Origin of the sequence: Parafrankia discariae (assembly GCF_000373365.1) — a bacterium.
GTDB lineage: Bacteria > Actinomycetota > Actinomycetes > Frankiales > Frankiaceae > Parafrankia > Parafrankia discariae.
The window spans coordinates 287,585-402,927 of sequence record NZ_KB891208.1 but is presented as its reverse complement, the minus strand read 5'-3'; the positions used below and the strand labels follow the sequence as shown (position 1 = coordinate 402,927).

The 115,343-nt window shown below is 73.2% G+C and carries 91 protein-coding genes and 2 tRNA genes (2 of these 93 running past the window's edge); 40 read left to right on the top strand and 53 right to left on the bottom strand.

Annotated features, from left to right (window positions below; genetic code table 11):
• The 17 genes from B056_RS0113140 to B056_RS0113055 form a co-directional block, all read right to left on the bottom strand.
• Positions 1-426: the 5' portion of a F0F1 ATP synthase subunit B gene (locus tag B056_RS0113140; RefSeq protein ID WP_026239658.1), read on the bottom strand. 156 nt of this gene lie to the left of the window's left edge; the window shows 426 of its 582 coding nt (coding positions 1-426); the start codon lies at positions 424-426; its stop codon lies off the left edge, out of view.
• Between the two features lie 13 nt (positions 427-439).
• Complete coding sequence (locus B056_RS0113135; RefSeq protein ID WP_026239657.1) at positions 440-688, bottom strand: ATP synthase subunit c family protein; 249 nt, start codon at positions 686-688, stop codon at positions 440-442.
• Between the two features lie 69 nt (positions 689-757).
• Positions 758-1,648: a F0F1 ATP synthase subunit A gene (gene atpB, locus B056_RS0113130; RefSeq protein WP_018502327.1), complete on the bottom strand. Its 891-nt coding sequence runs from the start codon at positions 1,646-1,648 to the stop codon at positions 758-760.
• A 371-nt stretch (positions 1,649-2,019) separates the two neighbouring features.
• Positions 2,020-2,307 (bottom strand): hypothetical protein, encoded by a 288-nt coding sequence (locus tag B056_RS42695; protein WP_076784688.1) that lies wholly within the window; start codon positions 2,305-2,307, stop codon positions 2,020-2,022.
• A 178-nt stretch (positions 2,308-2,485) separates the two neighbouring features.
• Positions 2,486-2,935, bottom strand: a complete 450-nt coding sequence (locus B056_RS0113115; protein WP_230202976.1) for a hypothetical protein — start codon at positions 2,933-2,935, stop codon at positions 2,486-2,488.
• A 68-nt stretch (positions 2,936-3,003) separates the two neighbouring features.
• Positions 3,004-4,113 carry an MraY family glycosyltransferase gene (locus B056_RS0113110; protein ID WP_018502323.1) on the bottom strand — a complete coding sequence of 370 codons (1,110 nt, stop codon included), beginning with the start codon at positions 4,111-4,113 and terminating at the stop codon, positions 3,004-3,006.
• Between the two features lie 2 nt (positions 4,114-4,115).
• Entirely contained in the window at positions 4,116-5,372 is a 1,257-nt protein-coding gene (locus B056_RS0113105; RefSeq protein ID WP_018502322.1) for a serine hydroxymethyltransferase, read from the bottom strand.
• An 83-nt stretch (positions 5,373-5,455) separates the two neighbouring features.
• Entirely contained in the window at positions 5,456-6,106 is a 651-nt protein-coding gene (locus B056_RS0113100) for an L-threonylcarbamoyladenylate synthase (RefSeq protein WP_018502321.1), read from the bottom strand.
• Positions 6,106-7,197: a peptide chain release factor N(5)-glutamine methyltransferase gene (prmC, locus tag B056_RS0113095; protein ID WP_018502320.1), complete on the bottom strand. Its 1,092-nt coding sequence runs from the start codon at positions 7,195-7,197 to the stop codon at positions 6,106-6,108. The genes B056_RS0113100 and prmC overlap by 1 nt, the downstream gene beginning before the upstream one ends.
• Entirely contained in the window at positions 7,194-8,264 is a 1,071-nt protein-coding gene (prfA, locus tag B056_RS0113090) for a peptide chain release factor 1 (RefSeq protein ID WP_018502319.1), read from the bottom strand. Before prfA ends, prmC begins: the two co-directional genes overlap by 4 nt.
• A gap of 72 nt (positions 8,265-8,336) precedes the next feature.
• Positions 8,337-8,573, bottom strand: coding sequence for a 50S ribosomal protein L31 (gene rpmE, locus B056_RS0113085; RefSeq protein WP_018502318.1), 237 nt, complete (start codon positions 8,571-8,573; stop codon positions 8,337-8,339).
• A 181-nt stretch (positions 8,574-8,754) separates the two neighbouring features.
• On the bottom strand, positions 8,755-11,088 hold the full coding sequence (gene rho / locus B056_RS0113080; protein WP_018502317.1) for a transcription termination factor Rho: 2,334 nt from the start codon (positions 11,086-11,088) through the stop codon (positions 8,755-8,757).
• A gap of 510 nt (positions 11,089-11,598) precedes the next feature.
• Positions 11,599-12,552, bottom strand: coding sequence for a homoserine kinase (gene thrB / locus B056_RS0113075; protein ID WP_051105610.1), 954 nt, complete (start codon positions 12,550-12,552; stop codon positions 11,599-11,601).
• Between the two features lie 170 nt (positions 12,553-12,722).
• On the bottom strand, positions 12,723-13,841 hold the full coding sequence (thrC, locus tag B056_RS0113070) for a threonine synthase (RefSeq protein ID WP_018502315.1): 1,119 nt from the start codon (positions 13,839-13,841) through the stop codon (positions 12,723-12,725).
• Positions 13,838-15,157 (bottom strand): homoserine dehydrogenase, encoded by a 1,320-nt coding sequence (locus tag B056_RS0113065; RefSeq protein WP_018502314.1) that lies wholly within the window; start codon positions 15,155-15,157, stop codon positions 13,838-13,840. The genes thrC and B056_RS0113065 overlap by 4 nt, the downstream gene beginning before the upstream one ends.
• A 7-nt stretch (positions 15,158-15,164) precedes the next feature.
• Positions 15,165-16,892, bottom strand: a complete 1,728-nt coding sequence (argS, locus tag B056_RS0113060; RefSeq protein ID WP_018502313.1) for an arginine--tRNA ligase — start codon at positions 16,890-16,892, stop codon at positions 15,165-15,167.
• Positions 16,893-17,136: 244 nt separating this feature from the next.
• Positions 17,137-17,523 carry a response regulator transcription factor gene (locus B056_RS0113055; RefSeq protein WP_018502312.1) on the bottom strand — a complete coding sequence of 129 codons (387 nt, stop codon included), beginning with the start codon at positions 17,521-17,523 and terminating at the stop codon, positions 17,137-17,139.
• 73 nt (positions 17,524-17,596) lie between these two features.
• Here B056_RS0113055 and B056_RS0113050 point away from each other — a divergent pair.
• Positions 17,597-17,668, top strand: a tRNA-Arg gene (locus tag B056_RS0113050).
• A gap of 394 nt (positions 17,669-18,062) precedes the next feature.
• Here the strand turns inward: B056_RS0113050 and B056_RS0113045 are convergent.
• Both B056_RS0113045 and B056_RS0113040 read right to left on the bottom strand, forming a co-directional pair.
• Positions 18,063-18,866: a hypothetical protein gene (locus B056_RS0113045; RefSeq protein WP_026239655.1), complete on the bottom strand. Its 804-nt coding sequence runs from the start codon at positions 18,864-18,866 to the stop codon at positions 18,063-18,065.
• A 255-nt stretch (positions 18,867-19,121) separates the two neighbouring features.
• On the bottom strand, positions 19,122-20,321 hold the full coding sequence (locus tag B056_RS0113040; RefSeq protein ID WP_018502310.1) for a DNA methyltransferase: 1,200 nt from the start codon (positions 20,319-20,321) through the stop codon (positions 19,122-19,124).
• 329 nt (positions 20,322-20,650) lie between these two features.
• On the opposite strand from B056_RS0113040, the gene B056_RS0113035 reads away from it, so the two are divergent.
• Positions 20,651-21,481 (top strand): patatin-like phospholipase family protein, encoded by an 831-nt coding sequence (locus B056_RS0113035; protein ID WP_018502309.1) that lies wholly within the window; start codon positions 20,651-20,653, stop codon positions 21,479-21,481.
• Between the two features lie 166 nt (positions 21,482-21,647).
• On the opposite strand, the gene B056_RS0113030 is transcribed toward B056_RS0113035, so the two are convergent.
• Positions 21,648-22,520 carry an LLM class F420-dependent oxidoreductase gene (locus B056_RS0113030; protein WP_018502308.1) on the bottom strand — a complete coding sequence of 291 codons (873 nt, stop codon included), beginning with the start codon at positions 22,518-22,520 and terminating at the stop codon, positions 21,648-21,650.
• 897 nt (positions 22,521-23,417) lie between these two features.
• Here B056_RS0113030 and B056_RS0113025 point away from each other — a divergent pair.
• Both B056_RS0113025 and aat read left to right on the top strand, forming a co-directional pair.
• Entirely contained in the window at positions 23,418-25,970 is a 2,553-nt protein-coding gene (locus tag B056_RS0113025) for a putative bifunctional diguanylate cyclase/phosphodiesterase (protein ID WP_018502307.1), read from the top strand.
• Positions 25,961-26,893: a leucyl/phenylalanyl-tRNA--protein transferase gene (gene aat, locus B056_RS0113020; protein WP_018502306.1), complete on the top strand. Its 933-nt coding sequence runs from the start codon at positions 25,961-25,963 to the stop codon at positions 26,891-26,893. Before B056_RS0113025 ends, aat begins: the two co-directional genes overlap by 10 nt.
• Here aat and B056_RS0113015 read toward each other — a convergent pair.
• A complete protein-coding gene (locus B056_RS0113015) occupies positions 26,890-27,627 on the bottom strand; it encodes a class I SAM-dependent methyltransferase (protein ID WP_018502305.1) in 738 nt (245 codons plus the stop codon). The two genes, aat and B056_RS0113015, sit on opposite strands and share 4 nt — an antisense overlap.
• A gap of 761 nt (positions 27,628-28,388) precedes the next feature.
• On the opposite strand from B056_RS0113015, the gene B056_RS36325 reads away from it, so the two are divergent.
• A complete protein-coding gene (locus B056_RS36325; protein WP_018502304.1) occupies positions 28,389-29,588 on the top strand; it encodes an aminotransferase class I/II-fold pyridoxal phosphate-dependent enzyme in 1,200 nt (399 codons plus the stop codon).
• A 21-nt stretch (positions 29,589-29,609) separates the two neighbouring features.
• Here the strand turns inward: B056_RS36325 and B056_RS0113005 are convergent, their stop codons facing one another.
• Positions 29,610-33,116 (bottom strand): UvrD-helicase domain-containing protein, encoded by a 3,507-nt coding sequence (locus B056_RS0113005; RefSeq protein WP_026239653.1) that lies wholly within the window; start codon positions 33,114-33,116, stop codon positions 29,610-29,612.
• Between the two features lie 345 nt (positions 33,117-33,461).
• On the opposite strand from B056_RS0113005, the gene B056_RS0113000 reads away from it, so the two are divergent.
• The gene (locus B056_RS0113000) at positions 33,462-41,186 is read left to right on the top strand and encodes an AAA domain-containing protein (protein ID WP_026239652.1); all 7,725 of its coding nucleotides are present in this window, start codon (positions 33,462-33,464) and stop codon (positions 41,184-41,186) included.
• A gap of 28 nt (positions 41,187-41,214) precedes the next feature.
• On the opposite strand, the gene B056_RS36320 is transcribed toward B056_RS0113000, so the two are convergent.
• Positions 41,215-42,714, bottom strand: a complete 1,500-nt coding sequence (locus B056_RS36320) for an acetamidase/formamidase family protein (RefSeq protein WP_018502302.1) — start codon at positions 42,712-42,714, stop codon at positions 41,215-41,217.
• Positions 42,715-43,169: 455 nt separating this feature from the next.
• Here B056_RS36320 and B056_RS0112990 point away from each other — a divergent pair, with 455 nt between their 5' ends.
• Positions 43,170-44,327, top strand: coding sequence for a thiamine-phosphate kinase (locus B056_RS0112990; RefSeq protein WP_018502301.1), 1,158 nt, complete (start codon positions 43,170-43,172; stop codon positions 44,325-44,327).
• Positions 44,328-44,621: 294 nt separating this feature from the next.
• Here B056_RS0112990 and B056_RS36315 read toward each other — a convergent pair whose 3' ends face one another.
• A complete protein-coding gene (locus B056_RS36315) occupies positions 44,622-46,769 on the bottom strand; it encodes a hydantoinase/oxoprolinase family protein (RefSeq protein WP_020572476.1) in 2,148 nt (715 codons plus the stop codon).
• 430 nt (positions 46,770-47,199) lie between these two features.
• Between B056_RS36315 and B056_RS0112980 the strand changes: the two genes are divergently transcribed.
• Positions 47,200-50,910: a multifunctional oxoglutarate decarboxylase/oxoglutarate dehydrogenase thiamine pyrophosphate-binding subunit/dihydrolipoyllysine-residue succinyltransferase subunit gene (locus B056_RS0112980; RefSeq protein WP_026239651.1), complete on the top strand. Its 3,711-nt coding sequence runs from the start codon at positions 47,200-47,202 to the stop codon at positions 50,908-50,910.
• A gap of 143 nt (positions 50,911-51,053) precedes the next feature.
• A complete protein-coding gene (locus B056_RS0112975; RefSeq protein WP_018502297.1) occupies positions 51,054-51,233 on the top strand; it encodes a DUF6104 family protein in 180 nt (59 codons plus the stop codon).
• 64 nt (positions 51,234-51,297) lie between these two features.
• Here B056_RS0112975 and B056_RS0112970 read toward each other — a convergent pair whose 3' ends face one another.
• Complete coding sequence (locus B056_RS0112970; protein WP_018502296.1) at positions 51,298-52,272, bottom strand: zinc-binding dehydrogenase; 975 nt, start codon at positions 52,270-52,272, stop codon at positions 51,298-51,300.
• A 418-nt stretch (positions 52,273-52,690) separates the two neighbouring features.
• Here B056_RS0112970 and B056_RS43585 point away from each other — a divergent pair, with 418 nt between their 5' ends.
• Positions 52,691-52,834 (top strand): hypothetical protein, encoded by a 144-nt coding sequence (locus B056_RS43585; RefSeq protein WP_195905899.1) that lies wholly within the window; start codon positions 52,691-52,693, stop codon positions 52,832-52,834.
• A 101-nt stretch (positions 52,835-52,935) separates the two neighbouring features.
• Here the strand turns inward: B056_RS43585 and B056_RS0112960 are convergent, their stop codons facing one another.
• Positions 52,936-54,210: an NAD(P)-dependent malic enzyme gene (locus B056_RS0112960; protein ID WP_018502294.1), complete on the bottom strand. Its 1,275-nt coding sequence runs from the start codon at positions 54,208-54,210 to the stop codon at positions 52,936-52,938.
• A 962-nt stretch (positions 54,211-55,172) separates the two neighbouring features.
• Here B056_RS0112960 and B056_RS0112955 point away from each other — a divergent pair.
• Entirely contained in the window at positions 55,173-55,796 is a 624-nt protein-coding gene (locus B056_RS0112955) for a dTDP-4-dehydrorhamnose 3,5-epimerase family protein (RefSeq protein WP_018502293.1), read from the top strand.
• Between the two features lie 22 nt (positions 55,797-55,818).
• On the opposite strand, the gene B056_RS0112950 is transcribed toward B056_RS0112955, so the two are convergent.
• Positions 55,819-56,154: a S24/S26 family peptidase gene (locus B056_RS0112950; protein ID WP_018502292.1), complete on the bottom strand. Its 336-nt coding sequence runs from the start codon at positions 56,152-56,154 to the stop codon at positions 55,819-55,821.
• A 152-nt stretch (positions 56,155-56,306) separates the two neighbouring features.
• On the opposite strand from B056_RS0112950, the gene sodN reads away from it, so the two are divergent.
• The 4 genes from sodN to B056_RS0112930 all read left to right on the top strand — a co-directional run bounded on the left by sodN (position 56,307) and on the right by B056_RS0112930 (position 59,556).
• Positions 56,307-56,705 carry a superoxide dismutase, Ni gene (gene sodN, locus B056_RS0112945; protein WP_018502291.1) on the top strand — a complete coding sequence of 133 codons (399 nt, stop codon included), beginning with the start codon at positions 56,307-56,309 and terminating at the stop codon, positions 56,703-56,705.
• A gap of 159 nt (positions 56,706-56,864) precedes the next feature.
• Positions 56,865-57,416 carry a GNAT family N-acetyltransferase gene (locus B056_RS0112940; protein ID WP_018502290.1) on the top strand — a complete coding sequence of 184 codons (552 nt, stop codon included), beginning with the start codon at positions 56,865-56,867 and terminating at the stop codon, positions 57,414-57,416.
• Between the two features lie 503 nt (positions 57,417-57,919).
• Positions 57,920-58,456 (top strand): ATP-binding protein, encoded by a 537-nt coding sequence (locus tag B056_RS0112935; RefSeq protein WP_018502289.1) that lies wholly within the window; start codon positions 57,920-57,922, stop codon positions 58,454-58,456.
• Complete coding sequence (locus tag B056_RS0112930; protein WP_018502288.1) at positions 58,453-59,556, top strand: RNA polymerase sigma factor SigF; 1,104 nt, start codon at positions 58,453-58,455, stop codon at positions 59,554-59,556. The genes B056_RS0112935 and B056_RS0112930 overlap by 4 nt, the downstream gene beginning before the upstream one ends.
• A 188-nt stretch (positions 59,557-59,744) precedes the next feature.
• Here the strand turns inward: B056_RS0112930 and B056_RS0112925 are convergent, their stop codons facing one another.
• Positions 59,745-60,185, bottom strand: a complete 441-nt coding sequence (locus tag B056_RS0112925) for a hypothetical protein (RefSeq protein WP_018502287.1) — start codon at positions 60,183-60,185, stop codon at positions 59,745-59,747.
• A 143-nt stretch (positions 60,186-60,328) separates the two neighbouring features.
• Here B056_RS0112925 and B056_RS0112920 point away from each other — a divergent pair, with 143 nt between their 5' ends.
• Positions 60,329-61,408, top strand: a complete 1,080-nt coding sequence (locus B056_RS0112920; RefSeq protein ID WP_018502286.1) for a diacylglycerol/lipid kinase family protein — start codon at positions 60,329-60,331, stop codon at positions 61,406-61,408.
• A gap of 53 nt (positions 61,409-61,461) precedes the next feature.
• Here the strand turns inward: B056_RS0112920 and B056_RS0112915 are convergent, their stop codons facing one another.
• On the bottom strand, positions 61,462-62,265 hold the full coding sequence (locus tag B056_RS0112915; RefSeq protein ID WP_018502285.1) for a glycerophosphodiester phosphodiesterase: 804 nt from the start codon (positions 62,263-62,265) through the stop codon (positions 61,462-61,464).
• Positions 62,266-63,038: 773 nt separating this feature from the next.
• Between B056_RS0112915 and B056_RS0112910 the strand changes: the two genes are divergently transcribed.
• Positions 63,039-63,287, top strand: a complete 249-nt coding sequence (locus B056_RS0112910; protein ID WP_018502284.1) for a WhiB family transcriptional regulator — start codon at positions 63,039-63,041, stop codon at positions 63,285-63,287.
• A 456-nt stretch (positions 63,288-63,743) separates the two neighbouring features.
• On the opposite strand, the gene B056_RS0112905 is transcribed toward B056_RS0112910, so the two are convergent.
• Positions 63,744-65,213 (bottom strand): sensor histidine kinase, encoded by a 1,470-nt coding sequence (locus B056_RS0112905; protein ID WP_018502283.1) that lies wholly within the window; start codon positions 65,211-65,213, stop codon positions 63,744-63,746.
• Between the two features lie 52 nt (positions 65,214-65,265).
• Between B056_RS0112905 and B056_RS0112900 the strand changes: the two genes are divergently transcribed.
• The 3 genes from B056_RS0112900 to bioB all read left to right on the top strand — a co-directional run bounded on the left by B056_RS0112900 (position 65,266) and on the right by bioB (position 68,597).
• On the top strand, positions 65,266-66,600 hold the full coding sequence (locus tag B056_RS0112900) for an 8-amino-7-oxononanoate synthase (RefSeq protein WP_020572474.1): 1,335 nt from the start codon (positions 65,266-65,268) through the stop codon (positions 66,598-66,600).
• Entirely contained in the window at positions 66,597-67,313 is a 717-nt protein-coding gene (gene bioD, locus B056_RS0112895) for a dethiobiotin synthase (protein ID WP_018502281.1), read from the top strand. The genes B056_RS0112900 and bioD overlap by 4 nt, the downstream gene beginning before the upstream one ends.
• A 195-nt stretch (positions 67,314-67,508) precedes the next feature.
• Positions 67,509-68,597, top strand: a complete 1,089-nt coding sequence (bioB, locus tag B056_RS0112890) for a biotin synthase BioB (protein ID WP_026239648.1) — start codon at positions 67,509-67,511, stop codon at positions 68,595-68,597.
• 100 nt (positions 68,598-68,697) lie between these two features.
• Here bioB and bsaP read toward each other — a convergent pair whose 3' ends face one another.
• Together bsaP and B056_RS0112880 are read right to left on the bottom strand one after the other, a co-directional pair.
• On the bottom strand, positions 68,698-68,886 hold the full coding sequence (bsaP, locus tag B056_RS40605; RefSeq protein WP_026239647.1) for a biotin synthase auxiliary protein BsaP: 189 nt from the start codon (positions 68,884-68,886) through the stop codon (positions 68,698-68,700).
• A 154-nt stretch (positions 68,887-69,040) separates the two neighbouring features.
• On the bottom strand, positions 69,041-69,259 hold the full coding sequence (locus B056_RS0112880; protein ID WP_020458608.1) for a biotin/lipoyl-binding carrier protein: 219 nt from the start codon (positions 69,257-69,259) through the stop codon (positions 69,041-69,043).
• Positions 69,260-69,596: 337 nt separating this feature from the next.
• Between B056_RS0112880 and B056_RS40600 the strand changes: the two genes are divergently transcribed.
• Both B056_RS40600 and B056_RS46020 read left to right on the top strand, forming a co-directional pair.
• Positions 69,597-70,616 (top strand): DUF5317 family protein, encoded by a 1,020-nt coding sequence (locus tag B056_RS40600; RefSeq protein WP_018502278.1) that lies wholly within the window; start codon positions 69,597-69,599, stop codon positions 70,614-70,616.
• Between the two features lie 133 nt (positions 70,617-70,749).
• Positions 70,750-70,824, top strand: coding sequence for a 50S ribosomal protein bL37 (locus B056_RS46020; protein WP_369299096.1), 75 nt, complete (start codon positions 70,750-70,752; stop codon positions 70,822-70,824).
• A gap of 102 nt (positions 70,825-70,926) precedes the next feature.
• Here B056_RS46020 and B056_RS0112870 read toward each other — a convergent pair whose 3' ends face one another.
• From B056_RS0112870 to B056_RS36305, 4 genes are all read right to left on the bottom strand, one after another.
• Positions 70,927-71,907 (bottom strand): NAD-dependent epimerase/dehydratase family protein, encoded by a 981-nt coding sequence (locus B056_RS0112870; RefSeq protein ID WP_018502277.1) that lies wholly within the window; start codon positions 71,905-71,907, stop codon positions 70,927-70,929.
• Between the two features lie 103 nt (positions 71,908-72,010).
• A complete protein-coding gene (gene rsrA, locus B056_RS0112865) occupies positions 72,011-72,295 on the bottom strand; it encodes a mycothiol system anti-sigma-R factor (RefSeq protein ID WP_026239646.1) in 285 nt (94 codons plus the stop codon).
• The gene (locus B056_RS0112860) at positions 72,292-73,104 is read right to left on the bottom strand and encodes a sigma-70 family RNA polymerase sigma factor (protein ID WP_230202969.1); all 813 of its coding nucleotides are present in this window, start codon (positions 73,102-73,104) and stop codon (positions 72,292-72,294) included. Before B056_RS0112860 ends, rsrA begins: the two co-directional genes overlap by 4 nt.
• Positions 73,105-73,336: 232 nt before the next feature.
• On the bottom strand, positions 73,337-74,203 hold the full coding sequence (locus tag B056_RS36305) for an alpha/beta hydrolase family protein (protein WP_051105608.1): 867 nt from the start codon (positions 74,201-74,203) through the stop codon (positions 73,337-73,339).
• Positions 74,204-74,232: 29 nt separating this feature from the next.
• Between B056_RS36305 and B056_RS0112850 the strand changes: the two genes are divergently transcribed.
• The 6 genes from B056_RS0112850 to B056_RS0112825 all read left to right on the top strand — a co-directional run bounded on the left by B056_RS0112850 (position 74,233) and on the right by B056_RS0112825 (position 79,984).
• Entirely contained in the window at positions 74,233-75,039 is an 807-nt protein-coding gene (locus tag B056_RS0112850) for a methyltransferase domain-containing protein (RefSeq protein ID WP_020572473.1), read from the top strand.
• Positions 75,040-75,083: 44 nt separating this feature from the next.
• Positions 75,084-76,430: a 3-phosphoshikimate 1-carboxyvinyltransferase gene (gene aroA / locus B056_RS0112845; RefSeq protein ID WP_018502272.1), complete on the top strand. Its 1,347-nt coding sequence runs from the start codon at positions 75,084-75,086 to the stop codon at positions 76,428-76,430.
• 16 nt (positions 76,431-76,446) lie between these two features.
• Entirely contained in the window at positions 76,447-77,454 is a 1,008-nt protein-coding gene (gene rsgA / locus B056_RS0112840) for a ribosome small subunit-dependent GTPase A (protein ID WP_018502271.1), read from the top strand.
• Between the two features lie 160 nt (positions 77,455-77,614).
• Entirely contained in the window at positions 77,615-78,316 is a 702-nt protein-coding gene (locus B056_RS0112835) for a TetR/AcrR family transcriptional regulator (RefSeq protein WP_018502270.1), read from the top strand.
• Positions 78,317-78,361: 45 nt separating this feature from the next.
• Positions 78,362-79,204 carry a histidinol-phosphatase gene (gene hisN, locus B056_RS0112830; RefSeq protein ID WP_018502269.1) on the top strand — a complete coding sequence of 281 codons (843 nt, stop codon included), beginning with the start codon at positions 78,362-78,364 and terminating at the stop codon, positions 79,202-79,204.
• Between the two features lie 36 nt (positions 79,205-79,240).
• Complete coding sequence (locus B056_RS0112825; RefSeq protein WP_018502268.1) at positions 79,241-79,984, top strand: glycerophosphodiester phosphodiesterase; 744 nt, start codon at positions 79,241-79,243, stop codon at positions 79,982-79,984.
• A 414-nt stretch (positions 79,985-80,398) separates the two neighbouring features.
• Here the strand turns inward: B056_RS0112825 and B056_RS0112820 are convergent, their stop codons facing one another.
• The 3 genes from B056_RS0112820 to B056_RS0112810 form a co-directional block, all read right to left on the bottom strand.
• Positions 80,399-80,542 (bottom strand): hypothetical protein, encoded by a 144-nt coding sequence (locus B056_RS0112820; protein WP_018502267.1) that lies wholly within the window; start codon positions 80,540-80,542, stop codon positions 80,399-80,401.
• Between the two features lie 605 nt (positions 80,543-81,147).
• Positions 81,148-82,254: an alpha/beta fold hydrolase gene (locus B056_RS36300; protein ID WP_407672355.1), complete on the bottom strand. Its 1,107-nt coding sequence runs from the start codon at positions 82,252-82,254 to the stop codon at positions 81,148-81,150.
• 5 nt (positions 82,255-82,259) lie between these two features.
• Complete coding sequence (locus tag B056_RS0112810) at positions 82,260-83,789, bottom strand: gamma-aminobutyraldehyde dehydrogenase (RefSeq protein ID WP_018502264.1); 1,530 nt, start codon at positions 83,787-83,789, stop codon at positions 82,260-82,262.
• Between the two features lie 463 nt (positions 83,790-84,252).
• Here B056_RS0112810 and B056_RS0112805 point away from each other — a divergent pair, with 463 nt between their 5' ends.
• Positions 84,253-85,572, top strand: a complete 1,320-nt coding sequence (locus tag B056_RS0112805; RefSeq protein ID WP_154677000.1) for an NAD(P)/FAD-dependent oxidoreductase — start codon at positions 84,253-84,255, stop codon at positions 85,570-85,572.
• Positions 85,573-85,675: 103 nt separating this feature from the next.
• On the opposite strand, the gene B056_RS0112800 is transcribed toward B056_RS0112805, so the two are convergent.
• Positions 85,676-87,052 (bottom strand): aspartate aminotransferase family protein, encoded by a 1,377-nt coding sequence (locus B056_RS0112800; RefSeq protein ID WP_026239642.1) that lies wholly within the window; start codon positions 87,050-87,052, stop codon positions 85,676-85,678.
• Positions 87,053-87,320: 268 nt separating this feature from the next.
• On the opposite strand from B056_RS0112800, the gene B056_RS0112795 reads away from it, so the two are divergent.
• From B056_RS0112795 to B056_RS0112785, 3 genes are all read left to right on the top strand, one after another.
• Positions 87,321-87,809, top strand: coding sequence for an Lrp/AsnC family transcriptional regulator (locus B056_RS0112795; RefSeq protein ID WP_018502261.1), 489 nt, complete (start codon positions 87,321-87,323; stop codon positions 87,807-87,809).
• A 112-nt stretch (positions 87,810-87,921) separates the two neighbouring features.
• Positions 87,922-88,188, top strand: a complete 267-nt coding sequence (locus tag B056_RS0112790; protein WP_018502260.1) for a DUF6907 domain-containing protein — start codon at positions 87,922-87,924, stop codon at positions 88,186-88,188.
• Positions 88,189-88,287: 99 nt separating this feature from the next.
• Positions 88,288-90,195 (top strand): ABC transporter ATP-binding protein, encoded by a 1,908-nt coding sequence (locus B056_RS0112785; protein ID WP_018502259.1) that lies wholly within the window; start codon positions 88,288-88,290, stop codon positions 90,193-90,195.
• Between the two features lie 228 nt (positions 90,196-90,423).
• On the opposite strand, the gene B056_RS0112780 is transcribed toward B056_RS0112785, so the two are convergent.
• Together B056_RS0112780 and B056_RS0112775 are read right to left on the bottom strand one after the other, a co-directional pair.
• Positions 90,424-90,497, bottom strand: a tRNA-Met gene (locus B056_RS0112780).
• A gap of 112 nt (positions 90,498-90,609) precedes the next feature.
• Entirely contained in the window at positions 90,610-93,720 is a 3,111-nt protein-coding gene (locus B056_RS0112775; RefSeq protein WP_026239641.1) for a UPF0182 family membrane protein, read from the bottom strand.
• Positions 93,721-93,813: 93 nt separating this feature from the next.
• Between B056_RS0112775 and B056_RS0112770 the strand changes: the two genes are divergently transcribed.
• Positions 93,814-94,320: a PPA1309 family protein gene (locus B056_RS0112770; RefSeq protein WP_018502257.1), complete on the top strand. Its 507-nt coding sequence runs from the start codon at positions 93,814-93,816 to the stop codon at positions 94,318-94,320.
• A gap of 115 nt (positions 94,321-94,435) precedes the next feature.
• Here the strand turns inward: B056_RS0112770 and B056_RS0112765 are convergent, their stop codons facing one another.
• The 3 genes from B056_RS0112765 to B056_RS0112755 form a co-directional block, all read right to left on the bottom strand.
• A complete protein-coding gene (locus B056_RS0112765; protein ID WP_018502256.1) occupies positions 94,436-95,482 on the bottom strand; it encodes a YlbL family protein in 1,047 nt (348 codons plus the stop codon).
• 119 nt (positions 95,483-95,601) lie between these two features.
• Positions 95,602-95,940 carry a hypothetical protein gene (locus tag B056_RS0112760; protein ID WP_018502255.1) on the bottom strand — a complete coding sequence of 113 codons (339 nt, stop codon included), beginning with the start codon at positions 95,938-95,940 and terminating at the stop codon, positions 95,602-95,604.
• A 61-nt stretch (positions 95,941-96,001) separates the two neighbouring features.
• Positions 96,002-96,472 (bottom strand): molybdenum cofactor biosynthesis protein MoaE, encoded by a 471-nt coding sequence (locus tag B056_RS0112755; protein WP_026239640.1) that lies wholly within the window; start codon positions 96,470-96,472, stop codon positions 96,002-96,004.
• Positions 96,473-96,571: 99 nt separating this feature from the next.
• On the opposite strand from B056_RS0112755, the gene B056_RS0112750 reads away from it, so the two are divergent.
• The 3 genes from B056_RS0112750 to B056_RS0112740 all read left to right on the top strand — a co-directional run bounded on the left by B056_RS0112750 (position 96,572) and on the right by B056_RS0112740 (position 101,333).
• Positions 96,572-97,930 carry a zinc-dependent metalloprotease gene (locus B056_RS0112750; protein ID WP_018502253.1) on the top strand — a complete coding sequence of 453 codons (1,359 nt, stop codon included), beginning with the start codon at positions 96,572-96,574 and terminating at the stop codon, positions 97,928-97,930.
• A 459-nt stretch (positions 97,931-98,389) separates the two neighbouring features.
• A complete protein-coding gene (locus B056_RS0112745) occupies positions 98,390-99,580 on the top strand; it encodes a ThiF family adenylyltransferase (protein WP_018502252.1) in 1,191 nt (396 codons plus the stop codon).
• A 55-nt stretch (positions 99,581-99,635) separates the two neighbouring features.
• On the top strand, positions 99,636-101,333 hold the full coding sequence (locus B056_RS0112740; protein WP_018502251.1) for an ABC1 kinase family protein: 1,698 nt from the start codon (positions 99,636-99,638) through the stop codon (positions 101,331-101,333).
• Between the two features lie 947 nt (positions 101,334-102,280).
• On the opposite strand, the gene B056_RS0112735 is transcribed toward B056_RS0112740, so the two are convergent.
• The 4 genes from B056_RS0112735 to B056_RS0112720 all read right to left on the bottom strand — a co-directional run bounded on the left by B056_RS0112735 (position 102,281) and on the right by B056_RS0112720 (position 107,785).
• The gene (locus B056_RS0112735; RefSeq protein ID WP_018502250.1) at positions 102,281-104,389 is read right to left on the bottom strand and encodes an alkaline phosphatase family protein; all 2,109 of its coding nucleotides are present in this window, start codon (positions 104,387-104,389) and stop codon (positions 102,281-102,283) included.
• Between the two features lie 109 nt (positions 104,390-104,498).
• Positions 104,499-104,828 (bottom strand): WhiB family transcriptional regulator, encoded by a 330-nt coding sequence (locus B056_RS0112730; protein ID WP_230202968.1) that lies wholly within the window; start codon positions 104,826-104,828, stop codon positions 104,499-104,501.
• Positions 104,829-104,999: 171 nt separating this feature from the next.
• A complete protein-coding gene (locus B056_RS0112725; protein WP_018502248.1) occupies positions 105,000-105,188 on the bottom strand; it encodes a hypothetical protein in 189 nt (62 codons plus the stop codon).
• A 344-nt stretch (positions 105,189-105,532) separates the two neighbouring features.
• Complete coding sequence (locus B056_RS0112720; RefSeq protein WP_018502247.1) at positions 105,533-107,785, bottom strand: ATP-dependent DNA helicase UvrD2; 2,253 nt, start codon at positions 107,783-107,785, stop codon at positions 105,533-105,535.
• Positions 107,786-107,932: 147 nt separating this feature from the next.
• On the opposite strand from B056_RS0112720, the gene B056_RS0112715 reads away from it, so the two are divergent.
• A complete protein-coding gene (locus B056_RS0112715; RefSeq protein ID WP_018502246.1) occupies positions 107,933-108,172 on the top strand; it encodes a mycoredoxin in 240 nt (79 codons plus the stop codon).
• 188 nt (positions 108,173-108,360) lie between these two features.
• On the top strand, positions 108,361-109,788 hold the full coding sequence (locus tag B056_RS44345; RefSeq protein ID WP_018502245.1) for an ANTAR domain-containing protein: 1,428 nt from the start codon (positions 108,361-108,363) through the stop codon (positions 109,786-109,788).
• Between the two features lie 51 nt (positions 109,789-109,839).
• Here B056_RS44345 and B056_RS0112705 read toward each other — a convergent pair whose 3' ends face one another.
• The 3 genes from B056_RS0112705 to B056_RS0112695 form a co-directional block, all read right to left on the bottom strand.
• The gene (locus B056_RS0112705) at positions 109,840-111,207 is read right to left on the bottom strand and encodes a M16 family metallopeptidase (RefSeq protein ID WP_018502244.1); all 1,368 of its coding nucleotides are present in this window, start codon (positions 111,205-111,207) and stop codon (positions 109,840-109,842) included.
• 82 nt (positions 111,208-111,289) lie between these two features.
• Positions 111,290-112,546: a M16 family metallopeptidase gene (locus B056_RS0112700; RefSeq protein WP_018502243.1), complete on the bottom strand. Its 1,257-nt coding sequence runs from the start codon at positions 112,544-112,546 to the stop codon at positions 111,290-111,292.
• 196 nt (positions 112,547-112,742) lie between these two features.
• Entirely contained in the window at positions 112,743-113,012 is a 270-nt protein-coding gene (locus B056_RS0112695) for a hypothetical protein (protein WP_020572472.1), read from the bottom strand.
• Positions 113,013-113,079: 67 nt separating this feature from the next.
• On the opposite strand from B056_RS0112695, the gene B056_RS0112690 reads away from it, so the two are divergent.
• Positions 113,080-114,378, top strand: a complete 1,299-nt coding sequence (locus tag B056_RS0112690; RefSeq protein WP_020572471.1) for a helix-turn-helix domain-containing protein — start codon at positions 113,080-113,082, stop codon at positions 114,376-114,378.
• Positions 114,379-114,407: 29 nt separating this feature from the next.
• Positions 114,408-115,187 (top strand): endonuclease/exonuclease/phosphatase family protein, encoded by a 780-nt coding sequence (locus B056_RS0112685; RefSeq protein WP_026239635.1) that lies wholly within the window; start codon positions 114,408-114,410, stop codon positions 115,185-115,187.
• A gap of 82 nt (positions 115,188-115,269) precedes the next feature.
• Here B056_RS0112685 and B056_RS0112680 read toward each other — a convergent pair whose 3' ends face one another.
• On the bottom strand, positions 115,270-115,343 hold the 3' portion of the coding sequence (locus tag B056_RS0112680; RefSeq protein ID WP_018502239.1) for an ATP-dependent DNA helicase. Its footprint extends 3,247 nt past the window's final position; only the last 74 of its 3,321 coding nucleotides appear in the window; its start codon lies off the right edge, out of view; the stop codon is at positions 115,270-115,272.

Below are 115,343 nucleotides of genomic sequence, written 5' to 3'. Positions count from 1 at the left end.
ACGCACGGAGGCCACAACCTGGGCACGTTCCGCCACCAGTGCCGCGTCCGCCCGCTCGCGGATCTCGGCGACCTCCTGCTGCGCCTGCGTGCGCAGTTCCTCGACGATCTGCCGACCCTGCGCCTGGGCGTCCTCGCGGATGCGAGCCGCCTCGGAGCGGGCTTCGGCGAGCTGGGAACGGTACTGCTCGAGCAGGGCCTTCGCCTCGCGCTGCGCCTGTTCGGCGCGGTTGAGACCACCTTCGATACGTTCGGCCCGCTCGGCGTAGGTCTTACGAATCTGCGGGTAGATCTTCCAGAAGAAGAATCCGACGAGAAGACCGAAGGCCAACAGGCCGACGATCAGCTCGGCGAGCGGCGGCACAAGGACGCTGTCCTCGTGTGCCGCACCTTCTTCGGCGGCGGCTAGAACTAGATTCTGCAGCACAAGGCGCCCCGGATCAGGTGAAGACGAACGGCACGACGAAGCCGATGAGGGCGAGCGCCTCGACGACGGCGAAGCCGATCAGCATGTAACGGAAGGCCACCTGCTCGGCCTCGGGCTGGCGGGCGATGGCCTGGATACCCAGACCGAAGATGATGCCGACGCCGATGCCGGGGCCGAGGGTGGCGATGCCGTAGGCCACCGTCCCGATGTTGCCGCTGATCGCGTCATCAGCGGCGAGCAACGTGGACGCGGTAAGAGACATCGTAGGGATCCGTCCTTCTGTGGTCGGTGCACCGGGGATCTCCCACGGTGCGCGTGGGTCGATTCAGGTTCAGGCCCGCGCCACCGCGCCAGCGGCGGAGGTGACCGGCGCACTCGTTTCGTGGCCGTGGATCGGGGAGTGGTCCGCCGCGTGGTCTCCGCCGCCGTGCGAGGAGATCGCTCCGCCGATGTAGGCGGCTGTGAGGACCGTGAAGATGTAGGCCTGCAGCACGTCGATCATCAGCTCGAACAGCGTGAGAGCGATCGCCATCAGGCCGGAGACCAGCCCGAACACGAACTGGGGCTTCGGCAGCAGATAGTCGGCGCCCAGCGCGAACACCAGCAGCAGCATGTGGCCGGCGAACATGTTGGCGAACAGCCGGATGGCGAGGGTGGCGGGGCGGGCGATCATCGTCGAGACGAACTCGATCGGGGCCAGGATGACCTTCACGAACAGCGGTGCGGTCGGCGCCGGCACCAGCATGTCCTTGAAGTAGGTACCGGCCCCGTGCTCGCGGATACCGACGATGTTGAAGATGAACCAGCTCACCGCGGCCAGGATCATCGGCAGCGCGATCCGCGACGTCGTCGGGAACTGCGCGACCGGAATGACCGCCATGACGTTGGAGAGCAGGATGAAGCAGAAGAGAATTGTCAGGTACGGGGAGAACGTCCTGCCTCGCTCGCCGATGACGTTCTGAGCGATCTGGAGATCGACGAAGTCGTAGATCGACTCGCAGAAGTTCTGGAGCCCGCGTGGCACCAGCGTCGCCTTGCGGAACCCCAGCCAGAGGAAGCCGCCGACGAACAGCGCGACGAACAGAGTCAGCGCGGACCACTTGTTGAAGTAGAAGTCGATCGGGCCCAGGTCGAACTCGAACCAGCTCTTCGGCTTGAAGACATCGGGAGTCGGCCCGTGGAAGCCCTCATCGGCCGCCAAGAGCACCGATCCGCTCGGCACTTCCGATACCTCCAAGATCATTCATGCTGACAAAGTTCGCGATCCCCCCGGGGTCGGATCGACCTCACCCTATACGGGATGGGCCGCCGCTCCGGGCAATCGAAGACGCGCGGATGACCGTCGGACGCAACCCGCTCACAGCCCCGGCGGCAAGGGACACACTGTCCCGGACCCGGCGCGTCGACGCGGAGACGTCCTGTGCCGACAGCATCTTCACGACGCTCTTCGACAGGGCAGATGCTATCTGCCTGGGCGCCGGAGAGCACTGGTTGCAGGACTAAGATCTCCGACAGACAGTCGAACGTTCATCTTCCGTTGGGTTTTTGGACATGTTGTCACACTACGTCATCGACACACTGCCCTGAGCGTCGTCAGCGGCGGGCTCCGAACCGGTAGATGACCAGATAGAGCGACGCGATGATGCCGACGATGAGCCCGATCGGGAAGAACAGGGCGTCGAAGCCGGCGAGCCGGTCGATCCCCAGGCCGACCAACCCCCAGAAGCCGCCGCCGGCGACGAGCGTGCCGATGACGCCCCAGGCTTCGCCCGGCGGTGGATTCGGCGACGCGGCCGAGCCCGAGCTTAGTCTTTCCTCCCTTTCACTATTATCCTTTTTGCCCGAATCTCCACGATCGGGCCCGTTGGTGCCGTTCACCATCACGTTGTTCCTAATCCTGGCTCGCCACTGATCCGCTGATCCGCCGCCCCGCTGACCTGCTGATCCACTGGCCCGGCCGCCCCGCGACTCGTCCTCTCCGGTCCCGCGACGCCGGTCCCGCGGCCGGGCCGCCGGGTCCGGTCCCGCCGCCGATCATCGCGGTGGCGGCCGCCACCGGCTAGAGCTGCTCGCCGGGCTTACGCGGCGGGCGCGCGACCGCGGACGACGGATTCCCCCGGACGGGGCCGCCGGGGCGAGCCGCCCGCGACGGATCGAGCGGAGCGACGCGGGACGGATCGAAGGTCGCCGGATCATAGAACGGCACCCGCAGTCTCGTGGCGGCCCAGACCTCGGCGCCCACCCAGCACAGGGTCGCGGCCATGATCGACCAGGCGAAGCTGGGCAGGTCGATCGCCGTCGCGTCGCGCAACGCGACCAGAACGACTCCCAGGGTCGCGACCTTCGCCGCGTAGATCCCGAGCGCGGCCGGCAGCAGCATCGTGGTGGCGCCACGCCGGGCGACCGCGACCAGGGCGAGCTTGCCGAGCGCGAAGAACGCCGCCACCAGGCCGACCGCGAGGGCTCCACCGGCGATTCCGGCCGCGCCCCGAATGGCACCGGTCAACACAAGGACCACAACCAGCAGCCCCGCCATCGTGCACAAACCGGCGCGCAGCGCCGGGCGGGCCGCGGCGATCACGCGCGCCGGGCCGCGCGCTGGCCCGTCAGAAGAAGGGCGAGCAGCGCGAGCAGCCCCACGCCGACCGTGGCGGCGAGGATCGGCAACGGCGAGTCGGAGAAGGAGGCCGCCACTCCCCCGAAGCCAACGAGCGCGGCCCAGAAGTACATCAGCAGAACCGCCCTGACGTGGGAGTTGCCAATGGAAAGAATTCGATGATGCAGGTGCATCTTGTCCGCCGCGAACGGCGAGCGCCCCGCCTTCGTCCGCCGGACGACCGCGAGCCCGAGGTCGAGCACCGGGACGGCCAGCACCGCCAGCGGTATGGCCACCGGAATCAGCGACGGAAGCTGTTGGGAGGGTCCAGCGTAACCCCCGTACGCGACCTGGCCGGTCACCGAGATCATCGAGGCGGCCGACAGCAGCCCGATGAGCATCGAGCCGGAATCCCCCATGAACAGTCGGGCCGGGTTGAAGTTGTGCGGCAGGAAACCGACGCACACCCCGGCGGTGACCGCGGCGAGCAGCGCGGCCGGTGAGGCCCGGTAGAAGCCGTTGGTCACCGCGATCTGGTACGCGAAATAGAAGGTGGCGCTGGCCGCGATCGCGGCGACCCCGGCGGCCAGCCCGTCCAGGCCGTCGATGAAGTTCATCGCGTTGACCAGGATGAGCGTGGCGAAGATGGACAGCGGGACGGCCGTCTCCGGCCCGAAGCTGAGCGTGGTCTCGCTGTTCCGGTCGATCGCGAAGGACCACTGCACGCCGAGCAGGACCATCACGCCGGCGGCCGCCACCTGACCGGCGAGCTTGGTCAGCGAGTCCAGCTCCCAGCGGTCGTCGGCCGCTCCCAGCAGGCAGATCAGGGTGCCGGCGACCAGAACCGCCCGGGGCTCCGACCAGTCCTGGGAGACCACGGAGAGGAACGGCAGCCGGTCGGCCACCTCAAGGCCGGCGTAGAGCCCGGCCAGCATCGCCAGACCGCCGAGCCGCGGGGTCGGCGTCGCGTGCACGTCCCGGGCCCGGGGCCGGGCGACCGCCCCGACCCGGAAGGCGATCCAGCGGGCGATCGGCGTCGTGAGGAAGGTGACCGCCGCCGCCACCGCGAAGACGAGCAGATACTCGCGCATCCCTATCTCGGATAGGCCGGGTGGCGGTTGACCAGCACGGACACCGCGGCGGAGACGTCCGCCGCCGCGGCCGGGTCACGCACGGCCCGGGCGATCAGACCGGCGATCTCCTTCATGTCGCCCTCCCGCATGCCCTGCGTCGTCACCGCGGGAGTGCCCACCCGGATGCCGGAGGAGATCGCGGGCGGCTGCGGGTCGTACGGGATGGCGTTCTTGTTGAGCGTGATGCCCGCCGCGTCGCAGCGTGCCTCGGCGTCGCGGCCGGTCACGCCGAGCTCCCGCAGGTCGAGCAGAGTCAGGTGGGTGTCGGTGCCGCCGGCCACCGGGCGGATCCCCTCGGCCGCCAGCCCCTCGGCGAGGGCCTGCGCGTTCGCGATCACCTGGTGGGCGTAGGTGGCGTACTCGGGGGTCGCGGCCTCCCGGAGCGCCACCGCCTTCGCCGCGACGGCGTGCATCAGCGGACCGCCCTGGCTGAACGGGAACACCGCCCGGTCGATGCGGGCGGCCAGCTCCTCCCGGCAGAGGATCATGCCGCCGCGCGGGCCGCGCAGCACCTTGTGCGTGGTGAAACTGACGACGTCGGCGTGCGGCACCGGGCTCGGCAGCGCGCCGCCGGCGACCAGCCCGATGAAGTGCGCCGCGTCCACCATCAGCCAGGCGCCGACCTCGTCGGCGATCGAGCGGAACGCGGCGAAGTCGATGCGGCGGGGGTAGGCGGTCGCTCCACAGATGATCATCTTGGGTCGGTGCTGCAGTGCCAGCTCGCGGACCTGGTCGTAGTCGATCAGCTCGGTGTCCTCCCGGACCCCGTAGGCCACGACGTCGAACCAGCGCCCGGAGAAGTTCACCCGGCTGCCGTGCGTCAGGTGCCCGCCGTGCGGCAGCGACATCGCCAGCACGGTGTCCCCCGGCGTGAGCAGGGCGGCGTAGACGGCGAAGTTCGCCTGCGCGCCCGAGTGCGGCTGCAGGTTCGCGTGCTCGGCACCGAACAGCTCCCGGGCCCGCGCGATGCCGATCTCCTCGGCGCGGTCGACCACCTGGCACCCGCCGTAGTAGCGGTGCCCCGGGTAGCCCTCGGCGTACTTGTTCGACAGCGTCGAACCGAGCGCCGCGAGCACCGCCGGCGAGGTGAAGTTCTCGCTCGCGATGAGCTGGAGCCCGCCGCGCAGCCGCTCCAGCTCATCGACCACGACCGCGGCGATGTCCGGATCGGTGGCCTGAAGCTGGTCGAAGTCCGGGCCCCAGAACGGGGTACTCACGATGGCCCACCTCCCGCCGGCTCGCTGCCCAGGATATGACCGGCCGCCCCGGGCCCGCCCGTTGCCCACCGGCCCGCGCGGGGTCAGCGGGCGGCCGGTTCCCGCACGAGGGGCAGCACCGAACGCAGTGCCGCGAGATCGACCGCCCCCTCGCGGATCACCGTGGGCACCGGCCCCGTGCAGTCCACGATGGTCGACGCGGTGCCCACCGGCGTGGTCCCGCCGTCCAGGTAGACCGCGGCGGCACCACCGAGCTGCGCCACCGCGTCGACGGCACTCGTCGCCGGCGGACGTCCACTGATGTTGGCGCTGGAGACGGCCATCGGCCCCGTCCGGCCGAGCAGTTCGAGGGCCACCGGGTGCAGCGGCATGCGGACGGCGACCGTGCCCCGGGCGTCACCGAGATCCCAGCGCAGGGACGGCGCGTGGTTGACGACCAGGGTCAGCCCGCCGGGCCAGAACGCCCGGACGAGCTCCCGGACGTGCTCCGTGACCTGCTCGGCCAGGCCGTCGAGGGTGCGCCACGAGCCGACCAGCACCGGCACCGGCATGTCGCGCCCGCGGCCCTTCGCCGCGAGCAGCGCGGTGACGGCGTCCCGGTCGAAGGCGTCGGCGCCGATCCCGTAAAGGGTGTCGGTCGGCAGCACGACGAGCCGGCCCCGGCCGACCGCCGCGGTGGCGGCGTCCAGCCCGGCCTTGCGCTGCCCCTCGTCGGAGCAGTCGAAAACCTGCATCACACGTCCTCTCCGGCGCGGCGCTCTCCGGTGCCGAGCGACGGGCGCGGCGGGTTCCAGCGGGCGGTGACGAACCGGTCCCGCCCGGCGAGATCGGGATGATCCACGATTTCGGACCACGAACCAGCCCACCAGCCCTCGCTGGTAAGCAGCGCGGGCACCGCCTGGCCGTGCCCGTCCGCGTGTTCCATGACCAGTAAACCGCCCGGGCGCAGCAGGCCGGCGGCGGCGGCCACGACCGCGCGTGGCCCGTCCAGGCCGTCCGGCCCGCCCCACAGGGCCACCGGCGGGTCGTGCCGGCCGACCTCGGGCTCGACCCGCGCCCGCTCATGATCGGGAAGGTACGGCGGGTTGCTGATGACGACGTCGACCCGCCCCACGAGGTCGGCCAGGACCGTGCCGACCGGCTCCACCGGCTCCACCGGCTCGGCCGACGTGGCCGGCTCGGTGGCTGTCCGCGGGATGCCGACGTCGGCCCGGTGCACCCGCACCGGCAGGCCGGTGCGCTCGACGTTGCGGCGCAGCCAGGCCAGCGCCGACGGCTCCAGCTCCACCGCGTGCACCTCGGCGTTCGGCACCTCGTCGGCCACCGACAGGGCGATCGCCCCCGAACCCGCACAAAGATCAACACAAATTGGACGTCCAGACACCAGCGGCAGGCCCGCCCCGGGCGAGCGCAGGGCCGCGATCGCCCAGTCCGCCACCCACTCGGTCTCCGGGCGGGGGATGAACACCCCGGGGCCCACGGCGACGTCCAGCCGGCGGAAACCGGCGAGGCCGGTCAGGTGCTGCAGCGGGATCCGGGCCGCCCGCCGCTCGACCAGCGCGCGCAGCTCGCCGGCCGCGGCCGGTTCGACCCGGGTGACCAGCGCGAGCCGACCGCGGGGCACTCCGAGCACGTGCGCCGCCAGCTGCTCGGCGTCGCCGCGGGGACTGGCGACGCCGGCCGTGCCCAGCCGGGCCGTCGCGGCGGCCAGCTCGGCGGCCAGCGTGCCATCGGTGGCAGTGGTGCCATCGGTGGCAGTGGTGGCGCCGGCGGCAGTCGTGACGCCGGCGGCGGCCCGCGTCGGGGACGCGGCCGGGCTGGTCACGGTGTGGCCGCCATCCGGGATTCCAGGTCCGCCTCGGTCAGGGCCTCGATCACCGCGTCGAGGTCACCGTCCAGCACGGCCTCCAGGTTGTGCGCCTTGTAGCCGATGCGGTGGTCGCTGATCCGGTTCTCGGGGAAGTTGTAGGTTCGGACCTTCTCCGAGCGGTCGACCGTGCGCACCTGGCTCGCCCGCACCGCCGCCGCCGCCGACTCCGCCTTCTCCCGCGCCGCGGCGAGCAGCCGGGCCCGCAGGATGCGCATCGCCGACTCCTTGTTCTGGAGCTGGCTCTTCTCGTTCTGGCAGGAGACGACCACCCCGGTGGGCAGGTGCGTGATGCGCACCGCCGAGTCGGTGGTGTTGACGCTCTGGCCGCCCGGCCCGGACGAGCGGAACACGTCGATCCGCAGGTCGTTCGGGTCGACCTCGACGTCGACGTCGGCCGCCTCGGGCAGCACCAGCACGCCGGCCGCGGAGGTGTGGATGCGCCCCGCCGACTCGGTCACCGGCACCCGCTGCACCCGGTGCACGCCGCCCTCGAACCGCAGTCGACCGAAGACCCCCTGGCCGGGGGCCGCCGTCCCGCGGGACTTGACGGCCACGCTGACATCCCGGTAACCGCCGAGGTCGCTGGGGTTCGCGTCCAGGATCTGGGTGCGCCAGCCGCGCCGCTCGGCGTAGCGCAGGTACATCCGCAGCAGGTCGCCCGCGAACAGCGCGGACTCCTCACCGCCCGCGCCGGCCTTGACCTCGAGGATGGCGTCCCGGCTGTCGTCGGGGTCGACGGGCACCAGGTAGGCCCGCAGGCGGGCGGCGAGATCGGCCTGGCTCGCCTCGAGGGCCACGACCTCGTCACGGAACGACGGGTCCTGCTCGGCGAACTCGCGGGCGGTCTCCAGGTCACCCTCGACGCGCTCCAGCCGCTGCGCGAGGTCGACGGGGGTGGCGAGCTCGGCGTACCGACGCGTCAGCTCCCGGGCCCGCGCCGGATCGTTGTGGATGTCCGGATCCGCGAGCCGCTTCTCGATGTCGGCGTGCTCGGCGATCATGCCCGCGAGCGGGGAGGTCATCAGAGGTTCCTTCAGGTCGTCGGGACGCGAACGGCGCCCGCCCGGGGATCCGGGACGGGCGCCGAGGACGACCTACTTCGCGCCGCCGACCTTCTGGCCCGGCTGCCGGCGACCGAAGCGCCGCTCGAACTTCTCGACCCGACCACCGACGTCGAGGATCTTCTGCTTGCCGGTGTAGAACGGGTGGCACTGCGAGCAGACCTCGGCGCTGATGGCGCCGTTCTCCTTGGTCGACCGCGTGGTGAACGTGCTGCCGCACGTACAGGTCACCGTGGTCTCGTGGTACTGCGGGTGGATATCAGCCTTCATGATCCCTCTTTCGATGTGGCCGCCGGGTCGCCACCGCGGGAGCGGACGGCGTGAACCGGAGCCGGTTGTCGCCAGTGTGCCAGACCCGGTGACCCGGGCCGGACCAGCCAGCCGCCGACGACAACGCCGCCGCCGGGCCCTGGTGTTCCCGGGCCCGGCCGGGGCTGCCGCCGGACGGCGGTCAGTCCTGGGGCGGTGCCGTCTTCGCGATCTGCATCAGGAACTCGTAGTTCGTCCTGGTCTGCTTCAGCCGGTCGAGCAGGAGGTCGAGCGCCTGCTGCGGCTCCCGCGTGTGCAGCACCCGGCGGAGCTTGTGCATGATCGCAAGCTCGTCGGGGGCCAGCAGGATGTCCTCCTTGCGGGTACCGGAGGCGTCGACGTCCACCGCCGGGAAGACCCGCTTGTCGGCGATCTTCCGGTCCAGCTTGAGCTCGGCGTTGCCGGTGCCCTTGAACTCCTCGAAGATCACCGTGTCCATCGTCGAACCGGTCTCGACCAGCGCGGTCGCGATGATCGTCAGGGAGCCGCCGTTCTCGATGTTGCGCGCCGCGCCGAGGAACCGCTTCGGCGGGTAGAGCGCCGTCGAGTCGACACCACCGGACAGGATGCGCCCCGACGCCGGCGCCGCGAGGTTGTACGCGCGACCCAGCCGGGTGATCGAGTCCAGCAGGACGACCACGTCGTGGCCGAGCTCGACGAGCCGCTTGGCCCGCTCGATGGACAGCTCGGCGACGTTGGTGTGGTCGGCCGGCGGGCGGTCGAAGGTCGAGGCGACGACCTCGCCCTTCACCGACCGCTGCATGTCGGTGACCTCCTCGGGCCGCTCGTCGACGAGGACGACCATGAGGTGGCATTCCGGGTTGTTCGTGGTGATCGCGTTCGCGATGGACTGGAGCACCATCGTCTTGCCGGCCTTCGGCGGGCTCACGATGAGCGCGCGCTGGCCCTTGCCGATCGGCATCACCAGGTCGATGACCCGCGTGGTCATCATGTGCGGCTCGGTCTCCAGCCGCAGGCGGTCCTGCGGGTAGAGCGGGGTGAGCTTGTGGAACTCCGGCCGGCCGCGGGCCTCCTCCGGCTCCATCCCGTTGATCGTGTCCAGCCGCACCAGCGCGTTGTACTTGTCGCGGCGCTGCTCGCCCTCCTGGGGCGCGCGCACCACGCCGGTGATCGCGTCGCCGCGGCGCAGGCCGTTGCGACGGACCTGGGCGAGGCTCACGTACACGTCGGTCGGGCCGGTCAGGTAGCCGCTCGTGCGGACGAAGGCGTAGTTGTCCAGCACGTCGAGGATGCCGGCCACCGGCACGAGAACGTCGTCCTCGCGCACCGTCGGCTCGGGCTCGGTCGTGCCGCCCTGCCCGCCACGGCCACGGTTGCGACCACGCTCCCGGAACCGGCCACGGCGCCGGTTGCCGAACTCGTCCTCGTCCTGGGCGCTGCCACCCTGGGGTGACCGGTCGGCCGGCTGGGTGCGCTCGCCCGTCCTGGAACGGTCGGACCCGGTGCGGTCGGTGCGGTCGGTGCGGTCGCTTCGATCGCCCCGGTCGCGGTCGCCGGCCGGCTGCGAGCGGCCCTGGCGGTCACCGGAACGGTCCCGGTCACCACCGCTGCGGTCCCGGTCGCCACCGGAACGGTCCCGGTCACCGGCGCGGTCCCGGTCACCCGAGCGCTCGCGGCGGTCGTCACGACCCCGCGGGGCGGTCTCGGATCCGCTCGTCCCGGCGCGGCCGGAGACGGGCGCCGCGGCGGGCGCGGTCACCGTCGAGCCGTCCGCGGCAGCCGCGGCAGCCGCGGCGGCCGGCGGGCGAGCGGTGTCGTCGGACGACTCCGCACTCCCCGGACCGGTCGGCAGCGTCTGCTGCTCGCCCGCCGGGCTCGTGACGCCACGAGAGGCACCCCGCCGCCCGCGCACACGGGTCGGAGCCGACGCCGTCTCGGTGGCGGAACCGGAAGCCGAGCCGGAACCGGCCGGGACCGTCGCCTCGACGCCGGTGGAACCGTTCGTCTCCTGGACGGGAGCGGCCGAGCCGACCGCCGCCCGGGGAGCGGAGCTCACCGTGTCAGCGGCGGGAGCCGCCGCGGGCGGAGTGCCCTGCACGGCCGGGGCCGCGGAGGCCGGCCCGGAAGCCGGGCTGGAGGTCGGCGTCGACGCCGACGGCACCGATCTGGAGGCCACCTCACCGTTCTGGACGTTCTGGATCGCCGCGATCAGTTGGCCCTTGCGGAGCCTGCCGACCCCGGGAATACCCATCTGGGAAGCCATGGCCTGCAGCTCAGGCAGGAGCATCGCGGACAGACCGGTACCGGAACGCCGGCGCCGGGGGGCGGAGGACCCGTCAGGCCCGTCCGCGGGGACGTCGACCGACGCGGACCGGACGGCGTGGTTGCCGTTCGACCGGGTCGTGACGACGGTGTCTACGGACGTCGCGCCGGCCACGGCGGAACTGTCGACCGGCGAGGCAGGCGCCGCAGACTCACGTGCGCTGTCGGGCAGCACGTCGGTGGTGTCGCTCAAGGTTTTCCTTCCTGGAAGGAACCGGCTTCTCGGGCCGGGCGTAGCGTGTGAACTTTCTTCGCCTGCGCACATGCCGGATGAAGGAGATGTAGCGCCATTCGGACGGCGAGCAACGCGCCCATGAAAGGCGCTGACGGCCGACAGCCGCGAGCGAACCCGATTTCCCGCCGACGGGTGCCGGTACGCCAGCCGAGGCAACGGCGACGAGGTCTGAAGCACCGGGATCCCTGACCAGGACCGGCCACCGTGCGAGGCCAACCGCTGCGGTGAGACTCCACTACAGCTAGGCCACCACCGCGTACCAGATCAGGCTGGCGGGGCGAGCACGCGCCGCGGCGGCAGCGGGTGCAGTCATCAGACTATCCAGACGGAGACACCTCGGCAACAACCTAGGGGCCTCCGGACTTCCCGATGACACCACGAGGGACTCCCTGATGACAGCTTGGAGCCCTCCGCGGGGGTCCGCGCGACCCCTGGACCAGCATTCAGGCACGCAGCGGAGTATCCTCGTCACTCCGAGGATTCGACCGCCTCGACCCGGACACCCTCGGTGTCCACAGCCAGCGGCACCACCGAGAAACCCGGGGCGGCCACGCCGATCGCCGCCGCGGCCTGTCCTCCGCCGACCCCGAGCGCCACCACGGACGGCCCGGAACCCGACAGCGCCGCCGGGATTCCGGCCGCACGCAGCCGCCCGACCAGATCCGCGGAGGCGGGCAGGGCGGGAAGCCGGTACGGCTGGTGCATCCGGTCCTCGGTCGCGGCCAGCAGTAGCCGGGAACGCTCCGCACCGGTGCCGGCCGCCGGTTCCGCGCCGGACAGCGCGAGCGCGAGCAGCGCGGCGCGGCCGATGTTCACCGCGGCGTCGGCGTGCGGGACCCGCTCCGGGAGCGCCCCCCGGGCCTGCTGGGTCGACTGACGCCGCGACGGGACGAACACCACGGGCCGCAGCTCACCGAGCGGTGCCACCCGGAGGGACCGCGGCACATCGCCCTCGTACCAGGCGATGGTGAGGCCACCGAGCAGGGCCGCCGCGACGTTGTCCGGATGCCCCTCGACCGCGCTGGCTACCCGCAGCCGCCCGGCCGGCCCGAGTGGACCGCCGGCAAGAGCGTCGGCGGCTGTGACACCGGCCACAATCGCCGCGGCGGACGAGCCGAGGCCCCGCCCGTGCGGGATCCGGTTCACGCACCGCAGCGCGAGCCCGGGCTGCGCCCAGCCCAGCTCGTCGAAGGTGGCGCGGATCGCACGGACCACCAGATGCGCCTCGTCCGCGGGGACCGCGTCCGGGCCAACCACGTCGATGGCGAGCCCGGACGGCGTCAACCGCACGGACACCTCGTCGTACAGCGCGAGAGCCAGGCCCAGTGCGTCGAAACCCGGCCCCAGGTTGGCGCTGGTGGCCGGGACCCGCAGCCGGACCGCGCCCGGCGGCCGGCCCCCACCGGACCCCGCGGTGCTCACCGTCACGCTCGCCGACGCGCGGACGGTCGTGCTCGCCCGTGTGCTGACGGAGACGCTCGCCGACACGCCGGCCGCACCGCCGCCCGAGGCGCCGCCGGTACTGCCGGTACCGGCGGCGGCACTGGCCGCGCCGCCGGGGCCGGCACCGGCGGCGCGGCCGTCGGCGGTCGTCACAACCGCTGCAGGCCGAGAGCCTCGGCGGCGCCGGCCACGGTCGGCGGGATGGTCTCGGGCTTCGCCGCACCACTGATGGCCCAGTCCGGATCCTTCAGCCCGTTGCCGGTGACGGTGCAGACGACCCGCTGGCCCGGGCTCAGTCGGCCGTCGGCGTGCGTGGCGAGCAGCCCGGCGACGCTGGCGGCGCTGGACGGCTCGACGAACACGCCCTCGCGGTGCGCCAGCAGCCGGTAGGCGGCCAGGATCTGCCGGTCGTTGACCGCGTCGATCAGACCGCCGGAGGCGTCCCGCGCGTCGGTCGCGAACTCCCAGGAGGCCGGGTTACCGATGCGGATGGCCGTGGCGATGGTCTGCGGCGAGGTCACCACCTCGCCGCGCACGATCGGCGCCGCGCCGGCCGCCTGGAACCCGAACATGCGCGGCCGGCCGGACCGGATCCGGGTGTCCTCCTCGCCGTAGCCGCGCCAGTAGGCGGTGATGTTCCCCGCGTTCCCGACCGGCAGGCAGTGCACGTCGGGCGCGTGGCCGAGCGCCTCGACGATCTCGAAGGCGGCGGTCTTCTGCCCCTCCAGGCGGTGCGGATTGACCGAGTTCACCAGGGTGACCGGGAACTTGTCGGCCAGCTCGCGGGCGACCCGGAGGCAGTCGTCGAACGACCCCTCGACCTGGAGCAGGCGCGCGCCGTGCACCAGCGCCTGCGCGAGCTTGCCGAGAGCGATCTTGCCACTGGGAACCAGCACGGCACAGGTCAGCCCGGCCCGGGCGGCGTACGCCGCGGCCGAGGCCGAGGTGTTGCCGGTGGACGCGCAGATGACGGCCTGCGAGCCCTCCCCGACCGCCCGGCTGATCGCGACCGTCATCCCGCGGTCCTTGAACGAACCGGTGGGATTGGCGCCCTCCACCTTGAGATGAACATCACATCCGGTCAGTTCGGACAGATGGTCCGCGTGCAGCAGCGGGGTGCCGCCCTCCCGCAGAGTGATCACCGGCGTGTCGGCGGTGACGGGCAGCCGGTCCCGGTACTCCTCGATGATCCCCCGCCAGGCACGTGATCCGCGCTCCGGAGCACCGGTCGGGTCGCTCGAAACCGGCATCGACGACATCGTGGTCATGACTCAACTCCCTCGACCCGTACCACGCCCGACACCGCACGCACCCCGTCGAGGACCCGCAGATCCTCGACGGTCGTGGACAGCGCCGCATCCGCGGCCGGATGGGTGACCAGGACGAGGCTGGCGTCGTCGCCGCGGCCGTCCTGACGGACGCTTCTGATGGACACATCGTGCCGGGCGAACGCGCCGGCCACCGCGGCGAGTACCCCGGCCTTGTCCGTGACGTCCAGCTGCACGTGGTAGCTCGTGATCGTCGGGCCCATCGGCAGGATCGGCAGGGCCGCGTAGGCGGACTCACCCGGCCCCTGCCGACCCGCGACCCGGTTGCGGGCCACCGCGACCACATCACCGAGAACAGCCGAAGCGGTAGGCGCCCCGCCGGCGCCCCGGCCGTAGAACATGAGCTGCCCGGCGGCCTCGGCCTCGACGAAGACGGCGTTGAACGCCTCGCGCACCCCGGCCAGCGGATGCGAGCGCGGGATCATCGCCGGGTGGACCCGCACGCTCACCCCGGGCCGGTCACCGGCACGCTCGGCGATGGCCAGCGCCTTGATCGTGCACCCGAGCTCGCGGGCGCTGGCGATGTCGGCGGCGGTGACCGAGCCGATGCCCTCCCGGTGGACGTCGTCGATCGTCACCCGCGTGTGGAAGGCGAGCTGCGCGATGATCGCCGCCTTGGCCGCCGCGTCGAACCCGTCGATGTCGGCGGAGGGGTCGGCCTCGGCGTACCCGAGCTCGCCGGCCTCGGCCAGCGCCTCGGCGAACGAGGCCCCGGTCTCGTCCATCCGGGTCAGGATGTAGTTCGTCGTCCCGTTCACGATGCCCAGGACGCGGCGGATCCGGTCCCCGGCGAGGCTCTCGCGCAGCGGGCGCAGCAACGGGATCGCGCCCGCCACCGCCGCCTCGTAGTACAGGTCGACACCGGCGGCCGCCGCGGCGTCGTGCAGCGTGGAGCCGTGGCTGGCCAGCAGGGCCTTGTTCGCGCTGACCACCGACTTTCCCGACCGCAGCGCCGAGAGTAGCCAGCTCCGCACCGGCTCGATCCCACCGACGACCTCGATCACGATGTCAACGTCGTCGCGGGCGACCAGCGCGCCCGCGTCGGTGGTGAGCAGCCTCCGGTCCACGGCCGTGGACCGGATCCGGTCGGGATCGCGGACCGCGATCCCGACGATCTCCAGCGGCGCTCCCACCCGAGCGCCCAGATCCTCGGTGTGCGCCCCCAGCAGCCGCACCACCTCGGTTCCGACGACCCCGCAGCCGAGCATCGCGATCCTCATCGGGCGCTCGAAACCGCGCCCGCCGTCGATCGTCATTCGCCTCTCACATCCGTTCCGGCGCGCTGACACCCAGCAGCCGAAGGCCGTTGGCCAGGACGGTCCGGGTCGCCTCGGCCAGCAGCAGTCGAGCCGCGGTGATCGCCGTGGGCTCCTCGTCGCCCTGCGGGAGCACGCGACAGGAGTCGTAGAAGCGGTGGTACGTGCCGGCCAGCTCCTCCAGGTATCTCGCGACGCGGTGCGGCGCGCGCAGCTCCGCCGCCGACTCGACCACTCGGGGCAGCTCGCCGAGCACGCCCAGCAGGTCGACCTCCCGCGGATGGGTCAGCAGCGACACGTCGACCCCGTCGACGTCGAACGCCGGATCCGCGGAGGTCGCCAGGCCCAGGGCGGCCGCGTTCCGGATGAGCGAGCTGATCCGGGCGTGCGCGTACTGGACGTAGAACACCGGGTTGTCACTCGTCTGCCGCGCGATCGCGTCCAGGTCGAGGTCCAGGGCGGAGTCCATCGACGCGCGCACCAGCGAGTAGCGGGCCGCGTCGACCCCCACCGCGTCGACCAGGTCGTGCAGGGTCAAAAAGTTGCCGGCCCGCTTGGACATCTTCACCGCCACGCCGCCCCGCGACAGCGTCACCATCTGGCCGATGAGCACGTCGAGATTGTGGTCGGGGTCGTCGCCGAAACAGGCCGAGATCGCCTTCAGCCGGCCGACGTAGCCGTGGTGGTCGGCGCCGAGCAGGTAGCAGAGCCGGTCGAAGCCGCGGCGCCGCTTGTCCCGGTAGTAGGCCGCGTCGGCGCAGAAGTAGGTGGGCTGACCGTCGCTCTTGATCAACGCGCGGTCCTTGTCGTCACCGAAGTCGGTGGTGCGCAGCCAGACCGCGCCGTCCGCCTCGTAGACGTGGCCCTGGGCGCGCAGCTCGTCGATCGCGGCGGTGAGCTCGCCCGCCTCGTGCAGGCTGCGCTCGGACTTCCACAGGTCGTACTCGACTCCGAAGCCCGAGAGCGTCGCGCGGATCTCGGCAAGCATCAGCTCCACGCCGTCACGGGCACAGACCGCGAGCGCCTTGTCCTGCTCGGCTCCGCTGGCCTGCTCGGTGCCGCTGGCCTGGTCGGCTCCGGCGGCGAGAAGCTGCTCCAGGGCCGGGTTCGCCGCCAGGACCTTCGCGGCGATCTCGGCGATGTAGGCGCCCTGGTAGCCCTCGGCGGGGGCCGGCTGGCCGCGCAGCGCGGCCAGCACCGACGCGCCGAACCGCTCCACCTGCACCCCGGCGTCGTTCACGTAGTACTCGGTGCCCACCCCGAAGCCGGCCGCGGCGAACACCCGGGCGAGCGCGTCACCCACCGCCGCCCAGCGCGCGGACGCCAGAGTCACCGGGCCGGTCGGGTTCGCGCTGACGAACTCGAGGTTCACCCGCACGCCCCGGGACGCCGCGGCATGGCCGTAGGACGCGCCGTCCCGGACGATCCGGCGGGCGATGCCGCCCAGGGCCGCGCCGGCCAGCCGGATGTTCAGGAAGCCCGGACCGGCCACCTCCACCTCCGCCACACCCGCGTCGGCCCGCAGCCGGGTGGCGAGCAGCTCGGCCACCTCACGGGGCCGGCGGCGCGCCGCCTTCGCGAGCTGCAGGGCGACCGGGGACGCGTAGTCACCGTGCTCGGGCTGCCTCGGTCGCTCGACGGTGACCGAGTCGGGCACGGACACTTCCAGGTCGCCGTTCGCGACGGCAGCCCGAACGGCCGCGACGATGGTGTCGGCGAGCTCGGCGGGGGTCATGTCGCGATGCTATCGGCGCGCGGCGTCCGACCGGTTCCCCCGCGTACCAACCACCCGGCGGTCATCGGCCCGACCATCGACGGGACAGCCCTGGTCGCACGGCCCGAACGGCCCGAAAACCCCGGTCGCCGACGTTCCCGGGAGGCTACGCGGGGACACCTGGCGGGCGCACCGGCGCCGCGAACGCCCCCGGCCCGTCGCACCGGAAGCGGACCAGCCCCCAGGCCCCGAACCCGGACCGGGCTCAGACCGGCTGACCCGCCGCGAGCCTGCTGACCACCCCGATCAGCATGTCGGGGTCGAACGGCTTGGTCAGGTAGTAGTCGACGCCCAGCCGGGCACCACGCTTGATGTCCGCCTCCTGGGCGCGCGCGGTCAACATGATCACCTTGATGTCGGCGGTGACCGGATCGTCGCGCAGCCGCGCCGCGACATCCCAACCGTTCACCCTCGGCATCATGATGTCGAGGGTGATCACATGCGGCGCGATCTCATGGACGCGCTCGAGGCAGTCGGCTCCGTCGACAGCGGTGTGCACCTCGAAGCCTTCCAGTTCGAGGTTGACGACCACGAGCTGACGGATCACGGCGTCGTCGTCGACGACGAGCACCCGGGGGGCGGTGAAGTACACGGCCGAAGCTTACGGGCACCGTGTTGCACAGTCTGCCGTTCCCACCTGGTACGGTATGCCTGCTTGCCCTGGAGCCCCCGTAGCTCAGGGGATAGAGCACCGCCCTCCGGAGGCGGGTGCGCAGGTTCGAATCCTGCCGGGGGCACACGACTTGGGGTGTGGTGTGCCCAGACTTTTGGTCTGGGCTTTTGCGTCGTGTCATGTTGGTCGGGGGGCGGTGCCCCCCGGGACCCCCCTTCGGCCGGCGGCCTTCTGGGGTTGGGGTGGCCCTGGGGTGGGTTGGCTTGCTTTGGTTGGTGGGTTGGCTTCGGGTTCGGTGGGTTGGCTTGCTTTGGGTTGTTGTGCTTGACGGTTGTGTGTGTGGGGTGCCTCACTAATCCTCATGGGATTTTTTGGGTGAGGTGTCCGCTCTTTTCGGCTTGTGGTGTGTGGTGGGTCGTCGATGCGAGTTGTCACAGGTGCTCTCCACGCCGGGCGCATAACTCACTTCCAAGCTGGGCGAACGGGGCGGAACCAGGTCGGCCGCGAACCGGGTCAAATCAGAGGCCTCCGATCGTCGTGTAGGCGATGGTGACAATCGCCGCCGCCACGAGTGCGGCGGCCACGGTCTGCGCGGGGGTGTGGCCGTCCAGCTCGTCGTGGTCGTTCGTGGTGCCCGCCGCACGGGCCTCCGCGAGCCGCGCCCTGCGTATCTGGATGCGCGCCCAGGCGATGACGGGCACCGCCACCCAGGTGACGGCCAGCACCGGTCCGTACACGAACGTGACGACGGTGGCACAGCTCGCCGCGGCCGCGACATGACCACTGATCTTCCAGAACCGCGTGATGGCGGTGAGGATGAGCGCCTCGGTGATCATCGCGGCGTAGACGGTGACGATGTCCTTCGGAGCGTCCGTCACGCGGAGCAGGACATAGCCGACGGCGACCGACGCGCAGCCGAACAGCATCGGCTGCATCCGCTTGCTGCGCTCCGGCACATGGTGGTCGGACCAGCGGCGGCGGCGGACGCCGTAGAAGACGAAGCTCATCGGGACGACCGTCCCGAACAGGACGGCGACGGCTCCCGCTAGAACGCCGTGGCCGAGATCCGTCGCGTTGTGCTGGGCTACCACCGCCAGCAGCGCGGTGACGAGCACGGTGGGCGCGGCGACCTCGGTGATGCCGAAAGCGAGCCGCGTCGCGGGCGTGCGTCGCTCCGGGTTCACCCGCCGGCCCCGGCCGGCGTCCACCGCCGGGCTCGCGGTCGTGTCGACGGTCGCGACCGGTCTCGGTTCTCCGGTCTTCTTCCGGCCGTTCTTCCGGTCACCTGTGCTGGTCGAGCCGGTTTTCATTGTCGTCGTCACGAGATACCTGTCTGAATCGGTGCTTTTCGACGTGGGACGGATTGTGGCGAAGTTGCCGACGGTCGGATAACCGGCTGATCAGAAGCGGCCGGGCAACCAGGCAGGCGACCGGAAAGGAGCTGATGGGCGCCCGAACCGCCGAGACCGCCCTCCGAACCGGCCGCGCCGACCGGATTCGATGCTAGACGAGTGGTGACGCGGCACGGAGCAGCCGGCGAGCGCGGGGTGAAGCCCACCCGGGGCCGGGGTCGCCGATCACGGCCGGCGGGCCCGGACATCGAACTCGAACAGGGCCTTGTTCGAGTTCCGCTTGCGAATAACCTCCACCTCGACGTCCGCGTACCCGAGCTCGCGCAGCATCAACGCATACCAGTCCTGAGCCGGGACACCGTGACCATAGAACGTCGAGTTCCCGACGATGTAGGAAACCTGGCCGCCGGGTTTCACCAGTGGCGTGACGGCCTGGAAGTGCAGCCACATGTCATGGTGGTATTTCCGCACATAGGTCGCCAACAGCGGACCGTTCCGGTCGCCGTCGGCCGCGATCCGCGCGCAGACGGCCTCCAGCGCGTCGTCGACCGGGGTCGGCGTGGCCGCCGTCCACGAGCGCAGGTTCGACGTGGCGCTCCCCCAGGTGCCGCCGATCGCGCGCCAGTCCAGCGCGCCGGCGTCGCCGGCGCGGTCGAGGTAGCGCAGCCAGTACATGTACGGCCGGAGTTCACGGATGTAGGACATGCGGTTCACGTAGGGCGGGCTGGTCAGCACGAGATCGGTTTCCCGCAGATCCGGCACGACGGAGCGCGAATCGCCCTCGTGGACGGTGGCGGAGCCCGGCAGGTCGACCCGGGCGGATTCGATCAGTGCTGCCGCCTCGGTGCCGAACAGCGCGATAGCGGCCGCGGCCGCGGCCGGGTCGAAGGGGCCGGGCCCGCTCCCGGCAGCGGCCTTGAACGACATGGACTGATGATTGAAGGCCGCGTTGCTGACGGCGATCAGTACCCGGCACAGTGCGATCTGCAGGAGATCACCCACCGGCCCGGAATATGCGTCGATCGCCGCCCGGAGTGCGCTGAGCGCGTGCAGCGCCCCGGGGCTCCACCATTTTTCTATCCGGAAGAGGTTCGGCCGCCACAACTCGGTGTCACGGCCCGTGTGGGCGGCCACCCGCCCGGCGTCGGCGGCCGCGGTGGCCGCCTCCGCCAGGGTCTGCCGCGGGTATCTGCGGACCTTGGCCCGCCCGAGCCAGACGAGGAAGGGATTGAGGTCGGCGCTCTGGCCGTGATGACCGAGCTCGGCCGCGGCGAGCGGGGTCGTTCCCGTTCCGGAGAACGGGTCGGTGATGACCGAGCCGGTGGGCAGGTGGGAGATACGCCCCCGCACGAGCCGGACGCCATAGGCGGGCGTGAGCCGAAGCCAGCCGTGCCGCCCCACACCCCGGTTGGCCCGGAATGTCATGTGCTCGTTGCGCGCGTGGGACGTCCGGTCAGCAGTCGTGCTCACAGGGCCTCCAGGAGAGGGCCGGCGGCGTGGGGAGAGCCCCCGGCTCGGGGCTCCGCAGTATGCGCGCGGTGGCCCGGGACGCTTGCGCGGGGGCACGAACGGTCTGGTGCCGATCTGGCCTGGTCACTGTCCCGCGCGTGACACCCGAATGATCTCCATGCCGCAATGGCCTGGCCCGATCGGGTGATTTCGGTGGTGCCTTGCCACCTCCGGTGCGTACTTCCCAAAAGCCCTTCAGAAAGCGACGGACCCTGACGAGGGCCGTCGCGGAGAGGTGTGTCTGGATGCGGCACGCGCTGGTCCTCGGCGGCGGAGGCGTGGCCGGCATCGCCTGGGAGATCGGCCTGCTGGTCGGTCTCGCTGAGGCGGGCGTCGACGTCACCGACGCCGATCTCGTCGTCGGCACCTCGGCGGGCTCCGCCGTGGGAACGATGATCAGCAGTGGCGCGGACCTCGACCTGCTTTACTCCCGGCAGATCGCTCCCGCCGACCCGACCGCCGAACCGACGGTGAATTTCGACTACAGCGAGCTCATGTCAACCCTGGCCCAGGTCACCGCGGGCTCGCGTGGCGCACGCGACGCCCGGGCCCGGATCGGCGCCTACGCGCTCGCGGCCGAGGTCCCCTCGGAGGAGGACCGCTGGCAGATCATCGCCGGGCGGCTGCCCGTCCGCGAATGGCCGCGGCAGCGCCTGGTGGTGACGGCGGTGGACGCCGAGACGGGTGACTGGGTGGCCTTCGACCGCGACTCGGGCGTCCATCTGGTCGACGCGGTCGCGGCCAGTTCCGCGCTGCCCGGGGTGTTTCCACCGGTGACCGTGGATCACCGCCGGTACGTGGACGGCGGTATGCGCTCCGTGATCAACGCCGATCTCGCGGAGGGCCACGAACGGGTACTGATCATCGCACCCATTCTGGGCATGGGCATACCGACCGAGGTACGGCGACTCGAACGCGCGGGCAGCCGGGTCCTTGTCGTGGCCGCGGACGAGGCGTCGCGGGCCGCCTTCGGCCCGAACATCCTCGATCCCGCGATCCGCGCCGCGTCCGCGCGGGCGGGGCGGAACCAGGCCGCCGCGGTCACGGACAGCGTCCGCGACCTGTGGAAGGACTGATCCGGCCGGACCCGCGGGTCTGACCGGGCCGACCTGACCGACCGAACCGCTCACCACAGATCCGGCAGGACCACGTACGACAGGTCCGCGCACCGGCGCCGGCGGGCCGCCGAGCCCGCCGGCGCCGGCCTGGGTGGGAACCCGCCGGCGCCGGCCGCCGCCGGCCTCAGATGTCCGCGGCGGCGGGGACGACCCGCTCGCCCAGCACCCGCACCGGCTCGACGTCCCAGATGTCGGCCACGCCGCCGATGGCCACCGAGATGCCGAGCTCGGCCAGCTCCCCGAGCTCGTCGAGGATGCGCCCGACGTTCTCACCCGACTTGCCCGGGTCGAAGCGGTAGTAACAGGTCTTGATGATCTCGTCGTAGTCGCGGCCCTCGGCGTCGCAGTGCCGGCGCAGGACGTCGAGCTTGTGCGGCAGCTCGGGGCCGGAGAAGAGGTTGCAGGCCTGCCCGTACTTCGCGACCAGGCGCAGCGTCTTCTTCTCCCCACCCCCGCCGATCATGATCGGCGGGTGCGGCCGGGTGAGCGTGGCCGGCGAGTTGAGCGGCCGGGCGAGCTGGTAGTGCTTGCCCGTCCAGGGGCTCTCGTCGTCCGACCACATCCGCAGACAGATCTGCAGGGCCTCCTCGAGGCGCTCGAAACGCTCGGCGACCGGGGGGAACGGGATGCCGAGCCCGACGGACTCCTGCTCGTTCCACGCAGCGCCGATGCCGAGCATCGCCCGGCCGCCGGAGAGCACGTCGAGGGTACTGATGATCTTCGCGAGGATTCCGGGCTCCCGGTAGACGGTTCCGGTCACCAGGGTCAGCAGGGTCGCCCGGCGGGTGTGCGCCGCCAGGAAGCCCAGGGTGGTGTACGCCTCGAGCATGTCGTTCTCGGGCGGGCCCACCATCTCGATCTGGAAGAAGTGGTCCATCACCGCCAGGTAGTCGAAGCCGGCCTCGTCGACCTCACGGGCTACCTCGGCGAGCGCGCGGCCCAGGTCGGCAGGCCCCTCGGGCCTGGTGAAGTCGGGAATCTGTACACCGAGTCGCACGTCTTTTTCCCCTCCGGGAGCTCACCGCGGGCCGCGTCGCCCGCGACCATGTCCAGTGGACGTCCGCCCCGACGGGCGACGTCCCGCATCGGCGGGACGGCCCGGGCCGGCGGGCATGACACATTCGCGTCGCCACCGTCCCCGGCATCAAACCCCACCCGCCCGCACAGGCATTCCCCACCGGGCCTGCCACGCGGCGACGCGGCGTGCCACGGTCACGGGCGGGTGGCGCCGCGGCCGCCATCGGGCCATCCACGGCCTATGGCCCACAGCGACAGGAACGGTGGCGCACACAACACCTACCCAGGCACCCGGCCACGGACCACCACCCGTCGCCACCTGCCAAAGCCCATGTATGAGAATTCCTCTCATGTCCGGGCTTGTCAGTCGTCGCGCCGGTCACGGCCAGTTCCGGCGACGCGGCCCCGTCCGGTCCCGGTGGCGGGGTGCCCGGAACCGCCGTAGCCTTTTCTTTCGGGCGGATCGTTCCTACGGCGCGCCCGGGGGTGCCACGGCCCGTGCCCCGGCGCCCCGTGGTGCCAGCGGCTCACCCGCCGCGGGCGCGGTCCCGCCACCACCGGGCCGGGCCCGGCCCGGGTGTGTCGTGCACGCCCGCGCGCCGACCGCGTCCCTCGACAGCGGCCGGGCCATCTCGGTCCCACCGCTGCTACCGCGATGCCCGCCCGGGCATGGGCGCGCCCGTGCGCGCGCCGTCAGCCGGGCCAGGGCGCCAAGGTGGGGAGGAGACCTCTCCTGTACTCGACGCCACCTGGTCCAGTCCCACATTCGACACCAGCTGGTCCAGCCGCCCGTCACCACCGGGCACGGCGCTCCGGTCACCGCCGTGCGCGGCGGGTCGGTTCCCGGCCGGCCGGCCCGGTATCGACGAGGTGACGCTTGACGATCTCGCCGCCGGCGCCACGCAGGTTCCGCCTGATCCGCCTGGCGCAGATGCTGCTGCTGCTCGCGGCCGTGCTCTTCGTCGCGGTCACGATCACCGGGACGCGGGGAAGCGAACCGGCCGTCGTCATGCTGCGGTCCTTCGTCACGCTCGTGTCGGGGCTGCTGTGCATCCTGCGCGCCGTCCTGCTGCGTGGGGAGCGGCTGCCCTGGGCGTTGTTCGGCGCGGGCATCATCAGCTACGGCACGGCCAGCGTCTACTTCAGCCTCGCGGTCGGCGGCCCGTCCGACGGGACGACGGTCGGGGTGTCGGCGGCGGACGTCGGCTGGCTTCTCTTCTATCCGGCCTGCTACGTCGCGGTCATCCTGCTGCTGCGCCAGCGGGTGCTGCGGTTCCACGCCAGCGTGTGGCTCGACGCGCTGGTCGGCGTGCTCGGGGTGGCCGCGCTCAGCAGCGGCATCGGCGCCCGCCTGACCACCCACGGCCCCGGGGACGTCTCCTCCCTCGTGGTGGGCCTGGTGTACCCGCTCGCCGACCTGCTCCTCGTCCTGCTGGTGGTCACCGTCTTCGGGCTGCTGCGCTGGCATCCCGGCCGGGTGTGGTGGCTGCTCGGCGGCGGTCTCGTCGGCTTCGCCCTCGCCGACTCGTGCGTGTTCGTGCTCATCGCGGACGGCGACTACGCGCCGGGCGGCCTGCTCGACATCGTCTGGGTGCTCTCCCTGCTGGCCCCGGCGTTCGCCGCCTGGCAGCGCCAGCCCTGGCGCAGGCCCGCGCGGATGTCCGGCTGGAGTGTGATCGCGGTCCCGCTGGTGCTGACGGTCGTCGCCCTGGCCCTGCTGGTCATCGGGTCCATGATGGATCTTCCGCCGCTCACCGTGGCGCTGGCGGCGGTGACGGTCCTCACCGCGCTGGCCCGGGCGGCGATGACCTTCGTCGAGGTCCAGCAGCTCGCCGAGAGCAAGGTGCTGGCCCGCACCGACGACCTCACCGGCCTGACGAACCGGCGCGGGTTCATCGAGCGCCTGTCCACCCTTGAGGGGAACATCGCCGACGGGGACTCGTTCGCGCTGCTCCTGCTCGACCTCGACCGGTTCAAGGAGATCAACGACTCGCTCGGCCACCATGTGGGCGACGCGCTGCTCGTCGAGGTCGGGTCCCGCATCGCGGGGGCGCTGCGGCCCGGCGACCTGCACGCCCGGCTCGGCGGGGACGAGTTCGCCGTCCTGTTGGAGCATGCCGACGCCGACACCGCCCGGCGGGTGGCCGACCGCGTCCTGGTGGCGCTGTCCGGCGCCTTCGAGGTCGGCGGGATGACCCTGCACGTCGGCGCGAGCATCGGCGCGGCGCTCTACCCGGACCACGCCGCCGACGCGCAGACCCTGTTGCAGCGGGCCGACGTCGCCATGTACGGCGCGAAGTCCGGCCGGACCGGGGTGGAGTACTACCGCCCCGGCGCCGAGGTGAACACGCTGCTGCGACTGGACATGATCGAGTCGCTGCGCGCCGCGCTCGGCACCGGTCAGCTCGAGGTCCACTACCAGATCAAGGTCGAGCTCGACTCGGGCCGGTCGCACGGCGTCGAGGCCCTCGTGCGCTGGCGCCATCCCACCCGGGGCCTGCTGACACCCGAGTCGTTCGTACCGCTGGCCGAGCAGGCGGGCCTGATGCGGATGCTCACGATCGAGGTGCTCGAGACCTCGCTCGCCCAGTGCCGGCGGTGGCGCGACGCCGGCCTGGAGGTCGCCGTGGCGGTGAACCTCTCCGCCTCCGACCTGCTCGACCGCGCGTTCCCCGACCAGGTGCGCGGGCTGCTCGCCCAGTACGGGCTGCTGCCGTCCGCGCTCGAGCTGGAGATCACCGAGACGACGCTGATGCTGGACCGGGTGCGCACCGCGGCGGTGCTCGGTGAGCTGCGCGAGCTCGGCGTGCAGATCGCGGTCGACGACTACGGCACGGGCTACTCCTCACTGGCGTACCTCCAGGAGCTTCCGGTCGACATGCTGAAAATGGACAAGTCATTCGTGACGAGGCTCGAGGACGGATCCGGGCTGCGCCGCGCGAAGGCGGAGGCGATCGTCCGGTCGACGGTCGGGCTCGCGCACGCCCTCGGCCTGCGGATCGTGGTCGAAGGTGTGGAGAGCGCGAACGCGTTAGGGAAGCTGCGGAACTACGGCTGCGACGTCGCCCAGGGCTACTTCCTCGGGCGCCCCCAGCCCGCGGACGAGGTCACGGCGATGCTGTCGTCCCCCGTGGTCCGGGCGGCGGTCGACGCGGCCGCCACCGAGACGACGACGCGGACCACGGCGGCAGCGGCGGGAGTGGCGGAAGCGCTGACAGCGGCGGAACTGACAGCGGCGGAGGCGGCGGCGGTGGCCCACGGGGAGGGTGAGGCGGTCGCGCAGGCGGAGGCGGTCGCGCAGGCGGAGGCGGTCGCGCAGGCGGAGGCGGCGGCCGCGGCTGAGGTCGCGGCCAGGATCGCGGCCGAGATCGACGGTCACGATGACGGCGGCACCGACGCACGAACCCCCGCGGGCCAGCTGTGGGGCTGACCCCGCCGCTACCCGAACCGCCGCGGTCGGGCTGGGATCATCCCCTGCTCGAGCCCTATCTGGAGCGGGCGGCCGGCTACGGACCGGTGGCGGCCGGCGGCGGGCTCACGCCCCCGGCACTGATCGGTGCCTACCGCCGCGGGGCCTTCCCCTGGCCGGCGGACGATCCCGCCGAGGCGGCCGAGCTGCGCGGAGCGCTGCGCGCCGCCGCGACGCGCGGCGTCATCCCGCTCATCGCCCAGATACCCGAACTCGCGGCCGCCGGTGGCGGGTCCGGGGGGTCCGTCGCCGGCGGCGACGGACCGGGTGACGACGTGGACCCGCCCTGGTGGTGCCCGGACCCGCGGACCGTCCTCGCCCCGGGCGAGATGCGAATCCGCCGCTCCCTCGTCATCCGGATGCGCAACAGCACCTGGACCAGCACCCTCAACGAGTGCTTCGTGGACGTCGTCCGGGCCTGCCGCCGCGACGGGCCGCACCAGTGGATCACCGAGGAGCTGATCGAGGGCTACGCCCGGCTCCACGCCCTCGGCTGGGCGCACAGCATCGAGATCTGGGACGGCGACGCGCTCGTCGGCGGGATGTACGGCGTCCAGGTCGGGCGGGTCTTCATGGGCGAGTCCATGTTCCACCGGGCCTCGGACGCCTCGAAGGTCGCGCTGGTCGACTTCCTCGACCGTTTCGGCCGGGCCGGCGGCACGCTGCTGGACGTCCAGCTGACGACGACGCACCTGACGACGCTCGGCGCCCGCGAGCTGCCCCGCGCGGAGTTCCTCGCGACGCTGCGGGCCGTCCGGGACGACGAGGCCCGGATGGAGCGCGACCGGCTGCCCGTCTCCCGCCTGGCACCGGCGCGCAAGCCCGGGCCTGCCGAGACCCGCCCGCCGAGACCGAGACGCCCACCGGCGCCGCGGGACTCCTAGACCTTGCGCAGGAGCATGGCGAGGTTCCAGGTGACGACCTCGCGAGCGCCGGGGACGCGCAGGACGACCTTCGCCCAGTCCGGCAGGTAGCGCGGCATCGCGTCGACGACGACCACGTCGGAACGCTGGCGGGCCCAGGCGAGGGTGCCGGCGACGGAGACCGGGAACAGCGTCTGGCCGAAGCGGTTCTTCGGCGGGCGGCCCTGCCGCTTCTCGAACCGGTCGGCGGCGCGGTCACCACCGAGGTAGTGCCACGGCGCCGTCTCGTGCCCGCCCCACGGCGAGAGCCAGTTGGTGTAGCTGAGGAAGATCAGCCCACCGGGGCGGGTGACCCGCACCAGCTCCGAGCACATCCGCCACGGGTCGGGGACGTGCTCGAGCACGTTCGAGCTGTAGCAGAGGTCGATCGAGTCGCTCCGGAACGGCAGCTCGAGCGCGCTCCCGCGGATCCGGCCGGGCACATCGAGACCACCGGCCTCCATCTCGGAGACGTCGGGCTCGACCCAGTAGTACCTGGCGCCCGCGTCGAGGAACGCGGACCGGAAGTAACCGGGGCCACCGCCGACGTCCAGCACCAGCTGACCGGACAGCGTCGTGTACCGGCGGAGCTGGCGGACGGAGTCGGCCGCGATGAGCGAGTAGAAGCCGGCCGGGTCGACCGGTTCCTTGCGGTGCGCGCGGAACAGCGTGACCGACCGGGAGAGGCCGAAGCCGGAGTACGGCAGGTCGCGCACGACGGGCCGGTCTGACGACGCCGGAGTGCTCGGCTTCGACGTGTTCGGAGCTGGCGTGCTCGAAGCCGGCGCACTCGACGTCGGGGGGCTCGAGGCGGACGCGGTCTCGGACATGCCGGGGACGATAACACTGTGCCCGCACCGGGTTGTCCGCCCGTGGCGGCACCGGGTGGACAACCCGGTGCCGCCGGCCCCGGCCGGCCCGGCCGGCGGCCTTCCACCGCCACCGGGCCCCGGCCGGTCCGCGCCCGGCCGGCCCGCGGCGGCCGGGGAAATCTCCGCCATCGGTGGAAAAAGCCCCTTCCGCGAGCTAATGTGCAGACACAGATCTTCGCCGTGCGTCACGATCTTCGCAATACGATTTACGGCGTACCGGGCGGCACTCCGTCGTTTCTTTCGTTTTCCGTGACCCGGAGAGAACGTTTCCGGAGATCCTGAAAGGCCGGTGACGGCGATGGCGCCGATGCCCGCATTCTCGACCTGCGACCGGAAGTAGAAGGCCGGTGTCGCAGACCTCGGAATCCCTGCCCCCGCCCGCCGAACCGGTCCGCCGGCCAATGACCGATGTCCCGGCACCACCGACCACAGTCCGGACGACATCGATCACGACACCGCTCCCACCGCAACCGCTCCCACCGCGGCCGGCCTCCCCGCAGCCGCTCCCCGCGCAGCCGAACCCCACGCAGCCAAGCTCTCCGCACCTGCCCAGGCCCGTACCCGGCGCCGGCATCCGCCACGTCCTGGCCCGGCCCTACGGCGTCATGGCGGAGATGGACCACATGCGCCGCCAGTCTCCGTTCTACGACTCGCGGGTGGACGAGATCGACGGCCGGCGCATTCGCATCGGCGACCGCTGGCTGATCGATTTCGCGTCGTGCAACTATCTGGGATTCGATCTCGACCGCGAGATCATCGAATCCGTTCCGGAGTATCTGGATCTCTGGGGAACCCACCCGAGCTGGTCACGCATCATCGCTAATCCACGACTGTTCGTGGAGATCGAGGAGACCCTGGCGGATCTCCTCGGCGCGCCGGACACCCTGCTACTCCCGACTATCAGCCATATCCACCTGTCGGTACTGCCCGCACTTGTCGGCCAGGGCACCCTGTTCGTCGAGCTGCATGCGCACAGCTCGGTACACGACGGCGCCACGATGGCATTGGGTCGCGGCGCCACCGTCCGGCGTTTCCGGGAGGACCGGCTCGACCGGCTGGAGCGCCGGCTGCGGGCCTGCACCGCCTATCCCCGGGTCGTGGCGATCGACGGGGTGAACAGCATGACGGGCAACGGCCCCCCGCTGGCCGAGCTGCTCGAGCTGGTCCGAAAGTACGAGGCCGTCCTGTACGTCGACGACGCCCACGGCTTCGGGGTGATCGGCGAACGCGCGCCCGACGAGCCCACGCCGTACGGCCTGCGCGGCAACGGGATCGTGCGGCACCTGGGGCAGAGCTACGACGACCTGATCCTGGTCGGCGGGTTCTCGAAGTCCTACTCCTCGCTGCTCGCGTTCGCGACGTGCCCGACCGAGCTCAAGGACTTCCTGAAGACGATGGCCAACCCGTACATCTTCTCCGGCCCACCCCCGGTCGCCTCGCTGGCGACCGCGCAGGTCGGACTGCGGGTGAACGCCGAGCGGGGCGAGCGGGCGCGGGTGGCCCTGTACGGCCTCACCGCCCGCCTGCTGACGGGGATCCGCGCGCTCGGGCTGACCACGCTGAACACCTCCGGCTACCCGATCATCGAGATCCCGCTGACCGACCCGGCGCGGGCCGACGCGCTCGGCGCGTTCCTCTACGAGCGCGGGATCTACGTGACCGTGGCGCCGTTCCCGCTGGTGCCCCGGGAGCAGGTCGGGGTGCGCATCCAGGTGACCGCGGCCAACACCGAGGCCGAGATCGACACCCTCCTGGACGTCCTCGGCGCGGCGGCGCGGCGTTTCCCCCTCGCCCGGATCGACTAGCCACCTCGCATCAGGCCACCGTCACATCAGGCGGAGCTGCCGCCCGGTCGCCCGGCGGCGCGCGGCGGCGGGCGTGGCGCGCGTGCGCTTGTCGAGATGACGCCCGTCGATGGCGGCGAGGAACGCCGACGGGCCGGTGTCGGCCAGGTCGCCGCCGCGCCGGCGCCGGGCGGCATGGGTGAGGACGAGTTGGCGGCGGGCCCGGGTCATGCCGACGAAGAACAGCCGCCGTTCCTCCGCCTCGGCGTCGGCCGACGGGCTCGACCCACCCCAGCGCAGCGGCAGCAGGCCGTCCTCGCAGCCGACGATGATGACGAGGTCGAACTCCAGGCCCTTGGACGCGTGCAGCGTGAGCAGGGAGATCCGGTCCGCCCGCGGGTCGAGCCCGTCGACCTCCGTCGCCAGGGTCACCGCGGTGAGGAACGCGTCGAGATCATCCCCGGCCACGGCGGCCGCGGGGGCGAGCAGCTCCGCGGCGCGCCGGATCTCCGCCTCGCTCGGCGGCCGTCCCGCGGGGGCCGCGCCGGGCTGGGTGGCGACACCGGACCCGGCGGCGGCCTCGGGCTGGTCCCCGAGACCGGCGAGCTCGGTGCCGGCGGTCGCCGCCAGGTCGGCGAGCCGCGCGGCCGCGTCCCGCAGCAGCGCGGTGACCGTGCGGGGCACGGTGTCCCGGCGCTCGCGCAGCTGGGCGAGCACCGCGGCGACGGCCGGGACGTCCGCGAGCGGCGTGTGGGCGTGCTGACGGAACGGGAACCCCCGGCGCACCAGCGCGTCCATCACCGGCTCGGCCTGGCGCGCCGTCCGGTAGAGCACCGCGATGTCGGCGAACGACAGCCGGCCCCGCTCCGAGCCGTCCACGCCCGAGTCGAGCGAGTGGAACGAGGTTCCGCCGAGGGCCTGTTCGATCAGGTCGGCCACGGCGATGGCCTCCTCCGCCTCGCTCGCGCACTGGCGGACGACGACCGGTCCGTCCTCGTCCAGGCCGGTCACCGCGCGCAGCTCGCGGTCGGGCACGAAGGTGGTGGGGGCGATGGCGTCCAGCGCGGCGCCGACGATGGTCGGCGTCGAGCGGTAGTTACGGGTGAGCGAGACCTCCCGGGCGCCCGGACGGTCCTGCCCGAAGCGCAGGAAGAAGCCGACCTCGGCGCCCCGGAAGCTGTAGATCGCCTGGTCGGGGTCGCCGATCGCGCACAGGTCGGCCGCGGGCGGGCAGAGCTCGCGCAGCAGGCCGTACTGCACCTCGTCGATGTCCTGGAACTCGTCGACCCAGACGTGCCGCCAGCGCCGCTGGTACTCGGCCGCCAGGTCCGGGTTCGACCGCAGCAGCCCCAGCGGCAGCGTGAGCAGGTCGTCGAGGTCGACCATGTTCCGATCCCGTAGCGCGGCGTCGTAGCGGGCGAGCACCCCGGCGAGCGGGTGCTCCCGGTGGGGACGCCCCAGCGCGCGCTGCCGTTTGAGCTCGGCCAGCTCGACCGCGGCCCGGCGCCGCGCCTGCGGGCTGTCGGCGCCGTGCATCGCCTCGTCGATCAGCTCCGCACGGACGGCGTCGTCGGCCACCCGCACCCGCGGCGCACGCGCGAGCGCCACGTGCCGTTCCCGGATGATCAGCAGGCCGAGGCCGTGGAACGTCGTCGCCAGCACGCCGGCACCGGGCCGCCCCGTGTCCTCCGGTGCCTCGGCGGCGGCCCCACCGCTCGTGGACGCCGCCTCCGTCGCCGTGCCGTCCGTGGGCATGCGCTCAGCGCGCGTCCCGGCCGGGCCCGGCGCGAGCAGGACGTCGAGCCGTTCGCGCAGCTCGCCGGCAGCGCGGCGGGTGAACGTCACCGCCAGGCACTGCTCCGCGGGCACAGCGAGCTCACGCACCCGGTGCGCGATGGCGTGCACGAGCGTGCGGGTCTTCCCGGTGCCGGGGCCGGCGAGGACCAGCATCGGCCCGCCGACGTGCTCGGCCGCGCGCCGCTGGTCGGGATCAAGCCCGTCGAGCACCGATGGTGGGCCGCCACTCTCCACCGCGGCATCGCCCGGGAACAGTTCGCCGGCTTCGGTGACTCGGGCGGCTTCGGCAATCCTGGTGGCTTCAGTGGCTTCAGCTGCCTTGCCGGCCTCGGTTGCTCCAGTGGCCTTGCCGGCTTCGGGGACCTCGGTGACCTCGGTGGCGCCGGGGGCGAGCGCGGTACCGCTCCGGCCGGGACCGCGTCCCCGGCGGGTGCCGGCCGGCGGCGTCGGCACGGGGCCGGGAGTGTCGAGGTCGAACAGCGTGCCGGCGTCGGCGGTGAGCTCGCCGGGCTGGAAGAGCCGGATCACGCCGTACTCGCCGTCGAAACCGGCCTGGCGGATCACCTCGCCCCGGCGCAGGCGTCCGATGCCCTCGACCAGCGTCGACGAGCCCACCTCGGCGATCGCGTCCAGCGGGACGTCCGAGAGGATGCCGAGCTCGGGTCCGAGCCGGGAGACGAGCGTGCTGACCTGCGTCGCCACCGACTTGCTCTTCGGCCCCACCCCGAGGATCTCGCCGACGATCTCGGGCAGCGCCACCAGCGAGGTGACGTCACCTGCCGTGTTTGGACGGTGCACCTCCGTGCGGTCGGCGAGCGTGTCCACCCGATTGAGAACACCCACCGTGAGCGAACGATGACACTCGGGGCAGATGCCGTTGACCGCGCGGGTCTGCTCGGGCGTCAGCGCCACCCCGCACTTGCGGTGGCCGTCGTGGTGGTACTTCCCCTCCTCGGGAAAGAACTCGACGGTGCCGTCGAACCCGTCACCGGTGCGCAGCGCACTGAGGATCGAGAAGTAGTCGGGCTCGCAGGTGAACGCGGTAGCCTCCCGACCGAGCATCGGCGGGGAGTGCGCGTCGGAGTTGCTGACCAGCCGGTAGCGGTCCAGCCCGGAGATCCGCCAGAACATCTCCGGGTCCGCCGAGAGACCCGTCTCCAGGGCGAAGACGTGCTCGGCGAGGTCGACGTAGCAGTCCTCGACGGCGTCGAACCCCGATTTCGAGCCCAGCACGGCGAACCACGGCGTCCACACGTGCGCGGGGATCAGGTAACAGCCCTCGCCTGCGCCGAGCGTGATCTCGAGCAGATCGCGGGAGTCCAGGCCGAGGATCGGCCGTCCGTCTGCGGAGAGATTGCCGATTCGGGCCAGTGCGGACGTGATCCGACCGGCCGATTCGCGATCGGGCGCGTAGAGGAGGTGATGAACCTTCCTTGTACGGTCGCCTCGCTTGTAGATGGTGGAGATCTCCGTGGAGATCATGAATCGGGTCGCGGTGCGGCACGACGCGGGCAGCGTCGCGAGCACGTCGCGCTCCAGGTCGGGACGCAGCCGGAACAGTCCCGGCTCCGCCGGCACCAGCTTGGTCGCGAGCTCCTGCGACCAGGCCGGATGGGTGAAGTCGCCGGTCCCGACGACGCGGATGCCTTTTCGGGCCGCCCACCACGCCAGATGCTCCAGGTCGCAGTCGCGGCTACAGGCCCGCGAGTACCTGGAGTGCACGTGGGTGTCGGCAAAGAACCGTGACCTCACGGATGCGTATGTTGTCGCATCCGGGCCCCGGGGCCGGCACGGCGCGCCGGTGAGCACGCCGGATCCCGCGAACGGCGCGAACGGGCGGCCCGGGCGGGGCATGTCGATCCGGGTTGCCGCGGTTACGGGGCCATCGCCCCGGGTCGCCGCACCCCCTGAGCCAACTGTGCATGCGGATGAGCATCGATATCCGCGGGTCGCGACCGCGTCGTCCGCATTCGTCCGGGAGGCTGGCAAGAGTCCGGTACCGGGCGTGCCGGTCCTGGAACGCACAAGACGGGACATCCGCGATGTCCTGTCGCGAGTTCCGACGCCGGCACTCGCCGGCCGGAATCGGGGAGAGCTATGACGACGGACTCGGGAACGGCGGATTCGGGAGTGGCGGACGCGAGGCAGGCGGACGCGGGGCAGGCGGCCAACCGGCACTCGGACGCCCGGCACGTGGACCCGCGGCAGTCGGAGACCCGAGCCGTGGACACCCGGACCATGACCACGGACGGCGGTACGAGTCGCGCGGCCCGGGCGGCCGCCCGGAGCACCGCCCGGGCCGCCGCCGCCATCGCGGACGCGGCCGCGACCGCGGGCACCCGCGGCACTGCGGCCGGCGGCGCCGGCGGCGCCGCCGGCGAGGCGGAGGCGGCAGTGGAAGTGGAAGCCGCGGCGGAGGCGGAGGCCAGCGCGGCCGCCGCCGCGGACGCCGAGCAGCAGGCCATCGCCCTACGCGAACGAAACGCCACTTTGAGCGACCGTTGCCACCGGCTCGTCCGCTTCCTGCACGAGGTGGCCGTCTCCCAGTCCGAACAGGTCGTCGACGTCGACGACAACCCGCTCGTGATCTGGCTGGACGACCTCCCCGCCGGCCTGTCGCTGTTCGAGCACGCGGGTGCCGGTGAGGTGCTCCTCGAGGCTCCCGCCGCGGCCCTGCTGCCGCCGGCCCCGCCGCTGCCGGAGATCCTGCGCGGCCGGGTGCGGCTGCCGGTCCGCGGCGCCGACCTCGCCGCGGGGCTGCCCAGCCCGGGAATCCTGCTGCACGGCCCGGTGCCACCCGCCGACATCGACCTGACCGCCACGCCGGTCCTCGTCTACGACGCCCCACCCCGCCCGGCCCCCGCGCCGACCGCCCCCGGGCCGGTCGCCGGCGGCGCGGGTGACCGCGGGCCGCACGTCGCCGCCGACACGAGCGGCGCCGGCGAGGCGGGTGGCGCCACCGACACGAGCGGCGCCACCGGGGTGGGCGAGGCGAGTGGGAACGCCCCTGTCGACGGGCCGCCCGCGGACAGCCCGGCCCGCGACGGGGCCGACACCGACGTCGTCCTGCCGGGCACGACCGGCACCGACACTACGGGAACCGACAGCGACACCGGCACGACCGACCACGACGGAACCGGCCAGAACACCACCAGCTCGAACGGCACCAGCTCGAACGGCACCAGTCCCAACGGCACCGGCCCCGGCGGGGTCGACTCCGGCGGCGCCGGTCCCGCCGGGCCGGGGTTCAGGACCACCAGGTTCACCGGCATCAGCCCGAACGGCGTCGGCTCCAACGGGTCAGGACGCAACGGCTCTGGGCCCGGTGGCCCTGGGCGCAACGGGTCCAGCCCCAACGGGTCCAGCCCCAACGGGTCCAGCCCCAACGGGATCAGCCCCAACGGGTCCAGCCCCAACGGGATCAGCCCCAACGGGTCCAGCCCCAACGGGTCCAGCCCGAACGGGATCAGCCCCAACGGCGCCGGCCCCGCCCTGACCGGGCGCCCCGCCGCCGGCAAGCCCGGTCAGGGCGAGCCGCGGACCGGGACGGGCCCCGACGAGGCAGCCGATGACAGGGTCGACGGCGGTGCGGTCGACAACAAGGCGGTCGACGGCCGCGGCGCGGCCGACCGGGGAACGGACGACAACGAGACCCGCGAGCAGGAAGCCGGCGGCCAGCCGGCCGCCGGCCCGCTGGCCGGCGGCGAGGCGGGCGGCGCCGAGGCCGACAGCGGTGCGGCGGAGAGCGAGGACGAGGCCGGGCAGGTGCCCTCCGACGTCCAGGCCGCCTTCACCGAGTGGGCGCGGGCCTGGCACGTGTGGAGTGCCCGGGCCCGGGCCGACGCCGACCGGCGCCACCTGCACACCACGCTGTACGGGGTGGCGCAGCGGCTGGCCCAGGAGGGCGACACCCTGGAACTGGTACTCGCCACCGGTCTGCTCACCTGGTGGCTGCCGCGCCCCGTCCGCCGGCACCTGCTGGTCACCCGGCTGGTGGTCGAGGTCGATCCGATGACGTCCGCCGTCCGGCTGCGGGTGCCGGGGGGCACGTCCACCCGGCTGGAGGACAGCGCGTTCCTCGACGGCGTCCCCGCGTTCCGGCCCGAACGGACCAACTCGCTGCACGAGCGCCTGCGCTCCCGGGACGCCGCCCCGCTGGGCGCCGACGACGAGCGCCTGCTGCGGGACTGGCTCACCCTCGCCGTCGACGGGACGACCGCCGGCTACCGTCCGGGCTGGCCACCGCCTGGCCCGGCCGGGCCGAGCGCCGCCGTCACGCTCGCGCCGGCACTCGTCCTGCGCTCGCGTGGGCACGCCGCGCTCCTCAACTACTACGAGCAGATGCTGGACGCGCTGCGCGGCGACGGCCGTCCGCCGCTGGGTCTGGCCCAGCTCGTCGAGACCCTGGACACCCCCGAACGGCTGGCGTGGCTCGCCGCCCGCGACGTCCCCGATCCGGGCGCCGGACCAGGCCCGCGCGCGATCACCGCGGCCCCGGGTGAGCGTGGCGCCGGGCGGCACCGTGAACCGGCGCGGTCCGGACGTCCCGCGGAGGCCGAGGAGTGGCTCTCGCCGCTGCCGATCAGCCCGGAGCAGGCGCGGGTCATGCGGCGGCTACGCCTGGACAACGGCGTCGTCGTGGAGGGCCCGCCGGGCACCGGCAAGACGCACACCATCGCGAACCTGATCAGCGCGCTGCTGGCCGAGGGACGCCGGGTCCTGGTGACCAGTCAGAAGGGCCAGGCCCTGCGGGTGCTGCAGGAGAAGCTCCCGCCCGAGCTGCGCCGGCTGTGCGTCTCGCTCACCGACAGCGCGGAGAGCGGCGCGGGCGAGCTCGCCACCAGCGTGAGCGCGCTGGCCGCGCAGAAGGCCGTCTACGACGCCGGATCGCAGGACGAGCGGATCCGGACGGCGCGCTCACGCCGGGACTCCGCCGTCGCCGAACGCGACCGGATCTCGACCGCGGTCGCGGCCCGGCGGGCGGCGGAGTGGCGCCGCCACGGCACCTACGAGGTCGGGCCCGGTTGGTCGGGCACCCGGGCGGAGATCGCCGCCCGGCTGCGGGACGAGGCCACCGAGCACGGCTGGATCCCGATTCCCGTGCCGGGGCCGGAGGGCGGCGGCTGGCCGCGACCGCCGCTCACCGACGACGAGGCCGCCGAGCTCTGGCAGCTGCTGACCACGCCGGACGCCACCCCGCCGAGCCATGCCGCCGCCGACGCGGCGTCCGCCCGGCAGGGGGGTTTCCCCGGGTTCGGCGACACGTTCGCCGCACCGCCCACCTCGCCGCTCGTCCTGGGCCCGGCGGCTCGCCTGGCCCCACCGGGCCAGCGCACCCCACGCGGCGGGACCGCCCGACCGGGCGAGGGGGCCGGCGCGCCGCGGACCGCGGGCACCGAGTCCACGGCGGCCGACGGCCCGGCGACGACGAACAGCCCGGCGCCCGCGGACGGCTCCGCACCAGCGGACGGCTCGGCACCAGCGAACAGCTCGGCACCAGCGGACGGCTCGGCTACCGCGGGCGACTCGGGACCGGCCGGCGGAGCGGGCGGAGCGGGCGGGCCGCTCGGAGCCGGCGGCGGGCCCTCCGACCCGCCCACCGTGCCCTCCCCGATCACCTCCGCGCTGGCGCTGTCCGCCCTGCGCGAGCAGCGGGCGTTCGGCCTCCCGCCGGAGCTCGGCGAGCTGCCCACCCGCTCCGAGCTGTCCGTCCTCGCGCACATCGAGCGGGTCGCGCTGACAGCCGCGAAGTCCGCCGAGGACGCCCTGAGCCGGCAGGCCACGCTCATGGCGCCCGTGATCGCGGACGCGCTCGCCCGGACCGGCGACGAGGCGGCGGAACGGATGGCGGCCGGCGTCGACGACGTGCTGCGCGCCCTCGAGGCCGTCGGCCGCCGGGCCGTCCGCCAGCGGTGGGTCGAGGACGCCCTCGCCGACGCCTTCGCCGGACGGGCCGCGGTCCTGTGGACGAAGGTCGCGGCCGCGGCACCGGCGATCGCGGAGGCCACCCAGGCAGTGGTCGAACTCGGCCTGCACCGGGTCGAGCTCCCCACCGGCGGCGGGCCCGGCGGCGACCTGACCGGGCTGCTGTCGTCCGCGCTGGCGCTGCGCGAGCACATGGAGGCCGGCGGCTCGCTGCGCCGGCTGTTCCGGTCGAAGGCGCAGAAGGACGCCGGCCTGCTCCTCGACGGCACCACCGTCGACGGCGTCACGCCCCGCTCCCCCGAGCTGCTCGACCTGGCCCTGTGCCGGCTGCGGGCCGAGGTGGCGCTGGAGGCCGCCACCCGGGCCTGGTCGCTGCTGGGCGTCGCCCCCGATTCCACGATCGAGCTGGAGGTTCGCCTGGCCCGGCTCACCGAGGCCCAGGACGCCGCGCGGGCCATCGACGTCGCCGTCGCCGCGCGCGACCGGCTCGCCGCGCTGCTCGACACGATCGGCGTGGAGAGGATCACTCTCGACTCGCCGGCGTCCTGCGCGGACGTCGGTGCCACGGTGAACGCCCACCGGCTGCGCCAGTCCGCCACGATCGCCGGCACCCAGCTCCGGGAGCTCGCCGCCGACCTCGTCGCGGCGGCCAGCCAGCCGGACGCCGTACCGGAGCTGGCGCTGCTCGCGATCGCCGTCGAGGCACGCGACCCCGCCGAGTACGTGGCGGCCCTGGAGGCGACCGCGGGAGCCCTCAACGGCCGCGCGCGAGCCCGCCGGCGCGCCGAGCTGCTCGGACGGGTCCGGGCGGCGCACCCGCTGCTCGCCGACCTGCTCGCGCTGGGCAACCCCGCCACCGGCGGCTTCGGCACGGGCGGCTTCAACGCCGCCGGGTTCGGTACGGGCGGGTTCGGTACGGGCGGGTTCGGTACGGGCGGGTTCAGCGCCGGTGGCTTCGGCGTGACCGGGGTGGGCCTCAACGGCGTCGGGCCGGAGCGGATGGAGTCCTTCGGCCGGGCCTGGTCACATGCCGTCGCCGCGACCTGGCTCGCCCGCGTCCGCGCCGTCGACCAGACCGACCTCGACGCGGACCTGGACGCCGCCGACGAGCTGGTCGCCTCCGCCACCGCCGAGCTGGCCGGCGCCCTGGCCTGGAAGCACTGCCTGGAGCGGATGGGCACCGAGCAGTCCGCCGCCCTGCGCTCCTACGCCGACGCGATGGCCGCCGGCGGCCGGTTCACCGGCCGCCACGCCGAGCGCTACCGGCAGGCGGCCCGGGAGGCCATGCGCATCGCGCAGACCGCCGTCCCGGCCTGGGTGATGCCGATCAGCGAGGTCCTGTCGACCATCCCCGCGGTGCGGGACAGCTTCGACGTCGTCATCGTGGACGAAGGCAGTCAGGCCGGCCTGGACAGCCTCTTCCTGCTGTGGCTGGCCCCCCGGGTGATCGTCGTCGGGGATGACCGGCAGTGCACCCCGCCGGACGCCTCCGTCGAGGAGCTCGAACCCGTCTTCACCAGGCTCGACACCCTCCTGCCGGACATCCCGAGCTGGCTTCGGGTGGGCTTCACCCCGCGGTCCAGCCTGTTCTCGCTGCTGCGGACCCGGTTCGGGGACGTCGTCCGGCTGCGCGAGCACTTCCGGTGCATGCCGGAGATCATCGAGTGGTCGTCGGCGATGTTCTACCGGGACGCCCCGCTCGTCCCGTTGCGACAGTTCGGCGCGGACCGCCTCGCCCCGCTGCGTGCCCAGTTCGTGCCGCACGCCTACACCACGTCGACGCCCACCGGCCCGCGCAACCCGATCGAGGCCGAGGCGCTGGTCACCCAGGTGCTCAACTGCGCCGAGGACCCGCGCTACCGGGGGCTGAGCTTCGGCATCGTCGTGCTGCAGGGCACCGCGCAGGCGGAGCTGATCCGCTCCGAGCTGTCCGCCCGGATGTCCGCCGCCGAGCAGCTGCGTCGCCACCTGCGGGTGGGCTCGCCCCCGGACTTCCAGGGCGACGAGCGGGACGTGGTCTTCCTGTCCCTGGTGATCGCGCCGGGGACGTCCACCACCTCGCTGACCCGGCTGGAGTACCAGCGCAGGTTCAACGTCGCCGCGTCCCGGGCCCGGGACCAGGTCTGGCTGTTCCACTCGGTCTCCACCGCCGACCTGGACCCGGGCGACCTGCGGCACAGCTACCTCAGCTACGTCCTCGCGCACTCGGCGTCGGCGCCGATGGCGATCACGGCGGCGCCGCTCACGCCGTCCGAGGTGAGCCCGGTGCTGCCGCACCCCAGGTTCGACTCGCTGTTCGAGCAGCGGGTGTTCCTGGCACTGAGCTCACGCGGATACCACGTCACCCCGCAGGTCGAGATCAACGGCCGGCGGTTCGACCTCGTGATCTCCGGCGGCCGCGCCCGGCTCGCCGTCGAATGCGACGGGGACGCGACCCGGACCACCGAGGATGTCGAGCGGGACCTGACCCGCGAGCGGGAGCTGCGCCGGGTCGGCTGGCGGATCTGGCGGGTCCGCCGCTCGGAGTTCGAGATCGACGCCGAGGCGGCACTCGCCCCGCTCTGGCCCCGGCTCGCCGCGGCCGGCATCGCCCCCACCATCCCGGTGGCCCTCCCGCCGGCGGCCTCCGATCAGTCGGACCCGGCGATGCTGGTCACCCAGCTCCTCCCGGCCCCCGCCTACGCGAGCCCCGTACCGCCGCCGGCACCCACGGCCGCACCGGCTCCGGTATCGCCTCCGGCACCGGCACCCACGACACCGGCATCGCCTTCCGCGCGGCCGGCGGCGTCCTCGTACCAGTACCCGCCCATGTCCCCGTCCCCGTCCGCGTACCCGGAGCCGTCGAACCCGGGCGCGGGCGGTGCGGGCACCGCCCGGACGGGTGAGGTCCCAGCCGGTGGGGGGAGTCGCACCACCGGCGGCGGATCAGGGGTCACCGGCGACACGGGCCTCGGCGACGCCGAACTCGGCACCGCGGGCTCCGGTGACGCGGGCTCCGGTGACGCGGGCCTGAGCGTCATCGGGCTGGGTGTCGTGGGCCGGGGAGCCGCCGGCTCCGGCTCCGGCCTCACCGGCCCGGGCACAACGGCCGACGGGGCCACCGACCCGGACCGCGCTCCCCGGGGCACCGGAAACTCCCCTGCCACCGGGGACTCCCGGGACGCCCGAACCACCTCGGCCCTGCCCGGCACCGCGAACCCCCCCGACCCGACCAGCCCCTCAGGCTCGGGCCACGCCTCCGACACGGCGGCTTCAAAACCACCGGCTCCCGGTTCGCGGTCGCCTGACGGCCCGCCCACCAGCGGCCAGGCCCCGGACACCCCGCCGACGAACACAGCCACGACGGGCCCGGCGACCGCGGGATGGCCCACCTCCGGCGGGTCACCGACCGGCTGGGCCTCCGTCGGGACCGCCCCGAACGGATTCCCGGGCGTCCCGCACATCTATCCGGGGCCGGACTCCTGGCCGGGCGTCTCGCTCTCGCCCAACGCGCCGTCACTGCCTGGCGGCGCGTCCTCCCCCGACGGGAGGACGCCGGCGAATTCCCCCCAGGTCGGCGGATCGTCGCCTTCCAGCGCACCGGCCGCCTTCGACGATCTGACACGCATCGACTGGACGGCGACTCCTGGCGGATCGGCCCCGCCCGGCGGGGCCACGCCGCCCGGCGGGATCACCCCGCCCGGGGAACCGCCGGCCTCCGGCCCCACGGCCGGGACCTTCGGGCCAGCCACCCCGGGCGGGCCGATCCCCCTCCCGGACGTCTCCCCCTACGGAACCGTGGCAGGCCCGTTCCCCCCGGTCGGCGGCGTGCCCTCCGTCCACTCCGACCCCGACGAACGCCGCCAACGCTGGCGCCCCATCCCCCTCTCCGGACAAGAAGGCCTGGACGACGCCTGACCCCCACCCCCAAAACCCCTGCCTCTGGTCAGGCGGCCGGGCCTCGGGTGGCGGGGGTGGCCCCGTCATCGGTGGTGGGCTCCAGAGCGGGGGGTGGCGGGGTGTTCTCGGTGCGGTCCTGGTCGGGGGAACGGTGCTGGTCGGGGACGCGGGCCTCGTCCCGAGCGCCAGCCTGGTCGTCCCCGTGGCTGTGGTCGGGGCCGTGGTCGGGGCCGTGGTCGCCGGCGCCGCCATGACCACCATCGGCGCCGCTGTGGTCGTCGCCGACGCCGAGATCACCGGCACCGCCGCCAGCGGCAGCGGCATGGTCACGGCCGGAGTCCTGGCTGTGGTCATGGTCGCGGTCGAGGTCGCCGTCCGCGGTGCCGACGATGCGGGCGAAACCGGCTCGGGGCAGCCGGGCCTTCACCGGTGTGGGCTCGCTGAAGTCCGCGCGCCGGATGCGGCAGTAGCCGGATTCGGAGCCGCCCACCAGCCGACCGACCCCGAAGTCCGCCGCCGAGGAGAGGTAGGCGAGCGCGGCCGCCCGGTCCAGCCCGACCTTCGTCTGAAGGAACGTCACCGCCGCGCGCGCCGCCCGGCGCAGGGCCTCCCGTGGATCAGGGTCGAATCCCGACGTTATCCACAGCTCGTCGGTCTCGATGAACGGGTCCCGCAGCGCGCCGAGAGTGGCCCGGGCCGCCGCGTCCCGCAGGGTCACCAGGCGGAGGGTGGCTCGCAGCGGACCTTCCAGCGCGGTCGCGCCGATCATGCCGTCGCCGACGGCGTAGTGGGGGTCGCCGACGGCGAAGAGCGCGCCGGGCACCTGGATCGGCAGATAGAGATGTGCGCCCGGGCCGAGGTCGCGGCAGTCCAGCGCGCCGCCGTGCCGGCCGGCCGAATCGGAGGCGACCGGGCCGTCGGCGACGTCCGCGGCGACGGCCATGATCCCCAGTGTCGGGTTGAGCGGAAAGCGGATCCGGGTGTCGCGGCCGCTCGGCATGGATCCGAAGAGCCGGCCGCGCCGGCGTTCGACCGCGAAGAAGGACGTGGTCGTCCGATACGCCTGCCAGCGCCGGGCGTCGGCGTCGAGGTCGGGCGCCGGGGTCTCCGGAAACTCGCCGGCGAGCAGGCCGGAGCCGTGCCGGGTGGAGATCACGCCGTAGCGGGCGCGGGGGTGCAGTGAGATGACGTCGATCCGCAGCACGTCGCCGGGTTCGGCGCCCCGGACGTACACCGGGCCCGTCACGATGTGCGCGCCGTCGCGGCCGAAGCGGTGCGGTATCCCGGACGCGGCGATCGCCCGCGCGTCCTCGAGCACCTCGGACGGCGCGACGCCGAAACCGCGGAAGAACGTGTCCGGGTCCCGTCCCTGATCCTCGAGGATCCCTTCCTGACTGACCGTGTCGATGGTGACGGTCGTGCCGGGGTCGATGCTCAGTACCGGCCGCGTCCGCGCGGTCGGCAGGGCACCCCAACTGATCGTCTCGGGGGTGGAGGGCAGATAGTGCCGGCCCTCGATCTTTCCTCGTCCGGGTTGCAGGGCCACTCGCGTGCTACCCGTGCCGACGCCGGGCCGTGCCGGACCGGCGACCGGCGTAGGCCACGATCACCCTGGTCGTCGTTCGACGTTCCGGGTCGGAGGGCACGCCTGCGGATGGGACAGCGGACGACCGGACGGCGACGGCGGGCTCGGTAGGAGCCGGTCGCAGACAGTAGCGGTGAGGGCGCTGCACGCGCGTCAGAGTCGCAGTGCGACATGACGCCGAGATGTCGTGGATGTTGCAGTCACGGTCCAGCCCTTGCTCAGCTCCAGCTCAGCGCCACGCGTGGCCCGCCGCGGGCCCACGGAAGGGGTAGCGGACGGGTACGCCACGGCATCCGACGGCCGCCTTCGGTCACCAGCGCGAGGCCGGCGGGCCTGATCCGGGGCCGCCGGAACGGGACCGCCAACACCCGAACACGCGCCGGAGACGAAAACCGACCGACTACCGTGGGCCGACGATGAGCACACGCGGTAAGCCGGACACTGAAGGCACCATCGACCCCGGAAACACCGGCGGAACCGAACGCACCGGCAGAGCCGACGGCGCCGGCAGCACCGGCGGCGCCCACGCCGTCGGCGGCGGGCCGACTGTGGCGGCGACCGGTGAGTTCGGCCTGATCCGGGCGATCACCCGACGCCTCCCCGTCGGGGCGGACGTCCTGCTCGGACCCGGTGACGACGCGGCGGTGGTGGCCGCCCCCGACGGCCGAGTGGTCGTCACGACCGACCTGCTCGTCGAGGGCCGGCATTTTCGGCGCGACTGGTCCTCGGCGTACGACATAGGGCGTAAGGCGGCGGCGCAGAACCTCGCCGACGTCGCCGCCATGGGGGCCCGCCCGACCGCCCTGGTGGTGGGCTTCGCCGCGCCCGGCACGCTGCCCGTCGCCTGGGCCGAACAGCTCGCCGACGGCCTGCGTGACGAGTGTGCCCTGGTCGGCGCGTCGGTGGCCGGCGGCGACGTCAGCTCGGCCGACGGCGTCGTGCTGGGGATCACCGCGCTCGGCGACCTCGCCGGGCGAGCCCCGGTCCGCCGGGACGGCGCCCGCCCCGGAGATCTGGTGGTGCTGGCGGGACGGATCGGGTGGGCCGAGGCCGGCCTGGCCCTCCTGCGCGCCACCACCGAACGACCCGTGGGGCGGCCGGACCCGACCGGCGGCGCCGCGGCGCAGGAGCTCCACCCGGAGATCCTGCTGGCGCACGCCGGGGTCGTGGACGCGCACCGGCGACCCAGCCCGCCCTACGCGCTCGGCCCGCTGCTCGCGGCGGCGGGAGCGCGCGCGATGTGCGACGTGTCGGACGGTCTCCTCGCCGATCTCGGCCACATCGCGGCGGCCTCCGCGGTGTGGATCGACATCGACCGGGCGGCGCTGCCGGTACCGGAACCGATCCGGGACGCCGCCGCGGTGCTGGGGGCAGATCCGCTGACCTGGGTTCTCACCGGAGGTGACGACCACGCGCTGGTCGCCTGCCTCGCTCCCGGAGACCCGCCCCCGGCCGGCTGTGTGGTCATCGGACGGGTGCTGCCCACCTCCGCCGGCGCAGGTCACGGGGTGCTCGTCGACGGGCTCGACCACCGCCGGCGCACCGGATGGGACCACTTCCGCCAGCCCACCTGAGCCGCGTGGGCCACCGACAGCCGGTAGCCCACAGGCACCCCAGGCCCCGGGGACACCCAGGCTCCAGGCCCTGGACACAGGTACGCCCCGCCCTCTCGGAGAGGGCGGGGCGTGACGTGTAGGGCGCCGGCCCGCCAGGTCGCCTCGCGGCGCGATGTCGCACGTAGCGACTCAATTTGGGTCCGGGGGCCATGATACGGACCGGCGCTGTCCATCCTAACGACCCGCGTCACGGTCCTGTTCCCGCTCGCCGGGTACCCGTCGAACAATGCCGCCCCGGCCCGCCGGCTCCCGTCAGACGGCGGACGGCGCCGTCCCCGACGGTGTTGGACCGCCCGGCGCCGGGCGCGTGAGGACGAGCGTCCCGATGTCGTCCACGACGCCGGTCCAGTCGCGGCGGAGCAGGCAGGTCGCCTCGGCGAACTCCACCACGGCCGGGCCGCGCACCATATCTCCCGGCCCGAGGGCCGCTCGGGGAATCACGTCGATCTCGTGCCAGGCACCGTCCGTCCAGGCGCGTCGCCGGCCGCGGCGCGCCGTGGGGTCGGGGCTCGGCGCGACGGGTCTCGGCCTGGGCCCCGGCACGGTCACCACCAGGCGGGCGGCCACCGTCTCGATCTCCCGGCCCGCGGCGACGTGCCCGTACCGGCGCAGGTGCTCGGCTTCGAAGGCGGCCCGGACCGCGTCGACGAGACCGCCGTCCGCGCTCGCGCCGCCGGCCACCGCGCCGCTGCCGCCCGCGGGCTCCGCCACGTCGATGGTCAGCTCGTGGGACTGCCCCGCGTAGCGGCAGTCCAGCCGGCGCTGGAGCACCACCGCGCCGGCGCCCGCCGGGTCGTGGCCGTCCACCGGGCCGTGGCCGCCGGCCAGGTCGGCGCTCGCGACCAGGTCGGTGAACGCGGCCGCCAGGTCGACCTCGCCGAGACGGCCGATGAGCGGGCGGGCGTGGTCGCGCCGGACGTCGCCGATCGCCAGGCCCAGTGCGGAGAGGACACCGGCCGCGAGCGGGACCAGGACCCGGGTCATCCCCAGCTCCTCGGCGAGCGCGCAGGCGTGTGTCCCACCGGCTCCACCGAAGGCGACCAGCACGAGTTCGCGCGGGTCGAGGCCGCGTTCGACGGAGACGACGCGCAGGGCACGGGTCATCTCCGCGTCCGCGACCGCCACCACCCCGGCGGCGGTCTCGACCGCCGAGAGCCCGAGGGGGGCGCCGAGCTCGCGCAGCGCCGCCTCGGCCGCCGTCCGGGAGAGCGTCACCTCGCCGCCGAGACCGGCACCGTCGGCGAGATAGCCGAGGCAGAGGTCGGCGTCGGTGACCGTGGGCCGGGTGCCGCCGCGGCCGTAGCAGGCCGGTCCCGGGTCCGCGCCGGCGGAACGCGGGCCGACGCGCAGCGCCCCGCCGGCGTCGACCCAGGCGATCGACCCGCCGCCGGCGCTGACCGAGTGGACGTCCACCGTGGGCAGCATGATCGGCACCCCGGCGAGCACCGACTCGGCGGTGGTCAGCGCCTGCCCGTCGAGGACCGGGGCGACGTCGGTGGAGGTGCCGCCCATGTCGAAGGTCAACAGGTCGCGCACGCCGGACAGACCGGCCACGTACGCGGCGCCGACCACTCCCCCGGCCGGCCCGGAGAGCACGCAGCGGGCGGCGTGGCCGGCCGCCTCGGCCAGCTCGGTGACCCCGCCCGAGGACTGCATGATCATCGGTACGGTGAGGCCCCGGTCGGCGCAGCGCCGCTCGAGCGCCCGCAGATAGGACGACAGCCGCGGGGTCAGGTAGGCGTCGGCGACGGCGGTGGTGAACCGCTCGTACTCGCGGAAGACCGGCAGGACCTCGCTGGAGGCCACCACCGTGACCCCGGGCAGCCGGGCGCGCAGCGCGGTCGCGACGGTGCGCTCGTGGTCGGGGTGGGCGAAGGAGAACAGCAGGCACACGGCGACCGCGTCGAGGCCGGGGACGGCCGCGACCTCCTCGACGACCCGGTCCACCTCGGCGGCCCGCAGCGGCTCGAGCACCCCGTGCGGGCCGCACCGTTCCGCCACGGTGAAGCGCAGCTCGCGCGGGACGAGGGCCGGCGGCCGGTCCAGGGTCAGGTCGTAGAGCGACGGTCGGTTCTGCCGGCCGATCTCGATCACGTCGCGGAACCCGCGGGTGGTCACCAGGGCCGTGCGGGCCCCGGCCCGCTCCAGCAGCGCGTTCGTCGCGACGGTGGTGCCGTGGGCGAACGTGCCCACGAGCGGTCCGTCCAGCTCCGCGACGGCGAGGGCGGCGAGCACCCCGTCGGACGGGTCGGCGGGCACCGAGGGGACCTTGGCGAACCGCACCGCGCCGTCCGGGTCGACGGCGACCAGGTCGGTGAAGGTGCCGCCGACGTCCACTCCGAGGCGGACCCTGCCGGCGGGACGGCCCCGACCGGCGGCTGACTCCTCGTGATCGACCACGCGGCTTTCCACCCCTCTGCCGGCTCCCCTGACGTGCTGGTTCCGCGCCGACCGATCCCCGGCCGGCAGTCACCCAGAGCGACGCGACCGGGCCGCGTGATCACCCGGCGAGCGACGGGGGCGAGGACGCCACCGGGAGCCTCGGACGGGCGTCAAGAACCCCCCGCGGACCACGCCCGCCGGTCGGTCCGGACCGCGTCCGTCGCCTGACCATTGCTTCTGGTGTCAGGGAAAGCCACCCACGGCCGACGGACGGCCCGGCGGGAACACCGGCCAACCGATCGACCCGGCCAAATGGTGTCAATTGTGATGTGACGTCTGGCAGGGCACCTCAAGCGGGTCCCTCCACGGCGGGTAACCTGAGCAGACGGTAGCGAAGGGCCTGTGAACAGGCGAGAGATGTACACCGTGGATAGAGGCGATTGGCCCCGTGACAGCACCGACGGTACCCGCGTCAGAACCTGACTTCGGCCCCAACGAGTGGTTGGTCTTCGAGATCTACCAGCAGTATCTCGAAGATCCGGAGAGCGTCTCCGCCGAATGGCGTGAGTTCCTCTCCGACTACCGTCCCGCGAACCCGTCCGCCCCGGCTGTGGCGGGCGCACCGGTCGCCGGCGACGGACAGGCGGCCGCCGCCACCGCCTCCGGTTCACCGCGCCCGCCGGTGCCCTCCGCACCCTCTCCGGCACCCGCCGCGAGCGCACCGGCTCCCGCCGCGGCGGCTCCGGCCCAGGCCGCGGCGCCCGTGGCGAAGCCGGCGGCGAAGCCCGCCGCGGCCGGGGCCCAGACCCCGCTGCGCGGCGCGTCGGCCCGGGTGGTCTCGAACATGGAGACCTCGCTGCACATCCCGACGGCGACCTCCGTGCGCGCCGTGCCGGCGAAGCTGCTGGCCGACAACCGGATCGTCATCAACCGGCATCTGGCCCGGTCGAGCGGCGGCAAGATCTCCTTCACCCATGTCATCGGCTACGCCATGGTCAAGGCGCTGGTCGACCACCCGGCGATGAACGCGTCGTACGCCGAGGTCGGCGGCAAGCCCACCCTGGTGCAGCCCGAGCACGTCAACCTCGGTCTGGCCATCGACCTGGTGACGCCCAAGGGGCGCCAGCTCGTCGTCGCCGCCGTGAAGAAGGCCGAGACCCTCGACTTCAGCCAGTTCTGGCTGGCGTACGAGGATCTCGTCCGCCGTGCACGGACGAACAAGCTGACGATGGACGACTTCGCCGGCGTCACGATCAGCCTGACCAACCCCGGCGGCATCGGGACGGTGCACTCCGTCCCGCGGCTCATGGAGGGCCAGGGCACGATCATCGGTGTCGGGGCCATGGAGTATCCGGCCGAGTTCCAGGGCGCGTCGCAGCAGACCCTGTCGAAGCTCGCCATCTCCAAGATCATGACTCTGACCAGCACGTACGACCACCGGATCATCCAGGGCGCGCAGTCCGGAGAGTACCTGCGGCGCATTCACGAGCTGCTGCTCGGCGCCGACGGGTTCTACGACGAGATCTTCCACTCGCTGCGCGTGCCCTACGTCCCGGTGCGCTGGCTGCCCGACATCTCCGCGCACCACGAGGGCGACCTCGACCACGGCGCGCGGGTGCTCGAGCTCATCCACGCCTACCGGGTGCGCGGGCACCTGATGGCCGACACCAACCCGCTCGAGTTCGCCATCCGCAGCCACCCGGACCTCGACATCATCGGGCACGGGCTGACCCTGTGGGACCTCGACCGGGAGTTCCCCGTCGGGGGGTTCGCCGGCCAGCGCACGATGTCGCTGCGTGACGTGCTCGGTGTGCTGCGCGACTCGTACTGCCGCCGCGTCGGCATCGAGTACATGCACATCCAGGAGCCCGCGGAGCGCACCTGGATCCAGGCCCGGGTCGAGCGCTCGGCCGAGCGGCCCGACCCGGCCGAGCAGCTCTACGTGCTGGAGCGCCTCGGCGCCGCCGAGGCGTTCGAGTCCTTCCTGCAGACCAAGTACGTCGGCCAGCGCCGGTTCTCCCTGGAGGGCGCCGAGTCGACGATCCCGCTGCTCGACGAGATCCTCGGCCGGGCGGCGGAGGCCGCCATGGACGAGGTCGTCATCGGCATGGCCCACCGCGGCCGGCTCAACGTGCTGGCGAACATCGTCGGCAAGTCGTACCGGCAGATCTTCGACGAGTTCGAGGGCTACGTCGACCCGCAGACCGCGCACGGCTCGGGAGACGTCAAGTACCACCTGGGCGCCGACGGTGTCTACACCGACCAGGACGGCCGCACCGTCCCCGTGTCGGTGGTGGCGAACCCGTCCCACCTCGAAGCCGTCGACGCGGTGCTCGAGGGCGTGGCCCGCGCCAAGCAGGACGTGCTGGACAAGGGCTTCAGCGGCTACACCGTCCTGCCGGTGCTGATCCACGGTGACGCGGCGTTCGCCGGTCAGGGCGTGGTCGCCGAGACGCTGAACCTCTCCCAGCTGCGCGGCTACCGCACCGGCGGCACCGTGCACGTGGTCATCAACAACCAGGTCGGCTTCACCACGTCGCCGACGTCCAGCCGCTCCTCGGTCTACGCCACCGACGTGGCGCGGATGGTGCAGGCGCCGATCTTCCACGTCAACGGGGACGACCCCGAGGCGTGCGTCCGGGTCGCGACGCTGGCCTTCGCGTACCGGCAGGAGTTCAACAAGGACGTCGTCATCGACCTCGTCTGCTACCGGCGCCGCGGCCACAACGAGATGGACGAGCCGTCCTTCACCCAGCCGCTGATGTACGACACCATCGCCTCCAAGCGCTCGGTGCGCAAGGTCTACACCGAGGCGCTGATCGGCCGTGGGGACATCACCCGCGACGAGGCCGAGCAGGCGATGAAGAGCTACCGCGCCGAGCTGGAGAAGGCGTTCGCCGAGACCCGGGAGACCACGACCCGGCCCACGCCGCAGCCGCGCATCGTGACCACGCCGGCGGAGGCCGCCGCGGCCGCCGCGGTCACCACCGCGGTGTCGCCCGAGGTGGTCAAGAAGGTCGTCGACACCCAGGTCAACATTCCGGACGGGTTCGTCATGCACCCGCGCCTGCGCCCGCAGATCGAGCGCCGGGCGCAGATGGTCGAGACCGCCGCCATCGACTGGGCGCTGGCCGAGACCATCGCCTTCGGGACCCTGCTGCTCAACGGCGTCTCGGTGCGACTCACCGGCCAGGACAGCCGGCGTGGCACGTTCGGCCAGCGGCACTCCGTGCTGGTCGACCGCTACACCGCCGAGGAGCACACGCCGCTGCGCACCCTGCGCGAGGACGGCGACTCGCAGGTCGGCACCTTCTACACCTACGACTCGCTGCTCTCCGAGTTCGCGGCGATGGGCTTCGAGTACGGCTACTCGGTGGCCCGCTCCGACACCCTGGTGCTGTGGGAGGCGCAGTTCGGCGACTTCGCCAACGGCGCGCAGTCGATCATCGACGAGTTCATCTCGGCCGGTGAGGCCAAGTGGGGCCAGCGCTCGTCGCTGACGCTGCTGCTCCCGCACGGCTACGAGGGCCAGGGCCCCGACCACTCCTCGGCCCGCATCGAGCGCTTCCTCTCGCTGTGCGCGGACGGCAACATGACCGTCTCGGCGCCGTCCAGCCCGGCCAGCTACTTCCACCTGCTGCGCCGGCAGGCGTTGTCGCCGGTGCGCCGGCCGCTGATCGTCTTCACGCCGAAGTCGATGCTGCGGCTCAAGGCGGCGGCGTCCTCCGTCGAGGAGCTCACCGGAGGATCCTGGCAGCCGATCATCGACGACGCGGCGGTCAGCGACCCGGCCAGCGTGAAGCGCGTGCTCCTGTCGGCCGGCAAGGTCTACTACGACCTGGCCGCCGCGCGGGTGAAGCGCAACGACGCGCAGCGGTTCGCGCTGCTCCGCGTCGAGCAGCTCTACCCGACCCCCGGGCCGGAGCTCGCCGCGCTGCTGCGCCGCTACCCGAACGTCACCGACCTGGTCTGGGTCCAGGAGGAGCCGGCGAACCAGGGCGCCTACCCGCACATGGCGCTGAACCTGCCCGAGTCGCTGCCGGACGGCCTGCGGCTGCGTCGGGTCTCGCGCCGCGCCGCGGCCGCCCCCGCGGGCGGCTCGTCCTCGGTGCACGAGCGCGAGCAGGCCGCGCTGGTCGAGGCGGCCTTCGGGGACTGACCCCAGCGGCACACCCGTGCCAGCCGGCCGCGTGCCGGTCAGGAGACACCTCCGGCGGTGCGCCGGGCCCGTTTACTTCGGGCCCGGCGCACCGCCGGACCTCGTTGGCGCCGCCGCCCGGTCGGGGCGGATACCTTTCCACCATGTACTTCACCGACCGGGGCATCGAGGAGCTGGCCGCCCGCCGCGGCGAGGAATCGGTGTCGTTCGACTCGCTCGCCGACGCCCTGCGCACCTTCGTCGACCTGCACCCGCAGTTCGAGGACGCCGTCGAGCAGCTCGCGACCTGGCTGGCCCGCCCCGACGACGACCCGGACCTCTGACCCACCGCCGGGCACCGGGCCGGTGTGCCCGGGGCCGGTCGGCCGCGCGCGGCCAGACGGTCGGCTAGACGGTCAGGACGAGCTTGCCGAAGACCTCGCCGGCCGCGAGACGCCCGAAGGAGACCCGGGCGTCGGCGAGCGGGCGGACGTCGTCTACGAGCGGGCGGGTGCCGGTGCGTTCCAGGAGGTCGACCAGCTCGGCGAGCTCGCCGCGCGTGCCCATCGTCGAACCGATCACCGAGAGCTGCAGGAAGAAGATGCGGTTGAGCTCGGCCGGCGGGTTCGGGCCGCTGGTGGCCCCGGAGCAGACGATCCGGCCACCCGGGCGCAGTGAACGCACCGAGTGCGACCAGGTGGCGGCCCCGACCGTCTCGATGACGGCGTCGACCCGCTTCGGCAGGCGCGCCCCCGACTCGACGGCCAGATCGGCCCCGAGCTCGAGCGCCCGCCTGCGCTTGGACTCGTCCCGGGAGGTGACGAACACGGTGTGACCCGCCGCCTTGCCGATCATCAGGGCCGCGGTGGACACTCCGCCGCCGGCACCCTGGACGAGCAGCGTCCCGCCGCCGTCCGCCGGCAGGCCCGCCCGGCTGACCACCATGCGGTACGCGGTGAGCCAGGCCGTGGGCAGGCAGGCCGCCTCCTCCCACGACAGGGCCGCCGGCTTGGGCACGAGGTTGCCCCGTGGGACGGCGATCCGCTCCGCGAGCGTGCCGGGATGCAGCTCGGAGAGCAGGGTCCGCTTCGGGTCCAGGGTCTCGTCACCGTCGCCGCGAGCCGGGTCACCGATGACCGCGTGGATGATCACCTCGTCGCCGTCCGCGCTGACCCCGGCCGCGTCGCAGCCCAGGATCATGGGCAGACGCTCGGGTGGCAGCCCGACGCCGCGCAGGCTGAACAGATCGTGGTGGTTCAGCGCGGCGGCCCGCACGGTGACCGTGGTCCAGCCTTCGGGCACGACCGGTTCCGGCTGGTCGCCGACCGCGAGGCCGGCCAGCGGATCGTCCGGGTCGATGGCGACGGCGGCGGCGGCGAGCACGAGCGCAACCCTAGGACGACGCCGCCCGGCGACGCCACCGAACCGCCCGTCCCCGTCGCCCGCTCCGGGCTTCCGGTCCGTGTCCGATCCGTGTCCGGTTCCGGGGAACGCGGCATACGACACGGCCCGACGCCACCGTCGTTCTTCGTCATGGTTCGCCCGGATCCCTCCCGCACGCCGGGGCGACCGGGGAGATCGACCACCGGCCGACCGGCGGGCTTCGGTAGCCCGGCCGTCGCGCGGTCGGACCGGATGTGTTGAACTCAATCCCGTGGTTACCCAGGGGAGTACGCCGGCCTCGGCCAGCCGGGACGGGGGCGGCCGGAACGGGGTCGCCCGAGATGGGCTCGTCCGGGACGGCGACCGCCGCCGGTTCGGCTGGCGACGACGCCGGCCGGTCCCCGTACCGGAACCGCCGGTGGTGCTCGTGACGGAGGGCGACCCGGTGATCATCGTCCCGTCGGCGGACTTCGTCTGCTGCTCCTACAAGGGCTGTGGCGCGCTGCGCCCGCTGACCGAGGCCAGCGAGAACCGCCCCTGCCCCGGCTGCGGCCGGGTCTGAGCCCCCCGTCCAGACAAGCGTGGCGGGTGAGCGAGTCCGGGGACTCGCTCACCCGCCACGGTTTCGCCACAGGGCCCGCGGGGGCCCGCGGAGGTGTGCTGCTAGCGGCGGGCGACTCCGTCGGCGCGGGCTGCCGCGGCGACGGCGGTCGAGACCGCGGGCGCGACACGCTTGTCGAAGACGCTCGGGATGATGTTGTCATCGGCCAGCTCGTCGGCGATCACGTCGGCGAGCGCCCGGGCGGCCGCGAGCTTCATGCCCTCGGTGACCCGGCTGGCACGCACGTCCAGCGCGCCCCGGAAGACACCCGGGAAGGCCAGCACGTTGTTGATCTGGTTCGGGTAGTCGCTGCGGCCGGTGGCCACGATCCGGGCGTACTTGTGGGCGATCTCGGGGTCGATCTCCGGATCCGGGTTCGCCATCGCGAAGACGATCGCCTCCGGAGCCATCGTGGCGACGGATTCCTCGGGCACCTTGCCCGCGGAGAGGCCGAGGTAGACGTCCGCCCCGGCCAGCGCCTCGTTGATCGAACCGCGCAGGCCCGCCTTGTTCGTCTCGGCGGCGAGGGCGGCCTTGACCGTCGTCAGGCCGTCCCGACCGGGGTAGATCATGCCGCGGCTGTCGCCGACGGCGATGTCACCGATGCCGGCGGCGAGCAGGATGCGGGTCACGGCCACGCCGGCGGCACCGGCGCCCGACACGACGGCCCGCAGGTCGCCGAGGGTGCGCCCGGTCAGCCGCGCGGCGTTCTCCAGCGCGGCGAGCGCGACGATCGCGGTGCCGTGCTGGTCGTCGTGGAAGACGGGGATGTCGACGCGGTCCTGCAGCATCGACTCGATCGCGAAGCAGCGCGGGGCTGAGATGTCCTCGAGGTTCACTCCACCGAAGCCCGGGGCGAGGCGGGCGACCGTGTCGACGATCTCCTCGACGTCGGTGCAGTCGAGGCAGATCGGCACCGCGTCGACCCCACCGAAGTGCTTGAAGAGGGCCGCCTTGCCCTCCATCACCGGCAGGGCGGCCGCGGGGCCGATGTCACCCAGGCCCAGGACGGCCGTTCCGTCGGTCACGACGATCACAGTGTTGGCACGCCAGGTGTACTCGTCGGCCAGGGCCGGCGTCTCGGCGATCGCCGTGCACACCCGGGCCACGCCGGGGGTGTAGGCGAGCGAGAGGTCCTCGCGGTTGTTCAGGGGTGCGGTCAGCCCGATTCCGATCTTCCCGCCGCGGTGCAGCGCGAAGGCGGGGTCGTCGTCGGACGGGCGCGGGCTCGGCCCGTCGAACCCCGGCGACGTCACCGGTGCCGCGGGCGAGACGGGCCCATCGGTCGGGGCCGCGAGGGACGAGTCGAGGGTCGTGTGGTCTGTGGTTGCGGTCACGAAAGGGGCTCCTCGGACAAGCCACGGCGGTTCCGTCCGGCGAACGGTGTCACTGACCGGACGTGGCTGGACGTTCCCGGGGCCCCGGCGAAGATCGGGCGTTCGCGGGGCTGCGGGCACTGCTGCGCCGCCTCGACGTGTGAGGCGGCTGGACTGCCACATGCCTGCGACGGGGGTGGCCCGACGCTGCTTCCAATATGACACGCGCGAGGCTCCGGGCCTCCTGGTCCGGTTCACCTGCGGCCAACCCCGGATGACATCCGCGTGAAACATGCGTGCGCCGCCCGGACGCCGCGAAGTAGCTGAACTGTGACGTAATGGCACTTGTCGGGCTCCCCGCGATGAGTCCGGCCCAGGCCGTTCACAGCCGTCCGTCGTCCCGCGTTTCCGCACCTGTCGCCCATCCGACTCCGGGGGGCGGCGTCGCGCGGAGTCCGTGCCGCCAGGTCCGGCACACCCGGCGGCACGCTACGGCGCCCGGCCCGACCCGACGGCGGGCGGTGGCTCGGGGCGGGGCGCCGGTCCGCTCCCGGCGACGCGCCGGAAGGCCGCCGCCGGAGCTCCCGTTGCGTTTTCGGAAACGAGCCGAAACCGGCCCGCAGCGTCGGCCCGGGCGCGGAATCCGCCGCGTTTCGGACTGGTTTCCGCACAGCCGCGGCGGCAATGATCGCGTGCCTCGCGACACATCCACCACCGATAAAGCGTGAGACGATTCACTCGAAACGCGAGCGTTGTTCGTCCGTGGACCCGCGGAGTGCGACAGGCGACGCACGGGGGTTTCGAACGCGGCTCGGGTCGACCCGCGATCACCATCCGCCGACCGTCATCTCACGGAGTGGAAGCCGCACGTGTCGGGCCGATCCCGATGTCAACCAGCCGAAGCGGCACGTCCACCGACGGCACACGGCAGGCGACGAGGCTGGCCGGGAATCGCCGCGCCCAACCTAGTAGCGTGCGTTGTCGTGGAGGTAACCGAGCTGCCGATCGCCGATGCCTGGTTGTTCACCCCTCGCCAGCACTCCGACCCGCGCGGAACATTCCTAGAATGGTTCCGTGTGGACGCGCTGGAATCGGTGACCGGGCACCGGCTTGAACTCGCCCAGGCGAACGCCAGTGTCAGCCGGGCGGGAACGCTGCGCGGCGTGCACTACGCCCAGGTGCCGCCCAGCCAGGCAAAGTACGTGACCTGTGTCAGCGGCCGGGTACTGGACTGCGTCGTCGACATCCGGGTCGGTTCGCCGACCTTCGGGTCGCACGCGGCCGTCCTGCTCGACGACGTCGACCGGCGGGGCCTGTACGTGTCCGAGGGGCTCGGGCACGCCTTCATGGCGTTGACGGACGGCGCCGCGATCACCTACCTGTGCTCCACGCCGTACACGCCGGAGCGCGAGTTCGGGATCAACCCGCTCGATCCCGACCTGGCCCTGCCGTGGCCGGCCGAGCTGACCCCGCTGCTGTCGGAGAAGGACACCGCGGCGCCCACGCTGAGCCAGGCCGCGGCGGCGGGCCTGCTCCCCACCTACGCAGACTGCCGAGCCTTCTACGACTCGCTGCGGCCGCTGAGCACCGGCGCGAGCCGCGGCTGACCGCACCGCTCCCGCGGGCGGTTCAGGCCCGGGGCGGCCGGCCGCGGCGCAGTGGGCGCGGGCGTGGCCAGTACCGGGCCACGACCCGGCCGAGGACGTCGCCGGCCGGGATCATCCCGAACGTCGCGCTGTCGGTGCCGGCGCGCACGTTGTCCGAGCGCAGCCACCAGGATCCGTCCGGGTCGGTGAACTCGGCCCGTTTGACCCCCAGCCCCCGTTCGGGCAGCCGCGCCACCACCACGTCACCCGGTCGGGGTGGCACGCCCCACAGCACGAGGCAGGCGTCGCCGTCATTCAGGGTCGGTCGCATCGACTCGCCGCGGACAGCGACCGCCCGCACGGAAACACGTGGGCTCACAGGGGTAGGTTGCCAGAAGGCGGGAAACCGGTCCGCGGACTTCCACTCGCGAGCCACGTCCCGCGATCGCAACCACCCAGGGCCGACCCGCCCGGCGCGGACGCGGCCGCCCCTGGGCGACAGACCCGAGGCGATACAGAGAGGACGGCGGCATGAGCCTGCTGCATCCCGCGATCAGCGTCAGTGCCCACTGTGACCTGCCCTGCGGCGTCTACGACCCGGCCCAGGCGAAGGTCGAGGCCCAGTCGGTCAAGGCCATCCAGGAGAAGTACCAGGCCAACACGGACCCGGAGTTCCGGGCCCGCGCGCTCGTCATCAAGGAGGAGCGCGCCGAGCTGGTCAAGCACCACCTCTGGGTGCTCTGGACCGACTACTTCAAGCCGAACCACCTGGAGAAGTACCCCCAGCTGCACGACCTGTTCTGGCAGGCCACCAAGGCGGCCGGCGCGGCCGGCGCCAAGGGCTCGGTCGACCCGACGCAGGGCCAGAAGCTGCTGGACCTGATCGACGAGATCTCCACGATCTTCTGGGAGACGAAGGCCGCCGCCTGAGTCCCGGGCGACAGCCAGGGCCGGGCGTTCCCGCCGGGTGGCCGAGTGCCAGCCGGCGGGGGCGTCCGGTTTTGCGTGTGGCTCGGGCGTCCCGCCGGCTGGTGGGGCGGGTGCCCGTCCACCGGGGATCTCAGTGATCGCATCCCGCCAGGAGCGGACATGATCAGACCTGCCCGGCGCGGGGACGTCGCAGCCGTCCTCACCCTGGTCCGCGGCCTCGCGGCCTACGAGCGCGAGCCGGACGCGGTCGCGATGACCGCCGACGACCTCACCGCGGCCCTGTTCGGCGAACCACCCGCGGCGTACTGCCTGGTGGCGCGGCCGCCGGGCGATACGGCCGCCACCACCGCCGACGACGCCGCCACCGCCACCGGTGCCGACGCCACCGACGTGGTGGGCTTCGCGATGTGGCATCCGACCTTCTCCACCTGGACGGGGAAGACTGGGATGTACCTGATCGACCTGTTCGTCCGGCCCGAGCACCGCCGCGCCGGGCACGGCCGGGAGCTGCTGACCGAGCTCGCCCGGATCTGCGGGCGGCGCGGCTACCAACGGCTGGAATGGGCCGTCCTGGACTGGAACACCCCCGCGCACGACTTCTACCGGTCGGTGGGGGCGGCACCCACCTCGGAGTGGACCACCTGGCGGCTGGACGCCCGCGCGATCGACGCGCTGGCCGACCCGCGCCCGCATCACGGCGGTGTTACCTGACGTGCACCTTCCCGGCTCAAACCGTGCCCTGAAGGTCACTGTCATCTAACCCCCGGCCCGGCTCCCCGACCGCCGGCGGACGCCGCCCCGGCCCCGCCCGGCACCGAGAACACCCAGGTGGCCGGGCAGAAATCGGCCATCCGTGACCAGTCGGGCCCGTGGCGCCCTGTTCTGATCACCCGACCTGCGATACCCCAGGCGGGCTGGGTACGGTGGTGAACGACGGGGCCCCACGCGAGTCGGACCTCCTCGGCAGGGCCATCATCGGAGTAACACCCCGCTGGTTCGGGTAGGCGCCGGCACCGGAGTGTCGTCCGGAAACGGACACAACACCACGGGCCGCAGGAAACCCCACCTCGCGACGCAGGCAACCGCGACCCAGTCAGATCGAGACCAACGAACGAGCAACACCCGGTGACGGAAACACCCGACACAAACGCACGAAGACCGACATCATCGACGAGGACCTTCCTCGCACGACCCGGGCTCTTGGGGGTAGGAACGTGAATCCGACGCCTTCGACCGGCGGCGCGGAGAACTCCGGCGGCACCTCGGGCGAGGCCACCCACGGCGGCGGCCCGCACGATGTCGTCCAGCTCACCCTGCCCGCCGCGAGCGCCTATCTGACCGTCCTGCGGACGGCCACCGCGTCGCTCGCGGCCCGGCTGGACTTCACCCTCGACGACATCGAGGACCTCCGGATCGCGGTGGACGAGGCGTGCGCGCTGCTGCTCGTCTCCGCCGTTCCCGGCTCGTCGCTGGAATGCAGGTTCGCCCTCGAGCCCGGCGTCATGAAGGTCCTGGTCACCGTCGAGAGCCTCGACGGTGAGCCGCCCTCCACCGAGACGTTCGCCTGGACGGTGCTGACCGCGCTGGCGGGCGACGTCTCCAGCTCGACCGGTCCGGGTTCCCGGGTCAGCATCGCCCTCCAGAAGCGCCGTGGTGTCCGGGCCGACCTGGGCGAGCCCCCGGCCGGGCACGTTCGCGGCTCCGGCGCGGCCTCCACAGCGGCCCTCGGCGACACGGTAGGCACGTCGTGACTTCAGCCGGCAGAACACCAACCACCCCACGTACGGTCCCCGCGAACCGCGCGGGCGGCCTCGGCCCCGCGGACGCGGGTGACCCGGTCGCGGCGCTCAGCCAGCGCGGAGCCGGCGACCTCACGGGAACAGATCTGGCCAGCACCGAGATCGCCGGAACGGACGTCGCCGGCGTCACCGGAGCGGCGCGGGCGGCCGACGGGCTGGCCGAGCACGCGTCCGACGCCGAGTACGGCGGCCCGGCGCCTGCCTCGACCGTGGGCGAGCAGGCCCAGCCGGACGAGACCGTCGACGCGGCGGGCCCGGGCTCCCGGTCCGGCTCGTCCGGGCATGGCGCCGGCTCGCCGGATCGGATCCGGGCCCGGGCGCTGTTCGTCCGCCTGGTGTCGCTGCCCGAGGGTGACCCGGAGCGGGCCGCCCTGCGCGACCAGCTGGTCCGCATGCACCTTCCGCTCGTCGAGTACCTCGCCCGGCGGTTCCGCAACCGCGGCGAGCCGCTCGACGATCTGGTGCAGGTCGCGACCATCGGGCTGATCAAGTCCGTCGACCGGTTCGACCCGGAGCGCGGGGTCGAGTTCTCGACCTATGCGACCCCGACGATCGTCGGGGAGATCAAGCGGCACTTCCGCGACAAGGGCTGGGCGATCCGGGTGCCCCGCCGGCTCCAGGAGCTCAAGCTCTCGCTGACGAAGGCCACCTCCGAGCTGTCCCAGTCGCTGGGCCGCTCGCCGACGGTCAGCGAGATCGCCCGACACCTGGAGATGACCGAGGAAGAGGTCCTGGAGGGCCTCGAGTCGGCGAACGCCTACTCGGCCGTCTCGCTGGACGCGCCCGACTCCGGGGACGACGAGGCTCCGGCCGTCGCCGACACCCTCGGAGTGCAGGACGAGTCGCTGGAGGGCGTGGAGTACCGCGAGTCCCTCAAGCCGCTGCTGGAGAAGCTTCCCCCGCGGGAGAAGCGCATCCTGCTGCTCCGCTTCTTCGGCAACATGACCCAGTCGCAGATCGCGAACGAGCTCGGCATCTCACAGATGCACGTGTCCCGGCTGCTGGCCCGCACGCTGGCCCAGCTCCGCCGCGGGCTACTGGAAGACGGCTGAGCTCGTAAGACGGCTGAACCGGGCCGGCACCCGCCGTCCGAACCGCCCGTCCTGTTCGCCGCCTGCTCTGTTCGGCTGCCTGTCCGGCCCGCGCTCGGCGCGGATACGCACGGCACCGCCCGCCGGCGAACCGACCCCTGGGCCCGGGTCGGTTCAGACCCCCACCCGGCCGACCCCGCGCACCGCCGTCACGCGTCGCCCTCCCGGGCCGGCCCGGCGTACCCGCCGCCGAAGCCCAGGGCCACGATGATCGCCAGCGGAACCACCACCAGCGGCACGCCGTAGCCGTACAGACCACCCTGCAACAGGCCCCAGGCGACGGGGAGACACAGCACCTGGGTCACCAGCGCCGGCGACCGGAAACCGGACCGGCCGCGCAGAACCCCCCAGGTCACCAGGCCCAGGCAGGCCGCACCCACCAGCGCGAGCAGACCGCCGGTCTCCGCCCGGCCGACGTCCTCGATGTCGGCGCCGAAGCCCCGGACCATCAGCAGCGCGCCCAGGCCGGTGAGCACCGCCGTCTCCACACCGAGCAGCACGCCCGCGGTCAGCAGCGGACGCGGCAGAACCCGGCCGCCCGGAGCCGGAGCAGGGCCGGAGGCCCCCGCGGGGCCGCGGTTGGTACCCATCCGCCGAGATTACGTCCCGTTCGCCATGGCGGCACTGCGCGGACCACGCCGGAACGCCTGCGGCGCGGCGCGGGATCCGCACGGACGGTGTGAGAGTTTTCCCAGCCGACGCCCGGAATGGTTGCGCAGGCTACCGTATTGGCATGCGCGGGCTGCTGGTCGTCAATCCGGTCGCGACCACTACTACCGAGCGGGTCCGCGACGTGCTCGCCACCGCTCTCGCCGCGGACGTGGCCCTGGAGACGGTGGTCACCAAGGGGCGCGGCCACGGGGTGGAGCTCGGTGCCCGGGCCCGCGAACTCGGCGTCGACGTGGTGATCGTCCTCGGTGGCGACGGCACCGTGAACGAGATCGTCAACGGCCTGGTCGGGAGCGGCCCCGCGGGCGAGGGCCCGGCGCTGGCCGTCGTCCCGGGCGGGAGCACCAACGTCTTCGCCCGGGCGCTCGGGTATTCGGCGTCCCCGGTGGAGGCCACCGGGGAGCTGCTCGCCGCGCTGCGCGAGGGCCGCTCCCGTCAGGTGAGCGTGGGCCGGGCCCGGTACGGCGACCAGACCCGCTACTTCACGTTCTGCCTCGGCATGGGTCTCGACGCCGACGTGGTCGCCGCGGTCGAGCGCCGCCGTGAGAAGGGCCGCCGCAGCACCGCCGGGCTGTTCCTGCGCTGCGCGACCACCGAACTCGTCCGCCGGGTCGGCCGCTCCGGCCCGGCGATCAGCATCACCGCGGCAGGCGGCGTCCTGGACGGGGGCGCCGCCGGGCGCTCGGCGGCCGACGGCGACCCGGCCGCTGCCGACGGCGCCGAGGCCGACAGCCCCGTGACCGATGGTGCCGCTGCCGACGCCTCGGCGCCCGACGGCGCCGAGGCCGCGCGGCGGGGCCGGGAGCCCGTCGAGGTGTCACTCGCCATCGTCTGCAACACGCGGCCCTGGACCTACCTCAACAACCGGCCGGTCGCCGCCTGCCCGGAGGCCTCCTTCGACATCGGCCTGGACCTGGTGGGGCTGCGCCACACCCGGCTGTCGAGCGTGTTGCGGACGGGACTCCAGATGCTGGGCGACGACTCGGCCCCCCGGGGCCGCAACGTCGTCACGTTGCATGACGCGGCGGCGGTGACCCTGCGGGCCGATCGGCCGGTCGCGGTGCAGATGGACGGCGAGGTCCTGGGAAGCTTCGAACTGGTGGAGCTCACCGACCACCCGCGGGCCCTGCGCGTCATCGCCTAGCACCCGGCACGTCGAGCACCGCCGGGAGCCCGGCGCGGTCGCCCCGGGGCCACTCAGGGGCGCCGCAGCGCCTGACCGACGCCCACGGGGTCGTCACAGATCACGCCGTCGACACCCGCGTCGCGAAGCTCGATCGCCGTCGCCGGGTCAGTGACCGTCCAGGTGACGAGGCGGACCCCGGCCCGCCGCGCGCGCGGCACCGCGTCGGCCACGCCCAGCACGGCCGACACGTGCGCGTGTAGCTCCGTGTGGCCCGCCGAGCGGGCGTAGGCGACCCCGCCGCTCACCGACATCCGCGGCATCGTGAGGAACGCGGTCGCGACGCCGAGCCCGGCGTCGCGGATCGCCTCGATCGCGAACCAGTCGAACGACGAGACCGTGATTCCCGGCACGGACCGGTTCGCCGGCGCCGGGCTCCCCGCGGAGCTTGACGTGCCCGGCGCACCGTCAGGTCCGGCCGGCCGGCCGGACCCGGCGAGCCCGCCAGGCCCGTCAAGCCGAGCCCGCAGCAGCTCGATGAGCGCGTGGGCCGTGCGCTCGCGTGGAGCGTCGAAATCCGGCTGGCCCGGCTGGTTCTTGATCTCCAGGATGAGGCGGCCACGGCCGTCCCAGACGTCGAGCATCTCGGTCAGCAGCGGGATGCCACGGCTGGCGAGCTCACTGGTCGAGCGGCGGATGACAGCCCGACCGCCCAGCCGGGGCAGCCGCGCGTCATGCACGCACACCAGGTCGCCGTCGGCGCTGCGGCGCACGTCGAGTTCAACCCCGTCCGCGCCCGCCCGTAGCGCGGCGTCCACGGCCTCGAGTGTGTTCTCCGGACCGGGTGTCCGGCTTCCACGATGGCCCAGAACCTCCATCGCCCCATCCTGCGCGGTCCGTTCCAGGCGGTCACGCCGCGTGGAGAGTGGATCGGTCGGGTGTTCCGCGACTCAACCTGCCGTCGGTTACCTGCGGTCAGTTACGTGCCGGTCGTATGCCAGGCAGTCCGGATGGCTGCCTGAGCGGTCCTCGGCCTACGCGGCCATCTGATTCGGGTGATCTTCAGTCTGGATGGTCATCAGTGCTGTGTCGGCATCGGTGCCTGTCGTGCTGGCACCAGTGTCGTGCTGGCATTGGTGCTACGCCGACCGGCCGCGCCACTCCACACGGCGACGGCCGAATCGACACCAAGAGGGCAGCCTAGCACGAGATGACTAGCCGGCATCACCCGACAGGCCAACATCGTTTGACCCTGCGGGGTGAGCCGACCCTTCGTTACGCCACAACGATTCGACATGATCCGAAGGGCCTCGAAGTACTACAAGCCACGGGATCCACTCGTGATGACCACTGGTCAACGTGGGGCAGGGTGATCCGTGGTCTGCTTGTGTCCCCGTCGGACAGGTAGCGGCCAGACCGGGCGTGATGGACCAAGCAGGTTCTTGCGCCCCTGCCCGTTCCGGTGGGAGGGTGGCGAATGTCCGAGGTGGATGCACGTGCAGCTGGGTCCGCACACATGCACTCGCACAAGCCCCGGTCGCCGCGGCCCGATCAGACTCTGGAATTTTCTTCTGGGACGCGGCGCAACCATGGCGGCTCACCGAGCGTCTGATGTGCAGTGTGACCCGAGACGAGAGAGGGAGTAGTACGCATGGACTGGCGCCACAGAGCGCTCTGCCGTGAAGAGGACCCCGAGCTCTTCTTCCCGATCGGTACGACCGGTCCGGCAGAACGCCAGGTCGAAGAGGCGAAGGCCGTCTGCAGGCGGTGCGCAGTCACCAGTGACTGCCTCAACTGGGCGCTGGACACCGGGCAGGACTCCGGGGTCTGGGGCGGGTTGAGTGAGGATGAACGTCGGACGCTCAAGCGCCAGGTGCGACTGAGAGTCCGGACCGCCTGAGCCCGGGGCGCCCCGTACTGGGCGCGATCGTGCCGGTCGACATCAGGACCGATCAGGCCTACCTCAGGTAGGCCGCACACAACCGAACAATGATCGTGAACCGCCTGTCCGCGCACGGACGGACCGGACCTCCATTGCGGAGCCACGCAGTGGTCCGTTCTCATCCGCTCGCGGGTTGATCGACCCTTGCCCGAGGCGGCTTTCACGATACGCATCACCATCGGCCGCTCTGTCCGCTGGTTCGGCGCACACCCCTGCGCGGACCCGGACGGAGCGGCCGAAAAATCTTTTGGGACGCCATCCCCTTCGGGGTACTCAGCCTCCTCGCCGGTACCACCGGCGGCGCCCGACGGGCCACGACCGCCCGGCGGCGACGACACGACCGCCCTGCGCGGGTCGTGGACGGAGGACACATAGGCCTGCATACCCGCGCCGGCGAGGCCCAAACACCCAACTTCAGGAAAGTGGGATCGACAGGAGCGCCTCGGTCCCTCGTGCCGGACCGGCCTGCAACCGGATGGTCCCCCGCATCTCGCCGAGCACCAGCTGGCGGACGATCTGCAGCCCGAGCCGGGGTGAGTGCTCGAGCTGGAAGTCGTCCGGCAGGCCGGCACCGTCGTCGGCGACCACCACGTCGAGGCGGTCCTCGGCGCGCTGCACGCGGAGCTCGATCGCTCCCGACGATCCGTCGAACGCATGTTCGACAGCATTCTGCAGAAGCTCTGAGATGACAAGGGCCAGCGGCGTGGCGAGTTCCCCCGAAAGCTGGCCGAACGACCCGACCCGCCTGGTCGTCGCGCGCGTCCCGGTGGACGCCAGGTCGACGGTCACCGAGGTGATCTGGTCGGCGATCTCGTCGAACGGGACGGACTCCCCCAGGGTCTGGGAGAGCGTCTCGTGCACGACGGCGATCGAGGTGACCCGACGCACCGACTCACGCAGCGCGTCCCGGGCCTCGTCCGCCTTGGTCCGGCGCATCTGCAGCCGCAGCAGCGCCGCCACGGTCTGCAGGTTGTTCTTGACCCGGTGGTGGATCTCCCGGATCGTCGCGTCCTTGCTCAGCAGCTGGGCCTCCCGGCGCCGCAGCTCCGAGACGTCCCGGACGAGGACCAGCACCTCACGGATCGCTCCGGGGTACAGCGGGATGGCCCGCAGCAGCACGACCGTGCTGCCCACCTCGATCTCGACCTCGACCGGCCGACGCCGGCTGATCGCGTGCCAGACCGCCGGGGTCGTGGCCGGCAGGTTGAGCGCGCGGTGCACGGTACGCAGATCCTCACCGGTGACGTTGCCGGTGTGGCCGAGCCGGCGGTACGCCGACAGCGCGTTCGGGCTGGCGAAGATCACCTTGCCGGCGCCGTCGAGGCGCATCATGCCGTCACCGACCCGCGGCGCCTCGGGCAGCTCGGCGGAGCTGCCCCGGAACGGGAACGCGCCCTCGGCGATCATCAGCGCCAGGTTGTTCGCGCCCTGCAGGTAGGCGGATTCCAGCGCGCTCGGCGTCCGGGTCGTCGCGAGGTTGGTGTCCCGGGCCAGGACGGCGATCACCCGGTCACCGTGGCGCACCGGGATCGCCTCCGTGCGCACCGGGACCCCGCCGTCCCACTCGGGCTCGCCCTCCCGCGCGATCCGGTGCTCGCGCCAGGCGTTCTGCACGACCCACCGGTTGATCACGACGCTGCCGACCTCGTCGTTGTGGTACGCGGTGGGTCCGGTCGTCGGACGCACCTGCGCGACGACCTGGAACTCCATCCCACCGGCGTGCCCCGCCCGCACCGAGCCGGACCGCACCGGAACAAGCAGCAGCAGGTCCGCGAAGGACAGATCCGCGAGCAGGGCCCAGTCCGCGACGAGCGCATGGAGATGATCGATGTCGTCGCCGCTGAGATCCGTGCTCGCTCGCAGGGCGTCGGCGAGGGTTCCCACGGGACGCAGACTGCCAGACGCCCTGCCGGGCGTGCCGGGCGGCCGGGCCGGAATGCGCCGTACGCTCGCCGACGTGACGCCCGACAGCACCATCACCACCCCATCCCCGACCTCGGCCGACGCGACGGACGGCGTCCCGGCCAGCCCCGCCGGTACCCTGCCCGGCCCCGCGGACAGCCCCGCGGACCCGCTCGGCTGGCTGGGCGAGGCGGCCCGGCTGCGGGCCGAGGCCGGGCTGCACCGCGTGCTGCGCCCCCGGGCGCCCCGCGCCGAGCGCGGGCCCGCGGGCGCGCCGGCGCTGCCCGCGGCACACGGCTCGCTACAGCCGTGGACTGACGGTGACCTCCTGCTCGACCTCGCCGGTAACGACTACCTCGGGCTGGCCCGTCATCCGGAGGTGGTCGAGGGCGGCGTCGCCGCGCTGCGCGCGTTCGGCGCCGGGTCCACCGGCAGCCGGCTGGTCAGCGGCACCACCACGCTGCACGGGGAGCTCGAGACCGTGCTCGCCGAGCACCTCGGTTTCGGCTGCGCGCTCGTCTTCTCCTCGGGCTACGCCGCCAACCTCGCCATGCTGACCGTCCTCACCGGGCCGGGTGACCTGATCCTCTCCGACGAGCGCAACCACGCCTCGCTGGTCGACGCCTGCCGGCTGTCCCGCGCGGACGTCCTGGTCACCCCGCATGCGGACGTCGACGCGGTCGACGAGGCGCTGGCCACCCGCACCTGGCGGCGCGCGTTCGTCCTCACCGACTCGATCTTCTCCGCGGACGGCGACCTGGCCCCGCTGGCCGCCCTGCACGCGGTGGCCCGGCGGCACGGCGCCGTCCTGCTAGTCGACGAGGCGCACGGGCTCGGCGTCGTGGGGCCGGGCGGGCGCGGAGCGCTCGCCGCCGCCGGGCTGGCCGGCGAGCCGGACGTGATCGCCACCGTGACCCTCTCCAAGTCGCTGGGCAGCCAGGGCGGCGCCGTCCTCGGGCCGGCCGCGTTGCGCGACCATCTGATCGACACCGCCCGGACGTTCATCTTCGACACCGGGCTGGCCCCGGCGTGCGCGGGCTCCGCGCTGGCGGCGCTGCGGCTGCTCACCCGCCACCCGGACCTCCCGGAGCGGGTCCAGCGGCGCGCGCGGGAGATCGCCACCGCGACCGGGGCCCCCGAGCCGGCCGGCGCGGTGGTGTCGGTGGTGCTCGGCGATCCCGAGCGGGCCGTCGCGGTCGCCGCGGCCTGCCGCGACGCCGGGGTCGCCGTCGGCTGCTTCCGGCCCCCGACGGTCCCCGCCGGGACGAGCCGGCTGCGGGTCGCGGCCCGCGCCGACCTGACCGAGGCCGACGTGAGCCGCGCGGTCGGCGTGATCACCGGTGCCATCGACCGGTTCCCCGCCCCGTGAGCGTGCTCGTCGTCACCGGCACCGGGACAGAGGTCGGCAAGACCGTGGTGACCGCCGCCCTCGCCGCCCTCGCCGCGGACCGGGGGACGGCGGTCGCCGTGGTCAAGCCGGCGCAGACCGGCGTCCGGGCCGGTGAGCTGGGCGACGTCGACCTCGTCCGCGACCTCTCCGGAGTCGACGACGTGCACGAGCTCAGCCGGTACGCCGACCCGCTGGCGCCGGTGAGCGCCGCCCGGCGGGCCGGCCTGCCCACGCCCGACCTCGGGACGGTCGCGGCGGCGGTGCGGCGGTTGCAGGCCGACCGCGGGCTGGTCCTCGTCGAGGGTGCCGGTGGCCTGCTCGTCCGGTACGACCATGACGGCTCGACCCTCGCCGACCTGGCCCGGACGCTGGCCGCGCCGGTCCTGGTGGTCACGACCGCCGGGCTCGGCACGCTGAACGCCACCGCGCTCACCCTGGAGGTCATGGCCAACCGCGGGCTCGACCTGGCGGGCATCGTCGTCGGCTCCTGGCCGGCCGAGCCCGACCTGGCCGCGCGCAGCAACATCGTCGACCTGGAGCTGCTCGCCGCGCGGCCGCTGGCCGGCGCGGTGCCGGCCGGCGCCGGGCTGCTCGGCACCGGGCAGTTCCTGCGGATCGCGCGATCCTCGCTCGAACCGGCCCTCGGCGGCGCATTCAACGCCGCACAGTTCCGGCGCCAGCACGCCCTGTGACGACCTCGGCCGGACTCACGTCACAACACGGGCACGAGTCACGGGGATGACTGAACAATGGTCTCGGCGCGGATCGACCGGCCCCGGCCGGCCACAGCCCCCGCCACCCGACCGCTGATACGAGAAGACGGACGTCCAGCCCGACCGGTGGCCGCGAGCCACGCCGCCGGCACGACCTCCTGATGGAGATCACCTGTGACCGCACCTGTGACCACGCCCGCGACCGCGGAAGCGTCTCCGGCCGCCGAGGCCACCGACGTCGCCGAGGCGCCCCGACCCGTCGTCGTCGACGGCGACGACATTCTCGCCCGTGCCCGCCGGCAGGTGCTCGACGAGGGGCGCGGGCTCGACGAACAGGACGTGCTCGCGATCCTCCAGCTGCCGGACGAGGCGCTGGGCGACCTGCTCGCCCTCGCTCACGAGGTACGGCTGCGCTGGTGCGGGCCGGAGGTCGAGGTCGAGGGCATCATCAGCCTCAAGACCGGCGGCTGCCCCGAGGACTGCCACTTCTGCTCCCAGTCCGGGCGCTTCGACTCACCCGTGCGCTCCGCCTGGCTGGACGTCCCGTCCCTGGTCGAGGCCGCGAAGGCGACGGCGGCGACCGGCGCCACCGAGTTCTGCATCGTCGCCGCGGTCCGCGGCCCCGACCAGCGGCTGATGGAACAGATCCGCGAGGGTGTGGCGGCGATCCGGGCGGCCGTCGACATCAACGTCGCCTGCTCGCTCGGCATGCTCACCCAGGAGCAGGTGGACGAGCTCGCCGGCCTGGGCGTACACCGTTACAACCACAACCTGGAGACGGCGCGTTCGCACTTCCCGAAGGTGGTCACCACCCACAGCTGGGAGGAGCGCTGGGAGACCTGCGAGCTCGTCCGCGCCGCCGGGATGGAGCTGTGCTGCGGCGCGATCATCGGGGTGGGTGAATCCCTCGAGCAGCGCGCCGAGCTGGCCGCCCAGCTCGCCGCCCTGGAGCCGGACGAGGTGCCGCTGAACTTCCTCAACCCGCGGCCCGGCACCCCCTTCGGCGACCTGCCCGCGGTGGACTCACGCGAGGCCCTGCGCACCATCGCCGCGTTCCGGCTGGCGCTGCCCCGCACGATCCTGCGCTACGCCGGCGGACGCGAGATCACGCTGGGCGACCTGGACGTCCAGGGAATGCTCGGCGGCATCAACGCGGTGATCGTCGGGAACTACCTGACCACGCTCGGCAAGAACCCGCAGAGCGACCTGGCCATGCTCACCGAGCTGCGGATGCCGATCAAATCCCTGCAGGCCACGCTCTAAGCCACAGATCCCGCTACCCGCGCCGAGATTCCAGGCCGGGTAGCGGGCCCGGCCGGGCCGGAACCCGGGCCGGCCGGTATGAGGGGCCGGCGACCGCGGGTCAGGCCGACACCGACGTCCCGTGCTCGGCGCAGCGCGCGCTCCAGCCCAGCGGGGTCACCTGGACGACGAGGCGACGCCGGCACGACGAGCAGTAGCGCGGCGGTTCCAGCGCGCGCGCCTGAGCGCAGGCCTCATGACTGCCGATGCTCGCGAGCTGACCACACCGGTCGCAGAACGAGGCGTCCATGACGGATCAGCCTAGGGCAAGCGGCCGGCGGCCGGCGGCGTGAAGTCCGCGCCGTCACGTCACCCGTGCCGGCCGGCCCGCTCTCGCCGGCGTCGGCGTCACCGCTCCCGCCGGCCGCACCAGCCGGGCGGACCAGCCGGGCGGACCGGTCCCGTCAGGAGTCGACGACGGCGATCAGGTCCCCGTCCTGCACGACGTCGCCCTCGTTGACGGCGATGCTGGCGACGGTGCCGCCCTCCTCGCTGATCACCGGGATCTCCATCTTCATGGAGTCGAGGATGACCAGGGCGTCACCCGCCGCGACCGAGTCGCCGACACCCACGACGACCTTCCAGACGTTGGCGACCATCTCGGCACGGACTTCCTCGGACATCGGAATCCCCTTCTCCACGTCGACCGCTGCACCCGGTCGACCGCGCTGCGGCGCCGGCTGATGTGAGCGTAGTAGCCGCCGGGTCGGCGCAGGATCGCAATCGACCCGACGCGCCATCCCGGACGGCCCGCGGCGGGGCCGGGCCCGGCCGGGCGGGCGACCCACACTCCCGGGCCACACCGGTGCGCGGCGCCGGATCGGGCGCCCAGCCGGGCCCGGGCCACGACCTCGTCGTCGGGGCCGTCGGCGGCGCCGCTGCGTCCCGAGCCCGTCGCGGACGGGTCACACCGGCGGGCGGTGCTGCGCGATCGAGTGGCGACCCTCCACACTTACGGATGTGCTCGTACTCCTCCTCCTGACCCTGTTGTGCGGGTTGGCCGTGGGACTCGCGAGGGGCGGGACCCTCGACGCCCTCAGTCGCGTCCACGTCGCCAGGCCCTGGCTGTTCGTCGGCGTGGTGGTCGTGCTGGCCGTCGGCAGGCTCGTCGGAGCACTGCACAGCCCGGCCTGGATCCTCGCGACGGCCGGCCTGGTGGTCTTCGCCGTGGCCAACCGGCGGCTCCCCGGCCTTCCGCTGCTGTGCGCGGGTGTGCTGCTCAACGCGCTCGTGATCAGTGCCAACGGCGGGGACATGCCGGTCTCGGCGTGGGCCGCCGACCGGGCCGGCGTATCGGTCCAGAGCATCCGCGACTCGCACTTCCACACGGTGGCGGGTGAGGGCACGTCACTGCGGCTGATCAGTGACATCCTGCCGCTGCCGACGCCGGGCGCACCGGCCGCGGTGAGCCTCGGGGACGTCCTCATGGCCGCCGGCCTGGGCATGTTCGGCGCGGTGGCGCCGGTGCGGGCCCGGCGGACGTTGCAGGCCCGGCTCGCCGCCGGCCTCGCCCGGCCCCGGCGGCCCGGCGGCGATCCGGGCGCCGACGGACCCGGCGTGGACGACGGCGACAGCGACGACCACGACGACGACGGGCACCGCGACGTCGACGGCGAGCCCGGCGACGACACCGGGCACCTCGAGGACGCGAGACGCCTCGAGGACGCGGAACCCGGCGACGGCGAGCCCGGCCCGCGGGAGCAGGACCCATCCGCCGCGGCCCCGCACGCGGACGAGCGCACCGCGCGGGACGGCGCCCCCCGGCTCGTCCCGGCCATGACCGGCCCGGCGGACGACACCGACGACGTGCCCGACCCCGCGGCCACCGCGGCCGCGACGACCACCGTGTTCCCGGCGGAGCGCCCCGGCGCGGGGGACGTCCCGGCGGGCCGCGACCCCACCGATCATCGCCCGGGCGGTGCCGGCGCCCCACTGCGTGACGGGCCGCGCCCCGTCGACAGCGGCCACACCGCCGAGTAGGCCCACCGGCCGGCGCGGGCCGGGCGCCAGAAGCCGGGCGTCAGGGGCCGGGTCTCACGGACCGGGTCCGCCGCCGCGGCCCGGCACCCGGCGGCTGGCAGTATGTGCCCAGAGCGACAGAGAGGAGTTCATGATGGCGAAGAAGAAGCGCAAGCGGCGCGCGCGGGCGAAGAGCAAGGCCAACCACGGCAAGCGCCCGAACACCTGACAGGTGGACCGGGTGGGACGCCCAGCGCTCCCGCCCGGTCTCGTCAGCCGGCGAGCTCGGCCGCGGTCCCGGCAGCCGGCCAGGCCGTCAGCCGGGGGCCGGTCAGCCGGTCGCGTCGCCCGGGCCGGCGGCGGCCCGGGCACCGAGCCGGGCCCGGATCCAGTCGACGGTCCGCGTGAGCCCGCCGTCCAGGTCGACCCGCGGCCGCCAGCCGATCTCCCGCTCCGCGAGGCCGACGTCCAGGCTGATGCGCTGCAGCTCACCGGGCCGCGGCGGGGCGAACTGGGGCTCGTCCGGCACCCCGACCACTCGCGCGATGCGGCTGTGCAGGTCGCGGACGGTGGTCTCGGCTCCGGTCCCGATGTTGATCCGCAGGCCGTTGGCCGCCGGCGCCGGCGCGCAGCGGGCGAAGGCGTCGGCGACATCCCCGACGAAGACGTAGTCCCGGCTGGTCGTGCCGTCACCGAAGATCTTGGTTGGGCGTCCCTCGAGCAGGGCGGTGCCGAAGATGGCGACCACCCCGGCCTCGCCGTGCGGGTCCTGCCGGGGGCCGTAGACGTTCCCGAGCGCCAGCGCCGTCGTCGCGACCCCGTAGGTCACCCGGTACACGTTGAGGTAGAGCTCACCGGCGGCCTTCCCGGCCGCGTACGGCGACTCGGGCGCGGGCGACACGGACTCGTCGACGGGCAGCGCGACCGGCGTGCCGTAGATCGACCCGCCGGACGAGGTGTGGATGACCTTCGACACCCCGGCCACCCGGGCCGCCTCCAGCACGTTGATCGTGCCGAGGACGTTCAGCCGGGCGTCGAGCAGCGGGTCGGCGACGCTGATCCGGACGTCGATCTGCGCCGCGAGATGGGCCACCGCGTCGGGGCGGACCCGGGCGACGAAGTCACCGAGATGCGGCGACGTGATATCGCCCTTCTCGAACGAGAACCGGGCATCGGACGCCGCCTGCGCGAGATTCTCCATACGCCCGGACGACAGGTCGTCGATGCCCACGACCGAATGACCGTCAGCGAGCATCCGATCGACGACGGTGGAACCGATGAAACCGGCCGCGCCGGTGACGAGGATACGCACAGCACGCAGCCTAACCGCCCCGCCGTAACCGCCCCGCGTGAGCGGGGAGGGCGCCCCGCCCGGTCGCGACGGGCCCCGCCTGGTCGGGGTGGGCGGGCCCCGTCTAGTCGGGGCGGAACTCCGACGCGTCGGCCCCCGCGCGGGCCGCGCGCAGCCGGGCCAGCACGCTGAGCCGCAGTGAGTCCGGGGCGCGCTCCCCGCCGCACTTGCGCGCGACGAGCGTTTTCACCTCGTGCTCGACCCCGAACTCCCGCAGGCACGGCGAGCACTCGTCGAGATGTGCCCGGATCAGGTGCTGCTGCGGGTCGTTGCACTCGCCGTCGAGATAAAGAAAGACCGCGTCGAGCACCTTGCGGCAATCGATGTTGTGAGGTCCTCCGCAGCTCACGACCCACCGCCCTCGTTCTCGGCAGACCCGGCCGGAACCAGCCCGCGCTCCAGCGCGTACTGCTCCAGCGACTTCCGCAGACCACGCCGCCCACGGTGCAGCCGTGACATCACGGTGCCGATGGGGGTGCCCATGATCTCAGCGATTTCCTTGTACGAGAACCCCTCGACGTCGGCCAGATAGACCGCCATCCGGAAGTCCTCGGGCAGCGCCTGGAGCGCCTCGGTGATGTCGCTGTCGGGCAGGTGCTCCAGCGCCTCGGCCTCGGCGCTCTTCAGGCCGGTGGACGTGTGCGACTCCGCCTCGGCGAGCTGCCAGTCCTCGACCTGCTCGGTCGGGCTCTGCAGCGGCTGCCGCTGGCGCTTGCGGTACGTGTTGATGAATGTGTTCGTCAGGATGCGGTACAACCAGGCCTTGAGGTTGGTCCCCTCCTGGAACTGGTGGAAGGCCGCGAACGCCTTGACGAAGGTCTCCTGGACCAGATCCTCCGCGTCCGCGGGGTTGCGGGTCATCCGCAGCGCGGCAGCGTAGAGCTGGTCGAGGAACGGCAGGGCGTCCCGCTCGAACCGGGCGCCGCGTTCCTGGGTGGACTCGTCGTTGGTCTCGTCGACCAGGATCACTCCTTCGCCCCGCCGGGAACCGATCGCCGGCCCGCCGGCTGCCGTCCTGACTGGACCGCTCTCCGCGCCGGACGATACCCCCGCCACCGCCCTGGTGCGCAGCGGCGCGACGACCGGACGCCCGCGACCGGGCCCCGTCACCCGCCGATCAGGCGAGCGCGGCCCCGGTGTGCTGTGCTGGAACGTCATCGAACCTCCGTGACGCGGGCACTCCGGCGGTCGCACCACCTCCGTGCGACACCGGCCACGCCTGGCCTCCCGCGCTTCCCACTGGCGGAACCATGGCGGGCCGTTCGCGATTCCCGACGGATGCCGCTCCTGATCGCCGAGGGGTGCCGCTCCTGATTCCCGGGGGTCAGGGGGGTCGGACGGGTCGAGAGTGGGTAACCAGAACAGACGTGAGCACTCAGCCGCGGCACGCTCAGGCCGTGTCGCCGGGCCCGTCCCCTGCAGCCCCGCCGGGCCCGTCTCCGAGATGGCCGAGCAGCCAAGACGCGCCCACCCGCGCGGCCTCCCCGACCACCTCCCCCACGGGCCGGCCGTCCCGGACCCGCACCCGGAACGAGTGGTCGGCGCCCGCCACGACGTGCACCCCGATCCCGCGGGAAGGGTCGGCGACCGGCCGGCCGAAGGCGTCGCGCGACCCCTGCACCACGAGGACGGGCACGCCGGCCCCGGCCAGCTCCGGTCCGCGCGACGGCTTACCGCCCGGCGGTTCGAGCGGGAAGCCCAGCGCCAGCACCGCGCGGGCGCCGACGGCACGGGCGCGGCGCACCGCCACCCGCGATCCCATGGACGCCCCCGCCAGCGCCAGCCGGTCGGGCGGGCCCAGGGCGGTGACCGCCGCCGTGAGCACGGCGTCCAGCCGGGCCGGGCGGTCCGGGGCGCGCCGGCCGGCCACCCGGTAGGGCATCTCCAGGGCGGCCACCCGGACTCCGGCGGCGGTGAGGCGCTCCGCGAGCGCGGTCAGCACCGGTGTGTCGGTGCCGCTGCCCGCCCCGTGCAGGAGCACGACGGTCCCCACGACCTCGGCGGGTGGCGGGACGGGAACCACCCTCAGCCGTCCACCGTCCACAAGGAGGGGATCCTCGTCTGCCGCCGCGGCCACCCTGACCGGAGCCGGCGGCCCGGCCGGGTCGTCCAGGTCCGAACCGCTGTCCAGGCCGCCGCCCGAGCCGCTGGTCGGACCGCTGTCCGGGCCGTTTCCCGGGCCGCCCGGGAAGGACACTGCGTGGTCGGCCCGAACATCTGTCAGAATTTCACCTTGCTTATGTGACGTGCCTCGCATCATTGCCCCTTGAAGGGTAGGAACGGTCCATGCTGTCTGGCCCCGAAGCCGACACTCACTCGTCCCGGGGGTCCTCCAACACGCTCGTGTGCGAGGCCCCCGCCGGCAGTGACGACCCCTACTGGGCCTTCTACGAGGAGGTCGCCTCGGCCCAGTTGAAGGAGTGGCTGCCCGCCGACCCGATCCGGGTGCTGGACGTCTCCGGCCCGCGGGCCAGATTCGCACGCCAGATGGTCGCGGCCGGGCACGAGGTGGTCCGGGTCGTGGGCAGCCTGAGCGCCGTGGACACTCCGGGCGAGTCCGAGCCCGCGCCCGGCCCGGGGGCCGTGCGGCGCGTCGTCGGCGACGCCCGCTCGCTGGACTGGTTCCGTCCCGGCTCGTTCGACGCCGTGCTCGCCGAGGCGCGGGCGCTGTCGTTCTGCCTGGCGACCGAGACCACGCTCGAGGAGATCCACCGCATGCTCCGGCCGGGCGGCCGGCTGCTGCTGTGCGTCGACTCGCTGCTGCTCGGGCTCGCCCGGCTCGCCGAGCAGCACCGTTGGGCGGAGCTGTCCGACGTGCCGCGCGCGGACGTCGTGCTCGTCCCGGCCGAGGACGGCACCATCACCCGGTGCTTCTGGCCCGAGGAGCTGCGCGCCCTGCTCACCAGCGCCGGCCTGGAGGTCGACTGGATCCGCCCGCGCACGGTGCTCTCGGCCGAGGCGGTCCGCCGGGCCGTCGCCGAGGACGTCTCCTGCTTCCCGACCCTGGTGCGCACCGAGGTCGAGCTCGCCGCCGAACGCGAGGGTGAGTCGATCGGTATTCACCTGATCGCCTCGGCCCGCCGGCCCGACTAGCTCCGGGAATCCGGCATGCTGGCACGGTGACCACCATCACCGAAGTGCAGCCCGGGGCGGACGACCCGTGGTCGGCTCCGGTCGCGACCGGTCCGGTCCGGGCGACCGTCACCGTGCCGGGTTCGAAGTCCGGCACCAACCGGGCGCTCGTACTGGCCGCGGCCGCCGACGGGGTCTCCCGCCTGCGCGGGGCGCTGCGCTCCCGGGACACCGTCCTGATGGCCGCCGCCCTGCGTGAGCTCGGCGCGACGGTGACCGAGGAGAGCGGGCCGGGGGCGGACCAGGGCGACGCCGAGATCGTCGTCACCGGCCCGGTCGGCGCGGCGCGGGGCACGGCCACGATCGACTGCGGCAACGCGGGGACGGTCGCCCGCTTCACCCCCGCGCTGGCGACGTTGGCCCGCGGGGACGTCCGCTTCGACGGCGACCCCCGGATGCGGGACCGCCCGCTCACCCCGCTGCTGCGGGCGCTGCGTGAGCTGGGCGCGCACATCGACGGCGACCGGATGCCCTTCACCGTGCGCGGCACCGGGGCGGTCCCCGGCGGGGCGGTGACGGTCGACGCGTCCGACTCCAGCCAGCTCGTCTCCGGCCTGCTGCTCGCCGCCGCCCGGTTCGAGCGCGGCGCGACCGTGACCCACGCCGGCCACCGCCTGCCGTCCGGGCCGTACCTCGACATGACGGTCGCCGACCTGCGGGCGGCCGGGGTGGTCGTCGACGTCGACGACCCGACCGCTGACCTGCTGCGCGCCGGGGCCACCCCGGCCGCCTCGACCCGGCGCTGGCGGGTCGAACCCGGCGGGCCGCGGCCGCTGGACCGGGTGATCGAGCCCGACCTGAACAGCGCCGCCGCCTTCGTGGCCGCCGCGGCGGTGACCGGCGGCGAGGTGACGATCACCGGCTGGCCGGCGGCCACCGAGCAGCCCGGCCGGATGCTGCCGGACCTGCTGGTGGCCATGGGCTGCCGGGCGGAGCTGGTGCCCGACGGCCTGCGCGTCACCGGCGGCGGGCGGATCACCGGCATCGACGTCGACCTCTCCGACTTCGGCGAGGCAGCCCCGGTGCTGACCGGGCTGGCCGTGCTGGCGGACTCCCCGTCCCGACTGCGGGGCATCGCCCACCTGCGGCTGCAGGAGACCGACCGGCTCGCCGCGCTGGCGGGCGAGCTCGGCCGGCTCGGCGCGCGCGTCACCGTCACCGACGACGGCCTGGCGATCACCCCGGTGCCGCTGCACGGCGCCCGGCTCGACCCGCACGCGGACCACCGCCTCGCGATGACCTACGCCGTGGTCGGCCTGGCGGTGCCCGGCGTCACCGTCGACGACATCGCCACGACCGGGAAGACGGTCCCGGACTTCGCGCGGATGTGGGCGACGATGCTGGCCGGCTGACACCGTGGCACGCGAGATGGACGAGGACGACGTCCGCACCCGCCCCGGCCGGGGCTCCCGGCCTCGCACCCGGACCCGCCCCGAGCACGCGGACGCGGCCCGCGCCGTGGTCGTCGCGGTCGACCGCGGCCGCTACACCTGCCGCCCGGAGACCGCGCCGGCCGGCCGGCGCGGCCAGGCCGACGTGACCGGCCTGACCGGCCTGGTGGCCGCGGTGCGCGGCGGTTCGATGCGGCGGACGTCCGTCGTGGTCGGCGACCGGGTCGAGCTGGTCGGGGATCTCTCGGGCAGCGCCGGCTCGCTGGCGCGGATCGTGCGCCGCGACGAGCGGACCAGCCTGCTGCGGCGCACCGCCGACGACTCCGACCCGGTGGAGCGGCCGATCGTCGCCAACGCCGACCTGCTGGTCATCGTCTGCGCGTTGACCGACCCGCCGCCGCGCACCGGGCTGATCGACCGGTGCCTGGTGGCCGCCTACGACGGTGGGCTGACCCCGGTCCTGTGCCTGACCAAGGCGGACCTCGCCGACCCGGCCCCGGTGCGGGCGTCCTACGAGCCGCTCGGGCTGCCGGTGGTCGCCACCCGCCCGGACGGCGCCCTCGACCCGCTCCAGGCGCTGCTGCGTGACACGACCAGCGTGTTCTTCGGGCACAGCGGAGTCGGCAAGTCGACGTTGGTGAACCGCCTGGTCCCGGACGCCGACCGGGCCATCGGGGTGGTCAACGCGGTTACCGGCCGGGGCCGGCACACCTCCTCGGCCGCCGTCGCGCTGGCCCTGCCGGACGGCGGGACCGTCGTCGACACCCCGGGGATCCGTTCGTTCGGGCTGGGCGCCGTCCAGCTCGAACGGGTGCTGACGGCCTTCGACGACCTCGCGGCCGCGACCGCCGACTGCGAGCCCGGCTGCGACCACCTCACCGCGCCGGACTGCGGGCTCGACGAGGCCGTCCGGCAGGGGCGGGCCGACCCCGCGCGGGTGGCGAGCCTGCGCCGCCTGCTGGCGGCCCGCGCGACACCCGCCTGACCGCGCGGCACCCGGGCCGCCGAGTCCCCGGGCCGCCGGTCGCACAACCGTCGGCGTCGCAGCACAGCGAGCGGCCCCGCAGGGCTCCGGCCAGCCATGTGCTCGACAAAGCCTGCCCGGCGCGGGCTGATCATGGCTGTGCCGCACCTAGTCTCGGCCTGTGACCGATCAAGGAACGGCGCCGCGGGCGGACGAGTTCGCCCGGGTGGCCCGGCGCCGACGCCGGCAACCGGTGGAGGCCGAGCGTGAGATCCTCCAGGCCGCGATCGAGATGATCGGCTCGGACGAGCCGGGCCCGCTGACCGTCGCGGCGCTGATGAGCCGCACCGGTCTCGGCCGCTCGGCGTTCTACGCCTACTTCCGGGACGTCCCCGACCTGCTGCGCCGGCTGCTGCGCGAGATCGAGGGCGAGCTGTCGGTGGCGTCCGCCGGCTGGTTCGACGGCAACGGCGACCCGGTCGAGGACTGCGTGCGCTCCGCCCGGACCATCGTCGGCGTGCACCTGCGCCACGGGTTCGTGCTGCGGGTCATCGCGCAGGCCGCGGTGCGCGATCCGGAGCTCGCCGCCGGGTACCGGAGGGCGGCGGTCGAGGGATTTGTCACAGCGGTGACCGAGCGGCTCGGCCGGGAGCAGGCGCGTGGGCGGGTGCGCCCCGACCAGCACCCGCAGAGCGCGCGGGCGCTGATGGCGATGACCGATGCTTACCTGCGCGAAACACTGGGCCACCACCCCCAGGCAGATCCCGCCGAGGTCATCCGTACCCTCACCGTGGTCTGGTCGCAGGCGCTCTACGGGCGGGCACCGGCGGAGCCGGCCGAAGCCGCCGCGCCGGGCGGGCGGATCCGGGCCGACGTCCGGTGACCACCGCGCCCGTTCCCTCGACGCCGAAACTCGTAGTCTTCCCTCGTGACCCCGCCAAACCCGAGCCCCGTCAGCGCCAACCCGGTCGGGGCGGTCGACCCCACCGGCTGGCTCGCCGACGACCTCGCACTCGCTCTGAGCCTCGCCGACGCCGCCGACCGGATCACCCTCTCCCGCTTCCAGGCGGTGGACCTCCACGTCGAGTCGAAGCCCGACAACACACCGGTCTCGGACGCGGACACCGCCGTCGAGTCCATGATCAGGGAACGGCTCGCCACCGCGCGCCCCGGTGACGGGGTCCTCGGCGAGGAGGAGGGCCTCGTCGGCGAGAACACCCGCCGGCGCTGGATCCTCGACCCGGTCGACGGCACCAAGAACTTCGTCCGGGGCGTCCCCGTCTGGGGCACCCTGCTCGGCCTCGAGGTGGACGGCGAGATGGTCGTCGGGGTGGCGAGCGCCCCGGCCATGAGCCGCCGCTGGTGGGCCGCCCGCGGCACCGGGGCGTTCACCCGGGACGCCACGGGCGACACCCGATCGCTGCAGGTCTCCTCCGTCGCCCGGCTGTCGGACGCCTTCCTCTCGTTCGCCTCGCTCGAGGGATGGCGCACCGCCGACCGGCTGCCCCAGTTCCTGAGCCTGGCCGAGCAGATCTGGCGCAGCCGCGCCTACGGCGACTTCTGGTCGCACATGATGGTCGCCGAGGGCGCCGTCGACCTCGCCTGCGAGCCGGAGGTCTCCCTGTGGGACCTCGCCGCCCTGCAGGTCATCGTCGAGGAGGCCGGCGGCCGGTTCACCGACCTGCGCGGGCGCCGCGGGCCCGGCTGGGGCACGATCCTCACGACCAACGGGCACCTGCACGACGTCGCTCTGAGCCACTTCCGGGACTGACCCCGACGGCAGCCGTCCCACGATGATCGGTTTCGCGTGATCGGTTTCGCGCACCGCGGCGCGCCGGCCCTGTTCCAGCGGGAGAACCGGCTGCCCGCCTTCCGCCGCGCGCTGGCGGGGGGCGCCAACGGACTGGAGTCGGACGTCTGGCTCACCGCGGACGGAATCCCCGTCCTGCGCCATGACGGCACGCTGGGCCCGCCCGGCCGCCGGCGGCGGCTGGGTGAGCTGCGCGGCGCCGACCTCCCCGGGTGGCTGCCGACCCTGGCGGGCTTCTACGACGATCTGGGCTGGGATTTCGATCTCAGCCTCGATCTGAAGGGCCGGCCCGACCACATGTCCGCGGCGGACGCGGCGGGCGCCGTCCTCGCGGTCACCCGGGCGGCGGGTGGCACCAGGGCCGCCGCCCGGCTGTGGCTGTGTGGCTCGTTTCCCGACCTGGACGGGTGGCGGCAGGCCGACAGTGACGTCAGGCTGGTGAATTCCACCACAGTGGCGAACGTGGACCGTAACGGCGGCGCCGCCGCCTACGCGGGCATCCTGCGCGCGGCGGGCGTCGACGCCCTGAACCTGCGCACGCGGGAGTGGACACCACCGCGGGCGGCGATGGTGGACGAGCTGCACGCCGCCGGTATCGCGGCGTTCGGCTGGGACGCCCAGTCGACGGCGACACTGCGCCGGCTGCGCGGTTACCGCCTCGACGCCGTGTACTCGGATCATCTCGGGCGGTTGGTCGATGTCACCGTCGGGCACACCCGGTCCGCGATCGGCGACGACTAGCCGGCGGCGGGCTCAGCGGAAGAACCCGGGACAGCCGGGCCTGATGAGCCGGAGCCGGCCCGATCACCTGGAAGTGCTCACCCGCAATACCTCATGACCCCACACGCGCGAGCAATGGGTCACCCGATTGAGGCGGGCCAGGCCGAATGTAGCCGTCTCACTACCAGAACGATTGACCTGACCGGTCGAATTCGACGAGGTACTCGCGATGGATCCCCCACCTCGAAGACCACATGTCAAGGACATCTAGACGAAGGGCCACGGGCGGACGGGCCCCCAGGGACGTATTCATGACACCGACGGCGACCAGCACCACACGCCCCGCACTACAGCCGAGACCGCACGGCCCTGGCGCACACGGCCACGACCGCCGGCCTGGTCCGCGACTTCACGGGCACGGGCATGGGCGAACGGTCAGTCTTTGACGGCGACTTTGAGCATCTTCGCGGGAAAGCCGGTGCGTTCCGCGACGTTCTCGACGGAGTAGCCCTGCTCTACGAGGTCACGGGCCTGTTCGAGGGTCCAGCCCCGGCCGGGGTCGACCCTGCGGACGACCACCTCACTTGCCTGATGATGTTCCTGCGGCCAGCTCAGTCGCGCACGGCGTGCCAACGGTCGACCTCCGAAGTTATGGTGGGCATTAGCGTTACAGACCAAGGATAAGCCAGATACTCGCCTTCCCGCTCCATGAACTTCGCGATAGAGACCACGCCAGAGTAATGCGCAACCCGTCGACCGGACACCGTCGGACCACGGCCCGACCCCATCATCGACGCTCACCCGACACCTGACGCTGCGCGCCGGGCCGCGTGGACAACACCGCGGTGAGACAACTGTTGACCCGACGACTCCACGACGCCGAGATGTCCGATGGACATGTCCACTTAACTTGTCCGACCGGTACTTGTCCGACCGGTTCTTGTCCGGTAATGTCCAGCGCTCGCAACGAACGGACGAGCGCGGGCACGCCCGCGCCGAGACCGGCCGTGCGCGCCCGGACAAGCCAGCCCGGACGACTCTCCTGAACAGTTCTCCAGGACGGGTCCCCCAAACCGTACCGTCCGGATCACGCCGGCCCGGGCGGCGGAGGTCACCCGTGGCGGTATCCCTTCATCCGGCGCCGCGGGACCATGCGATCGCCGGCCCGGCCGATCGGCGCCGGATCAGTCGTCCGCCGCCGGCTCCGGCGCCGCGGCGCCGTGGGAACGCAGCAGGGTGCGCCACTGGCGGGCCGAGTGGCTGGCCGGTCTGGTGGTGGCCAGGAAATCCTCGAGAACGGCCCGGAATCGCTCCGGATCCGCGTGGTGGGGGAAATGGCCCGCGTCCGGGAAGATCTCCAGCCGGCTGCCCGGCATCGCCTCGTGCGCGATCCTCGCGTGTTCCACCGGGATCGCCGCGTCGTGCTCCCCCCACACGATCAGCGAGGGCATTCCGGCCGCCAGGTAGCACCGGTCCAGCATCGTGATCGCCTGGCCGTGGCCGTCCACCGCCGAACGCAGGGTGCGCAGGAAGGCCTGCCGGGCCGTGGGGACGTCCAGGGAGGCGAACACCCGCATCAGGTCGTCCGCGTCCCGGCCGATGTCGGTGTGCAGCAGGCGCAGCGCGCGGGTGACCGCCCAGCCGACGCGGCGCACGGGCGCGCTGGCCAGCAGCGACAGCGCGTGGCCCGAACCCGGCACCGTCGCCGCCCGCAGCACCGGGTGCAGGTCCGAGCCGACACCCCCCGTCGACACCAGGACGAGCCGCTCGCACCGCTCGGGGAACTGGTAGGCGAACTGCATCGCCACTCCTCCGCCGAGCGAGTGGCCCACGACGGTCGCCCGCTCCACGCCCAGGACGGTCAGCAGGTCGCGCATCCCGCAGGCGTAGCCGGCGACCGAATAGTCGCCGCGGGGCTTGTCGGAGCGGCCGTGCCCCAGCAGGTCCGGGGCGATGACGGTGCGGCCCCGCGCCAGTTCCGGGATGAGGTCCCGCCAGGTCTCCGAATTGTCGCCGATGCCATGGATCAGCAGCAGGGCCGGACCACGGCCGGCCCGCAGGTAGGCCCGCCGGTAGCCGTGGACCGTCACGAACCGGGTGGACAGCTGCCGCGCCGACCCACCGGAAGCACGCGGAACCGCGGCACCGGCACCGGTTTCGGCCTCGGCTCCGGCCTCGGCTCCGGCCGGCGCCGCGGGACCGGCAGCGCCGCCGCCCTCGACGCCGCCGCCGCCGTCACCGTCGCCGCCGGTCCCGCGCCCCGTTGCTCGCTCGCCGTCCGCCACCGCCACCGACCCTAGAACTCGATGTTGTGCATCACGTGCTTGATACGGGTGTAGTCCTCCAGCCCGTAGACCGACAGGTCCTTTCCGTAACCGCTCTTCTTGAATCCTCCATGTGGCATCTCCGCAACGATCGGAATGTGCGTGTTGACCCATACGCACCCGAAGTCGAGGCGGCGCGCAACCCGCATCGCGCGGGAGTGGTCACGCGTCCACACACTGGAGGCGAGGCCGTACTCGACCCCGTTCGCCCACGCGACCGCCTCGTCCTCGGCCGAGAACTCCTGGACGGTGACGACCGGGCCGAACACCTCCTGCTGGATCAGCTCGTCGTCCTGACGCAGGCCGGCGAGCACGGTGGCCGGGTAGAAGTAGCCGGGCCGGTCCACCGGCGTCCCGCCCGCGAGCAGGCGGGCGTGCCCGGGAGCGCGCTCGACGAACCCGCTGACCCGGCTGAGCTGACCGGCGCTGTTCAGCGGGCCGTAGTCGGCCTCGGCGCCACCGACCCCGATGCCGCCGGCCCCGGCCGCCCCGGTCCGGCCGCCGTCGGCCTTGGCGGTCTCGGCGGCGACGGGCGGGCCGGTCGTGGTGGCGCGGGCGGCCGCGGCGAGCGCGTCGGCGAGCTCGCCGGCGATGCCGGGCCCGGCCAGCACCCGGGTCGCGGCCGTGCAGTCCTGGCCGGCGTTGAAGTACGCCGCCCCGGCGATCTCCGCGGCGACCGCGACGGGGTCGACGTCGTCGAAGACGATCACCGGCGCCTTGCCCCCGAGCTCCAGGTGCACCCGCTTGAGCGAGTCGGCCGCCCCGCGGGCGACCTCCATGCCCGCGCGCACGCTTCCCGTCACCGAGATCATCGCCGGACCCGGATGGGCGACGAGGGCCCGGCCGGTGTCCCGGTCACCACAGATCACGTTGAGCACACCGGGCGGGAGGATCTCGGCCGCGATCTCGGCGAGGAGCAGCGAGCTGGCGGGCGTGGTCTCGGCGGGCTTGAGCACGACCGTGTTCCCGGCCGCCAGGGCCGGGGCGATCTTCCACACGGCCATCATCAGCGGGTAGTTCCAGGGGGTCACCTGCGCGCAGACACCGATCGGCTCACGGCGGACGTAGCTGGTGTGGCCCGCCAGGTACTCCCCCGCGGACCGGCCCTCCAGCAGCCGGGCCGCCCCGGCGAAGAACCGGAGCTGGTCGGCCGACGGGGCGATCTCCTCGTCGAGGGTCAGCTGACGCGGCTTGCCGGTGTTCGCGCACTCCACGTCGGCGATCTCGGCCGCCCGTTCCTCGAGGGCGTCGGCGAGGCGGAGCAGGGCCCGGGACCGCTCGCTCGGCGTGCTGTCCCGCCAGCCCTCGAACGCCTCGCCGGCGGCCCGCACGGCGGCGTCCACGTCGGCCGGCCCGGAGCTCGGCGCGTGCGCGAGGACCTCCCCGGTGGCGGGGTTCAGCACCGGCATCGTCCGCCCGTCCAGCGGCGGCGCCGGCTTCCCCCCGACGAAATTGCTCAGCGTCCGTTCGAGGGATGTCCGTTCCATCGGTATCCGTTCCATGCGTCCGGCTCCCTCCGGTCGTCCGAGCACCTGCCCAGCGAACACGATGGTTCCACGAACCTGGTGCCACCGATAGCGCGTCCAACTCGCTCTTACACAACCGAAAACTCTGAGAAAGGACCGCTTAAGCGACGTCTGTAACCCGCCGTGCGGGCCCTGGACGGACCGGATGCGACCCTGGTGCACCGGGCCCGACCGGTCCCGGTTCCGGTGACACAGTCATCACGCCGGAACGATCGTTCCGGCGGAGCGGGAGGCGACGGGCACTGTGCGCGACACCGACACCGACACCGGAGCAGCGGCCGACGAGGCCACGGAGACGGCTGACCAAGCCACGGAGACCACTGGCGAAGCCACGCGGGCCACCGGTGGCGAAGTCACGGAGGCCACCGACGGAGCCACGCGGGCCGCCGGCGGCGGAGCCACCGAGCGTGGTGAGCGGCCGGCGCCGACGCGCCGGGCGCTGGTCAGCCCGACGGGTTGGTCGCTGTGGACGGACACCCTGGACGGGGCGGCGCGCCGCCCCCGGCCACGGGCCCGCGGCGCGCTCACCGCCGACGTCTGCGTCGTCGGCGCCGGTTACACCGGCCTGTGGACGGCCTACTACCTGGCCCGCACCCATCCCGCGCTGCGGGTGATCGTGGTGGAGAAGGAGACGGCCGGCTTCGGCGCCTCCGGGCGCAACGGCGGCTGGTGTTCGGCGCTGTTCCCCAACCCGGCCCTCGCCGGGCAGATGCGGCCCGCCCTCGCCGCGACCGTCGACGAGGTCGGCGCGGTCGCCCGGGAGGAGGGCATCGACTGCGACTTCGTGAAGGCCGGCTACCTGAACGTGGCGACCACGCCGGCGCAGGCGGCCCGGCTGCGCCGCGAGGCCGGCCCCACCTGGCTGGACGCCGCCGCGGTGGCGGGCCTGGTGCGGGTCGCCGGGGCCGAGGGCGGCGTCCTGGACCCCGACTGCGCCGCGCTCCACCCCGGCCGGCTCGCGCGGGGCCTCGCCGACGCGGTCGAGCGCCGCGGGGTCACCCTGTTCGAGCGCAGCCGCGCCCGGCGGATCGTCCCGGGCCGGGTAGTGCTGGAGGGCGGGGTCGTGCGGGCGGACGCGATCGTGCGCGCGACGGAGGCCTACACCGCGTCGCTGCCCGGCCTGCGCCGCGAGCTCGTGCCCGTCTACTCGCTGCTGATCGCCACCGAGCCGCTGCCGCCGGCGGTCTGGGACGAGATCGGCTGGGAGCGCCGGGTCACCGTCGGCGACGGCCGTCATGTGGCCATCTACGCGCAGCGCACGGCAGACGGGCGGATCGTGCTCGGCGGCCGCGGGGCGCCCTACCACTTCGGCTCGCGGGTCCGGCCGTCCTTCGACGTCGAACCGGCCGTCTTCGACCAGCTGCGGCGCACCCTCGGCGAGCTGTTCCCGGCCGCCGCGTCGGCCCGGATCACGCACCGCTGGGGCGGCCCGCTGGGAGTTCCCCGGAACTGGACGCCCGCCGTCCACCTGGACCGGGAGACCGGGCTGGCCCACGCGGGCGGGTATGTGGGCGACGGGGTGACGGCGAGCGCCCTCGCCGGCCGGACACTCGCCGAGCTGATCACCGGGCGTACCTCGGAGCGCACCGGCCTGCCCTGGGTCTGCCACTCGGGACGGCGCTGGGAGCCCGAGCCGCTGCGGTGGCTGGGCGTGAACGGCGGCGCGCTGCTGGCGTCCGCCGCCGACGCCCGCGAGAACCGCACCGGACGGCCGTCCCGCCTCGGCTCGGCCCTGACCGCCCTCACCAGCGGTCGCTGACCACCGACGGCGACCACCGACGGGCCCGGACGACCGAGGGTCCGGACAACCGACGGGTCCTGACCGCCGACGGGTCCTGACCGCCGGCCGGGCACAGGACCGGTCAGCCACGGGCCAGGTCGGCCGCCATCGCGTCGAGGCTCGCCAGGTAGCGGTCGACGTCGGCGTCGGTGTGCTGGACGGACAGCGTCCACTCCTCCTCCCGGCCGGGTGCCATCAGCACCTGCCGGTTGGCGTTGTAGAGCCAGGCCAGTTCCGGCAGGGCCGCGTTCTGGTGGGCCATGAAGGACGTGTAGTCCCGGATCGGGGCGTCGGAGAAGTGGACGCAGCCCTTCGAGCTGATCCCGACCGCGTAGCCGGCGAGGCCGTGCCGGGCCAGGATCGCGGTGCAGCCGTCCACCAGGCGGTCGTTGAGGCGGTCGAGGTGGGCGTACGCGTCCGGGGTGAGGACCTCGGTGAGGCTGGCCCGCGCCGCCGCCATGACCAGCGGGTTGCCGTTGAACGTCCCCACCTGCTTCACCCGGTCCTCGGCGACGGCGGCCATCAGGTCCGCGGTGGCGCCGATCGCGCCGGCCGGCAGCCCGCCGCCGAGCGCCTTGGCGAGGGTGACCATGTCGGGCAGCACCCCGAACCGTTCGACGGCGCCGCCGGCCGCGACGCACAGCCCGGTCTTGACCTCGTCGAAGATGAGCACGATGTCGTGCCTGCGGGTGATCTCCCGGACGGCCGCCAGGTAGCCCGGCTCGGGCAGGACGACGCCGAGATTCATCATCGCCGCCTCCATGATCACGCAGGCGGGCCTGCGCCCCTCGGCCTCGAGCGCGACGATCCGCCGTTCCATCGCCGCCGCGTCGTTGAACGGCACCGGCACCGTCAGGTCGACCACCGCCTGCGGGATGCCCGCCCCGTAGGCCAGGGAGTTCATGTGGTCCGCCGGCCCGATGTCCCCGTAGGGGGTGCCGATCGAGACCATCACGTAGTCGTGATGGCCGTGGTACGAACCGAAGATCTTGATGATGGTGTCCCGACCGGTCACCCCGCGGGCGATGCGGATGGCGTCCATGGTCGCCTCGGAGCCGGAGTTGACGTAGCGCCACTGCGGCAGCCCGAAGCGGCGGGCCAGCTCCTCGCTGACCAGCACCGAGTCCTCGGTGGGCATGGCGAAGTGCGAGCCGAGCGCCATCCGCTCGGTCACCGCGCGCACGATCGCGGGGTGGGCGTGGCCCTGCACCATCGAGCCGTACCCGTTGTGGAAGTCGGAGTACTCGTTGCCGTCGACGTCCCAGACCCGTGAGCCGAGGCCGTGCGTGAGGTAGATCGGCCAGGGGTCACGCAGCTGGTAGGAGGACGGGACCCCGCCGGTCATCGTCCGCAGGGCGCGGGTGTGCATCGCCTCGGACGCCGGCGTGCGGGCCTGCAGCGCGTGTTCCTCCCGCTCGAGGAGGTCGGCCACCCGCCCGGCGGCCCCGGTCCGCGGCAGATCACCAGGACGGGGAGTCGCCGGAGTCTCACGAGTAGCAGGAGTCGTGGTCGTCGCAGTCGTCGCGTTGGACACCGTCACCGCACCTTCCCTTGCTCTCGACTATCGAAAGCGTAGCCCCAGGGCGCCATTTGCGATGGAATCCGCTGAGACGGAGGGGTAGAAATGCCATATCCAGGCCAGCGCCCCCGCGCCCATACGATGACGCGCAGCGAGTACTTGCCCCACGATCGGCGTCCATCGGACGAAACATCCAGGAGGATGTCGCGTGCAGTCACGCAGGTCGCCCGCTCAGCGCCAGACGCCGGAACCGCTGCTGGACGACATCAACAAGGCGATCATCGAGCAGCTCCAGCAGGACGGCCGCCGGTCCTACGCGGCGATGGCCACGGCCGTCGGTCTGTCGGAGGCGGCGGTCCGCCAGCGCGTGCAGCGCCTGCTCGACGCCGGCATCATGCAGATCGTCGCGGTGACGGACCCGCTGCGCGTCGGCTTCCGCCGCGAGGCGATGGTCGGCGTGCGCGTCTCCGGGGACACCCGCCAGGTGGCCGAGACCCTCGCCCAGCTCCCGGAGGTCGACTACGTCGTCCTCACCGCGGGCACGTTCGACATCCTGATCGAGCTCGTGGCCGAGGACGACGAACACCTGCTGTCGCTCATCAACGACCACATCCGGGCACTTCCGCAGGTCAGGGAGACGGAGACCTTCGTCTACCTGCGACTGGTCAAACAGACCTACACCTGGGGCGCCCGATGACCGAGAACGTCGGCGTCACGACAACACTTGCCGGCGGGCAACCATGAAGAGCCAACAGGAGTCCAACCTCTCGCTAAGACTGGTTGATTCCGGCTCGATCGATGAGGAGACCATGGCGCTCGTCCACCATGACCCGCGGGACGGCATCCTGATCACGAAGATCGGGCAGGCGGAGATCACCGTCCGGCCGGAGCCCCCCGCGAGCACCGGCGCCGCGCCGGTCGTCCTGCTGCGGGTCGACGCCCCCATGCTGGACAGCCTGGCCGCGGCGTACCTCGACCCCGACGAGGCCCGCTCACTCGCCCGGGCGCTGCTGCAGGCGGCCGACCAGCTCCGGCCGGCCAGCCCCTGGCGCACTCCGGAGCGCCCGACGGGCTGAGCCGCGGCGGTCCGCAGCACCGCCGCGCCGCCGGACCCGGCGAGGCGTTCCGGTGATAATTCAGGTGCGAGGAACGGAAGTCCTTGTCACGCTGCCCGGGTGACGATCACGTCCTCACCCGCGGCCGACACGTCCGGACCCGCGGCGAGCCCCGTGGCCGGGCCGGCCCCGGCGGCCGGCTCCGGTCGGCACGCCGGCCTGCGCTCCTACGTCGCGCACCTGCTGACCTTCCGCTGGCGGGCGGCGGCGGTGCTGTGCGTGTTCATCCTCGCGAACGCGCTGCTCGCCGTCGTACCGATCTTCGTGGGCCGGTTCGTGGCCGCGCTCGCCGCCACCCCGGTCGACACCGGTGCCGCCTACCAGGCCGCCGCACTGCTGATCGGCTGCGGGATCACCCACGACCTGTCCTGGCGCAGCGGTGAGCTGCTGTGGGTGCGGCTGATCCTCGCCCGTGGCTACGACTACGAGAACCTCGTCTTCGACCAGGTGATCGCCCAGCCCTACCCGTACTTCGTCGGCACCTTCACCGGCAAGATCAGCAGCTACGTCGGCACGCTCGGCCGGGAGTACCGCGACTTCCTGAACGCGGTGTACTGGGAATACTGCGAGCAGGTGGTCCGGGTGCCGGCGCTCGCGGTGATCATGTTCACCGTGAACGTCCCGACCGGCTGCGCGTTCACCGTCTCGCTGCTGCTGATGCTCGCGCTGGGACGGCTGACGGTCTCGCGGGTCGCCGTCGAGGAGCGCGCCACCGCCGACACCTCGTCCGACCTGGACGGCCGGATCATCGACGTGATCGCGAACTTCGTCGCGGTGAAGTCCTTCGGTCGTGAGGACGCCGAGTCCGCGCGGGTACGCGCCGAGCGCCGTGGCGTCCTGCGGGCGGCGACGGGGTCCTTCCGGTGGAACGTCGTGTACTTCGCGTCGATGAGCCTGGTCGTGCGCTACCTGGTCGGGCCCGGGACGATCCTGTTGAACCTGCACCTGTTCCTGGCCGGGGACCTCACCCTGGCGCAGCTGACCACCTTCCTCGCCGCCCTCGCGGTCTTCTCGGACTACATCTGGAACACAGTCTGGCTGGTCTCGCAGCTGAACCTGCGCTTCGCCCGGGTCGAGGAGGCCTACCACTACCTGTTCGGCGACCGCGACATCGTCCGGGAGGCCCGGCGCCAACAGTCCACCGCACCTGGACGGCCCGCCGCCCAGGAGCGACCCGACGTCCACGGACGACCCGACGTCCACGAACCATCTCCGGTCGGCTACACCCGGTCGCTCGGCATCCACGAGCTGCGTTTCGCCTACCCGGACGCCCCCGGGCACGCGGTGCTCGACGGCATCAGCCTGGAGATCGCCCGGAACGAGAAGATCGGGATCGTCGGCCAGAGCGGCAGCGGGAAGTCGACCCTGCTCAAGCTCCTGCTCGGCTACTACCCGCTACCAGCCGGAACCCTGGCCCTGGACGGCATCCCGATCGACGACCGCCAGCTGGCCGGCCTGATCTCCTACGTCCCGCAGGACGTGACATTGTTCCACCGCTCGATCCGGGACAACATCGTCTACGGCAGCGCCGCCGGGGTGACCGACGAGCAGGTCGTCGCGGCCGCGCGCCGAGCCCACGCCCACGAGTTCGTCACCCGCACCGCCCAGGGGTACGACACCCTGGTCGGTGAGCGGGGCATCCGGCTCTCGACCGGGCAGCGCCAGCGGATCGCGCTGGCCCGGGCGTTCCTCGGCGACGCGCCCATCCTCGTCCTGGACGAGGCGACCAGCGCGCTCGACAGCGAGAGCGAGCGACTCGTCCAGGACGCCCTGGAGGACCTGTGGGCGACCCGGACGGTGATCGCCATCGCGCACCGGCTGTCGACCCTGCTGACCATGGACCGGATCGTCGTCCTGGACGGCGGGCGGATCGCCGAGCAGGGCACCCATGAGTCGCTGCTCGAGTTGGGCGGGCGCTACGACCGGCTGTGGCGCCGCCAGAGCGGCGGATTCGTCGCGGTCGACTAGACCGTCGCGGTCGACTAGACCCCCTGGCAGGGCGCGACCGCCGGTCATCCGCCGGCCATCACCGCTGGCGGCGACAGCCGGCCGCCACGGGATACGTCCCGCGCGGGATACGTCCCAGATTTCGCCCGATGGTCGATGGCCGACCGATGTGACCGATTCGGGACCGGATTTATCCACATAAAGAAATTCCCCCGAGAGAGTGACTCTCTCGGGGGAATTTCTTCTTTGTAGCGGGGGCAGGATTTGAACCTGCGACCTCTGGGTTATGAGCCCAGCGAGCTACCGAGCTGCTCCACCCCGCGTCGGTGTGTGTCTTTACTATACAGGGACGCGGAGCCCGGCTGTCAAATGAGCGGGGACCGATTTTCCGGCCGGTTCGCCGGGCGCCCGGGGTTCCCGGGCGCCCGGCCCGGCTCAGCCGGGATCCGCGGTCCGCGCGACGACCGGGCGGACCGCCGGTGGGCTCTCGGCGAGGGCCGGCCGCACCGGTACGCCCGGTGCCCCCCGCCCGCCCGGCCCGCCCGCGGCGGCCGGCGCCGCCCGGGTCGTCGAGGCGGGCGCGGCGGAGGCCGGCGGCCCGGCGGCGGCCGGCGTCGTCGTCGAAGGCGTCGTCGTCGAAGGCGCCGGCGACGACGCCGCCGGCGGCGCCGGGGTCGTCGGTGAGAGCTGGCGCAGCCGGTCCAGCGCCGCCTGGAGGTCCGTCTGGGCCCTGCCGTAGGCGGCGAAGTCCGGCGGACTCTTCCCGAGCGCTTCCTGGCCCGCCTGGTAGGCGCGTTCGGCTTCGGTGACGGCGCCCGCCAGATCCCCGGCCGGCGGTGTCGACGGCGCGGGGCTCGACGGTGTCGGGGACGTCGCCTCCGGCTCGGTGCCCGTGGACGGCGCGGCCGAGGTGCCCGCCCCGGCCGCGGACGCGCCGGCCCCGGCCCCGAACACGTCGTTGAGCGCCTCGGCGAGCGAGAAGCCGAAGCCGATACGGTCCCCGAAGGCCGCCGCGACCCCCTGCAGGGTCGGGTAGCCCGTCGACCCGCGGGCCTGGACGTAGTAGGGCTCCACATAGAGCAGCCCACCCGCCACGGGCAGCGTCAGCAGGTTGCCCTCGATCGTCTGCGAGCCCGCCCCGCGCCAGAGGTTGAGCTGCCGGGCGACGTCACCGTTCGACTCGATGGCGTTCTGCACCTGCACCGGACCGTTGATCGTGTCACCCGGTGGCAGTTGCAGCAGGGTGAACCGGCCGTAGTTCTCCGGATCCATCGAGACGGCCATGTAGGCCGCCAGCTTGGACGATCGCGCCGAGATCAGCGGCGAGGTCAGGTTGTAGGACGGCTCGTCGCGCCCGGGGAGCTGGCTGTAGACGTAGAACGGCGGCTGCGGCTCGCGGGTGTCGTCCGGGGAGTCGGAGACCGCCCAGAAGTCCTCCTGGGAGTAGAAGTCCCGCGGGTTGGACACGTGGTACTGCCCGAGCAGGTCCCGCTGGACCTTGAACATGTCCTCCGGGTAGCGGAAGTGCTCCATCAGCGCCGACGGGATGTCGGCCTTGGGGCGCACCGTGTCGGGGAACGCCTTCATCCAGGTCCGCAGCACCGGGTCCTGCTCGTCCCAGGCGTACAGGGTCACGGTGCCGTTGTAGGCGTCGACGGTCGCCTTCACCGAGTTCCGGATGTAGTTCACCTGGTTCTCGGGCTGCTGGGTGCGGTTGCGGCTCTGGGTGGTCACGGCGTCGGCGGTGACGTCACCGAAGGTCCGCCGGGCCGAGTAGGGGTAGCCGTCCGAGGTGGTGTAGCCGTCGAGGATCCAGGTGACCCGCCCGTCGACCACCGCCGGGTAGGGGTCGCCGTCCAGGGTGAGCCAGGGGGCCACCTTGCTGACCCGGTCCCGCGGGTTGCGCTCGTAGAGGATGCGCGACTGGCCGGTGATGTCGCCGGAGAGCAGGATGTTCGGCTCCCCGAAACGCAGCGCGAACAGCGCCTGTCGGAAGGTCGAGCCGATGGAGACACCGCCGTCGCCGTCGTAGCTGGTCGTGAGCTGGGTGTCGTTCGGCCCCGGGCCGTCGATCTCCGCCTGGCGGGTGCCGACGATCGAGTACTCCGGGGACATCTCGCCGAAGTAGATCCGGCTCTCGGTGACCCCGAAGTTGCCGGTCTCCGGCAGGTTGCGCTCGGTGAACGCGGGCCGGCCCTCGTCGGCGGTGTTGGACGGCGCCGCGACGAAGCCCCGCCCGTGGGTGTAGGTCAGGTGCTGGTTGATCCAGTTCCGCTGGTCCTCACCCAGGCCGTCCTGGTTGAGCTCACGGACCGAGACCACGTAGTCCCGGGTCGTGTCCTTCCCGCCCGTGGTCGTGGTGTAGCGGTCGACGTCGAGGGTCTGCGGGAACCCGTAGTAACCACGGATCTGCTGGAGCTGCTGGAACGTGGTCGACAGCTTGCTCGGATCAAGCAGCCGGATGTTCGGGACGGTGCCCTTGTCCTCGGCTATCTGCCGCGCGGTCGCACCCGTGCTCGCCGGATAGGCGACCGGTTGTACGTCCTCGATGCCGTACGCGGACCTGGTCGCGGCGATGTTGCGCGCGATGTAGGGCTCCTCGCGCGACGCCTCGTTCGGCCGGACCTGGAACTGCTGCACGATCGCCGGGTAGATCCCGCCGATGACCACCGAGGACAGCACGAGGATGCCCGCGCCGAGGACCGGCAGCGTCCAGCCCCGTTGGAAGATGTTGTAGATGAACAGCACGGCGCAGGCCAGCGAGATGAACAGCAGGATGAGCTTCGCCGGCAGTACCGCGTGGACGTCGGTGTAGGACGCCCCGGTCGACACACCCCGGGCCGAGAACACCAGCCCGAAGCGGTCCAGGTAGTACGCCCACGCCTTGAGCAGCGCGACCAGCCCGAGCAGCACGGAGATGTGCGCCTTCGCCGCCGGGGCCACCCGCTCGCCGGCGGACTGCAGCCGGATTCCGCCGAACAGGTAGTGCGTGAGCACCGCTACCAGCAGGGACAGCATGACCGCGGTGAGCAGGAAGGCGAGCAGGAAGCGCTGGAACGGATAGCTGAAGGTGTAGTAGCTGATGTCCCGGCCGAACTGGGCGTCGGTCTGGCCGAACGGCTCACTGTTGATCCACAGCAGCCAGGTCTGCCAGCGCCCGGACGCCGACAGCCCGGCGATCAGCCCGAACAGGGTCGAGACCGCCAGCAGTACGAGCAGCATGTACGGTTCGATCGCCACGCGGTACCGCTCGAGGTTCTGCTGCTCGGTCGAGAGAGGACGGATAGGCGGCCGCAACTTGTAGGCGAGTACGATGTTCGTTCCCACCGCGATTGCCATGACCGCACCGAAGAGCACGAACAGAAGTATTCGCGTGAATACTACGGTGCCGAAGACACTGCTGAAGTCCACCGAACGGTAGAACAGAAGATCTGTGTACAGGCGAGTGAACACGCCGAGAAACACGACGAGCAGGACCAGAATGACCAGCACCGGCACGAGCAGGCGTGTGCGTGTCAGCAGCGGTCTGCGACTGGTTCCTGCCACAAGCTCCTCCGTCCGTTCCGGGCGCGGGTCGAGTGCCCGCCTTCAGGGCAACCTACGCCAGCCGAGTGTGGCTAGATCCGAGAGGATGGGTCGGTGACCAGTCCGAGCATCACCGAGTTGACCTCCGTCGTCCTGGAGGTCGAACGCCACGTCGCCGAGCTGGGCTGGGACCAGCCCAGCCAGGTCTACGCCCTCGCGGACACCTCCGAGCTGCTGATGCGCGAACCGGGCCTCGCGCCCCACATCGGCGATGCCCCGCCAGGATCCCTAACGCCGGTGGAGCAGGAACCGCTCCCGGCCGGCCGCCTCGACGAAGTCCTGTCCGGCATCGGCTGGCCGCCCGAGGTTCTCGGCTGCGTCCTCGTCACCGAGCTGGTCGTGCTGCCGCCCAGCGCCGAGGCCGAGGTGCCCTACGACGAGCGTGACATCGAGCACTGGGCGGCCAACCACCCCGAGCGCCAGGACGTCCGCCTCGCGGTCGGGGTGACCCGCGCCGGCATGCACGCCTCGTGCCTGCGGGTACGCGGCGACGACGAGCTGGTCATCGACCCCGACCTCGCCGACAACCTGGTCGACGGCCTGCTCGAGACCTTCCGGTAGGGCCGGTCCGAGAAGCTGGAAGCCGTCGTGCGGGGGCCCCGCCCCCGCACGACGGCTCGGCTCCCGCACGGCGGCTCGGCCCCCGCACATGCATGCCGCCGCGCGGCCGTCGGCGCTACGCCGCGGAGCAGGTTGGCACGTTGGCGGCGTCGGGCTTGTCCCGCAGGGTGTTGAGCGCGTCCAACGCGCCCGACAGATCCTCCACCTGGACGAGCCGCAGGCCGGCGTTCATCCGGACGGCGTCGGCGCAGTTGTCCTTCGGTACCAGGAAGACCGAGGCACCGGCCCGCCGCGCGCCGAGGATCTTCTGCTGGATGCCCCCGATCGGGCCGACCTCGCCCGCGGCGTCGATGGTCCCCGTGCCGGCGATCGTCTTCCCGCCGGTCAGCTCGCCGGGGGTGAGCAGGTCGACGATGCCGAGCGCGAACATCAGCCCGGCGCTGGGCCCGCCGATGTCGGAGATCCGGATACGGACGGTAAACGGGTACGACCGCTTCTCCGTGGTCGTCACCCCGATCATCGGCCGCGCCGGATCGTCCGTCGCCGGCCTGGTGGTGATCCGCGCGGTGGCGGCGGCGCCGTCCCGCCGGTAGGCGACCTCGACCACCTCACCGGGCTTCACCCGGCCGATCCGCTCCCGTAGACCGTCCTGACCGGTGATGGCGACGCCGCCGACGGAGGTGATGACGTCACCGGCGCGCAGCAGGCCCTGGGCCGGCGAATCGGACAGCACCTCGTGCACGACGACCTCCGTCCCGGTCGGGGCGATACCCAGCTCGCTCAGCGCGGCCGCGGTCGCCTGGTCCTGGGAGTCGATCATCGCCTGGGTGTTCTCCTGCCGGATCTGCTCCTGGCTGGAGCCCGGCGGACGAACCAGCTCGCTGGGCACGACGGCCCGGTCGGAGGCGAACCAGTCCTGCAGGGCACCGAGCAGGTTCAGCCGAGGCGTCTCCTCGACGGTGGTCAGTTCGAGACTGCCAGCCGTCGGGAAGGTCTCGTGGCCGTCGATCTCGATCAGCGGTGCCCCGGCGACCTTGCCGAGAGTGTCCGTGACCGGACCAGGCGCGAATGTCACAAAGGGCACCGGTAGCCACAGGCCCGCGACGGCGAGCATCAGCGTCAGCACCGACGCAACGAAGAGTGTCTGCGCGCGGCGGCCCATGCCGGTGAGTCTACGTAGATCGCCGCTGGCAGTTCGGATGACCGTCCACCGACCGGCCCATCGGCCCGCCCGTGGCCCGGCCGGGCGACACCGGGGCGCCGCTCGGCCGGGACGAGCCGTCAGGCGTCGGCCGGACGGGCCAGATCTCGGGAATCTCGGGAATCTCGGTCGCCCCGGGGATCGTGGCGATCCAGGCCCGGCTCGCCGCCCGTCGGGTCGGGCTCACTACCGGCGGGCCGCGCCGACGGGACGGAGACGGGCATCATGGTCACCGAGGGTGACACCGTGACGGTGGTCACCTCGCGCGCGGACGGGATGGGGCGGGCGAGGGCAGCCATGCTCCGGCGGTATCCCTCGACGGTGATCATGGCTTCGGAGGTGCGGTCGGGTCGGCTGCGCAGGGTGAACCAGGCAAGAGCCAGGAGCACCGCGGCAGGTGGGATCAGCAGGAACCACATGGCGGCCTCGACGTCGAGACGGGGGAAGGAAGATGACCAATATCTATCCTAGGTGCCCCGCTCAGCAGGCGCCTACCCATTCTGTCGCGCCGTCGGCGAATGCCTGGCGCTTCCAGATGGGCACCTGTTCCTTCACGTCATCGATGAGGCGTCGGCAGGCCGTCAGCGCCTCCGCGCGGTGCACGGCGCCGACGGCCACGACGACCGCGATGTCCCCGATCGCCAGCCGGCCGGTCCGATGCAGCACCGCTATGGCATGAACGCCCAGCTCAGCAGCCACATCAGCGGCCACCCGGGCCAACTCGTCGGCAGCCCGGGGATGCGCGCTGTACTCGAGGTCGGCCACCGACCTGCCGTGGTCGTGATCTCGTACGGTGCCGACGAAGAGGCCGATTCCACCGACCTCCGGCCGGCGCACGGCGGCCAGGCATTCGTCGACGGAGAGCGGCAATTCACGCATCTCCGCAAGAACGACGACACCCCTGGCCACACCGTCGACAACGGGCGCCGGATCCGAGCAGGTCACATCCACCCCTCGACGGTAACGCCCGGCCGACTCCGTTTCACCGGTCGGCCGGAAAACGCACTACCGTGGGTTCATGTCCCTACGGCACGCCCACAGGCCCCACCCATGAGCGGCGGCGGCTTCCCCTTCGGCTTCGGCCCCACCTCGGGTGGCGACCCGGAGCGCCCCGCCGGCGGGGCCCCGTTCTTCGCCGAGCTCGAACGGCTGCTCTCCTGGCAGGGCGGTCCGGTCAACTGGGAGCTCGCCCGCCAGGTCGCGGTGCGGGCCCTGGGCGGCGACGACCGCGCGGTGCGGGCCGCCGAGACCGGTGAGGTCGAGAAGGCGCTGCGCATCGCCGATGTCTGGCTCGACCCGATGACCGCGCTGCCGGCCGGCGCGACCACCGCCGCCGCGTGGTCCCGCGAGCAGTGGATCGAGGTCACGCTGCCCGTCTGGCGGACGCTGTGCGATCCGGTGGCGGGCAAGGTCGTCGAGGCCATGCGCACCGGGATCTCGTCCGGGCTAAGCCAGCTCGGCGGCGGCGACCTGCCGCCCGAGCTCGCGGGCGCGCTGCCGCCCGGCCTCGACCTCGGCCGGCTGATGGGCGCCGGCGGGCCGGTCGTGCAGATGATGAACCAGGTCGGCGGCATGCTCTTCGGCGCGCAGGTCGGCCAGGCCATCGGCAGCCTGGCGGCCGAGGTGGTCAGCTCGACCGAGGTCGGGCTGCCACTGGGGCCGGCGGGCACGGCCGCCCTGCTGCCGGCGAACGTGGCCGCCTTCGGGCAGGGCCTGGGTGTCGCGGACGAGGAGGTCCGCATCTACCTGGCGCTGCGCGAGGCGGCGTCGAACCGGCTGTACGCGCATGTGCCCTGGCTGCGGGCGCATGTGCTGGGGGCGGTCGAGGAGTACGCGCGCGGCATCGCCGTGGACCCCGAGGCGGTCGGCCGCGTGATGCGGATGATCGACCCCACCGCGCTGATGAACCCCGAGCGGCTCACCGAGGCGCTCGGCGAGGACGTCTTCGCCGACGCGGACACCCCCGAGCAGAAGGCTGCGCTGGCCCGCCTGGAGCTGATCCTGGCGCTGATCGAGGGCTGGGTGGACCACGTCGCGGACACCGCCGCGTCCGAACACCTGCCATCGGCGGCGAAGCTGCGGGAGATGGTCCGCCGACGCCGCGCCGAGGGCGGCCCGGGAGAGCAGATCTTCGCCACCCTCGTGGGCCTGTCCCTGCGCCCGCGCCGGCTGCGCGAGGCCGCCGCGTTGTGGGAGGCGTTGCGCGAGGCCCGCGGGAACGACGGACGGGACGCGGTGTGGGCGCATCCGGACCTGCTGCCCGGTGGGGAGGACCTGGCGGATCCGTCCGCGTTCGTCGCCGGCTCCGGGTCTGGCTCCGACGTCGACATCATGGCGGAAATCGAGAAACTCGACGACACCGCGCCCGGAGAAGACACTCCGCCGTCCTCCGGTGACTCGCCTTCCTGACCTCGACACTCCCGACCCAGCGTGACATGCCCGGGTCTGAGGACCACACGAATTGACCGGCAAGGCGAATCAGTCGTAGCTTGACCTCGCGGCCCCCGGGTATGCGAGGCGCCTCCGGAAGGGGAAGCCGGAGGCTCCACGTTCCACCCGGGGGTTCGTCTTCCTCCCCCGGTCGCGCCAGCCGCCGGTCGTGCCAGCCGCTGCACGCCGGTCGCCTCGCGCTCCGCGGCGAATCGGGCGTGCCCGGGTGTGTGCCGCCGTCCCTGCCCGCGGCCGATCGGTTCGCGACCCGCCGGCCCGGCCGGAGACGCCAGGTCCGCCCACAGGTCAGGACCGTTCCGGAATGGGCTGTCCACAGGGCGCGATCATCCGCACTGCGGCATTTCGATCTCATGTCATCGTGGACCTGTCGTCATCGCCGCCGGCCCGCTCGGCGCCGGCCGACGCGAAGGAGGTCCCGTGCGCCCGGTCCTCAAACCCGGTCTTCGCCGCCTCTGGCGGGACAGCACCACGCTGCAGATCGGTGTAGATCCACTACGTGCCGTCATCATCACCGACCTGACCCCGGCGGATGTCTCAGCGCTCGACGCACTGGACCCACCGGGCCCCGACCACGACCCCGGCGGCCAGGCCGACGATCCCGCCGCCCAGATGATGATCGAGATACTGGCCCAGGCCGGGCTGCTCGACGACAACGCCGCGGCCGGACCGGCACCTCCGGACGACGCCGACCATGGCCGCCTGGCTCCGGACGTCGCCGCGATGTCACTCGCGACCTTCGGAGTGCGGCCGCCCAGCTCGGTGTTCGCCGCCCGTCGCCTCGCCCGGGTCGCCGTGCGCGGTGCCGGGCGGATCGGCGCCCAGATAGCGGCGCTGCTCACCGCGGCCGGCGTCGGGCAGGTCATCGTCGACGACCCCGGCTCCACCTCCGCCGCGGATGTCGCGCCCGGGGGGCTGCGGCTCGACGACATCGGGCGGCCCCGGGCCCTCGCCGCCCGTTCCGCGATGGGGCGGGTCGGCGGCGGGGCGCCGCGGTCCGGTGGATCCGCGCGGTCACCCCGCTCCCCCGAGATCGAGCCCTTCCGCCCCGACCTCGTCCTGCTCGCCCCGGTGGGAATCCCCCTGGTCCACCCGGACGAGTGCCTGGGGCTGGAGCGGTCCGGGGTCCCGCATCTGCTGGCCGGCGTCCGCGAGACCACCGGCATCGTCGGGCCGCTTGTGGTGCCGGCGGTCAGCTCGTGTCTGCACTGCCAGCACCTGTACCGCGACGCCCGGGACCCCGACTGGCCGATCCTGGCGCTACAGATGGTCCGGCCGTCGGGGCGTGGCCCCGACCCCTGCGAGATCTCCCTCGCCACGCTCGTCGCCTCGATGGCCGTCATGCAGGCGCTCGACTACCTCGAGGCCAGGCCGCCGGGGGGCCGCGGATCGACGGCAGGCCTGCCCGCCACCGCCGGCGGCACCCTGGAGGTCGACCGATCCGATCTGCGGATCCGGCGCCGCACCTGGCCGGTGCACCCGGAGTGCCCCTGCCGCACCGCGCGCGCCGCGGCCGACTCGCCGGACCCCGGAGACCAGTCCGGCCTGTCGCCGCCCGTGTTCACCTCGTCCAGCTCCACGGATGCCATCGGCCCCAGCCCGGCCGTCTGAACACGGGTACGGCGCGGGCGGCGCGGCATCCGGCCTGAGGAGGCACGATGGAGCTGTGTCCGACATCCCACGGCGAGCGGTCGTCCGCACCGCCAAGCTCGCGACCCTCCCGATCGGCATCGCCGGCCGGGCGACACTCGGCGTCGGAAAGCGCCTCGGTGGCAGACCCGCCGAGGCCGTCGCGACCGAGCTACAGCAACGCACGGCGGCACAGATCTTCCGGGTGCTCGGCGACCTCAAGGGCGGGGCCATGAAGCTCGGGCAGGCGCTGTCCGTCTTCGAGGCCGCGCTGCCTGACGAGGTCGCCGGCCCCTACCGAGCCGCGCTGACAAAACTGCAGGAGGCGGCGCCGCCGCTGCCCGCCGCCACGGTGCACAAGGTTCTCGCCGACGAGCTCGGTCCCGAATGGCGAGCCCTGTTCACCAGCTTCGACGACACACCCGCCGCCGCCGCGAGCATCGGCCAGGTGCACCGCGCCGTCTGGGCGGACGGCCGGGCCGTCGCGGTGAAGATCCAGTACCCGGGGGCGGGCGCGGCCCTGCTCGCGGATCTGAACCAGTTGGGCCGCGCCGCCCGGCTCTTCGGCGCGCTGACGCCCGGCCTCGACATAAAGCCGCTGGTCACGGAGCTCAAGGCGCGTATCACCGAGGAGCTCGACTATCGGCTCGAAGCCGCCTGGCAGCGGGCGTTCGCAGAGGCGTACGCCGAAGATCCGGACATCGTCGTCCCCCGGCCGATCGCCGGGGCGGACCGGGTCCTGGTCAGCGAGTGGATCGACGGGGTACCGCTGTCGACCATCATCGACCGGGGGACGCAGGAGGAGCGAGACCGTGCCGGGCTGCTCCTGGTCCGCTTCCTCTACTCCTGCCCCGGCCGGGCCGGGCTGCTCCACGCCGACCCGCACCCGGGCAACTTCCGGCTCCTCGCGGACGGCCGGCTCGGTGTTCTCGACTTCGGAGCGGTGAACCGCCTGCCCGGAGGCCTGCCCGAGCCGATCGGCCGGCTCGCCCGGCTGACCCTCGCCGGGGACGCCGACGCCGTCGCCGAGGGGCTGCGGGCGGAGGGGTTCATCCCCGAGGGCGTCACCATCCCCGCGGACGACCTGCTCGACTACCTGGCACCGATGCTCGCGCCGATCACCGACGACGAGTTCACCTTCTCCCGCGGCTGGCTACGTGGGGAGGCACTCCGGCTCAGCGACTGGCGTTCCGCCGCGGCGCAGCTCGGCCGCCAGCTCAACCTGCCGCCGTCCTATCTGCTGATCCACCGGGTGACGCTCGGCGCGATCGGGATCCTCTGCCAGCTCGGCAGCTCCGGTCCGTTCCGGGCCGAGATGGAACGCTGGCAGCCCGGGTTCGCCCCACCCCGCAGCGCCGCCGCGCGGCACGCGGCGTCCGCGAACCGGCCGAACCGCCGTCTGCCCCGACTCCACGTCGAGGACGACACCGGGGTCATCCGCCCGCTATCCGGGCCGGTGGTCCTCGCCACCACCCCGACACAGCGCTCGGGACGCTCGCGTGCGCGCAGCCGAGTCCGCCCATCGCAACAGCCCGGGGCACCGCAACAGCCCGGGGCACCGGTACAGGCCGGGCCGGCGGAACAGGCCGGGCCGGCGAACGCCAGCACGCCGCAGCAGGCGGGTCCACCCGAGACCAGTCGACCATCTCGGCAGGCCCGGCCAGCTCCTCGAAACCGGCACAAGCTCGAGAAGGAAGCCCAGCCCGAAGCGGGGACCCAGCCCGAATCCGGCTGACCCGAACGTCGACCAGGTTCCCCGACTCGGGCATGTCGAGTCTCCGATCTGCTGGTTTGGTCTGACCTATTGGTTTGGGTTGGAAGGGGCCCAGATCCGGCACCACCAGTGTCAGCGCCGACCCGCCCAGACCAGAGCAGCCCCGCCGGAAACCCCGGGGTCACGCGGAATCGTCCGAACGCCTGGGAACGGTAGGGACCACCGGTCGGGAAAACCCGGGACCCGGCCGGAAACACCCGGGATCGCTCGGAAACACTCGGAAACACTCGGGATCGTCCGAGAACGGTCGGGGACCCGGTCGGGGACCGGTGCAGAGCGAGTCGTGTCAGGGTCGATCCGGCGAGCAGCGCTCTGGCCGTGCCGTACGGCCACGGTCCGCGCCCTCCGCGGCGCCGTGGTCCCGGGCAAGAAGCGCGTGGACCGACTCGACACTCTTCGACCAGCCACCGGCACTCATCGTCACTCGACCCGGGCCCCGGCGAAGTGTGTTGTCCCAGCCGCAGATGGGCTGACCAGAGCAACACACTTCGGTGGCTCGCCCCACCAGATCCCTCTCGGACGCCGAGATTCCGGGCCGGACCTGCTCCAACGATCTCCACCCTGCTCGCCCTTTGACATTTTTCTTGCCCTTTCGGGGGTCAACCTCGGAGCATCCCGCTCCGAAAGGGCGAGAAGGAAATCAAACGGCGAGCAGGCCGCCCGACACATTGGGGGTTTATGTCCGATGAGTGGCTTTATCGTGACCCGGTGCCGCCCCAGGCACGGCAAACCGGCCTCGGTCCGGGGCCGGGCCGGACGGGGCCGAACGGGACGGGACGGGGCCGGGCGGGACGGGACGGGACGGGGCCGGGCGGGACGGGACGGGGCCGGGCGGGACGGGACGGGGCCGGGCGGGACGGGACGGGACGGGACGGGGCCGGGCGGGACGGGACGGGGCCGGGCGGAGCTCAGGTGCCTGACGGCTGCGGCGGCAGGGTGGCCGTCGGGCGAGCCCCCGGGTCGCTCGCTCCGCCCTGGTCCGCCGGGCCATCTGGCGTGGCCAGGTCTCCGCGCCGCGCCTGCTCCTCTGACCGCGCCTGCTCCTCGGACCGCGTCTCGCCTCTGGAATACGCCGGATCCGCGATACCGCCTGAGTTCCCGGCACCGCCTGAGTTCCCGGCACCGGCCGGGCCGGCCGGATCGGCGGTGGCGGCGGTCGAGGGGTCGTCGTCGCCGGTGAGGCCCAGGTAGATGAAGCCGTAGCCCTCGTCCCGGAAGACCACTCCGGCGCGGTGCAGGGCGACGTCCCAGTCACCGCGGCAGTCGGGGTCGGCCGCTTCGAATCCGTGGTCGGCGGTGAGCAGGATGGCCGTCTGGTCGGCGCGGCCACGGCGCTCCACCAGGTCGAGGAACACCCCCAGCCGGCGGTCGGCGTCGGCCAGCGCGGCGCGGGCCTCGGGCGAGTAGGGCCCGCCACCGTGATGACCGGTGTCGGTGATGGTGGTGTTCCACCAGGTCAGCGCGGGTGGTTCCCGGCCTTCGGCCCACAGGTCGATGATCTGGTTCAGTCCCAGCGCGTCCACTCTCGTCGACCAGGCGTAGTTCGGGTCGGCGGTGACCCACTCGGCGCTCGCGTGCGGGTCACCCTCGGCGGCCGGCAGGTAGTCCTCCATCCCGCCACCGGAGCCTCCGCCATCGGAGCCCCCGTCGCCCGCGGCCGGGCCGACCCCGAGGGCTCGCACCAGGCCGAACGTCGAGTAGCTCGCACCGCGGTCGATCGGCTCGTTCACGCAGGCCGTCTCGGCCCCGGGGCGGGAGCGGGTCACCGCCTCGAACACCGTCGACACGCCGTCCCGGAGCTGGTCACAGGCGACGTGCCAGGTCGCGGCCTCGTTAGTGATCACCTGGCGGTCGGTCGCGCGGTCGAAGTAGACGTTGTGCAGGATGCCGTGGCGGCCGGGGCCGGCACCGGTGATCGCCGAGGTGTGGTTGGTGAGGGTCACGCTCGGGAACTCGGCCACGGCGCCACCGGTCAGCGCGACGCCGCGGGCCAGCAGGCGGGCGACGTTCGGGAGCTCTCCCCGGGCGGTGAGGTCGAGCAGATCGTTGCAGTTCGTCCCGTCCCACAGCAGCCCGACCACGTGCCGGGCTCCCGGGCCGGCCAGATCGTCGGGCGCGGTTCCCTCCGCCTCGGGCATCGCCGCCCCGGCGAGCGCGGCCAGGGTCGGGCCGACGTCGATCACCCGGGCGACCCTCGGCAGCAGGCCGCGGGCGGTCACACCGGCCCCGGACAGGACGAACGGCGCCCGGGACTGCCCGGCGTCCAGCGAGCCGTGCTCCCCCAGGTGACCGCCCCGTTCTGGCCAGTAGTGCCGCGGGGTGTGGACGACGGCGATGTCCGGCGAGCGCGTCGGGTCGGCGAACATGGACAGCAGGCGCCGCCCCGCGAACGGATAGGCGTTACGCGCGGCCGGCGGTGACGGGTCGGCGAGCGCGGCCGCCAACGGAACGCCGTGCATCGGGTCCTGGACGGCGACCGGATCCCGGCCGCGCAGAACCTCCCACGGCCCGTCCGGGTCGTCGACCGGCAGGCGCGACGCGCCGTCGGCGTTCGCGACGTGCAACCAGCCGTCCTCGACCCACGCGACCAGGTCGACGACGTGGGCGAGATCGGGCCGGGTGAGGACGGCCACCGCCGATGCCAGCCCGGGCCGGGCGGCCACCTCAGCCACCCTCGCCGCCCCGGCCGCTCCGCCCACCCCGGCGACCCCGGCTGCCTCGGTCACCTCGACCGCGGTGGCACCCCCGGCCGCGGTGGTCGTCACGCCGGCGGTGGCGGTGGTCGGCACAGCGGCCGTGGCCGTTGGGGCCGACACGGCCGAAGTGGCCGTTCCAGCCGAGGTGGCCGTTCCAGCCGAGGTGGCGGCCGCGGTGCTCGCGGGAGGCTCCCCGGCGGGGACGACCTGCGCGGGAGTACCGGCCGGCGCCTCGGCGACGGTGGCGACGCGGTCGGAGGTGGCGACGCGGTCGGGAGTGGCACCGCTGCGGACCGGGTACGCGCGCTCGCTGCTGGGCACGGTCGCACACTACCGGCGCCGGGGGCACCACCAGGAGAAGCACATGCCAACTCCACGGGGCGGGACGCCGACGAATCGACGTCCCGCCACCGGCCCACCTGACCAGGTCTCAGGCGGCCACCTCCTTGCGCGGGCGGCCACGGGGGCGCTTGCGGGGCACGACACGGCCCGTCACGACGAGTTCACCTCCCCAGACTCCCCACGGTTCGTTCCTGTCGATGGCGGCTGCCAGACAGGCGAGTCGCACCGGGCAGTCCACACAGACGGACTTGGCGGACTCGACGTCCGCCGGGGACTCAGCGAAGAAAAGCTCGGGGTCCACGTCCCAGCAGGGCAGGACGAGACGCTCCCGCTCGATCCGGGAAACGATCGAGGGGTCGAACACCGGGGTCACCTCCGACACTGGCGGTTTCTTCGGTTCGGTTTCTCGGTCTTGCATCCATCGACGGCGGTCAGCTCGGGTCTCGCGCTCCGGACCGGTCCGCACCGGAGCTGTCCGGTGCGGACCCGGTCCGGAGCGATGGCGGGGACGAGGGCACCGGGGCCCGGAAAACACGAAGGCCGCGGACCCCTGTCGGGTCCGCGGCCTCGGATTCGCTCCGTTTCGGCGCTATGCCAGGAGCGGATCTGGGACGGGGCCCCACAGGGCGAGCGGGCGCAGCGAACGCACGGCTGCCCGCAGGACGGTCGTGTTGCCAGTGGTGGTGCCGGCGCTCTGCCCGGTGCCGCCGGGCAGGGTCGCCCCCTGCGCCAGGACCTCGGACGCCAGGGCGTCGAACGGCAGGGCCTCGAACGCCATGCCGCCGGGCCGCCGAACGGCATGGCCGACGACGCGGGCCTGAGCCGGCTGGCCGCAGGCTTGACCGGGCTGATCGCAGAAGGTGCCGAGGGAGGGCCGTGTACGCGTATAGGCCAACATGACGAGCTTCATCGCGATCCCTCCCTCACTCTGCGCAGGAACGGGCTGCCAGCAGCCCGCGAGCGCTGTTGATCGCGCTCCGGTGTTCATGGAACACGGTAGGAGCCATCGCCCACGCTGACAACTTATTTTCCACGTGATCACGAAGACACCCTCAGCCACAGCGCGACTCCGCCCACCATCGGCGTGTCACGCTCCGACACCAGAGGTCGGCCCGCGAACGGTCAGCCGACCGGTGGACGCCCCGTGACCAGCGCCAGGACGTCCTCGCCGTAGCGGTCGAGCTTGCTCTGACCGATGCCGGGCAGCGCCACGAGCTCGGCGACGGTCGACGGGCGCCGTTCCGCGATCAGCCGCAGCGTCGCGTCGGTGAGGACCACGAAGGCCGGCGCGCCCTGTTCCTTCGCCCGGCGCGCGCGCCAGGCCCGCAGCCGCTCGAACAGCTCGCCGTCCACCGGCCCGCCCGGGCAGGCCTCGCACCGACCGACGCGGGCCTCGGCGCCCGCCAGCGGGCGCCCGCAGACCCGACAGAGCACGCTCGACCGGCTCCGCGCGCGGCCACGGCCGGGGCCGGCGGCGCCGGGCTCCGCGCGCGCCGCGGCGGAGCGGGCCGCGGACGAGCCGCCCCGGGAGGCCTCAGCCGCGCGGCGCGGCTCGTCCAGGAACCGGGACGGCCGCCGGGAGCGGCGCGCGCCCTCGGCCCGTGCCAGTGCCCAGGACAGCGTCAGGTGGACCCGCGCCCGGGTGACCCCGACGTAGAGGAGTCGGCGTTCCTCGGCGAGCTGCTCGTCGGTCTGGGCGTGCACGATGGGCAGCATCCCGTCGACGAGGCCGACCAGGAACACCGCGTCCCACTCGAGGCCCTTGGCCGCGTGCAGCGAGGCGAGGGTGACGCCCTGCACCGTCGGGGTGTGCTGGTGCGCCGCGCGCTCGGCGAGGTCGGCGGCGAAGACGGCGAGATCGGCCTCGGGCTGGCGGGCCTCGAGGTCGACGGCGAGGCGGTGCAGCGCGGCCAGGTTCTCCCAGCGCTCACGGTCGGCACCCGGCCCGGCCGGCGGCGACCCCGGCCGCCAGCCGAGCGAGCTGAGGACGTCCGCGACCACGTCGGTGAGCCCGCCGGGGCGGTCGGTCTCGGCGGAGCGCAGCGCGGCCCGCAGCATCCGCACCGCGCCGGTCACCTCGGGCCGCTCGAAGAACTTCTCGCCGCCGCGGACGAGGTAGGGGATCTCCGCCCGGCCCAGCGCCGTCTCGTACGCCTCCGACTGGGCGTTGATCCGGTACAGCACGGCGATCTCGCTGGCCGGGACGCCCGTGCCGAGCAGGCCGCGGATCCGCCGGGCCACGGCGGCGGCCTCCTCGGGCTCGCTGTCGGACTCCAGCCACACGGGTTCCGGGCCGCGCGGACGCATCGCGACGAGCCGCCCCGACGCCCCCCGCGCGTCGGGGGCGGGCGGGCCGGGCGGAGCGGCACCGTCGAGCAGCCGGTTCGCCAGCGCGACCACCTGGGGGGTGGAGCGGTAGTCCCGGACGAGGCGGACGACCGTCGCGGCCGGGAACCGGCGCGGGAACTCCACCAGGTGCCGCGCGGTGGCGCCGGTGAAGGAGTAGATGGTCTGGTTCGCGTCCCCGACGACGCACAGGCTGTCGCGGTCACCGAGCCAGGCGTCGAGCACCCGCTGCTGCAGCGGGTTGACGTCCTGGTACTCGTCGACGACGAAGTGGCGGTAGCGGGCGCGGAGCTCGGTGGCGACCCAGCCGTGCTCCTCGACCACGGCGGCGGTCAGCAGCAGCAGGTCGTCGAAGTCGAGGACCCCCGCCTCGCTCTTGACCTCCTCGTAGGCCTCGTAGAGGCGGGCGACGACGTCGGGCGCGAAGGAGCTCTCCCGGCCGTGGGCGGCGGCGTGGCGGACGTAGTCGGCGGGCGCCACCATCGACGCCTTCGCCCACTCGACCTCGGAGGTGAGGTCGCGCAGCTCGGCGCGGTCCGGGCGCAGCCGGACCCGGTTCGCGGCCTTCGCCATCAGCGGGATCCGGCTCTTCTCCAGCCTCGGCAGCGCCGCCCCGGCGACGGACGGCCAGAAGTAGCCGAGCTGGCGCAGCGCGGCCGCGTGGAAGGTGCGGGCCTGGACGCCGTCCACACCCATCACCCGCAGCCGGCCGCGCAGTTCACCGGCGGCCCGGTTGGTGAAGGTGACGGCGAGGATCTGCCCCGCCCCGACCTCCCGTTCGCTGACCATGTGCGCGATCCGGTGGGTGATGGTGCGGGTCTTGCCGGTGCCCGCGCCGGCGAGGATGCAGACCGGCCCGAGCGGGGCGAGCACGGCGGCGAGCTGCTCGGGGTCGAGCCCCTGCTCCGCTTCGGCGCCGGCCGGATCGACCGGCGTGACCGGCGTGACCGGCGTGACCGGATCAGGTGACGATCGACGATCGGGCGGCGACGCCGCGCGACGAGCCTCGGGGGCGCTGGGTCCGGACATCACCGGACACGGTAACCGGGCGCGGCCCGGGGAAGCGAAGTCGCCACGGCCTGGTTATGCAGAGCGTCCTACGCAGAAGTGCCGTCCATCGGACGTCACCGCCCGCAGTCCGTCATCTGACGGATCGTCGTCAACGGAGGTTCCACCGTGCTCACGATGTACACCACCCCCTGGTGTGGCTACTGCGTCCGTCTCAAGGGCCAGTTGGACCGGGCGGGGGTGGAGTACGTGACGGTCGACATCGAGCAGGACCCGACAGCAGAGCAACTTGTCCGCGATGCGAACAACGGCAACGCGACCGTACCGACCGTCGTCTTCCCCGATGGGACGGTGATGACGAATCCGACCCTCCGCCAGGTCACCGAGAAGGTCACTTCCGCCGCATAACGGATACGTAGGGCGACGATCTTTCGGGAGTTCATTCCTTCCCGACGCACACGCGGCCGGCTCGTGGGACGGTGTCCGTCACTGCCCGTGAACTTTGTGGGAGAGTTCGGCCTGTGTCGTCAGCACCTTCAGGACTCCCGTGGAGCACGGTCGACGCCGCGCTGAGAGCCACGCACGCACTCCACCAGATGGAGCAGACGTGCCTCGTCGCGGTGTCGGCGGATGTTGCCACCTACCTACGGGTGACCGGGCCGATCCCCGAGCTGGTTTCCGGGCTGAGTGTTCCGCGCGCCCGCTGTCTACCTGCCCGGATGCTTGATGGAGCGCCAGCCGCGGGTTCCCGGGCCGACCAGGATCCCGCCCTGGCCGACACCGTCGAGCCGGAACGGTTCGGCATCCTCAGCTATGTCGCGATGCCCGTCGTCGGGCCGGACGGGGCCGTTCTCGGCATCCTCACCGGCCTCGACCGGTCGTCACTCACCATTCCCGCCGAGACACTCAGTGTACTGAGGGCGATTGCGGACAGTCTGGGAGCGTCGGACGCACTCCGCGACCAACTCGGGCGGGAGGCCTCCTCGGGGGTTGCTGCCAGTAACGAGGCGGAGGGTGACGGAACGGGCGCCCGGGGCACCGAGAACGGTGCCCCGGGCGGCGAGCCGGGCGGGGCGGGGCCCGCCGGGCGGACGGCCGGCCCGGCTCACCCGCCCGGCACCGCCACGCCCGGCACCGTCACGTCACCTGACGTCACGTCACCTGACGTCACGCCACCGGACACCGCGCCAGCCCATGCCGCGCCGTCCGGTGGCCTGACGTCCAGTGACGCGGCGACCGGCGCGCCCGGGCCCGGTACGGGGGCGGCGAGCTCGCCGACGGCGGCTGCCGGCCCGGAGCGGGCATCGCACGGAGCACAACCGCCCCCGCCGGCCGGCGGCCACGGCCGGATCCCCACCCCGGACGCCGTCGCCCGCGCGATCAGGCCCGGGCCGGCGGGTCGACCCGGGACACCACGACCTGGACCGCCCCGGTCAGGACCACCCCGGCCGGGCACCGCGCGCGGGCCCGGCGGGGCGGGCGCCACCGGCGGTGTTCCCGTTCCCGGCGCCTCCGACATGCGGCTGCGCCGCGCGCCCACCGGCTGGATCGTCGAGGGACCCGGTGCCGAGATCCGCCCGGTCGGCGACCTGATCTCCGCGATGGTCCTGGCCGACCTGCTGGCCGAGGATCTCAGCCCGCCCGGGCGACCCCGGCGCGCCGACCGCGACCTCAACGAGACCGAGCAGCTCAGGCTGTCGGTGATCCAGCTCGAGCACGCGCTGGCGTCCCGGGTCATCGTCGAGCAGGCGATCGGCGTGCTCGCCGAGCGCAACCACATCAAGCCTCGGGACGCCTTCGAGCGGCTGCGCCGCACCGCCCGCGGGCTGGGCCGGCGGGTGCACGACCTCGCCCGCCAGGTAGTGGATTCGGTGGGCGACCCGCGGATCACCCTGCCCGGGGAGCTCAGCGGCCGCGGCGGCGGACCGGGCGCCGCGGGCGGGCCCGCGGGCGGTTCCCCGAGCGGCTCCGGGGGCGGCCAACCGCGCCCGACACCGCCGCGCGCCGCGCCGAGCCGCCGCTGACCCCGCGCCCGCCGCTGACCCCGGCACCGTCGTCGTCTCCGGCACCGTCGCTCAGGCCGACTCGACGGCTCCGAGCGCCCGTACCGCGTCGGTGATCTTCGACGCGTCCCCCACCAGCACGGTCACCAGCCCCGACGGGGCCAGCAGCTCCGCGGAGACCGCCTGGACGTCCGCCGCGGTGACGGTCGCGAGCGCCCGCGGATGGTCACGCAGGTACTCGACCCCGACCCCGGCGCCGGAGAGCCCGGACAGGGTGCCGGCGAGCCCGGCCGCGGTCGCGCTCGACAGCGCCAGCGTGCCGATCAGGTACTGGCGCGCGGCCTCGAGCTCCTCGGCCTCCGGCGGCAGGACGGCCATCCGGCCGAGCTCGTAGAGGATCTCGAGCAGCGCCGGGCCGGTGACGTCGGTGGAGACGTCCGCGGCGACGGTGAAGCGGGAGCCGGCCTGGTGGTGGTCGACCGAGCTGCGCGGGGAGTACGTGTATCCCTTGTCCTCGCGGATGTTGGAGACGAGCCGCGAGCTGAAGTAGCCGCCGAAGATCGTGCTCGCGAGCCGGAGCGCGGGATGGGCCGGCGCGGAGCGGTTGAGAGCGCGCCCGCCCATCCTGATGTTCGTCTGCACCGCGCCCGGGCGGTCGACGATCAGGATCGGGCCGGCGGTGGCCACGGACGCGGGCGGGTGGCCCGGGGCGGCGGTGCCCGCCCACGACCCGAACGCGGCCTCGACGGCGTCCAGCGCGCGCTCGGGGTCGACGTCGCCGACCAGGGTGAGGATGGCTCCGCCCGGGCAGACCCGGGCGGCGTGCAGCGACCGCACCCGCTCGACCCGGACCTCGGAGAGCACCGACGGCGGGATGATGGCGCTGCCGTAGGGGTGGTCGCCGAACATCCGGCGCACCAGCGCCTCACGGGCGATCACGGCCGGCTGGCTGAGCGCGATCGTCGTGTCCTCGACGATCCGGTCCCGCTCGCCGTCGAACTCGCTGTCGGGGTAGCTCGCGGTGGTCAGGACGTCGGCGATCAGCGCGAGCAGCGGTTCGAGGCTGGTCGCGAGCGCGGAGCTGACGATCGCCAGCCGGTCGGCGTCGACGCCGGCCCGCAGCGACCCGCCGAGGGCCTGCACGGCGGTCGCCAGGCCGACCCGGTCGCACCGGCTCGAGCCGGTGAGGATGGTCTCCGCCAGCAACTCGGCCTCGGCCAGGTGGACCAGCCCGGACCCGGCGAACGGGACGCGCAGCCGCAGCTCGACCAGCGGGACGCTGGAGCGGGCGACGACGTCCACGCGCAGGCCGTTGGGCAGTGTGCGCCGCACGACGGCCGGCAGCTCACGCGGAACGGTCGGGATCACCGCCGGGATCTTCGACCCGGCCTCGGCGGGCACGGGGATCTCGGCCGTGGCCGCAGCGGTCGTCGTCACCATGCCTCCTCGTCCCCCGGACGGGGGATGCCACCGCGGACCGTCCCGCTCGGGATCATCTCGCTCGCCGGCCCGGCGTGCGCCATCAGGCGGCTCCCGCCCGCAGCTCCAGCACGGAGCGGCCCTGGGTGCGCAGCGCGCCCGCGGCCGCGGCGACCGCGTCGGCGGTCACCTCAAACAGCAGCCCGGGCAGCTCGTTGAGCAGCTCGGGACGGCCGCGGTGCAGCTCGAACGTCGCCATCGCCAGCGCCCGGCCGAGCGCGTCGTCGGACTCGCGCAGGATCGCCGAGGCCACCTGGGCCTGCACCCGCTCGAGCTCGCCGGGCTCCAGGCCGTCACCGGCCAGCCGGTCGAGCTCCTCGTCGACGGCCGCGAGCACCGTGTCGGCGGTCGAGTCCCCGGCGTGCCGGGCCTCCAGCGTCAGCAGCAGCGGGTCACGCTGGTCGAACGGGTCCCCGAAGGTGCCGACGTAGCTGCTGACCGCGGTCACCGAACGGTCCTTCTGGACCAGGCGCCGCTCCAGCCGGCTCGCGTCACCGGTGGTGAGGACGTCCGTCAGCAGGTAGGTGGCGAGGAACGCCGGCAGGTCGGCGTCGGGGTCGGGCACCCGGTAGCCGACGGCGAGCGCGGGGCGTGGGGCAAGTTTATCGACGAGCGACTCGCGGCGTTCCTCGGCGCGCACCGGCTCGGCGAAGCTGCGCCGGGTCGGCACCGGGCGGGCCGGGATGGCGCCGAAGTACCGCTGGACGAGCTCGAGCGTCGCGTCGGGGTCGAACTCGCCGGCGACGGTCAGCACCGCGTTGCCCGGCGCGTAGAACTTGTCGAAGAAGTCGGCGGCGTCGTCGAGGCTGGCCGCCTCCAGCTCGGAGAAGTCGCCGTAGCCGTTGTGGGCGTTCGGGAAGGTGTCGAAGGCGACCGGCGGGAGGGTGATCCACGGGAACCCGCCGTACGGCCGGTTCAGCACGTTGACCCGGATCTCCTCCTGTACCACCGCGATCTGGTTGTCCAGGTTCTCCCGGGTGATCCGCGGGGCGCGCATCCGGTCGGCCTCGAGGAACAGCGCCAGCTCCAGCGCGCCGGAGGGCAGCAGCTCGAAGTAGTCCGTGTGGTCGGGGTGGGTCGACCCGTTGAAGATGCCGCCGGCGGCCTGCACGTACTTCGGGTGCTCGGCCTTGCCCACGTTCTCGCTGCCCTGGAACATCAGGTGCTCGAACAGGTGCGCGAACCCCGTGCGCCCCTCCGGCTCCGAGCGGAAACCCACGTCGTAGTGCACGGCGACCGCCACCACGGGGGCCGTGCCGTCCGGGGCGAGCAGCACCCGCAGGCCGTTGTCGAGCGTCACTCGCCGAACCGGGTACGAGGGGGCCGCCACGGTGGCCCTCACCGCGCTGGACGCGGGCGGGCCGGCGGCTGGGCGTGAGGACACATCGCCACGCTACTGCCCACGCCGTCCGGCCGGCGACCTTCGGCCGGCTCCGCCACCCCGCCAGATCTCCTCGCGCGGACCAGAGGACTACGAAAGGGCAACCTGAACACCGTCAGGGATGACGGCGCCCACCGCTGCCCGCGGCGGAGACCAGAAACACCAGCACCGCGGCCACCGCCACCTGCAGCAGCAGGGTCAGCGGCCAGCCGCCGTCGACACTCGTCGCGACCACCAGCCCGAGCGCCGCGCCCAGCAGACCGATCAGAACCGTCATGAGACAGCCGATCGGCGCCCGACGCCGCGCCGGGACGACCGCCCGGCCCAGCAGGCCGACCACAGCACCGGTGAGCAGCACGCTGACGATGCCGGTAGGCGTGTCCACGGCACCGATTGTGCTCCCCGGGCCAGCCGGCACCCCCACCTACGGGCCAGAAGCGCAGACTGTCCCGGTGGGACAATTTCCGCCCGGGCTGGGCGGCTGCCTCGCCGGTGAGCTGCGCGAGCTCGGTGACGAGATCATCGCCGCCATCGCGGGTGAGGTGCCCGCCTACGCCCGCCCGCTGGAGGGGTCGTTCGGACAGGGCGTGCGGCGCGGCGTGGACGAGGCGCTGGCCCGCTTCCTCGCCATCGTCGAGGCCGGCCCGGACGCCGCCCCCGACCTGGCCGCGGGGCGCGACGTCTACGTGCGGCTGGGGCGCGGCGAGGTGCGGGCCGGGCGCTCGCTGGACAACCTGCTCAGCGCCTACCGGGTGGGCGCGCGGATCTCCTGGCGCCGGCTCGGCGAGGCCGCCCGCCACGCCGGCCTGGACGCCGCCGGGCTCGTCTCCCTCGCCGAGATGATGTTCGCCTACATCGACGGGATCTCCGCCGCCTCCGCGGAGGGCTACGCGCTGGCCCAGTTCGAGGTCGCTGGCCAGCGGGAACGGCTGTGGGACCGGCTCGGCGAGCTGCTGCTCTCCGGCACCGACCCCGTCACCATCGAACAGGCCGCCGCCGCGGGGGCGTTCCGGCTGCCCGACCGGATGGCGGCCGTCCTGGTGCCGACCGGGCCCGACGGGCAGCTCCCGCCGCGGCTGCCCACCGGCTGCCCGCGCACCGGCCACGGCGTCGACTTCTGGGTGTTCGTCGGGGACGCCGACGAGCCGGCCCGGCGCAGCTGGCTGGCCGACCGCCTCGACGGCACAGGGGCGGTGGTCGGCCCGACCGTCCCCTGGCAGGAGGTGACCGGCAGCGTGGAACGCGCCGGGCTGGCCCGCGCCGCCCGGCTGGCCGGCCGGCTGCCCACCGCGGCCGGGCAGGACCCGCTGTTCACCGACGACCACCTGACCGCCCTGCTGCTGGCCCGCGACCCCGGGCTGCTCGACGACCTCACCCGCCGCCGGGTCGCCCCGCTCGCCGGGCTGCCCGAACGCACCCGGGCCCGGCTGGCCGAGACCCTGCTCTACTGGCTGGCCCTGCACGGGCAGCGCCGGCTGGTGGCCGAGCGGCTGCACATCCATCCGCAGACCGTCCGCTACCGGGTCAGCCAGCTGCGCGAGCTGTTCGGCGACGCGCTGGACGACCCCGACACCCGCTTCGAGCTCGAACTCGTCCTGCGTGCCCTGACCGGCCAACGCCCGGGCGACCCGGCGGCACCGCCCCCGCCCGACGCGACGGGCGTCCAGGGCTCCGCGGGCGTGGCGGGCTCCGCGGGTGTCACGGGCTCGACAGGCGTCCCGGGTGTGGGAATGCCCGTCCGGGCCGGCTGACGGGCGGCGTTCGCGCTACGGTCCGTACTGTGCGGGTGGGCTCGTTCAACGTGATGCACGGCCTGTCCCTCGCCGACGGGCGGGTCGAGGTGGACCGCTTCGCCGCGGCCGTCGCCGACCTCGACTGCGACGTCCTCGGCCTGCAGGAGGTCGACCTGGCGCAGCCCCGCTCCGGTGGCGGGGACCTCGCCGCCGCCGCCGCGACGGCGCTCGGCGCCCCCGACACCGGCTGGCGCTTCGCCCCCACCGTGTACGGCACCCCGGGGCACCGCTGGCGGCCGGCGGAGGGCGAGCGCCGCGCCGACGAGCCCGCCTACGGAATCGCGCTGGTCAGCAGGCTGCCGGTGCACCGGTGGTGGGTGGTTCCACTCGGCCGCGCGCCGGTGAGCTCCCCGGTCCTCGCCCCGGGAGCGAACCGCCGGGCCCGACTCATCCTGCTCGACGACGAACCGCGGGTCGCGCTCGCGGCTGTCGTCGAGACCACCAGCGGACCACTGACCGTGGTGACCACCCATCTGTCCTTCGCGCCGGGGTGGAACGCGTTCCAGCTCCGCCGGCTGGTGCGCGGGCTGCGCGGCGTCGCCGGGCCGGTCGTGCTGCTCGGCGACCTGAACCTGCCGGGCCGGCTACCGACCGCGCTCACCGGATGGCGCCGGCTCGCCACCCACCGCACCTACCCCGCGCACGCACCCCGGGTGCAGCTCGACCACGTTCTCGCCCGCGGCCCGGTCGGCACCGTCGCCACCACCGAGGCCCGCCGCACCCAGATCTCCGACCACCTCGCCCTCCTCACCGACCTCCGCCGCTGACACCCCGCTCCGCCGCCCACCGGGCCGGGGCCACCGGGCCGGGGCCCGCGGTGCGGTCGGATGGATGATCCGCGGTGCGGTCTCAGGTGCGGTCGGTGGGCCGGGCGCGGCCCGAGAGCAGGTCGGTGATCTCGTCCTCGCCGAGCAGCGGCGGGT

Bases quoted from the DNA above. Each gene is read 5' to 3' on its own strand.
- B056_RS0113135 (WP_026239657.1), bottom strand. From the start codon at position 688: ATGTCTCTTACCGCGTCCACGTTGCTCGCCGCTGATGACGCGATCAGC.
- B056_RS42695 (WP_076784688.1), bottom strand. From the start codon at position 2,307: ATGGTGAACGGCACCAACGGGCCCGATCGTGGAGATTCGGGCAAAAAG.
- B056_RS0113110 (WP_018502323.1), bottom strand. From the start codon at position 4,113: ATGCGCGAGTATCTGCTCGTCTTCGCGGTGGCGGCGGCGGTCACCTTC.
- B056_RS0113100 (WP_018502321.1), bottom strand. From the start codon at position 6,106: ATGCAGGTTTTCGACTGCTCCGACGAGGGGCAGCGCAAGGCCGGGCTG.
- prfA (WP_018502319.1), bottom strand. From the start codon at position 8,264: ATGACCTCCCCGCTCGCGGGCATGATCGCCGAGCACGCCGACATCGAG.
- rpmE (WP_018502318.1), bottom strand. From the start codon at position 8,573: ATGAAGGCTGATATCCACCCGCAGTACCACGAGACCACGGTGACCTGT.
- thrC (WP_018502315.1), bottom strand. From the start codon at position 13,841: ATGACCACGATGTCGTCGATGCCGGTTTCGAGCGACCCGACCGGTGCT.
- B056_RS0113065 (WP_018502314.1), bottom strand. From the start codon at position 15,157: ATGACGATCGACGGCGGGCGCGGTTTCGAGCGCCCGATGAGGATCGCG.
- argS (WP_018502313.1), bottom strand. From the start codon at position 16,892: ATGACCCCCGCCGAGCTCGCCGACACCATCGTCGCGGCCGTTCGGGCT.
- B056_RS0113040 (WP_018502310.1), bottom strand. From the start codon at position 20,321: ATGACATTCCGGGCCAACCGGGGTGTGGGGCGGCACGGCTGGCTTCGG.
- B056_RS0113035 (WP_018502309.1), top strand. From the start codon at position 20,651: ATGCGGCACGCGCTGGTCCTCGGCGGCGGAGGCGTGGCCGGCATCGCC.
- B056_RS36325 (WP_018502304.1), top strand. From the start codon at position 28,389: ATGGCGGAGATGGACCACATGCGCCGCCAGTCTCCGTTCTACGACTCG.
- B056_RS0113000 (WP_026239652.1), top strand. From the start codon at position 33,462: ATGACGACGGACTCGGGAACGGCGGATTCGGGAGTGGCGGACGCGAGG.
- B056_RS0112990 (WP_018502301.1), top strand. From the start codon at position 43,170: ATGAGCACACGCGGTAAGCCGGACACTGAAGGCACCATCGACCCCGGA.
- B056_RS0112975 (WP_018502297.1), top strand. From the start codon at position 51,054: ATGTACTTCACCGACCGGGGCATCGAGGAGCTGGCCGCCCGCCGCGGC.
- sodN (WP_018502291.1), top strand. From the start codon at position 56,307: ATGAGCCTGCTGCATCCCGCGATCAGCGTCAGTGCCCACTGTGACCTG.
- B056_RS0112940 (WP_018502290.1), top strand. From the start codon at position 56,865: ATGATCAGACCTGCCCGGCGCGGGGACGTCGCAGCCGTCCTCACCCTG.
- B056_RS0112925 (WP_018502287.1), bottom strand. From the start codon at position 60,185: ATGGGTACCAACCGCGGCCCCGCGGGGGCCTCCGGCCCTGCTCCGGCT.
- B056_RS0112920 (WP_018502286.1), top strand. From the start codon at position 60,329: ATGCGCGGGCTGCTGGTCGTCAATCCGGTCGCGACCACTACTACCGAG.
- B056_RS0112915 (WP_018502285.1), bottom strand. From the start codon at position 62,265: ATGGAGGTTCTGGGCCATCGTGGAAGCCGGACACCCGGTCCGGAGAAC.
- B056_RS0112910 (WP_018502284.1), top strand. From the start codon at position 63,039: ATGGACTGGCGCCACAGAGCGCTCTGCCGTGAAGAGGACCCCGAGCTC.
- B056_RS0112900 (WP_020572474.1), top strand. From the start codon at position 65,266: ATGCGCCGTACGCTCGCCGACGTGACGCCCGACAGCACCATCACCACC.
- bsaP (WP_026239647.1), bottom strand. From the start codon at position 68,886: ATGGACGCCTCGTTCTGCGACCGGTGTGGTCAGCTCGCGAGCATCGGC.
- B056_RS0112880 (WP_020458608.1), bottom strand. From the start codon at position 69,259: ATGTCCGAGGAAGTCCGTGCCGAGATGGTCGCCAACGTCTGGAAGGTC.
- B056_RS0112860 (WP_230202969.1), bottom strand. From the start codon at position 73,104: ATGACGTTCCAGCACAGCACACCGGGGCCGCGCTCGCCTGATCGGCGG.
- B056_RS36305 (WP_051105608.1), bottom strand. From the start codon at position 74,203: ATGCGAGGCACGTCACATAAGCAAGGTGAAATTCTGACAGATGTTCGG.
- B056_RS0112850 (WP_020572473.1), top strand. From the start codon at position 74,233: ATGCTGTCTGGCCCCGAAGCCGACACTCACTCGTCCCGGGGGTCCTCC.
- rsgA (WP_018502271.1), top strand. From the start codon at position 76,447: ATGGACGAGGACGACGTCCGCACCCGCCCCGGCCGGGGCTCCCGGCCT.
- B056_RS0112810 (WP_018502264.1), bottom strand. From the start codon at position 83,789: ATGGAACGGATACCGATGGAACGGACATCCCTCGAACGGACGCTGAGC.
- B056_RS0112790 (WP_018502260.1), top strand. From the start codon at position 87,922: ATGGCGCTCGTCCACCATGACCCGCGGGACGGCATCCTGATCACGAAG.
- B056_RS0112765 (WP_018502256.1), bottom strand. From the start codon at position 95,482: ATGGGCCGCCGCGCGCAGACACTCTTCGTTGCGTCGGTGCTGACGCTG.
- B056_RS0112760 (WP_018502255.1), bottom strand. From the start codon at position 95,940: ATGTGGTTCCTGCTGATCCCACCTGCCGCGGTGCTCCTGGCTCTTGCC.
- B056_RS0112750 (WP_018502253.1), top strand. From the start codon at position 96,572: ATGAGCGGCGGCGGCTTCCCCTTCGGCTTCGGCCCCACCTCGGGTGGC.
- B056_RS0112730 (WP_230202968.1), bottom strand. From the start codon at position 104,828: ATGCAAGACCGAGAAACCGAACCGAAGAAACCGCCAGTGTCGGAGGTG.
- B056_RS0112725 (WP_018502248.1), bottom strand. From the start codon at position 105,188: ATGGCGTTCGAGGCCCTGCCGTTCGACGCCCTGGCGTCCGAGGTCCTG.
- B056_RS0112720 (WP_018502247.1), bottom strand. From the start codon at position 107,785: ATGTCCGGACCCAGCGCCCCCGAGGCTCGTCGCGCGGCGTCGCCGCCC.
- B056_RS44345 (WP_018502245.1), top strand. From the start codon at position 108,361: ATGGAGCAGACGTGCCTCGTCGCGGTGTCGGCGGATGTTGCCACCTAC.
- B056_RS0112705 (WP_018502244.1), bottom strand. From the start codon at position 111,207: ATGGTGACGACGACCGCTGCGGCCACGGCCGAGATCCCCGTGCCCGCC.